136 protein-coding genes, 2 tRNA genes and 1 other RNA gene (1 of these 139 running past the window's edge) are annotated in these 112,056 nt (G+C 32.0%); 99 read left to right on the top strand and 40 right to left on the bottom strand.

Features of this window, described 5'->3' with window-relative positions; all coding sequences use genetic code 11:
• From PTSHG_RS07190 to dnaA, 10 genes are all read right to left on the bottom strand, one after another.
• On the bottom strand, window positions 1-543 hold the 5' portion of the coding sequence (locus PTSHG_RS07190) for an HlyC/CorC family transporter associated domain-containing protein (RefSeq protein WP_019108218.1). It extends 123 nt beyond the left edge of the window; 543 of the gene's 666 nt are visible here — the first part of the coding sequence; it begins with the start codon at window positions 541-543; its stop codon lies beyond the left edge, outside the window.
• Entirely contained in the window at window positions 543-1,328 is a 786-nt protein-coding gene (locus PTSHG_RS07185) for a SigB/SigF/SigG family RNA polymerase sigma factor (RefSeq protein ID WP_019108217.1), read from the bottom strand. The genes PTSHG_RS07190 and PTSHG_RS07185 overlap by 1 nt, the downstream gene beginning before the upstream one ends.
• Window positions 1,329-1,337: 9 nt before the next feature.
• Entirely contained in the window at window positions 1,338-1,688 is a 351-nt protein-coding gene (locus tag PTSHG_RS07180) for an ATP-binding protein (RefSeq protein ID WP_019108216.1), read from the bottom strand.
• Between the two features lies 1 nt (window position 1,689).
• On the bottom strand, window positions 1,690-2,001 hold the full coding sequence (locus PTSHG_RS07175) for an STAS domain-containing protein (protein ID WP_019108215.1): 312 nt from the start codon (window positions 1,999-2,001) through the stop codon (window positions 1,690-1,692).
• 8 nt (window positions 2,002-2,009) lie between these two features.
• A complete protein-coding gene (gene gyrA, locus PTSHG_RS07170; protein ID WP_019108214.1) occupies window positions 2,010-4,439 on the bottom strand; it encodes a DNA gyrase subunit A in 2,430 nt (809 codons plus the stop codon).
• Between the two features lie 9 nt (window positions 4,440-4,448).
• Window positions 4,449-6,362, bottom strand: a complete 1,914-nt coding sequence (gene gyrB / locus PTSHG_RS07165) for a DNA topoisomerase (ATP-hydrolyzing) subunit B (protein ID WP_019108213.1) — start codon at window positions 6,360-6,362, stop codon at window positions 4,449-4,451.
• Window positions 6,363-6,375: 13 nt separating this feature from the next.
• Window positions 6,376-7,452, bottom strand: coding sequence for a DNA replication/repair protein RecF (gene recF / locus PTSHG_RS07160; protein ID WP_019108212.1), 1,077 nt, complete (start codon window positions 7,450-7,452; stop codon window positions 6,376-6,378).
• Window positions 7,449-7,661, bottom strand: coding sequence for an RNA-binding S4 domain-containing protein (locus PTSHG_RS07155; protein ID WP_019108211.1), 213 nt, complete (start codon window positions 7,659-7,661; stop codon window positions 7,449-7,451). The genes recF and PTSHG_RS07155 overlap by 4 nt, the downstream gene beginning before the upstream one ends.
• 2 nt (window positions 7,662-7,663) lie before the next feature.
• Window positions 7,664-8,758, bottom strand: coding sequence for a DNA polymerase III subunit beta (gene dnaN, locus PTSHG_RS07150; RefSeq protein WP_019108210.1), 1,095 nt, complete (start codon window positions 8,756-8,758; stop codon window positions 7,664-7,666).
• 148 nt (window positions 8,759-8,906) lie between these two features.
• Window positions 8,907-10,256 (bottom strand): chromosomal replication initiator protein DnaA, encoded by a 1,350-nt coding sequence (dnaA, locus tag PTSHG_RS07145; protein ID WP_019108209.1) that lies wholly within the window; start codon window positions 10,254-10,256, stop codon window positions 8,907-8,909.
• Between the two features lie 432 nt (window positions 10,257-10,688).
• On the opposite strand from dnaA, the gene rpmH reads away from it, so the two are divergent.
• The 13 genes from rpmH to PTSHG_RS07090 all read left to right on the top strand — a co-directional run bounded on the left by rpmH (window position 10,689) and on the right by PTSHG_RS07090 (window position 20,096).
• Window positions 10,689-10,823, top strand: a complete 135-nt coding sequence (gene rpmH, locus PTSHG_RS07140; protein WP_019108208.1) for a 50S ribosomal protein L34 — start codon at window positions 10,689-10,691, stop codon at window positions 10,821-10,823.
• Between the two features lie 8 nt (window positions 10,824-10,831).
• A complete protein-coding gene (gene rnpA, locus PTSHG_RS07135) occupies window positions 10,832-11,167 on the top strand; it encodes a ribonuclease P protein component (RefSeq protein ID WP_019108207.1) in 336 nt (111 codons plus the stop codon).
• Window positions 11,164-11,379, top strand: a complete 216-nt coding sequence (gene yidD, locus PTSHG_RS09675) for a membrane protein insertion efficiency factor YidD (RefSeq protein ID WP_082210741.1) — start codon at window positions 11,164-11,166, stop codon at window positions 11,377-11,379. Before rnpA ends, yidD begins: the two co-directional genes overlap by 4 nt.
• A gap of 18 nt (window positions 11,380-11,397) precedes the next feature.
• Entirely contained in the window at window positions 11,398-12,129 is a 732-nt protein-coding gene (locus tag PTSHG_RS07130) for a YidC/Oxa1 family membrane protein insertase (RefSeq protein WP_019108206.1), read from the top strand.
• Between the two features lie 3 nt (window positions 12,130-12,132).
• Entirely contained in the window at window positions 12,133-12,957 is an 825-nt protein-coding gene (gene jag, locus PTSHG_RS07125) for an RNA-binding cell elongation regulator Jag/EloR (RefSeq protein ID WP_019108205.1), read from the top strand.
• 88 nt (window positions 12,958-13,045) lie between these two features.
• A complete protein-coding gene (gene mnmE / locus PTSHG_RS07120; protein WP_019108204.1) occupies window positions 13,046-14,425 on the top strand; it encodes a tRNA uridine-5-carboxymethylaminomethyl(34) synthesis GTPase MnmE in 1,380 nt (459 codons plus the stop codon).
• A 6-nt stretch (window positions 14,426-14,431) separates the two neighbouring features.
• A complete protein-coding gene (mnmG, locus tag PTSHG_RS07115) occupies window positions 14,432-16,336 on the top strand; it encodes a tRNA uridine-5-carboxymethylaminomethyl(34) synthesis enzyme MnmG (protein ID WP_019108203.1) in 1,905 nt (634 codons plus the stop codon).
• A complete protein-coding gene (rsmG, locus tag PTSHG_RS07110) occupies window positions 16,326-17,018 on the top strand; it encodes a 16S rRNA (guanine(527)-N(7))-methyltransferase RsmG (protein ID WP_019108202.1) in 693 nt (230 codons plus the stop codon). Before mnmG ends, rsmG begins: the two co-directional genes overlap by 11 nt.
• Window positions 17,019-17,193: 175 nt before the next feature.
• Window positions 17,194-17,949, top strand: a complete 756-nt coding sequence (locus tag PTSHG_RS07105) for a ParA family protein (protein ID WP_019108201.1) — start codon at window positions 17,194-17,196, stop codon at window positions 17,947-17,949.
• Complete coding sequence (locus PTSHG_RS09360) at window positions 17,942-18,649, top strand: ParB/RepB/Spo0J family partition protein (protein ID WP_238318748.1); 708 nt, start codon at window positions 17,942-17,944, stop codon at window positions 18,647-18,649. Before PTSHG_RS07105 ends, PTSHG_RS09360 begins: the two co-directional genes overlap by 8 nt.
• Window positions 18,637-18,786, top strand: a complete 150-nt coding sequence (locus tag PTSHG_RS10115) for a hypothetical protein (protein ID WP_238318747.1) — start codon at window positions 18,637-18,639, stop codon at window positions 18,784-18,786. The genes PTSHG_RS09360 and PTSHG_RS10115 overlap by 13 nt, the downstream gene beginning before the upstream one ends.
• Window positions 18,787-18,789: 3 nt before the next feature.
• The gene (locus PTSHG_RS07095; protein ID WP_019108200.1) at window positions 18,790-19,680 is read left to right on the top strand and encodes a PhzF family protein; all 891 of its coding nucleotides are present in this window, start codon (window positions 18,790-18,792) and stop codon (window positions 19,678-19,680) included.
• Complete coding sequence (locus tag PTSHG_RS07090; protein WP_019108199.1) at window positions 19,680-20,096, top strand: hypothetical protein; 417 nt, start codon at window positions 19,680-19,682, stop codon at window positions 20,094-20,096. Before PTSHG_RS07095 ends, PTSHG_RS07090 begins: the two co-directional genes overlap by 1 nt.
• 41 nt (window positions 20,097-20,137) lie before the next feature.
• On the opposite strand, the gene PTSHG_RS07085 is transcribed toward PTSHG_RS07090, so the two are convergent.
• Window positions 20,138-20,213 (bottom strand) — tRNA-Thr (locus tag PTSHG_RS07085).
• An 88-nt stretch (window positions 20,214-20,301) separates the two neighbouring features.
• Between PTSHG_RS07085 and glpK the strand changes: the two genes are divergently transcribed.
• Both glpK and PTSHG_RS07075 read left to right on the top strand, forming a co-directional pair.
• Window positions 20,302-21,789 (top strand): glycerol kinase GlpK, encoded by a 1,488-nt coding sequence (glpK, locus tag PTSHG_RS07080; RefSeq protein WP_019108198.1) that lies wholly within the window; start codon window positions 20,302-20,304, stop codon window positions 21,787-21,789.
• A gap of 383 nt (window positions 21,790-22,172) precedes the next feature.
• Window positions 22,173-23,417 carry an L-cysteine desulfidase family protein gene (locus tag PTSHG_RS07075; RefSeq protein ID WP_019108197.1) on the top strand — a complete coding sequence of 415 codons (1,245 nt, stop codon included), beginning with the start codon at window positions 22,173-22,175 and terminating at the stop codon, window positions 23,415-23,417.
• 74 nt (window positions 23,418-23,491) lie between these two features.
• Here the strand turns inward: PTSHG_RS07075 and PTSHG_RS07070 are convergent, their stop codons facing one another.
• The gene (locus tag PTSHG_RS07070) at window positions 23,492-24,916 is read right to left on the bottom strand and encodes a TraB/GumN family protein (protein WP_019108196.1); all 1,425 of its coding nucleotides are present in this window, start codon (window positions 24,914-24,916) and stop codon (window positions 23,492-23,494) included.
• Entirely contained in the window at window positions 24,916-25,995 is a 1,080-nt protein-coding gene (locus tag PTSHG_RS07065; RefSeq protein ID WP_019108195.1) for a pyridoxal phosphate-dependent aminotransferase, read from the bottom strand. Before PTSHG_RS07065 ends, PTSHG_RS07070 begins: the two co-directional genes overlap by 1 nt.
• 87 nt (window positions 25,996-26,082) lie before the next feature.
• Here PTSHG_RS07065 and PTSHG_RS07060 point away from each other — a divergent pair, with 87 nt between their 5' ends.
• The 6 genes from PTSHG_RS07060 (at window position 26,083) to PTSHG_RS07035 (ending at window position 32,560) form a co-directional block, all read left to right on the top strand.
• Entirely contained in the window at window positions 26,083-27,081 is a 999-nt protein-coding gene (locus tag PTSHG_RS07060; RefSeq protein WP_019108194.1) for a threonine aldolase family protein, read from the top strand.
• A gap of 8 nt (window positions 27,082-27,089) precedes the next feature.
• Window positions 27,090-27,725 (top strand): hemerythrin domain-containing protein, encoded by a 636-nt coding sequence (locus PTSHG_RS07055; RefSeq protein WP_019108193.1) that lies wholly within the window; start codon window positions 27,090-27,092, stop codon window positions 27,723-27,725.
• Window positions 27,726-27,918: 193 nt separating this feature from the next.
• Window positions 27,919-28,965 carry a Fic family protein gene (locus PTSHG_RS07050; RefSeq protein WP_019108192.1) on the top strand — a complete coding sequence of 349 codons (1,047 nt, stop codon included), beginning with the start codon at window positions 27,919-27,921 and terminating at the stop codon, window positions 28,963-28,965.
• Between the two features lie 112 nt (window positions 28,966-29,077).
• A complete protein-coding gene (locus PTSHG_RS07045) occupies window positions 29,078-31,825 on the top strand; it encodes a heavy metal translocating P-type ATPase (protein WP_019108191.1) in 2,748 nt (915 codons plus the stop codon).
• A complete protein-coding gene (locus tag PTSHG_RS07040) occupies window positions 31,822-32,091 on the top strand; it encodes a metal-sensing transcriptional repressor (RefSeq protein WP_019108190.1) in 270 nt (89 codons plus the stop codon). Before PTSHG_RS07045 ends, PTSHG_RS07040 begins: the two co-directional genes overlap by 4 nt.
• A gap of 7 nt (window positions 32,092-32,098) precedes the next feature.
• Window positions 32,099-32,560 (top strand): hypothetical protein, encoded by a 462-nt coding sequence (locus tag PTSHG_RS07035; protein WP_019108189.1) that lies wholly within the window; start codon window positions 32,099-32,101, stop codon window positions 32,558-32,560.
• 47 nt (window positions 32,561-32,607) lie between these two features.
• Here the strand turns inward: PTSHG_RS07035 and PTSHG_RS07030 are convergent, their stop codons facing one another.
• Window positions 32,608-34,008, bottom strand: a complete 1,401-nt coding sequence (locus PTSHG_RS07030; RefSeq protein ID WP_019108188.1) for a phospholipase D family protein — start codon at window positions 34,006-34,008, stop codon at window positions 32,608-32,610.
• A 122-nt stretch (window positions 34,009-34,130) separates the two neighbouring features.
• On the opposite strand from PTSHG_RS07030, the gene PTSHG_RS07025 reads away from it, so the two are divergent.
• Genes PTSHG_RS07025 through PTSHG_RS07015 form a run of 3 tightly spaced genes read left to right on the top strand, consistent with a single transcriptional unit; the run spans window position 34,131 to window position 36,002 of the window.
• Window positions 34,131-34,520: a GntR family transcriptional regulator gene (locus tag PTSHG_RS07025; RefSeq protein WP_019108187.1), complete on the top strand. Its 390-nt coding sequence runs from the start codon at window positions 34,131-34,133 to the stop codon at window positions 34,518-34,520.
• Window positions 34,510-35,352 (top strand): ABC transporter ATP-binding protein, encoded by an 843-nt coding sequence (locus PTSHG_RS07020; protein ID WP_019108186.1) that lies wholly within the window; start codon window positions 34,510-34,512, stop codon window positions 35,350-35,352. The genes PTSHG_RS07025 and PTSHG_RS07020 overlap by 11 nt, the downstream gene beginning before the upstream one ends.
• Window positions 35,349-36,002, top strand: a complete 654-nt coding sequence (locus tag PTSHG_RS07015) for an ABC-2 transporter permease (protein ID WP_019108185.1) — start codon at window positions 35,349-35,351, stop codon at window positions 36,000-36,002. The genes PTSHG_RS07020 and PTSHG_RS07015 overlap by 4 nt, the downstream gene beginning before the upstream one ends.
• 47 nt (window positions 36,003-36,049) lie before the next feature.
• Here PTSHG_RS07015 and PTSHG_RS07010 read toward each other — a convergent pair whose 3' ends face one another.
• Window positions 36,050-37,894, bottom strand: coding sequence for an ABC transporter ATP-binding protein (locus PTSHG_RS07010; RefSeq protein WP_019108184.1), 1,845 nt, complete (start codon window positions 37,892-37,894; stop codon window positions 36,050-36,052).
• Window positions 37,881-39,617, bottom strand: a complete 1,737-nt coding sequence (locus PTSHG_RS07005) for an ABC transporter ATP-binding protein (protein WP_026088864.1) — start codon at window positions 39,615-39,617, stop codon at window positions 37,881-37,883. Before PTSHG_RS07005 ends, PTSHG_RS07010 begins: the two co-directional genes overlap by 14 nt.
• Window positions 39,618-39,784: 167 nt before the next feature.
• Between PTSHG_RS07005 and PTSHG_RS07000 the strand changes: the two genes are divergently transcribed.
• Window positions 39,785-40,024: a CDIF630_02480 family spore surface protein gene (locus PTSHG_RS07000; RefSeq protein WP_019108182.1), complete on the top strand. Its 240-nt coding sequence runs from the start codon at window positions 39,785-39,787 to the stop codon at window positions 40,022-40,024.
• 41 nt (window positions 40,025-40,065) lie between these two features.
• Complete coding sequence (locus PTSHG_RS06995; RefSeq protein ID WP_019108181.1) at window positions 40,066-40,617, top strand: phosphatase PAP2 family protein; 552 nt, start codon at window positions 40,066-40,068, stop codon at window positions 40,615-40,617.
• Here the strand turns inward: PTSHG_RS06995 and PTSHG_RS06990 are convergent.
• Window positions 40,591-41,028, bottom strand: a complete 438-nt coding sequence (locus PTSHG_RS06990; protein WP_019108180.1) for a nucleoside deaminase — start codon at window positions 41,026-41,028, stop codon at window positions 40,591-40,593. The genes PTSHG_RS06995 and PTSHG_RS06990 overlap by 27 nt on opposite strands.
• Before the next feature lie 123 nt (window positions 41,029-41,151).
• Here PTSHG_RS06990 and selD point away from each other — a divergent pair, with 123 nt between their 5' ends.
• From selD to PTSHG_RS06965, 5 genes are read left to right on the top strand one after another with little or no spacing between them, the layout of a single operon-like run.
• Entirely contained in the window at window positions 41,152-42,171 is a 1,020-nt protein-coding gene (gene selD / locus PTSHG_RS06985) for a selenide, water dikinase SelD (protein WP_019108179.1), read from the top strand.
• Window positions 42,172-42,747 (top strand): sulfurtransferase-like selenium metabolism protein YedF, encoded by a 576-nt coding sequence (yedF, locus tag PTSHG_RS06980; protein ID WP_019108178.1) that lies wholly within the window; start codon window positions 42,172-42,174, stop codon window positions 42,745-42,747.
• On the top strand, window positions 42,741-43,004 hold the full coding sequence (locus PTSHG_RS06975) for a putative Se/S carrier protein (RefSeq protein WP_019108177.1): 264 nt from the start codon (window positions 42,741-42,743) through the stop codon (window positions 43,002-43,004). Before yedF ends, PTSHG_RS06975 begins: the two co-directional genes overlap by 7 nt.
• A complete protein-coding gene (locus tag PTSHG_RS06970) occupies window positions 43,001-44,131 on the top strand; it encodes an aminotransferase class V-fold PLP-dependent enzyme (protein WP_019108176.1) in 1,131 nt (376 codons plus the stop codon). Before PTSHG_RS06975 ends, PTSHG_RS06970 begins: the two co-directional genes overlap by 4 nt.
• A gap of 16 nt (window positions 44,132-44,147) precedes the next feature.
• Entirely contained in the window at window positions 44,148-45,026 is an 879-nt protein-coding gene (locus PTSHG_RS06965) for a DegV family protein (RefSeq protein ID WP_019108175.1), read from the top strand.
• Window positions 45,027-45,091: 65 nt separating this feature from the next.
• On the opposite strand, the gene PTSHG_RS06960 is transcribed toward PTSHG_RS06965, so the two are convergent.
• Window positions 45,092-46,414, bottom strand: a complete 1,323-nt coding sequence (locus tag PTSHG_RS06960) for an MATE family efflux transporter (protein ID WP_019108174.1) — start codon at window positions 46,412-46,414, stop codon at window positions 45,092-45,094.
• Window positions 46,415-46,546: 132 nt separating this feature from the next.
• On the opposite strand from PTSHG_RS06960, the gene PTSHG_RS06955 reads away from it, so the two are divergent.
• Entirely contained in the window at window positions 46,547-47,281 is a 735-nt protein-coding gene (locus tag PTSHG_RS06955; protein WP_019108173.1) for a gamma-glutamyl-gamma-aminobutyrate hydrolase family protein, read from the top strand.
• A 72-nt stretch (window positions 47,282-47,353) separates the two neighbouring features.
• On the opposite strand, the gene PTSHG_RS06950 is transcribed toward PTSHG_RS06955, so the two are convergent.
• Window positions 47,354-48,421, bottom strand: a complete 1,068-nt coding sequence (locus PTSHG_RS06950; protein WP_019108172.1) for a hypothetical protein — start codon at window positions 48,419-48,421, stop codon at window positions 47,354-47,356.
• Between the two features lie 115 nt (window positions 48,422-48,536).
• Between PTSHG_RS06950 and PTSHG_RS06945 the strand changes: the two genes are divergently transcribed.
• From PTSHG_RS06945 to PTSHG_RS10105, 9 genes are all read left to right on the top strand, one after another.
• The gene (locus tag PTSHG_RS06945) at window positions 48,537-48,806 is read left to right on the top strand and encodes an ACT domain-containing protein (protein ID WP_019108171.1); all 270 of its coding nucleotides are present in this window, start codon (window positions 48,537-48,539) and stop codon (window positions 48,804-48,806) included.
• 9 nt (window positions 48,807-48,815) lie between these two features.
• Window positions 48,816-50,171, top strand: a complete 1,356-nt coding sequence (locus PTSHG_RS06940) for a PFL family protein (RefSeq protein ID WP_019108170.1) — start codon at window positions 48,816-48,818, stop codon at window positions 50,169-50,171.
• Window positions 50,172-50,201: 30 nt separating this feature from the next.
• The gene (locus PTSHG_RS06935; RefSeq protein WP_019108169.1) at window positions 50,202-50,690 is read left to right on the top strand and encodes a free L-methionine (R)-S-oxide reductase MsrC; all 489 of its coding nucleotides are present in this window, start codon (window positions 50,202-50,204) and stop codon (window positions 50,688-50,690) included.
• 285 nt (window positions 50,691-50,975) lie between these two features.
• Window positions 50,976-51,635 (top strand): ABC transporter ATP-binding protein, encoded by a 660-nt coding sequence (locus PTSHG_RS06925; protein ID WP_019108167.1) that lies wholly within the window; start codon window positions 50,976-50,978, stop codon window positions 51,633-51,635.
• On the top strand, window positions 51,632-52,333 hold the full coding sequence (locus PTSHG_RS06920) for a hypothetical protein (RefSeq protein ID WP_019108166.1): 702 nt from the start codon (window positions 51,632-51,634) through the stop codon (window positions 52,331-52,333). The genes PTSHG_RS06925 and PTSHG_RS06920 overlap by 4 nt, the downstream gene beginning before the upstream one ends.
• Window positions 52,324-52,956, top strand: a complete 633-nt coding sequence (locus tag PTSHG_RS06915; RefSeq protein ID WP_019108165.1) for a hypothetical protein — start codon at window positions 52,324-52,326, stop codon at window positions 52,954-52,956. The genes PTSHG_RS06920 and PTSHG_RS06915 overlap by 10 nt, the downstream gene beginning before the upstream one ends.
• Window positions 52,956-54,113 (top strand): sensor histidine kinase, encoded by a 1,158-nt coding sequence (locus PTSHG_RS06910; protein ID WP_019108164.1) that lies wholly within the window; start codon window positions 52,956-52,958, stop codon window positions 54,111-54,113. Before PTSHG_RS06915 ends, PTSHG_RS06910 begins: the two co-directional genes overlap by 1 nt.
• On the top strand, window positions 54,091-54,291 hold the full coding sequence (locus PTSHG_RS10110) for a response regulator (protein WP_019108163.1): 201 nt from the start codon (window positions 54,091-54,093) through the stop codon (window positions 54,289-54,291). Before PTSHG_RS06910 ends, PTSHG_RS10110 begins: the two co-directional genes overlap by 23 nt.
• Window positions 54,292-54,336: 45 nt before the next feature.
• Window positions 54,337-54,687, top strand: coding sequence for a response regulator transcription factor (locus PTSHG_RS10105; RefSeq protein WP_162137629.1), 351 nt, complete (start codon window positions 54,337-54,339; stop codon window positions 54,685-54,687).
• 33 nt (window positions 54,688-54,720) lie between these two features.
• Here PTSHG_RS10105 and PTSHG_RS06900 read toward each other — a convergent pair whose 3' ends face one another.
• Both PTSHG_RS06900 and PTSHG_RS06895 read right to left on the bottom strand, forming a co-directional pair.
• Window positions 54,721-55,266 (bottom strand): nitroreductase family protein, encoded by a 546-nt coding sequence (locus tag PTSHG_RS06900; protein WP_019108161.1) that lies wholly within the window; start codon window positions 55,264-55,266, stop codon window positions 54,721-54,723.
• A gap of 1 nt (window position 55,267) precedes the next feature.
• Window positions 55,268-55,957 (bottom strand): DUF188 domain-containing protein, encoded by a 690-nt coding sequence (locus PTSHG_RS06895; RefSeq protein ID WP_019108160.1) that lies wholly within the window; start codon window positions 55,955-55,957, stop codon window positions 55,268-55,270.
• A 97-nt stretch (window positions 55,958-56,054) separates the two neighbouring features.
• Between PTSHG_RS06895 and PTSHG_RS06890 the strand changes: the two genes are divergently transcribed.
• Window positions 56,055-57,206, top strand: a complete 1,152-nt coding sequence (locus tag PTSHG_RS06890; protein ID WP_019108159.1) for an LCP family protein — start codon at window positions 56,055-56,057, stop codon at window positions 57,204-57,206.
• A 52-nt stretch (window positions 57,207-57,258) separates the two neighbouring features.
• Here PTSHG_RS06890 and pepT read toward each other — a convergent pair whose 3' ends face one another.
• From pepT to PTSHG_RS06875, 3 genes are all read right to left on the bottom strand, one after another.
• Complete coding sequence (pepT, locus tag PTSHG_RS06885) at window positions 57,259-58,467, bottom strand: peptidase T (RefSeq protein ID WP_019108158.1); 1,209 nt, start codon at window positions 58,465-58,467, stop codon at window positions 57,259-57,261.
• A 77-nt stretch (window positions 58,468-58,544) separates the two neighbouring features.
• Window positions 58,545-58,967, bottom strand: a complete 423-nt coding sequence (locus PTSHG_RS06880; protein ID WP_019108157.1) for a PPC domain-containing DNA-binding protein — start codon at window positions 58,965-58,967, stop codon at window positions 58,545-58,547.
• Window positions 58,968-59,037: 70 nt separating this feature from the next.
• A complete protein-coding gene (locus PTSHG_RS06875) occupies window positions 59,038-59,511 on the bottom strand; it encodes a methylglyoxal synthase (protein ID WP_019108156.1) in 474 nt (157 codons plus the stop codon).
• Between the two features lie 118 nt (window positions 59,512-59,629).
• Between PTSHG_RS06875 and rpsF the strand changes: the two genes are divergently transcribed.
• The 7 genes from rpsF to PTSHG_RS10320 all read left to right on the top strand — a co-directional run bounded on the left by rpsF (window position 59,630) and on the right by PTSHG_RS10320 (window position 64,049).
• Window positions 59,630-59,914 carry a 30S ribosomal protein S6 gene (rpsF, locus tag PTSHG_RS06870; RefSeq protein ID WP_019108155.1) on the top strand — a complete coding sequence of 95 codons (285 nt, stop codon included), beginning with the start codon at window positions 59,630-59,632 and terminating at the stop codon, window positions 59,912-59,914.
• 9 nt (window positions 59,915-59,923) lie between these two features.
• A complete protein-coding gene (locus PTSHG_RS06865; RefSeq protein ID WP_019108154.1) occupies window positions 59,924-60,463 on the top strand; it encodes a single-stranded DNA-binding protein in 540 nt (179 codons plus the stop codon).
• A gap of 11 nt (window positions 60,464-60,474) precedes the next feature.
• A complete protein-coding gene (rpsR, locus tag PTSHG_RS06860; protein WP_019108153.1) occupies window positions 60,475-60,699 on the top strand; it encodes a 30S ribosomal protein S18 in 225 nt (74 codons plus the stop codon).
• 277 nt (window positions 60,700-60,976) lie between these two features.
• The gene (locus PTSHG_RS06855) at window positions 60,977-61,174 is read left to right on the top strand and encodes a hypothetical protein (RefSeq protein WP_019108152.1); all 198 of its coding nucleotides are present in this window, start codon (window positions 60,977-60,979) and stop codon (window positions 61,172-61,174) included.
• A gap of 105 nt (window positions 61,175-61,279) precedes the next feature.
• Entirely contained in the window at window positions 61,280-62,212 is a 933-nt protein-coding gene (locus PTSHG_RS06850) for a CPBP family intramembrane glutamic endopeptidase (protein ID WP_019108151.1), read from the top strand.
• A gap of 703 nt (window positions 62,213-62,915) precedes the next feature.
• Window positions 62,916-63,743, top strand: a complete 828-nt coding sequence (locus PTSHG_RS09520) for an ATP-binding cassette domain-containing protein (RefSeq protein ID WP_026088862.1) — start codon at window positions 62,916-62,918, stop codon at window positions 63,741-63,743.
• A gap of 201 nt (window positions 63,744-63,944) precedes the next feature.
• Window positions 63,945-64,049, top strand: coding sequence for a transposase family protein (locus PTSHG_RS10320; RefSeq protein WP_162137627.1), 105 nt, complete (start codon window positions 63,945-63,947; stop codon window positions 64,047-64,049).
• 292 nt (window positions 64,050-64,341) lie between these two features.
• Here PTSHG_RS10320 and PTSHG_RS06835 read toward each other — a convergent pair whose 3' ends face one another.
• Window positions 64,342-64,737, bottom strand: a complete 396-nt coding sequence (locus tag PTSHG_RS06835; protein ID WP_026088861.1) for a YjdF family protein — start codon at window positions 64,735-64,737, stop codon at window positions 64,342-64,344.
• Window positions 64,738-65,069: 332 nt separating this feature from the next.
• Entirely contained in the window at window positions 65,070-65,411 is a 342-nt protein-coding gene (locus PTSHG_RS09830) for a hypothetical protein (protein WP_019108149.1), read from the bottom strand.
• A 75-nt stretch (window positions 65,412-65,486) separates the two neighbouring features.
• On the opposite strand from PTSHG_RS09830, the gene PTSHG_RS10315 reads away from it, so the two are divergent.
• Window positions 65,487-65,705, top strand: coding sequence for a transposase family protein (locus tag PTSHG_RS10315; RefSeq protein WP_082210740.1), 219 nt, complete (start codon window positions 65,487-65,489; stop codon window positions 65,703-65,705).
• A gap of 238 nt (window positions 65,706-65,943) precedes the next feature.
• Here PTSHG_RS10315 and PTSHG_RS06825 read toward each other — a convergent pair whose 3' ends face one another.
• From PTSHG_RS06825 to PTSHG_RS06815, 3 genes are all read right to left on the bottom strand, one after another.
• A complete protein-coding gene (locus PTSHG_RS06825) occupies window positions 65,944-67,251 on the bottom strand; it encodes a YjiH family protein (RefSeq protein WP_019108148.1) in 1,308 nt (435 codons plus the stop codon).
• A 166-nt stretch (window positions 67,252-67,417) separates the two neighbouring features.
• Complete coding sequence (locus PTSHG_RS06820) at window positions 67,418-69,166, bottom strand: hypothetical protein (protein WP_019108147.1); 1,749 nt, start codon at window positions 69,164-69,166, stop codon at window positions 67,418-67,420.
• An 8-nt stretch (window positions 69,167-69,174) separates the two neighbouring features.
• Window positions 69,175-70,068 (bottom strand): FUSC family protein, encoded by an 894-nt coding sequence (locus PTSHG_RS06815; RefSeq protein ID WP_019108146.1) that lies wholly within the window; start codon window positions 70,066-70,068, stop codon window positions 69,175-69,177.
• Window positions 70,069-70,214: 146 nt separating this feature from the next.
• Here PTSHG_RS06815 and hpf point away from each other — a divergent pair, with 146 nt between their 5' ends.
• On the top strand, window positions 70,215-70,736 hold the full coding sequence (gene hpf / locus PTSHG_RS06810) for a ribosome hibernation-promoting factor, HPF/YfiA family (RefSeq protein WP_019108145.1): 522 nt from the start codon (window positions 70,215-70,217) through the stop codon (window positions 70,734-70,736).
• Between the two features lie 34 nt (window positions 70,737-70,770).
• Here hpf and PTSHG_RS06805 read toward each other — a convergent pair whose 3' ends face one another.
• The 7 genes from PTSHG_RS06805 to PTSHG_RS06775 form a co-directional block, all read right to left on the bottom strand.
• Entirely contained in the window at window positions 70,771-72,462 is a 1,692-nt protein-coding gene (locus PTSHG_RS06805) for a vWA domain-containing protein (protein ID WP_019108144.1), read from the bottom strand.
• Window positions 72,463-72,473: 11 nt separating this feature from the next.
• Window positions 72,474-73,352, bottom strand: a complete 879-nt coding sequence (locus PTSHG_RS06800; protein WP_019108143.1) for an AAA family ATPase — start codon at window positions 73,350-73,352, stop codon at window positions 72,474-72,476.
• Window positions 73,353-73,368: 16 nt separating this feature from the next.
• Complete coding sequence (locus PTSHG_RS06795) at window positions 73,369-73,689, bottom strand: CC/Se motif containing family (protein WP_019108142.1); 321 nt, start codon at window positions 73,687-73,689, stop codon at window positions 73,369-73,371.
• Between the two features lie 56 nt (window positions 73,690-73,745).
• Window positions 73,746-75,200 carry a carbon starvation CstA family protein gene (locus PTSHG_RS06790; protein ID WP_019108141.1) on the bottom strand — a complete coding sequence of 485 codons (1,455 nt, stop codon included), beginning with the start codon at window positions 75,198-75,200 and terminating at the stop codon, window positions 73,746-73,748.
• A 470-nt stretch (window positions 75,201-75,670) separates the two neighbouring features.
• On the bottom strand, window positions 75,671-76,858 hold the full coding sequence (locus tag PTSHG_RS06785) for a tyrosine-type recombinase/integrase (protein WP_019108140.1): 1,188 nt from the start codon (window positions 76,856-76,858) through the stop codon (window positions 75,671-75,673).
• A gap of 109 nt (window positions 76,859-76,967) precedes the next feature.
• Window positions 76,968-77,429, bottom strand: a complete 462-nt coding sequence (locus PTSHG_RS06780; RefSeq protein WP_148498684.1) for a hypothetical protein — start codon at window positions 77,427-77,429, stop codon at window positions 76,968-76,970.
• 19 nt (window positions 77,430-77,448) lie between these two features.
• Window positions 77,449-78,090: a LexA family protein gene (locus PTSHG_RS06775; protein WP_019108138.1), complete on the bottom strand. Its 642-nt coding sequence runs from the start codon at window positions 78,088-78,090 to the stop codon at window positions 77,449-77,451.
• Window positions 78,091-78,246: 156 nt separating this feature from the next.
• Between PTSHG_RS06775 and PTSHG_RS06770 the strand changes: the two genes are divergently transcribed.
• Window positions 78,247-78,453 (top strand): helix-turn-helix domain-containing protein, encoded by a 207-nt coding sequence (locus PTSHG_RS06770; RefSeq protein WP_019108137.1) that lies wholly within the window; start codon window positions 78,247-78,249, stop codon window positions 78,451-78,453.
• 31 nt (window positions 78,454-78,484) lie between these two features.
• The gene (locus PTSHG_RS06765; protein ID WP_019108136.1) at window positions 78,485-78,685 is read left to right on the top strand and encodes a hypothetical protein; all 201 of its coding nucleotides are present in this window, start codon (window positions 78,485-78,487) and stop codon (window positions 78,683-78,685) included.
• Here PTSHG_RS06765 and PTSHG_RS06760 read toward each other — a convergent pair.
• Window positions 78,676-79,068 carry a DUF2513 domain-containing protein gene (locus tag PTSHG_RS06760; protein ID WP_019108135.1) on the bottom strand — a complete coding sequence of 131 codons (393 nt, stop codon included), beginning with the start codon at window positions 79,066-79,068 and terminating at the stop codon, window positions 78,676-78,678. The two genes, PTSHG_RS06765 and PTSHG_RS06760, sit on opposite strands and share 10 nt — an antisense overlap.
• Window positions 79,069-79,120: 52 nt before the next feature.
• Between PTSHG_RS06760 and PTSHG_RS09905 the strand changes: the two genes are divergently transcribed.
• Together PTSHG_RS09905 and PTSHG_RS06755 are read left to right on the top strand one after the other, a co-directional pair.
• Entirely contained in the window at window positions 79,121-79,267 is a 147-nt protein-coding gene (locus PTSHG_RS09905; RefSeq protein WP_162137626.1) for a hypothetical protein, read from the top strand.
• 44 nt (window positions 79,268-79,311) lie between these two features.
• Window positions 79,312-79,884 (top strand): macro domain-containing protein, encoded by a 573-nt coding sequence (locus tag PTSHG_RS06755; protein ID WP_019108134.1) that lies wholly within the window; start codon window positions 79,312-79,314, stop codon window positions 79,882-79,884.
• On the opposite strand, the gene PTSHG_RS06750 is transcribed toward PTSHG_RS06755, so the two are convergent.
• Window positions 79,877-80,425, bottom strand: coding sequence for a DUF2441 domain-containing protein (locus tag PTSHG_RS06750; RefSeq protein ID WP_019108133.1), 549 nt, complete (start codon window positions 80,423-80,425; stop codon window positions 79,877-79,879). The genes PTSHG_RS06755 and PTSHG_RS06750 overlap by 8 nt on opposite strands.
• 198 nt (window positions 80,426-80,623) lie before the next feature.
• Window positions 80,624-81,025 (bottom strand): hypothetical protein, encoded by a 402-nt coding sequence (locus tag PTSHG_RS06740; RefSeq protein ID WP_019108131.1) that lies wholly within the window; start codon window positions 81,023-81,025, stop codon window positions 80,624-80,626.
• Window positions 81,026-81,084: 59 nt separating this feature from the next.
• On the opposite strand from PTSHG_RS06740, the gene PTSHG_RS06735 reads away from it, so the two are divergent.
• The 40 genes from PTSHG_RS06735 (at window position 81,085) to PTSHG_RS06535 (ending at window position 108,722) form a co-directional block, all read left to right on the top strand.
• Window positions 81,085-81,273, top strand: a complete 189-nt coding sequence (locus tag PTSHG_RS06735; protein ID WP_019108130.1) for a helix-turn-helix domain-containing protein — start codon at window positions 81,085-81,087, stop codon at window positions 81,271-81,273.
• 13 nt (window positions 81,274-81,286) lie between these two features.
• A complete protein-coding gene (locus PTSHG_RS06730) occupies window positions 81,287-81,466 on the top strand; it encodes a hypothetical protein (protein WP_019108129.1) in 180 nt (59 codons plus the stop codon).
• A 5-nt stretch (window positions 81,467-81,471) separates the two neighbouring features.
• Window positions 81,472-81,630, top strand: coding sequence for a hypothetical protein (locus tag PTSHG_RS09825; protein WP_019108128.1), 159 nt, complete (start codon window positions 81,472-81,474; stop codon window positions 81,628-81,630).
• Window positions 81,627-81,884, top strand: coding sequence for a hypothetical protein (locus tag PTSHG_RS06720; RefSeq protein ID WP_019108127.1), 258 nt, complete (start codon window positions 81,627-81,629; stop codon window positions 81,882-81,884). Before PTSHG_RS09825 ends, PTSHG_RS06720 begins: the two co-directional genes overlap by 4 nt.
• A 48-nt stretch (window positions 81,885-81,932) precedes the next feature.
• Window positions 81,933-82,163, top strand: a complete 231-nt coding sequence (locus tag PTSHG_RS06715) for a hypothetical protein (RefSeq protein WP_019108126.1) — start codon at window positions 81,933-81,935, stop codon at window positions 82,161-82,163.
• On the top strand, window positions 82,160-84,001 hold the full coding sequence (locus tag PTSHG_RS06710) for an AAA family ATPase (protein WP_019108125.1): 1,842 nt from the start codon (window positions 82,160-82,162) through the stop codon (window positions 83,999-84,001). Before PTSHG_RS06715 ends, PTSHG_RS06710 begins: the two co-directional genes overlap by 4 nt.
• Entirely contained in the window at window positions 83,998-84,225 is a 228-nt protein-coding gene (locus tag PTSHG_RS06705; RefSeq protein WP_019108124.1) for a hypothetical protein, read from the top strand. Before PTSHG_RS06710 ends, PTSHG_RS06705 begins: the two co-directional genes overlap by 4 nt.
• Window positions 84,197-84,493 (top strand): hypothetical protein, encoded by a 297-nt coding sequence (locus PTSHG_RS06700; protein ID WP_019108123.1) that lies wholly within the window; start codon window positions 84,197-84,199, stop codon window positions 84,491-84,493. The genes PTSHG_RS06705 and PTSHG_RS06700 overlap by 29 nt, the downstream gene beginning before the upstream one ends.
• Window positions 84,490-84,783: a hypothetical protein gene (locus PTSHG_RS06695; RefSeq protein WP_019108122.1), complete on the top strand. Its 294-nt coding sequence runs from the start codon at window positions 84,490-84,492 to the stop codon at window positions 84,781-84,783. The genes PTSHG_RS06700 and PTSHG_RS06695 overlap by 4 nt, the downstream gene beginning before the upstream one ends.
• Window positions 84,783-85,586 (top strand): phage-derived integrase/recombinase RecT, encoded by an 804-nt coding sequence (locus PTSHG_RS06690; RefSeq protein ID WP_019108121.1) that lies wholly within the window; start codon window positions 84,783-84,785, stop codon window positions 85,584-85,586. Before PTSHG_RS06695 ends, PTSHG_RS06690 begins: the two co-directional genes overlap by 1 nt.
• 8 nt (window positions 85,587-85,594) lie before the next feature.
• Window positions 85,595-86,299, top strand: coding sequence for an MBL fold metallo-hydrolase (locus PTSHG_RS06685; protein WP_019108120.1), 705 nt, complete (start codon window positions 85,595-85,597; stop codon window positions 86,297-86,299).
• Window positions 86,300-86,311: 12 nt separating this feature from the next.
• Window positions 86,312-87,025, top strand: coding sequence for a DnaD domain protein (locus PTSHG_RS09515; RefSeq protein ID WP_019108119.1), 714 nt, complete (start codon window positions 86,312-86,314; stop codon window positions 87,023-87,025).
• Window positions 86,991-87,791, top strand: coding sequence for an ATP-binding protein (locus PTSHG_RS09335; RefSeq protein WP_019108118.1), 801 nt, complete (start codon window positions 86,991-86,993; stop codon window positions 87,789-87,791). The genes PTSHG_RS09515 and PTSHG_RS09335 overlap by 35 nt, the downstream gene beginning before the upstream one ends.
• Window positions 87,781-88,131 carry a VRR-NUC domain-containing protein gene (locus tag PTSHG_RS06670; RefSeq protein WP_019108117.1) on the top strand — a complete coding sequence of 117 codons (351 nt, stop codon included), beginning with the start codon at window positions 87,781-87,783 and terminating at the stop codon, window positions 88,129-88,131. Before PTSHG_RS09335 ends, PTSHG_RS06670 begins: the two co-directional genes overlap by 11 nt.
• A gap of 4 nt (window positions 88,132-88,135) precedes the next feature.
• On the top strand, window positions 88,136-88,501 hold the full coding sequence (locus PTSHG_RS06665) for a hypothetical protein (RefSeq protein WP_019108116.1): 366 nt from the start codon (window positions 88,136-88,138) through the stop codon (window positions 88,499-88,501).
• The gene (locus PTSHG_RS06660; protein WP_019108115.1) at window positions 88,476-88,916 is read left to right on the top strand and encodes a DUF1492 domain-containing protein; all 441 of its coding nucleotides are present in this window, start codon (window positions 88,476-88,478) and stop codon (window positions 88,914-88,916) included. The genes PTSHG_RS06665 and PTSHG_RS06660 overlap by 26 nt, the downstream gene beginning before the upstream one ends.
• A 147-nt stretch (window positions 88,917-89,063) precedes the next feature.
• Window positions 89,064-89,351 carry an HNH endonuclease gene (locus PTSHG_RS06655; RefSeq protein ID WP_019108114.1) on the top strand — a complete coding sequence of 96 codons (288 nt, stop codon included), beginning with the start codon at window positions 89,064-89,066 and terminating at the stop codon, window positions 89,349-89,351.
• A gap of 125 nt (window positions 89,352-89,476) precedes the next feature.
• On the top strand, window positions 89,477-90,751 hold the full coding sequence (locus PTSHG_RS06650) for a DNA modification methylase (RefSeq protein ID WP_019108113.1): 1,275 nt from the start codon (window positions 89,477-89,479) through the stop codon (window positions 90,749-90,751).
• Window positions 90,752-90,773: 22 nt separating this feature from the next.
• Window positions 90,774-91,142, top strand: a complete 369-nt coding sequence (locus PTSHG_RS06645; protein WP_019108112.1) for a P27 family phage terminase small subunit — start codon at window positions 90,774-90,776, stop codon at window positions 91,140-91,142.
• Window positions 91,139-92,860 carry a terminase large subunit gene (locus PTSHG_RS06640; protein ID WP_019108111.1) on the top strand — a complete coding sequence of 574 codons (1,722 nt, stop codon included), beginning with the start codon at window positions 91,139-91,141 and terminating at the stop codon, window positions 92,858-92,860. The genes PTSHG_RS06645 and PTSHG_RS06640 overlap by 4 nt, the downstream gene beginning before the upstream one ends.
• Before the next feature lie 11 nt (window positions 92,861-92,871).
• Complete coding sequence (locus PTSHG_RS06635; protein ID WP_019108110.1) at window positions 92,872-94,056, top strand: phage portal protein; 1,185 nt, start codon at window positions 92,872-92,874, stop codon at window positions 94,054-94,056.
• Window positions 94,053-94,640, top strand: a complete 588-nt coding sequence (locus PTSHG_RS06630) for an HK97 family phage prohead protease (RefSeq protein ID WP_019108109.1) — start codon at window positions 94,053-94,055, stop codon at window positions 94,638-94,640. The genes PTSHG_RS06635 and PTSHG_RS06630 overlap by 4 nt, the downstream gene beginning before the upstream one ends.
• Window positions 94,615-95,985, top strand: coding sequence for a phage major capsid protein (locus PTSHG_RS06625; protein WP_019108108.1), 1,371 nt, complete (start codon window positions 94,615-94,617; stop codon window positions 95,983-95,985). The genes PTSHG_RS06630 and PTSHG_RS06625 overlap by 26 nt, the downstream gene beginning before the upstream one ends.
• A complete protein-coding gene (locus PTSHG_RS06620) occupies window positions 95,985-96,194 on the top strand; it encodes a hypothetical protein (protein WP_019108107.1) in 210 nt (69 codons plus the stop codon). The genes PTSHG_RS06625 and PTSHG_RS06620 overlap by 1 nt, the downstream gene beginning before the upstream one ends.
• Window positions 96,142-96,414 carry a phage head-tail connector protein gene (locus PTSHG_RS06615; protein WP_019108106.1) on the top strand — a complete coding sequence of 91 codons (273 nt, stop codon included), beginning with the start codon at window positions 96,142-96,144 and terminating at the stop codon, window positions 96,412-96,414. Before PTSHG_RS06620 ends, PTSHG_RS06615 begins: the two co-directional genes overlap by 53 nt.
• Complete coding sequence (locus tag PTSHG_RS09330; protein WP_019108105.1) at window positions 96,401-96,706, top strand: phage head closure protein; 306 nt, start codon at window positions 96,401-96,403, stop codon at window positions 96,704-96,706. The genes PTSHG_RS06615 and PTSHG_RS09330 overlap by 14 nt, the downstream gene beginning before the upstream one ends.
• On the top strand, window positions 96,696-97,064 hold the full coding sequence (locus tag PTSHG_RS06605) for an HK97 gp10 family phage protein (RefSeq protein WP_019108104.1): 369 nt from the start codon (window positions 96,696-96,698) through the stop codon (window positions 97,062-97,064). Before PTSHG_RS09330 ends, PTSHG_RS06605 begins: the two co-directional genes overlap by 11 nt.
• Complete coding sequence (locus tag PTSHG_RS06600) at window positions 97,048-97,359, top strand: hypothetical protein (protein WP_019108103.1); 312 nt, start codon at window positions 97,048-97,050, stop codon at window positions 97,357-97,359. Before PTSHG_RS06605 ends, PTSHG_RS06600 begins: the two co-directional genes overlap by 17 nt.
• Window positions 97,360-97,361: 2 nt before the next feature.
• Window positions 97,362-97,937, top strand: a complete 576-nt coding sequence (locus PTSHG_RS06595; RefSeq protein WP_019108102.1) for a major tail protein — start codon at window positions 97,362-97,364, stop codon at window positions 97,935-97,937.
• Window positions 97,937-98,371 carry a hypothetical protein gene (locus tag PTSHG_RS09325; RefSeq protein ID WP_019108101.1) on the top strand — a complete coding sequence of 145 codons (435 nt, stop codon included), beginning with the start codon at window positions 97,937-97,939 and terminating at the stop codon, window positions 98,369-98,371. The genes PTSHG_RS06595 and PTSHG_RS09325 overlap by 1 nt, the downstream gene beginning before the upstream one ends.
• Before the next feature lie 14 nt (window positions 98,372-98,385).
• On the top strand, window positions 98,386-98,553 hold the full coding sequence (locus PTSHG_RS09820) for a hypothetical protein (RefSeq protein WP_019108100.1): 168 nt from the start codon (window positions 98,386-98,388) through the stop codon (window positions 98,551-98,553).
• Window positions 98,554-98,565: 12 nt separating this feature from the next.
• A complete protein-coding gene (locus PTSHG_RS06580; protein WP_019108099.1) occupies window positions 98,566-101,721 on the top strand; it encodes a phage tail tape measure protein in 3,156 nt (1,051 codons plus the stop codon).
• Complete coding sequence (locus PTSHG_RS06575; RefSeq protein WP_019108098.1) at window positions 101,718-102,263, top strand: distal tail protein Dit; 546 nt, start codon at window positions 101,718-101,720, stop codon at window positions 102,261-102,263. Before PTSHG_RS06580 ends, PTSHG_RS06575 begins: the two co-directional genes overlap by 4 nt.
• On the top strand, window positions 102,263-102,661 hold the full coding sequence (locus PTSHG_RS09320; protein ID WP_019108097.1) for a phage tail fiber protein: 399 nt from the start codon (window positions 102,263-102,265) through the stop codon (window positions 102,659-102,661). Before PTSHG_RS06575 ends, PTSHG_RS09320 begins: the two co-directional genes overlap by 1 nt.
• A gap of 13 nt (window positions 102,662-102,674) precedes the next feature.
• Window positions 102,675-103,220: a phage distal tail protein gene (locus PTSHG_RS06565; RefSeq protein ID WP_019108096.1), complete on the top strand. Its 546-nt coding sequence runs from the start codon at window positions 102,675-102,677 to the stop codon at window positions 103,218-103,220.
• Complete coding sequence (locus PTSHG_RS06560; RefSeq protein WP_019108095.1) at window positions 103,220-105,106, top strand: phage tail spike protein; 1,887 nt, start codon at window positions 103,220-103,222, stop codon at window positions 105,104-105,106. The genes PTSHG_RS06565 and PTSHG_RS06560 overlap by 1 nt, the downstream gene beginning before the upstream one ends.
• Window positions 105,107-106,708 (top strand): hypothetical protein, encoded by a 1,602-nt coding sequence (locus tag PTSHG_RS06555; protein WP_019108094.1) that lies wholly within the window; start codon window positions 105,107-105,109, stop codon window positions 106,706-106,708. It begins immediately after the preceding gene.
• A 99-nt stretch (window positions 106,709-106,807) separates the two neighbouring features.
• Window positions 106,808-107,152, top strand: a complete 345-nt coding sequence (locus PTSHG_RS06545; RefSeq protein ID WP_019108092.1) for a hypothetical protein — start codon at window positions 106,808-106,810, stop codon at window positions 107,150-107,152.
• Window positions 107,153-107,203: 51 nt separating this feature from the next.
• Window positions 107,204-108,463, top strand: coding sequence for an N-acetylmuramoyl-L-alanine amidase (locus tag PTSHG_RS06540; protein WP_019108091.1), 1,260 nt, complete (start codon window positions 107,204-107,206; stop codon window positions 108,461-108,463).
• A 13-nt stretch (window positions 108,464-108,476) separates the two neighbouring features.
• Window positions 108,477-108,722, top strand: coding sequence for a hypothetical protein (locus PTSHG_RS06535; RefSeq protein WP_019108090.1), 246 nt, complete (start codon window positions 108,477-108,479; stop codon window positions 108,720-108,722).
• Between the two features lie 248 nt (window positions 108,723-108,970).
• Here the strand turns inward: PTSHG_RS06535 and PTSHG_RS06530 are convergent.
• A tRNA-Pro gene (locus PTSHG_RS06530) sits at window positions 108,971-109,047 on the bottom strand.
• 195 nt (window positions 109,048-109,242) lie between these two features.
• Between PTSHG_RS06530 and PTSHG_RS06525 the strand changes: the two genes are divergently transcribed.
• From PTSHG_RS06525 to PTSHG_RS06515, 4 genes are all read left to right on the top strand, one after another.
• On the top strand, window positions 109,243-109,881 hold the full coding sequence (locus PTSHG_RS06525) for an HAD family hydrolase (protein ID WP_019108089.1): 639 nt from the start codon (window positions 109,243-109,245) through the stop codon (window positions 109,879-109,881).
• Window positions 109,878-110,504, top strand: a complete 627-nt coding sequence (locus tag PTSHG_RS06520) for a VanZ family protein (RefSeq protein WP_019108088.1) — start codon at window positions 109,878-109,880, stop codon at window positions 110,502-110,504. The genes PTSHG_RS06525 and PTSHG_RS06520 overlap by 4 nt, the downstream gene beginning before the upstream one ends.
• A 58-nt stretch (window positions 110,505-110,562) precedes the next feature.
• Window positions 110,563-110,903, top strand: a transfer-messenger RNA (tmRNA) gene (gene ssrA / locus PTSHG_RS09665).
• Between the two features lie 170 nt (window positions 110,904-111,073).
• On the top strand, window positions 111,074-111,997 hold the full coding sequence (locus tag PTSHG_RS06515) for an Abi family protein (protein WP_019108087.1): 924 nt from the start codon (window positions 111,074-111,076) through the stop codon (window positions 111,995-111,997).
• Window positions 111,998-112,056: the final 59 nt, after the last annotated feature.

Genomic DNA, 112,056 nt, shown 5'->3' with positions numbered 1-112,056 from the left:
ACCTGTTTCTGCCTCTTCTGCATTCTTTATTAAAAGAGCTGATACATAACCACCAAGTGTAGTTGAGTCTCCTGGTTCTATATCAAATCCATATTTTCTGTTAAGTATTTTTATAGGCGTAGATGCAGAATATTCATTGCGCTCATTTGCCATGCTATCAATATTTACTCCTGTTAATAGGAATTTTCTAGTAGCAAATAAAATTGCTATGGCAACTGTTGCTATGAGTAGGTCAAGCATATTATCCGAGTAGACTAACATCTTTCTTGATATTACTAATAGTATCAAGTGAATTATATTTGTGTCTGTATGTGCGATCATTAAAACTACAAACTCTATTGCTATTACAAGTAAAAGCACATGCGAAAGAAAATTTTGAAATATCTCATAGGATAGAGTTGCGTCATTTGTAATTATTTTAAAATAGTATTTCACAATATCAGGGACTGATATAATTACCCCTGCTATTAACATAATTGATACAACTATTTCAAACATATTTACAAGTTTTAAAAGTGTAACTAGGTACCTATTTCTGTTCATTATACCTCCATAGTCTTAGTTAGTTCTTTTTTCATTTTTTCTAAAACTTTCTTTTCTATTCTAGAGACAGTCATTTGCGAAATATTAAGTTCTTGTGCAATAACAACTTGTGTCTTCTTGTTAAAATATCTATCTATTAAAACAGTTTTTTCAACTTCATCTAAATTTTCCATGGCTCTTTTGAAAAAGTCATTTGATTCAATTTTGTCGAAGTACTTTTCCTCTACTCCTATTAAATCAGAAAGATTAATTTCACTTTCATCTCCTGAGTCATAGGTCATATCAAGAGATTGTGGAGTATAAACTTTTGATGCTTCCATGGATTCCATAATTTCTTCTGGACTTGAATTTAAAAATTCTGCAATTTCATCAATCGTTGGGGTTTTTTGATATTTTTGAGATAGGGTTACAGTTGCATTTGCAATTTTTTTGGATAGCTCTTGAATTCTTCTTGGAACTCTAATTGTCCATCCATTGTCTCTAAAATATTTTTTGATTTCGCCAATTATAGTTGGTGTAGCAAAGGAAGAAAACTCAAAACCCTTATCTGGGTCATATCTCTGTATGGCATAGATTAAACCAATAGATGCCACTTGATATATGTCATCGTAATCTATTCCTCTGCCTGTATATTTTTTAGATAAAATTTCTGCGATGTAAAGATGCTCTTCTATTAAAATATCTCTTATTTCTTGATCTTCAGTTTCGTGATATTCTTTGAAAAGTTCTTTTCTCTCTTCTTTTGTGAGCCTTCTATCTAAATTGTTGTATTCTTTTAAATTCATAACAAATCCTTACAATTTTTTTGACAAAATAAATGTATTTCCTTCAAAAAAACATTCATCTACAAGAGAGTCTATGATAATTTTTGCAAGAGATAACTTCTCGCATGCTTCTAATTTTTCTTCTTCAATTTCACTTACACAAATTTTTATATTTTTTTCATCTTCGATTTCAAATGCTAAGTCAATATAATCTAAAGTAGTAAGATTATTGGCAATATTTAAACTTTCTGTCACTGCCATTTTTAAATCTTCAATTTCTTCAATATTTCTATTTAGAATATTTAAAATTCCAGATAAGGTAAGTCTAACTGTAGAAAAATATTTGGCATCATTAGGTATTTGATATTTAAGTGTATCCATACTAGCTCCTAATTTCAAACATATCTTCAAGTTTAGTTATCTTGAAGAGCTTCATTATTGAATTATTTAGATTTTCAATTACAATCTTATTACCATCTTTTTCTATTTCTTTTAAGATATAAATTAGTGAACCGAGACCTGTTGAGTCTAGATATTCAAGATTTTTGCAGTCAAATAAAATATCTTTTTTGTCCATCTCATAAATCTTTATAGATTTTTCTTTAAATTTTTTTGTATTATAAACATCAAGTTCTCCCTTGGGATATAAAATTAAAAATTCATCAGTATTTTTTGACTCTAACTTAAATTCCATAAATCCTCCTAATCTCCAATATAATTTGCAACTGCTACAACTTTTGCATCTGTCAAATTCATAAGTTTAACACCAGAAGTATTTCTTCCTTGAATAGAAATATCTTCTGTCAAAATTCTAATAATAATTCCAGAATCAGCAATTATCATAACATCGTCTTCTTTTTCCACTACTGCAGCAGAAGCTACATCTCCAGTCTTTTTAGTAATTTTATAAGTTAAAAGACCTTTGCCGCCCCTATTTTGTGGTCTATATTTAGAAATTTCTGTTAATTTTCCAAATCCATTTTCAGATATTACAAGTAAATATTTGTCTTCACAGACAAGATCAGATGAAACTACAATATCATCATCATCTAAATCAATTGACTTAACTCCCATAGAATTTCTTCCAGATTTTCTGACTTGTTCTTCATTAAATCTTATGGCAAGACCTTTTTTAGTTACAAGTATTACATCTTCTTCATCTTTAGTCAAATGAACATCAATTAACTTGTCATCTTCATTTAATTTTATAGCAATTATTCCAGATTTCCTAATATTTTTATAATCTTTGAAAGGAGTTCTCTTTATAAGTCCCTTTTCTGTAACCATTAAGAAATTCATTTCAGGGTCATATTCTTCCACTGGAATTATTGAAGTAACTCTTTCCCCTTCTTGAAGATCAAGTAGATTAATAATCGCAGTTCCCCTTGATGTCCTTGAGTCCTCTGGTATTTCGTATGCCTTTAGTTTAAATACATTTCCAAGAGATGTAAAAAATAAAATCATATCATGAGTAGAAGTTACAAAAAGTTCTTTGACAAAATCTTCATCTCTCATATTTCCAGAAGAAACTCCTCTGCCACCTCTTTTTTGTGGCTTATAAGTTCCCTCGCTCATTCTCTTGATGTAGCCAAATTGAGTAAGAGTTATTACAACATCCTCTTTCTTTATGATGTCTTCAATCTCTATATCAGTATTTCCATTAGAAATTACAGTTCTTCTAAGGTCACCATACTTTGATTTAATTTCAAGAAGTTCTTCTTTTATTAGATTCATAAGTACATCATTGTTTTCCAAGACTTCTTTAAACCATTTTATGTCAGCCATAAGCTTTTCATATTCAGCTTCAAGTCTTTCTCTTTCAAGTCCTGTAAGTCTTCTAATTCTCATGTCCAAAATAGCTTGAGATTGGGCATCAGTTAACTTAAATTCTTGATAGAATTTTTCCTTTGCTTCATTGTCATCCTTTGATGACCTTACAATTTTTATAATTCTGTCAATATTATCTAGGGCAATAAAAAGACCTTCAACTATATGAGCTCTCTTTTCAGCCTTGTCTAAGTCAAATTTTGTTCTTCTAGTGACTACTTCAACTTGGTGGTCAACATAATATCTTATGATTTCCTTTAAATTTAAAATTTCTGGTTTTCCATTTACAAGTGCAAGATTTATAATTCCAAAAGTTGTTTGCATTTGCGTGTTTTTGTAAAGCTTATTTAAAACAACTTCTGCATTGGCATCCCTCTTTAATTCAACAATTATATTTATGCCCTTTCTATTAGAAGCATCTGTAATATTTGAAATACCATCAATTACTTTATTTTTTGCAAGGTCAGCAATTTTCATTATAAGTGCAGATTTATTTACTTGATAAGGAAGTTCTGTAATTACAATTTTTTCACGATTGTTTTTAAAACTTTTTATTTCTGCAATAGCTCTTACAATTACTTTACCTCTGCCCGTTTCATAGGCTTCCTTTATTCCTTCAGTTCCCATGATTTTGGCACCTGTAGGAAAGTCTGGTCCCTTTATTATTTCATTTAATTCAGAAATAGAAATATTGTCGTTGTCAATGTAAGCTATGATTCCATCAATTGATTCATTCATGTTGTGTGGAGCCATATTTGTAGCCATACCTACAGCTATACCACTTGATCCATTTACCAATAAATTTGGAAATCTTGCTGGAAGTATAGTTGGCTCTTTTTCATTTTCATCAAAGTTTGGAACAAAATCAACTGTGTCTTTATTTATATCCCTTAGCATTTCTTCTGCAAGCTTAGTCATTCTAACTTCTGTATAACGCATAGCTGCAGCACCATCGCCATCGATATTGCCAAAGTTTCCTTGTCCATCAACTAATGGATATCTAGTGTTAAAATCTTGTGCAAGTCTAACTGTTGCCTCATAAATAGATGAGTCCCCATGAGGGTGATACTTACCCATTACATCCCCAACAAGTCTTGCTGATTTTCTGTAAGGTCCACTTGATGCAAGATTAAGCCCCTGCATTCCATATAAAATTCTTCTGTGAACTGGTTTAAGTCCATCTCTTACATCAGGAAGTGCTCTTGCAACTATTACAGACATTGAATAATCGAGATAAGAAGACCTCATCTTTTTATTAATATCTACATCAAGTATTCCTGATTCTATAAATTTATTTTCAGTCATCTTTCACCCCTATGCATCTATATAATCTGCATAAATTGCATTTTCTGTTATAAATTCTCTTCTTGGTTCAACTTCTGTTCCCATTAAAATTGAAAATGTATCGTCAGCTTCAGATAAATCATCTATATTTACCTTCAAAAGAAGTCTGTTGTCTGGGTTCATAGTAGTTTCCCAAAGTTGTTCTGGATTCATTTCCCCAAGACCCTTATATCTCTTGATATTTATCTTTGCATCACTGTACTCTTTAAGTGCAAGTCTAAGTTCTTTTTCATTGTGACAATATCTAAGTATTTTAGTCCCTTTTTCAATTCCATAAAGTGGAGCTTGAGCAACATATACGTGTCCTTCTTCTATTAAAGGCTTCATGTATCTAAAGAAGAATGTCAATAAAAGTGTCATAATATGTGCACCATCGACATCGGCATCGGTCATGATTATAATTTTGTCATACCTAAGCTTACTTATGTCAAATTCTTCTCCGATTCCTGTTCCAAAGGCTGTTATCATGGCACGAATTTCAGAAGAATTAAGCATCTTATCTAATCTTGCCTTTTCAACATTCATTATCTTACCTCTTAGAGGAAGTATCGCTTGGTAAGCTGAATCTCTTCCGTCAGTAGCAGAACCTCCGGCAGAATTACCTTCCACTAGGAATATTTCATTTTTTCCTGGGTCATCATTTTGACAATCCTTTAATTTTCCAGGAAGAGTCATGGACTCAAGGTTGTTTTTCTTTCTAGTTAAGTCTCTAGCCTTTCTAGCAGCTTCTCTTGCTCGCCTTGCAGAAAGTGCCTTGTCTAAAATTTGTTTTCCAACTTTTGGATTTTCTTCCAAGAAAACTGCCAAGTCTTCAGATAAAACAGAGTCAACAATTCCTCTAGTTTCAGAATTACCTAATTTTCCCTTAGTTTGTCCTTCAAATTGTGGGTCAGGAAGTTTTACACTTATTACGGCTGAAATTCCTTCCCTGACATCTTCGCCTGATAGGTTTTCCTCTTTTTCCTTTATAATATTATTTTTCCTGCCATAATCATTTAAAGTCCTTGTTAAAGCAGATCTAAAACCTGAAAGGTGACTTCCACCTTCTTCAGTATTAATATTATTTGCAAAAGAAAGAACAACTTCTGAATATGAATCTGTGTATTGGATTGCAATTTCTACTGCAGTTTCTTCTCTAATTTCATCTATATAAATAATTTCGTCATGAATTGGCTTTTTCTTTTTATTTATAAATTCAACAAAGGATTTAATTCCACCTTCATAGTGGTAAATTTCATTTAAGTCTTTTCTTTCATCAATAAATTCAATTTTAATTCCCTTATTTAGAAAAGCCATTTCTCTAAATCTCTTAGATAATACTTCATCAGAAAATTCTACAGTTTCAAAAATTGTATCATCTGGCTCAAAATAAATTGAAGTACCAGTATCTTCCTTTTTAGTTTCTCCAATTACTTCAAGTTCACTTTTCTTGATGCCTTTAGAAAACTCTTGTCTATAAATTTTGCCATCTCTTTTTACTGTGGCAACTAATTTATTGGAGAGAGCATTTACTACAGATACACCTACACCATGAAGTCCACCAGAAACTTTGTAGGCAGAGTTATTAAATTTTCCACCTGCGTGAAGTATTGTAAGTACAGTTTCTACTGTAGATTTACCAGTTTGTGGATGGATTGCAACAGGAATACCTGAACCATTGTCAGAAATTTCTACATAGCCATTTTTATCAATTTTTATAATTATATGGTCGCATATACCAGCAAGAGCTTCATCTATTGAATTATCTACAACTTCATAAACTAGATGATGTAGACCTCTTGGTCCAGTAGAACCAATATACATACCAGGTCTTTTTCTAACAGGATCTAGTCCCTCCAAAACCTGTATGTCCGATGCGTCATAATGTCTTTCGTCTTTCGCCATTTTATCTCCTATTCTAATACATTACTTTACCTTCACTTATTCTATAAAAATTTGCATCAACTGATTTTAAAAAGTTATCAGTCTCTGTTGTAGTAATAAATGTCTGTAAATCCTTTAATGAATGTAACAAATACCTACTTCTATTGGAATCAATTTCTGAGAAAACATCATCTAAAAGAAGAAGAGGTTTTATTTTATATAAATCTCTTATTAAATCTGCTTCAGCTAATTTTAAACTAAGTACAATGCTTCTCTGTTCACCTTGCGAGCCATAACTTTTAGAAGAAAATTTATTGATTTTAAAATCTAAATCATCTCTGTGAGGTCCAATAGTTGTATATTTCTTCTCCATGTCCTTATTAAGAGAATCCTTCATGAGTTTAAAATAGTTTTCCATTAGCTCCCTTTCGTCTACTAAAACTGGAACTGTAGAAAGATAAGTAATATTCAAGTCATCGCCAGAAATTAATTTATAATGCTCTCTTGCTATTTCATTTAACCTCTTTATTGTTTTTAGCCTCATTATAATAATCTTTGTGCCATTTTTTACAATTTCTCTGTCATAAACATCTAAGAGATTTTTATCCATATTCATCTTCAAGAGTCTATTTCTCTCAAATAAAAGTCTCCTATATCTATACATATAAAAATCATAATTTAAGTCAATATTTGAGAGCAAATCATCTAAAAATTTTCTTCTGTCCTTTGGTGAATATTTTATCATATTGAGATCGTCTGGATTAAAAAGAACTACAAACCTGGATTTTCTGTACTCCTTTGTATTTACCTTTTCATCATTAATAAACAATTTCTTATTTTCAAAATTTGAAATTTCAACTCGAAAGTCATCCTTGTAATCATCAATATTATATCTAGTAATAATACTAGAAGAATTTTCATCAACATTTATTAAGTCCTTATCCTTTGGGTTTCTAAAGGAATTAGCCCTTATAGACATATAAATTGATTCTATTAAATTTGTCTTTCCTGAAGCATTTAAGCCGTAAAGCACATTTACATTTTCACCAGGAATAAAATCTAAACTCTTGTAATTTCTAAAATTAAAAAGCCTTAGATATTTGAGTTTCATTTCTCACCAATTACAAATTCATTTCCATCAAAGGAAATTTTGTCTCCCTTGTATAATTTTTTTCCTCTTCTAATTTCTATTTCTCCGTTAACTTTTACAAGCCCTTCTTTTATCAAAGTCTTGGCAAGACCTCCTGTATCACAAAGTCCTGTTAATTTTAAAAAAGAATCTAGTTTTATAAATTCAGTGTCTATAATTATAGTTTCCATATTTACCCCGCAAGTCTTACTGGAAGAACTAGATATATATAGGAGTCATCTTCAGACTCAGTTATAATAAGTGGATTAACTGAATCAGTGAAATTTAACACAATATCTTCTGACTCTAGTATTTTTACTCCATCTAAAATATATCTTGAATTAAAAGCAATATCCAAAGTATCTTCATGTTCAGAAGTCTTAACTTTTTCAAAGACATCTCCAATTTCTGAATTGCTCTTAATATCCATATAACTTTCATTTATGTTAAGTTTTATTAGATTTGCTCTATCTTCTCTTGCAAGAAGTGAGGCTCTTTCTACTGCAAGTTGAAACTCTCTCTTTGAAACAGTAGTTGAAATTTTATTTTCATCTCTTAAAAGTGCATTATAGCTAAAGAAATCTCCACTTAATAGAGTGCTATAAAATACAGTATCATCAAATTTAAAGACTATATTATTTCTAGAAATATTAAGAGTTACATCTAGATCATCATCTATTATTTTTACAAGCTCATTTAAAGACCTTGACGGAATAATAATTGAGTTCTCAATTCCAGTTTCCTTCTCAAGTTTTTGAATTGCCATTCTGAAACCATCTAGGGCAACAAAGTTTATAAAACTTTTCTTTATATCCATTAAAACACCAGTAAATACAATTCTTGATTCGTCAGTAGAAACTGCAAAAGTAGTTCTCTTAACAATATTTTTTAAATCTTTAGCAGAAATATTTATTTTAATATCTTCTTCAACCTTTGGAAGATCTGGATATTCATCAGCTTTTTGTGTAGAAAGATTAAATATAGAATCCCCACATTTTAGGTTCATCACATAATTTTCTACATTAATATTTATAATATCATTTTCAAGTTTTCTAACAATATCTCCAAAAAGTCTTGAATTTATAACTATTTCGCCTTCTCTTTCAACTATGGCATTTAGTTTAGTCTTTATGCTAATTTCTGTGTCAGTAGCAGTAAGTGTTAAAGTATTATCTTTAGCTGAAATTTTTATACCTTCAAGTATTTGCATAGTTGTTCTTTGAGAAATTGCTTTTTGAACTATTGAAATATGTTTTGTCAGTTCTTTTCTATTAACCTTTATTAGCATTTTTTCCTCCTAGAAAATAGTATATTAATTAGTAATAGTAGTAGGGCTTGTGAATATGTGTATAAGTCCATATAATATTTGAGATAAAATAAAATTTAATATTGATAAGTTGTTGATAAGTTATAGACTAATAAAAAGTTATCAACAATCAAGATTTTATTTCTTTTATTAAATTTGTTATCTCTATTTTAAATATAGGATCATCATCTAAATCCTGAGTAATTTTATCGTAAGCGTGAATTACTGTGGAGTGATCACGCCCGCCAAATACATCTCCAATTTTTGGAAGAGACAAATCAGTTAGTTCCCTAGTGATGTACATGGCTATTTGCCTTGGATAAGCAATGGCTTTTGTTCTCTTTCTAGAATTCAAATCATCTGTAGTTAATCCATATTTTTTTGCAACTTCAGCTTTAATAAATTCGGCAGTAATTTGTTTTTTTGCCTTAGTTTCGTAAATATCTCTTAGAACTATAGCTGCAGAATCAACTGATATTTCTGAATCTGTTAGCTTTGAGTAAGCCATAACACGAGAAAGTGCTCCTTCAAGTTCTCTAATATTACTTCTAACATTTTCTGCAATAAAGTTCATAACTTCTTGGCTAACTTCAAAACCCTCAGAATCAGCTTTTTTTCTAAGTATTGCAATTCTTGTTTCCAAATCAGGAGGTCCAATGTCCACTACAAGTCCCCAGGCAAATCTCGAGATTAGCCTTTCCTCAAGACTTTTTATTTCTTTAGGTGGCTTATCAGAAGTTAGAACTATTTGTTTATTTTGCTCGTGAAGTTCATTAAAAGTATGGAAAAATTCTTCTTGAGTCCTATCTTTATCAGCGATAAATTGAATATCGTCGATTAATAGAAGGTCAACCTTTCTATATTTATTTCTAAAGTCTTCATTTTTGTTAGTTTGAATTGAATTTATGAGCTCATTTGTAAATTGCTCACTTGTAACATATAAAATTTTCTTTGTAGGATCTTGCTCTAGTACAAAATGTCCAATTGCGTGCATTAAATGGGTCTTTCCTAGTCCTACACCTCCATATATAAAAAGTGGATTTGAAAAGGCATTTTGTGGATTTTCATAATTTTCAGAAACTGCAAGTGCTGCTGCGTGGGCAAATTCATTGCTCTTGCCAACTACAAAAGTATCAAAAGTGTACTTTGGATTGAGTCTTGAGACATTTAAAAATGTCTTGTTTATTAATCCAGCAGGGTTTGTGTTGCTCGCTTCATCTTCTGAAATAATGCTTATATCAAAATCAATGCCAGTTATTTCCTTTAGAGCATCGCCAACTAAATCAAAGTGTCTCTTATTGTTGGCAAGATAATCTCTTATAAAGGGCGAAGGAACTGTGATTACAATTTTTTTATTGTCGTAATCAATTGATTTTGGAAGCATTCTGGAAAACCAAGTGGAATATGTAACTTGAGACATAGATCTTTTTTCAAGTTCTTTTAAGAAAGATTCCCACATAGTGGAAAGTTCTTTATCCATATATCCTCCTATATTAACAGTTTAAATATTGTTGATAAATTTTGGTTTATAATTAAATCTACAAGTGTTAATAAAACTATGGACAAATAATTATAAACAAGATAATTTTAGTAAAACTGTTGATAAATTTATGTAAAAATTAGATATTAATCAAATTTCAAAAAATAAAAATAAAATTATCAACACTTTATCAACAGAATGTTAATAACTTTATTTATAAACAGTTTTGTTTTTATATACATACATTTCATATTTATCCACATATATTTTAACAAAAAATGTTATACTTATCAACAATTAGGCTTTTTCTAAGATTTTAACTTTTTATTTTATAGTTATAATTTTAATTATAAATTCTATTTATTTGTTGATAATACTTGACAACTTACCCATTTGTAAATAAAATGATAAGGATAGAAAGAGGTGAGGACTTTGAAGAGAACTTTTCAACCAAAAAATAAACAAAGAAAAAGAGAACATGGTTTTCGTTCAAGAATGAGAACTAGATCAGGTAGAGCCGTTATTAAGGCAAGAAGAAGAAAGGGCAGAAAGAGACTTTCAGCTTAGGTTTTATAATGAAGGATTGTTATTTAAAAAAGAATAGTGAATTTCAAAGGGTTTACTCTAATAAAAACATTTCTGGTTCTAGATATATTACTCTTTTTACTGCAAAAAATAATAAAGATTATCCAAGATTTGGTATAACTACTACTAAGAAGATTGGAAATGCAGTAAATAGAAATTTTGTTAGAAGAAGATTAAAGCACCTTTTAAGAGAGAATTCTCATAAAATAAAATCTGATTATGATTATGTATTCGTTGTAAAAAAGGATGCATGTGAATCTGATTTTAATGACTTTAGGAATTCTTTTTTTTCTGTTTTAAAAAGACAAAAGAAGATGATTAAATGAGTAAAATTTGTATGTTTTTAATAAGATTTTATCAAAAATTTATATCTACTTATCTTTTGCCAGGAAGACATTGTAGATTTACCCCAACATGTTCACAATACAGTTATGAAGCCTATGAAAAATATGGATTTTTTAAGGGAACTTATCTCACGATTAGAAGAATTTTAAAATGCCATCCCTTTCATAAAGGCGGTTACGATCCTCTCATTTAATATTGGAGGAATTTATTAATGCATTTAATTAGTTCTATACTTGGCAGATTTGTAAAGCTCATCTATGATGGACTTGCTGCAGTTATGCCACAGGAACCAGCTCAAGTTTCATATTTTGCACTTTCAATTATTATTGCGACTATTATTATTAAGCTTTTAATTTTGCCACTTAATATTTCTCAGATGAAAAATCAAAAGAAAATGGCAAAACTTCAACCAGAGCTTAAGAGAATTCAAAAAAAGTACAAAAATGACCCACAAACTTTAGCTGCTAAACAACAAAAGCTTTATAAGGACAATAATACAAATATTGCAGCAGGATGCCTTCCTATGATTATTACAATGATTGTGTTAATCGCTTTTTATAGAGTTTTTATAAACCCACAAACCTTTGCTTTTACAGACCCAGGTTTTTATGAAGCCATGAACAAGAATTTCTTCTATATAGAAAATATTGATCATGCAGATACAACTCTAATTATGCCAGTAATAGCTGCTGTTTCAACATTTTTAGTAAGTTTTATAACTACTAAGAATCCTGCAACTCAAGGTGCAGGAGCTGATCAAGCTAAGTCTATGATGACTACTATGATGGTTGTAATGCCAATTTTTATTTTTTCAGCGGCGAGAAAATATGCAGCTGGTCTTATTATTTATTGGACTGTTTCTAATATTTTTTCAATAGTCCAACAGCTTATTACTAATAAGATTGTAGAAGATGAAATTGAAGAAGTTGAGGTTAAGGAATAAGTAATGAATTATGTAATTAAAACGGGAAAATCCGTAGATGAAGCAGTAAGAGAGGCTCTAAGCGAATTAAATATTTCTAGAGAAGATGCTGAAATTGAAGTTCTAGATGAAGGTCAAAAAGGTTTTTTGGGGCTAATTGGCTCAAAAGATGCAACTGTTAAAGTTTGGCAAAAAGAAGATGAAACTAAAAGCATTTTAAATGAAATATTTAGCGAAAAAATTGAATCAGAGAAGAGCCAAGATGTAGTTCACAATGATTTTGAACTTGAAATCGAAAATAAGAAAATTTCCACTGAAAAAACTATTGAATTTGTAGATGAAACTGCAAATGAAGAAGAAAAAGTTATAAGTATTGAAGAGGAAAATGAAGAAATATTAAAGGCTGCAAGTGAATTTATTTCAAAAATTCTTGAAACTTTTGAACTTGAAAATATTGTGGAAATGGAGCTTGAAGATAACACTCTAAATATAAGTGTCAATGGAGATGAAAATAAACTTGGAATTTTAATTGGAAAAAGAGGAGTAACTCTTGATTCAATCCAATATATTTTAAATTTGATAGTAAACAAAAAATCTTCAAGATATATTAGAGTTAATTTAGACTCTAGTGGTTATAGAGAAAAGAGAAAGGAAACTCTTATTAATCTTGCAAAGAAAATGGCTAATAAGGTTACTAAGACTGGTAGGTCAGTAAAACTTGAACCTATGAATTCTTATGAAAGAAAAATTATCCATACTGCACTACAAGATTATGAAGGAGTGCTTACACATTCTGAAGGAAAAGAACCTTTTAGGAAAGTTGTAATTCAAAAAGAAAGAAAATATTAAAAGATAATATTTATTGAGGGCTTTATTTTAAAAGCCTTCTTTTTTATTTGCCTTAATTGTAGTAATATATTTTAAAAGGACTGATATAATGGGAAACTTAAATGATACTATTGCTGCAATTTCTACCGCAATTGGCGAAGCTGGTATTGCGATTGTAAGAATGAGCGGCGATAATTCAATAAATATAATAGATAAAATTTTTGTGTCTGCAAGTGGAATTAAAATGGCAGATGCTGAAAATAGAAAATTCATGTATGGTCACATTTTTGACGGTGACAAAAAAATTGATGAAGTTTTAGTTGTTAAAATGAAGGGACCACACTCTTACACTGCAGAAGATATTGTTGAAATTCACTGTCATGGCGGAGTTGTATCTGTAAAGAGAATTTTAAATTTAATTTTATCAAAGGGTGCAAGACTTGCTGAAAAAGGTGAGTTTACTAAAAGAGGTTTTTTAAATGGAAGAATTGATTTAACCCAAGCTGAAGCTGTAATAGATCTTATTAAAGCCAAGACAGATATTTCCTTTGACCTTGGTTTAAATCAACTTGGTGGAGCTTTAACTGAAGTTTTAAATAAATTAAAGGATGAGCTTGTATCTATGCAAGCACTAATTGTTGCAAATATTGATTTTCCTGATGAGGATATAGAAGATGCTGCCTACAATGACTTAATTGATAGAAGTAAAAAGATTTTAGAAAAGATGGATAATCTCCTTGAAAATTCTAAAAATTCAAGACTACTTAGAGATGGAATAAACACAGTAATTTTAGGTAAACCAAATGTTGGAAAGTCTTCTCTTTTAAATGGTCTTTTGAAATATGATAGGGCAATTGTTACAGATATTGCAGGAACGACTAGAGATGTAATTGAAGATTATATCAACTTAGATGGCGTTCTCTTAAAAATTTCTGACACGGCAGGAATTAGAGAAACTGACGATGAAGTTGAAAAAATTGGTGTAAATATTGCAAGAGAAAAATTAAAGGATGCTGATCTTGTAATTTCAATTTTTGATTTATCTAGAGACTTTGATCAGGATGACAAAGAAATTTTAAAATTAATTGAAAATAAAAAACACATTATAATTTTAAACAAGGATGACTTAGAACAAAAAATCACAGATAAAGAAATAGAAAAATATTTTAAAGATGATTATTTGAGGTTATCGGTTATGGAAAACAAATCTGTTTTAAAGGTTGAAAAACTTATTATAGATCTCTTTTTCGATGGAGAGCTCCAAATTTCCTCTGAAACAGTGCTTTCAAACTTGAGACACATAAATGCATTAAAGGAAGCCAAAAAAGACCTTCTAGAGGTAAATGAGAGCCTAAATGAAAAAGTGTTTTTAGATTTAATTGAAGTAGACCTTGAAAATGTAATAGCTCATATTTCTGAAATAACTGGAGCAATTACTACAGAAGATATTTTAGACAGGGTATTTTCTGATTTTTGTATAGGAAAGTAGGTAAAGATGTCAGATATTAAATATTTTGAGGCTGGAGATTTTGACACAGTAGTAATAGGAGCAGGTCATGCTGGAAGTGAAGCTGCGCTTGCTTCTGCAAGACTTGGTGCAAAGACTCTGCTTCTTTGTATAAATTTAGATTCAATTGCACAAATGAGCTGTAATCCAAATATTGGTGGCACTGGAAAAGGACACTTAGTACGTGAAATAGATGCTCTTGGTGGCGAAATGGCAAAAAATATAGACAAGACTTTTATCCAATCTAGGATGTTAAACACCTCAAAGGGACCGGCTGTTCACTCGCTTAGAGTTCAAGCTGATAAAAGAAAGTATCACGAAGAGATGAAGAGAGTTTTGGAAAATGAGGATAATCTTTATCTTGTTCAAGATGAGGCTGTAAGAATTTTAAAAGATGGAAATAAAGTTACGGGAGTATTGACAAAAAATGGGGCAAAATATAAGACAAAATGCGTTGTAATTTGCTCAGGAACTTATCTTAGATCAAGAGTTTTTATGGGAGAAGTAAATTATTCTTCAGGTCCTAGTGGTTTTGGTCCAGCAAATTATCTTTCAGAAAGCTTAGAAAAAGATTTTGGTATGAAGCTTAGAAGGCTTAAAACAGGCACGCCTGCAAGAGTTCTTAGAAAATCAATTGATTATTCAGTAATGAAAGAACAAGCTGGAGACGAAAAAATAATTCCATTTTCTTTTCTAAATATTGACAAAGACTACGATATAAAACAAGAACTTTGTTATTTAACTTATACAACTAAGAAATGTCATGAAATTATAAGAGAAAATATTGGTAGGTCAGCCTTGGCACTTGGCGACATTGAGGGAAAGGGTCCAAGATACTGCCCATCAATTGAAGATAAGGTAACAAGATTTGCAGATAGAGATTCACACCAAGTTTTCATTGAACCTGAAGGACTTACAACTGATGAAATGTACATCCAAGGAGTTTCTTCTTCACTACCAGTTGAAGTACAACATGAATTTTATAAGGAAATAGTTGGACTGGAAAACTGCAAAATTTTAAGACCAGCTTACGCAATAGAGTACGACGCAATTGACGCAACCCTTTTAAAGAGAAGCTTGGAGCACATGGACTACGAGGGATTATTCTTCGCAGGACAAATCAATGGTTCTAGCGGATATGAAGAAGCTGGTTGCCAAGGTCTTGTTGCAGGAATAAATGCTGGATTAAAAGTTTTGGGAAAAGAACCTTTTATTTTAGATAGGTCTGAAGCATATATAGGAGTTTTGATTGATGATTTGGTTACAAAGGGAAGTCGAGAACCTTATAGAATGATGACATCAAGGGCAGAATATAGATTGACTTTGAGACAAGATAATGCTGATTTAAGACTTACTGAGAGAGGCAGAGACATTGGACTTGTAGATGATGAAAGGTATGAAGGTTACCTCTACAGAAAGAAATCAATTGAAGATGAAATAAATAGAATAAAAAAAATTCAAATAAATCCAACAGCAGAAAACAATGAAATCTTAAAAAATCTTGGTTCAACAGAGACTCAAAATTCTTTTTCTCTTTATGAGTTAATTAAAAGACCAGAATTGGATTATAAAAAACTAGCTGTTTTTGACACTGAAAGACCCTTTGTAAGAGATGATGTAATAAGAAACATTGAAATTGAAATAAAATACGAAGGTTATATAAAGAAGCAAGAAATGCAAATAAAGCAATTTAAAAAACTTGAAAACAAAAAACTTTCAAAGGACATTGACTACAAAAATATTGAGGGACTTAGGATAGAAGCGAGAGAAAAATTATCAGACATTAGGCCTGAATCCATTGGTCAAGCATCAAGAATAACAGGAGTTTCTCCTGCTGATATTAATGTACTTTTAATTCATCTTGAACAAATGAGGAGAAAAAATGTTAATTGATTATTTTGAGGAATACAAATTAGATACAAAAAATATAGAAAAATTTGAAAAATTTAAAAAACTCATTTTAGATTATAATGAGCACACTAATCTCACTAGAATAACAGAAGATGAAGAGTTTAATGTAAAGCATTTTTTGGATTCCCTTTCTCTAATTAAGACAAATCTTTTTGATGGAAACAAAAAAGTTATAGATATAGGAACTGGAGCAGGATTTCCTGGAGTTCCTTTGAAACTTTATAATGATGAGCTTGATATAACCTTACTTGATTCACTTAGGAAAAGAATCGATTTTTTAAGTGGAGCAATAGAAGAACTTGGACTTGAAAAAATCTATCCAATTCATGCAAGAGCAGAAGAAATTGCAAGGACAGAAGAATATAGAGAACAATATGAAATTGCAGTATCAAGAGCTGTAGCAAACTTGTCTACCCTAGCAGAGTATGCCATGGCTTTTGTAAAAGTTGGAGGATATTTTGTTTCTCAAAAAGGACCTGAATATAAGGAAGAACTAAAAAATGCAAAAAGAGCAATTGAAGTAATGGGTGGAGAGGTAAAAGACATAATACACACTCCGTTACCAAATGATATAGACCACTATATAATTGTAATAAAAAAAGTTAAAGCAACAGACAAAAAGTATCCAAGGGGCGGAGGAAAACCAAGAAAATCGCCACTATAACAATGTTTTTATAAAGATAAAAACGAGATGCTCTACATAGAGCATTAGAATAAAAAATAAAAATGCTCCACGTGGAGCACAAGCTTCAAAAAATTTTTGGGGCTTATTTTTTTGCATTATCTTTTAAATCATTTTTAAACATGTTATTATTAGTAGTATAGAAATGAGGTAAAAAATGTCTGTTGTAATTACAGTTTTTAATCAAAAAGGTGGAGTTGGCAAAAGCACCACTGTTATAAATTTAAGTTCAGCACTGGCTTTGAGAGGTAAAAAAACCTTAATAGTGGATATGGATCCACAAGGGAATTCAACATCAGGGCTTGGTATTTATGAGTTTAATAATATGATTTACGATTTCTTAATTGATGAAGAAAAAGATTCTATTTATGAGACTGGTTTTAATAAGTTAGACATAATTCCATCTAGTGGCGAATTTGCTGGTGTGGAAATTGAGCTGGCTAAATATGATGCTTGGCAATTCAAGCTTAAAAAAATGATAGACAAAGTAAAGGATAACTATGATTTTGTAATCATAGACTCACCTCCTTCACTTGGGGTATTATCTATGATGTCATTGGTTGCAAGTGACAAAATACTTATACCAGTTCAATGTGAGTATTATGCACTTGAAGGAGTGTCACAGCTCATGGATACAATCACTCTTGTGAGAGATAATTTTAATCCTAATCTTAATATTTTAGGTGTAGTTATGTGCATGCACGATGGAAGGACTAATCTTTCAAATCAGGTAGTAGATGAAGTGCAAAAATTCTTTAAAGAAAAAGTTTTCAAGACTTTTATACCAAGGAATGTTAGGCTTGCTGAAGCCCCTAGTTTTGGGATGAATATATTTGACTATGACTACAAATCTAAGGGAGCAAAGGCATATACAGATCTTGCAAAGGAAGTTATAGGTGAAATAAATGGTTAAAAAAAATGGACTAGGAAGAGGAATAGGAAACTTCTTATCGTCAAGTGACAAGATAAGAGAGGTAATAGAAGAAGAAAGTTCAAAACTTATGGAAGTTGATATTTCAGATATTATTCCAAATGAAGCTCAACCAAGAAAAAACTTTGATAAAGATGAGCTATATGATTTGTCTCAATCCATTAAGAAATACGGCATAATTCAGCCACTTCTTTTAAAGAAAAAGGAAGATAAATATGAAATTATTGCAGGGGAAAGAAGATATAGAGCAGCAAAAGACGCTGGATTATCAAAGGTTCCTGCAATTGTAAAAGATGTGTCAGATGAAATTTCAAGTAGGATTGCAATTATAGAAAATATTCAAAGGAAGGACTTAAATCCAGTTGAAGAAGCTATGAGTTATAAGCACCTATTGGACTCACAAGATTTGACACAAAAAGAACTTGCTGATGAAATTGGCAAGAGTAGGCAATACATTGGCAATACTATAAGACTTTTAAAACTTGATCCTAGAGTTTTAAAGCTTTTGGAAGAGGAAAAGATTAGCACTTCTCATGGGAAAAATCTGCTTTCAATAAAAGATGGCGACAAACAGTATAGAGAAGCCATAAAGATTATAAAAAATTCAATTCCAGTTAATGATAATAAAAAAGCACCTAAGAGAGAAAAAAAGAAGTTGAAGATATTTTCATGGAAGATATAAGAAGTGAAATTGAGAGAGCGCTTGGAACTAAGGTAAGTATCAAAAAAAGAGGTAAATTCGGAAAGATTGAAATAGAATATTATGGCGAAGAAGACTTATCTAGACTTGTCGATTTTCTTTTACAGAGGGCATTATAAGAAATGAAGAGATTTTATACAACATATTTAGTTTCAGCCTTTTCAGATAGGGCATTTATGGGCAATTCAACTGGCGTTGTAATTGATGATGGAAGGCTAACAGATTCTGAAATGGAAAATATTGCAAAGGACATCAACCAATCTGTAATTGTATTTGTAAGAGAACTTGATAGAGACCGTTATTTGACAAGATTTTTTACTCCAGACGGAGAGATAAACTTGTGCGGACATGCCACTGTTGCAACTTTCTATGCTCTCGCTGAAAATGAGTATATTAAAAGTGAAGACGAAGGAATAAAGAAAATTATCCAACATACAAAAATTGGGAAAATTCCAGTGGAATTGGAATACCAAAATGGAAAAATTGAAAATATATACATGAATCTTGATATAAAACTAGAGGAAAAATTTAATAACATCGAAAGAGTTTTAAAAATTCTAAATTTAAGTGAAGATGATATTGGACTTGAAATATTTAAAAATGCTGAAATGGAAAAAATTTCAACTGGAACTTGTGACATAATCGTACCAGTTAAAAATGAAAAAGTATTATCCGCTATAGTTCTTGACAAAGATGAGGCAATTAAGTTTTCAAAAGAAGAAAATATTATTTCTATTCATGCTTTTACTACAAATAACGGAGAAGAAATTAAACAAAGGACTTTTTCTCCAATAATTGGTGAGGATGAAGAATTTGGAAGTGGAACATCAACAGCTGCTACTATGCACTATTTGAGCTCAAATAAAATCATAGAAAACAAGAGCATAACAGCAATACAAGGAGATTATATTGGAAGAATTTCAAAAGTTTACACAAGCCTTATCGAAGAAGAAAATAAGATTCGTGTAGGGGGAAGAGCTTACGTATTTATGAATGGAGTTTTATATTTATAATGGAGAGAAGAGGAAGAAAATCAAATAAATCAAAAATAGTTTTGTTCATATTTTTTGTAGTGATTATGTTTTTTGGAGTTAGCTTAGTTTCATCTAGAAACAAAATCGTGGACATCAACTCAAAAGATGTAGATTATATTGAGATAATTGGGTTTAAAACAGATAATATGAAGACAATAAAGGAAGAAAGAACTGTAAATAAAATAGTAAAAGACTTAAATAGTTTGAGAGGAAAACAAGCAAATAAAGATACGAACGCAGAGATTGCAAACTATATAAATGTCTATTTTACAAGTGGAAACAAGATTTCTTTTGTAAAGACTGGACTTACTATTAGAGTAAATAATATTTATTACAATATAAGCTCAAAAAATTCAAAGATGATAGATAACATAATTGAAAAATATGGAAGATGATAAAAAGCTGGCTTTAATAAGTCAGCTTTTTTAATGTAAAATGGAGCTGATAGGCGGAGTCGAACCGCCGACCTATTGATTACGAATCAATTGCTCTACCAACTGAGCCATATCAGCAAAGATTAAAATAATTATAGCACTTATTAGGAAAAAGTAAAATTGCAAAAAACTCTATCATTAATGGTATAATAAGGAAGGTGATTATATGAAATACATAATGGCATTTGACGCAGGTACAACATCTGCAAGAACTATAATTTTTGATAAAAAAGGAAATCCAATTTCTGTTGCACAAAAGGAATTAATCAAGCACTTTCCAAAGCCTGGATATGTGGAAGAAGAGCCAGAAGACCTTTGGTCAAAGCAAATAGGTACTGCCGTAGAAGCAATGTCTCGTAAGGGAATCGACCCAAAGGACATAGCAGCAATTGGCATAACAAACCAAAGGGAAACAACTATTGTCTGGAACAAAAAGACAATGGAGCCAGTATATAATGCAATTGTATGGCAATGCAAGAGGACGTCAAAATACTGTGAAGACTTAAAGGAAAAGGGACTTGAAGAAAAAATTAAGGAGAAGACAGGCCTTGTAATAGACCCTTATTTCTCTGCGACAAAAATAAGATGGATACTTGAAAATGTTGAAGGAGCAAGAGAAATGGCAGAAAGAGGAGAACTATTGTTTGGAACTGTAGAGACTTATCTCATATATAAGCTCACAGACGGCGAAGTTCATATCACTGACTACACAAACGCTTCTAGAACAATGCTTTTTAACATAAAAGAAAAGAAATGGGACGATGAATTATTAGAAATTTTTGACATACCAAAATCAATGCTTCCTGAAATTAAAAATTCGAGTGAGGTTTATGGCAAGAGCAAATCAAAATATTTGGGCTGCGAGATACCAATTGCAGCAGCAATAGGCGACCAACAGTCATCACTTTTTGGCACAGCATCTTTTGAAAAGGGAATGGCAAAATCAACTTTTGGCACAGGCGCCTTCATACTTATGAACACTGGCGACAAGCTAATTCGCTCTCAAAATGGGCTTGTATCAACAATTGCTTGGGCCATAAATGGCGAGATAAAATATGCTCTTGAAGGCTCAATTTTTGAAGCGGGTTCTTGTATAAATTTTTTGAGAGATAATTTAAGGATACTAGACCAAGCAGATGATTCAGAATATATGGCGAGTAAGGTAAGTGACACTAACGATTGTTATTTTATCCCAGCCTTTACTGGTCTAGGTGCACCTTATTGGGACCAATACGCAAGGGGATCCATAGTTGGACTTACAGGCTCAGTCAATAAATATCACATAATAAGGGCAGCCTTGGAGTCAATTGCATATCTTAGCTGCGATGTAGTGGAAGCCATGCAAGAAGATTCAAATACAAGAATAAAATCATTAAAAGTAGATGGTGGCGTCAGCAAAAATAATTTCTTAATGCAATTTCTTTCAGACATAGTAGATGTTGAAGTGACAAGACCAAAAGTAGTGGAACTCACAGCGCTTGGAGCTTGTTATATGGCAGGACTTGCAGTTGGATTCTGGAAAAATATTGACGAAATAAAAGAAAATAATGAAATAGAAAAATATTTTGAGCCAACAATGGAAGATGAAGAGAGAGATAAAAAAATGAAGAGATGGCACGAAGCCGTAAAATATTCCATGAACTGGGCAAAATAAAATTAATTAATAATACAAATTGATATAAATATTTGAGATAATTAAGTGTTTTATTATTATCTTATTATAGAAAAGTTGATTATTGGATAATTGCATAATATATATATGAATTCTGATTCATAAAATTTATTAAACTCGTCTCTTTATATAGAAGAGACGTTTTTTAAATCATAAAACTTTATACCAAAGAATTTTACTTATCTTCTTATAAGCTATTTTATTATTTTAAAGTATTTTTCTTGCTATTTTCTATGAAAATTATAATAAGTCAAAGTTCATACAATTCTTTATAGATAAAAAATTTAATATCTACTATTTATTAAGGTTCTTTATTTTTGTTATAATATATTTAAGGAAAATAGATAATACATAAGGAGATTTTTATGGACTATAATGAATTTTTAAGGGAAAAAATGGTGCCTGCCTTCGGCTGTACTGAGCCCATAGCTTTGGCTTACGGCGCTAGTCGTGCAAAATCTATTTTGGGAGAAGAACCAGAAAAGATAATAGCAAGGTTATCGGGCAATATTATTAAAAATGTAAACAGTGTAAAAGTACCGGGCACTGATGGAAGAAAGGGAATAGAAATTTCTCTAGCTGCAGGAGCTTTTTTGGGAGATTACAATAAGAAGCTTGAAGTTTTATCAGGCATTGATAAAAGTAAACTTGATATGTTAGACGATTTAATAACAAATAATCTTTGTGAAATTGAGCTTATACATGAGAAAAAAGGACTTTACATAGACATTATTATGGAAAAGGGAAATAGAAAATCTCAAGTAATTATTAAGGATTATCATACAAATATTATTTATGAAAGCTTAAATGATAAAGTACTCTTTGAAAAGAAGGACCAAGAGGAAACTCAAGAAAATAAAATTGATTTGTCCTTTGATCAAATTTATGATTTTGCAAAAAATGGAAATTATGAGAACATAATAGATATTTTGGATAAGGAAATTGACTACAATTATGCAATTGCAGAGGAGGGCATAAAAAATCCTTGGGGTGCAAATATTGGCAAAATGGTTTTGGAAGATGCTTTTGATAATTACAAGGAAAAACTTGTTGCTTACGCTGCAGCAAGCTCAGATGCCCGTATGTCAGGTTGCGAAAAACCTGTTGTAATAAATTCAGGTTCTGGAAACCAAGGCATAACAGTTTCTGTTCCAATAATTATTTACGCTAAGGACCATGACATAGCAAAAGATAAATTATACAGATCGTTAATTTTTGCAAATTTAATTGGTCTTTATATTAAAGAAGGCATTGGAGAACTTTCTGCCTATTGTGGCGTTGTGTCTGCTGCCGCAGCTTCCATCTGTGGACTTGCCTTTATGAAAGGCGAGGATAGAGAAACAATAAAGGAAATCCTTACAAATGCCCTTGCAACAAATTCAGGAATTATTTGCGATGGTGCCAAGGAGTCCTGTGCCATAAAAATTGCATCAAGCCTAAAGATGTCATTTCTTGCTTACAAGCAGGCAAAGGAAGGTAACTCCTTTAAGCCAGGAGATGGTATTGTAAAAGGCGATATTGATGACATGATAAAAACTGTTGGTCACATTGCAATGGACGGGATGAAAGAAACTGACGAAGTTATTTTAAAAGAAATGATAGATAAATAAAAGTTCCATAATATAAAAAAGGCGAGATCTTTGCGACCTCGTCTTTTTTATAATTTTTGCAAAATTTTAAATTTTTATTTTTCTACAACTTTATAGCCCATGTTCTTTAATATTCCTGTAACTGAATTGTCTGGTACTAAGTGAGCTGAGCCAACTAGGATGAAGTAAGTGTTTTTTCCATCTTTTTTGAGCATAGTGTCTATTTTTTTTGCCATGCCCTTATCTCTTTCTTTTAAAAGAACCTCGTTAAATTTTTCTGAAGCTTCATCGCCTTCTTGAGATAAAATATTTTTCATTTTGGCTTTGTCGCCCTTTGTCCATGCGTCTAAGAGATTGTCGAGTCCGGCATTTATATTTTTGTAGCCATTGTTTTCGATTTCAGTAGTGAGTCCCTCAATCATCTTAATATAAGAGGCATTGTCAAAGTTTGACAAAAGATCTGATTGAAATTTTATAGATTCAAGTTCGTCTATTTCAATTTTATTTAATAGACTTAGGGCAAGAAAGTAAGATTCAACGCCATAACTTGCATTTGCAGCAGTACCTGATGGATCAACTGATAGGGTGTTATAAACTGCCCATGGTCTTATTTTTTTAACATGGTCTTCAGTCATTCCAAAAACTTCAAAGATTTTTAGAACTCTTTTGTAAAGGTCTTCTCCTAGGTCATCTTTCAAGGTTTTTCCATCCTTATAATAGATTTTTTCTTGCATTGCTTTTGCTTCATCTTTCTTGGACAAATCTATTTCCATATAAATCTTGTCAGATGATTTTAGTGCATTTACAATGTCTTTATCAATTGGATATAGTGAAGACTTGCCAACGTGAATTGAGCCAAGCATATAAACCTTATTGCCCTTGTTTTCTATTTCGTAGAAAAATCCTTTTGAGACTTTTCCTTTATCTTGTAAAACTTTATTTACAGCACGATTGTAAAGTGAAAGCATCTCTTGTAGAGGAATTTTTTCATTTAGATATTTTTCATCAACGGAACCCAAAAATATTTTTGAATCTCTTAAATTTTTAATTTCAAATTTCTCATCATTTAGAAGCTTTGAAATTGAGTTTAGAGTTTCAAGTCGAGATAAATCTTTGAAGTTAAAATCTTCAGCAGTTTCTATTCCTCTTTCTTCAATTTTTTCTTTTGCTAACTTATAAGAAAGCTTGGCATCATCAAGTGTTGTTGCTTTAGTAAAATCTTTGCCTTCAAAAAAGTTTTTTGCAGGATAAAGTCCCATAAATTGTGCATCGTTTAAATCCTTTGTTGCCCAAGGACTAAATATTGGACTTTTTTGACTAGATATATCACCTTTTTTAGATTTAACTTCGTGAGCTTCTTCAATTTTTTTGTCTAAAGTATTTTCATTTTCCTTTATTTTTTTATTTTCAATTTTAACTTCAGTGACAAGTGGAGCATCCACAGCAGCAAAAGTCATATTTGGAATCAATAGTGTTGGAACTAAGACCAAGTTTATCAAAAGTTTTTTTATTTTTTTCATTACTTCACCTCTTGGTAAATTTTTCTTAATTTATTTAAAAGTTTATCATTTGCTTCATCATCTAAGATGCAAAGTCTAAAGAAATTTTCATCTAAATTTTTAAAAGTTTTACAATCGCGAAGGACAAGTCCATCTTCTAAAAGCCTATTTCTAAGTTTTGTTGCATTAATTCCATCTAAAATTTTTATTAAGATAAAATTGCCAAAACTTTTGTAGGGCTTTAAATTTTTTATTTTAGAAAGTTCATGAAAGATGTAATCTCTTCTAGTAGTCATGAAATAAAAAACATGAGAAATATATTCCTCATCAGAGAACATGACCTTGCCACAAATTTCTGCCACAGAATTTATTTGCCAAAGGACTTCTTTATCCCTAAAGTAATTTAAAAGATTTTTATTTGAAGAAAGTCCATAGCCAAGTCTTATGCCGGGAAGGGCAAAAAACTTTGATGTTCCTCTTACTACTGCCAGATTTGTATAATTTTTAGTCAAGCTCGTGGAAGAGTAAATAGACATATCTGTGAACTCTATGTAGGTTTCATCCACTAAAATTTTTGCATCAGTTTCTTCTAAAATCCTTTCTATGTCATCTCTTTTTAAAATTGTGCCAGTTGGATTATTGGGATTTGCAAAGACAAGGAACTCAACATTTTTTTCTCTTATTAATTTTATTAAGTCTTCTAAATCAATTTTAAAATCATTTTTTTCTTCTAAATTGTATTCTATTATTTCTGAATTTATTTTTTTTAGCTCGTTTTCGTATTCAGAGTAGCAAGGCGAAAGTATCATAGAAATTTTTGGCGCAAAAAAATTTATTACATCCTTTAAAATTTCCGTAGAACCAAGTCCTAGCACTATATTGTCAATATTACAATTGACATAATTTGAAATAGACTGCCTCAAGTCTATGTAGTCGACATCAGGGTAGGCTGAAAGTAAATTCAAATTGTTTTTTAGCTCCTCTAGAGCTTTTTTGCTAGGCCCAAGGGGATTTATATTCGAAGAAAAATCCCTTATGTCTTTAATCTCTATGCCATTATTTTTTGCAATGTCAAAAACATTTGCTCCATGACTGTTCATCTAAACACCTCCTCCCTATTGTACCCTATTTGGTAAAATTTTTAAATTTAATATATAATATTGGGTAAGAAAAGGTTGAGGTGGCTTATGAATAATTTTAGAAATGATTATAGCGATTTTGGTTCGAGAGAAATTTATGAAGAGATAAATAGAATTTTTGACGAAAAAATTTCTGGATACGGGACTGATGAAATTTCAAATTCTGCCAGAAAATTAATTTTAAAGGAAATAGGACAGGATGCTGATATTGAATTTGTTTCTGGCGGCACTGCCACAAATATTTTGGCGACTACTTTTGCTCTAAGACCCTACGAGGCAGTTTTGTCTGCATCCACTGGCCACATAACTCATCATGAGACGGGATCTATTGAGGCAACTGGACACAAAGTTGTGACAATAAAAAGTTCTGATGGCAAATTAAGGGCAAGTGAAATAAAAGATTTAGTAGAAAATCAAGCTGGCGAAGTCGATGTAAAGATAAAAGTTGTCTATATTTCTCAAACTACAGAAGTTGGAACAGTTTATTCTCTTGATGAATTAAAAGAAATTTACGAAGTTTGCACCGAAGAAGGTCTCTATTTATACATTGATGGTGCGAGAATTGCTCATGCTATAGCTACAAATAATACCGAATTATCAGATTATGCAAAGTATTCTCATATTTTTTCTCTTGGCGGAACAAAAAATGGTGCAATTTTTGGCGAAGCTCTAGTTATTTTAGATGAAAACTTGAAAAAGGACTTTAGATATTATCTAAAACAAAGAGGAGGAATGATGGCAAAATCTTTCTTAATTGGTCTATCTTTTAAAGTCCTATTCCAAGATGGTTTATACTATGAAAATGCCAAGAGAGCCTATGAGATGTCAAGGCTTCTTGTTGATGGACTAAAGGAAATGGATAGAGAGCCACTTTTTGGAGAGTCAAACCAAATTTTTATAAAGTCAAGTCCAGAGGAAATTGAAAAATTAAAAGAAGAAAATATTTTTGAAATAGACAATGTTAAAGAATCAATAATTAGACTCGTGACAAATTATAGAACTAGCGAGGAAGATGTGAGAGGATTTTTAAATTCTCTTAAAAATTAGGAGGAATTATGTTAGAAAGAAATATGACAGTTGAAGCTGCAGTAATGGAAAACCCAAAAGTTTTACAGGAACTTCAAAAACTTGGTGCAGAATATGATTTTATAGCCATGGAAAGTCTGGAAGATGCCTTAAAATCTCTTGGCGAAAATTGTGATGCCTTTATAAAGAGACTTGAAGGCAGAACTGACTTTAAGGACATGGATAGAGTTAGAAAGATGAGTAAGGAAGAACTCATTCACTACATCGTTGATGAAATTCATCCTTATGAACTGGCAACAACAGAAAAAATTGACGAAATTTTTAGGGGAGCAATAAAAAAATATTACAGAGAAAGAGGAGAACAACTTTTTGTAATTTACGAAGTCCTTTTATTAATTAAGGCAGAACTTGTTTCCCACTTTTCCAGCGAAGAAGAGTTTGAATTTAAAGATGCCTTGGCAGGAAAAGATGTAGACTTTGAAAATCTTCTTGCAGAACACGAAAAGACAATTGGACTTTTTGACAGAATAAAATATTTAACTCGCGACTACAAAATGAAGGCAGAAGAGCCAGAAGTACAAGAGCTCAACAAACTCATGGGCGAACTTGACGAGGACATGAGAAGACACATTTACATCGAAAACGAAATTTTATTTAAGATGTAATTTATAATTTAAAAAATTTTTCAATGGTTTAGCCTTTGGCTAGACCATTTTTTTGCCCTTATGAATTTTCTATCCTTCCGAGGATGGATTTATATCATTCCGATTGGCTTGCTATTATTCCCATGAAAATTATCACCTAAAAATAGATTTATCGCCTAAAAGATGCTATAATTTAGGAGATAAAGGAGTTTTTATGCGAAAATTTGATTACAGTAAATTAAGAGAAAAAAAGTGGGATGCTGAAATATTAAATTATATTTCAGAAATAAGCGAATATAAGGGAAGACAAGAGCTTTTTTTGAGTCAAAAGCCAAAAGTCCTAGAAAATCTTGTAGAGCTTGCCATAATACAAAGCACACAAAGTTCCAATGAGATTGAAGGAATAAGGACTACAGATTCAAGGATAAAAGACCTTGTCATGAAAAAAGTTGCTCCAAAAAATCGAGATGAAGAAGAAATTCTTGGTTACAGAGAAGTTCTTTCCACGATTCACGAGTCATATGATTACATTCCAATTAATTCAAAAATTATTTTACAACTTCACAGAGACCTCTACAAATATTCAAATAAATCAATTGGGGGAAAGTTTAAAAATACTCAAAATTATATTCAAGAGACTAAGAAAAATGGAGAAAGCTTTGTAAGATTTACGCCTCTTTCTCCACTTGAAACACCTCTTGCAATAGAAAAAATTTGCCAAGAATACAATAGAGAAATTGACAAAAGAGAAGTAAATTCTTTAATATTAATCCCTATTTTTATTCACGATTTTTTGTGTATCCACCCATTTAACGATGGAAATGGTAGGATGTCAAGACTTTTAACTACTTTGCTTTTATATAAGTTGGGTTATGTTGTTGGAAGATATATAAGTCTTGAAGAAAAAATAGAAAAAACTAAGGGGAATTATTATCAAGCTCTAGAAAAAAGCGGACTAGCTTGGCAAGAAAATTCCGAAAATCCAACCCCTTTCATAAAATATATTTTGGCAATAATACTTGCTGCTTACAGGGATTTTGAGGACAGAGTTAATATTTTTGACACAAAACTTTCTGCCATTGACCAAGTTAAAATAGCCATAGACAAAAAAATTGGCAAGTTCACAAAAAGCGAAATAATGGAGCTAACGCCTGGAATTAGCAGGGCATCAGTGGAAAATTCGTTAAAAGAATTGGTAAATAAAAATATAATTGAAAGACATGGAAGTGGAAGGGCAACTTATTATACAAGGACTGATTAGAGCAGCTATGACTGCTCTTTTTTATTAAGAACTATTATCAGATACTTGTAAAAAAATAATCCCAGTGTTATTATAATAAGAAGAATACCCCATAGGGGGTGTGGGAGGTAATATGGAAAAGAAATTTGATGTAAGTGGCATGACTTGTGCATCTTGCGTCGCCAATGTCACAAAGGCTGTAAAAAAACTTGATGGCGTAAGTGATGCAAATGTAAATCTCATGACCAACTCAATGAAAGTATCTTACGATGAAAATAAAGTTAATGATAAAAAAATAATTAGTGCAGTTGAAAAAATTGGCTACGGTGCCAAAGTGGCTGGCGAAAAAATTTCAGGAGAAAATAAAAAAGAAGACAGAGAAGGGCATTTAAAAAATAGACTTGTGTCTTCTCTAGTTTTTATGCTTATCCTTATGTATGTAGCCATGGGTCACATGGTCCATCTTCCAAGTCCTATGATTTTTCACGGAAGAGAAGGGGCAATAATTTTTGCCTTCACACAATTTCTCTTGGCACTACCAGTAGTCTATATAAATAGAGACTTTTACATCTCTGGTTTTAGGGGACTAAAAAACAGGGCGCCCAACATGGACTCTCTAGTTGCCATAGGTTCTGCTGCAGCTCTTATTTATGGGATTTTTGCAATTTATATGATGGCTTATGGCTTTGGTCATGGCGACTTGGATTTAGTTGATGTATACAGAAAAAATTTGTACTTTGAATCTTCTGCCATGATTTTGACTTTAATAACTCTTGGCAAATATCTTGAAGAAAAATCTAAAAACAAAACTAGATCTTCTCTATCGAAATTAATGGATCTTGCGCCAAAAACAGCTACAGTCCTTGAAAATAATGAAGAAGTTCAAAAAAATATTGAAGATGTAAAAGTTGGCGATGTAATAATGGTAAGACCAGGAGAAGCTGTTGCAGTTGATGGGAAAATTATTGAGGGCACATCTTCCCTTGATGAATCTGCAGTAACTGGCGAATCTATTCCAGTTTCAAAGTCAGTAGGCGACAGAGTTATCTCTGCCTCTATTAACACAACGGGGTCCTTTAAATTCATAGCAGAAAAAGTTGGCGAGGACACAACAATTTCTCAGATAATAAAATTAGTTGACCAGGCAAATGAATCCAAGGCTCCCATTGCAAAATTGGCAGATAAAATCGCAGGCATTTTTGTGCCAGCAGTTTTAATTATTTCTGCCCTTACTTTTATAATTTGGGCGAGCCTTGGCTACGGCTTTGAAAGTGCTCTTAACTTTGCAATTTCTGTCCTCGTAATCTCTTGTCCTTGTGCCCTTGGACTTGCAACGCCAGTTTCCATTATGGTGGCAACGGGAAAAAGTGCAGACTTTGGACTCCTCTTTAAGAACGCAGAAGTTTTGGAAAATCTTCACAAGATTGATGCCATTGTTATGGATAAGACGGGCACAATCACTGAGGGCAAGCCTAAGCTTACAGACATATTTACGGACTTAGACCAAGATGAATTTTTAAAAATTGCCGCATCAATTGAAAAAAATTCACAGCACCCATTGGCAACTGCGATTTTAAATTATGCTGATGAAAAAAATATAAAAATTTCAGAGGTAAAAAATTTTGATTCAGTTAGCGGAAGAGGTCTAAGTGCAGACTTAGGAGGCAAAAAATATTTTGTCGGCAATAGAGAATTTATGGAAGAGGAAAAGATTGATATAAAGGACTATGAAAGGAAGGCAGAAAAACTTGCAGGAGAGGGCAAAACTTCCATGTACTTTGCCAATGCAAGTGAAGTCATTGGAATAATTTCTGTAAAGGACCTTCCAAAGGAAAGCTCCAAAGATGCCATTGCTCTTTTAAAAGCCATGGGCAAAAAAATAATAATGCTAACTGGCGATAACAAAAAGACAGCTTTAGCCATAGGGCGAGAAATTGGTGTGGACGAAACTTTTGCAGGTCTACTTCCAGATGAGAAAAATAAAAAAATTGATGACTTGCAAAAATCTGGAGACAAGGTCCTCATGATTGGCGACGGAATAAATGACGCGCCATCCCTTGCCAAGGCTGACATTGGCATGGCAATAGGTCACGGCACAGATGTGGCAATAGAGTCTTCCGATGTGGTCTTAATGAGGTCAGATCTCTTAGATGTTGTCTCTGCCCTTGAACTTTCAAGCGCCACAATAAAAAATATAAAGCAAAATTTATTCTGGGCATTTTTCTACAACACAATTGGAATTCCACTTGCGGCAGGTCTCTTATTCCCAGTCTTTGGAATAAAATTATCGCCAATGTTTGGCGCCTTTGCCATGAGCATGTCCTCAGTTTTTGTTGTGAATAATGCACTAAGGCTAAGAAGATTTAAGCCAAGGGGTATAAGTTCTTTGGAAGAAAAAACTCATGAAAAGGAAAAAAATCTTCATGAAGAAAATGTAAAAATTGAAGAAGAAAATAAGCTAACTACAATAAAAGTAGAGGGCATGATGTGTGAGCACTGCGAAAAAAGAGTAAGTGAAGCACTAGAAAAAACTGGCAAGGCAAAAAATGTCCTTGCCAACCACGAAGAGGGCACAGTAAAATTTGTCGATAGCGGAATCACTGCTGAAGAAATAAAAAAAGCAGTGGAAGAAGCAGGTTATAAAATTATTAAAAATAAAGGAGAAGATAGTATGGAAAAAATTTTAAAAGTTGAAGGAATGTCTTGCATGCACTGCGTAGCACATGTAAAAGAAGCACTTGAAAAGCTAGAAGGCGTAAGGGAAGCCGATGTAAAGCTAGAAGAAAAGAGAGCAGAAGTAAAAATGGACAAAGAAGTTTCAGATGACTCCCTTGTAAAGGCAGTGGAAGGCGCAGGTTACTCTGCAAAAATAGAAAAATGAGAGCAGAAAAAGATGTGCAGCTTAGAAAATTAAAAACTGTCAGGGGACAAATTGATGGCCTTATAAAAATGGTTGAAGATGACAGGTACTGCCTAGATATCTCCAACCAACTTATGGCGTCAATTTCCATCTTAAAAAATATAAATAAGGATGTCCTGACAGCCCACCTAAGGGGCTGTGTCAAAGACTCCTACTCCAAGAGCCAGGAAGAAATTGACGAGAAAATCGAGGAGATTAACACTATAATAAACAAGTTGTCAAAGTAGGTGTGATATGAAATTTAAAAAAATATTTTATTTGTTAGTAGTCTTAATTTTTCTCACAGCTTGTAAGAAGGACCAAAGTCACGAGATAAAATTTTCCACTGGAGAAGTTTATAAATTTGAATCTTTAAGCGTGGAAGTAATTGCAGATGAAGAAAAAATGACTACGAGAGAAATATTTTCTTCTAAGGATAATGAAGAAAAGTTAAAAGAAATAATTAGTCTTTTAGAAAAGTGCCAGGCTACAGATCCAGGCTATGGCTATGATTCTATCCCAGATTATCAAAGTTTAATTATTAAACTAAGGGATAAAAATAAGGAAGATACAATTTTTATGTACGACTCAAAAAGAGATAGAGACACAAAAAAATTTCACTATTCTTTATATGGCAGTCTTGGAAAATATGATGGGGCTTGCCTCTTATCAGATGAGGATTTAATTTCAGAGATAAAATATATAATAGACAAATAAAAAAAGATCACGGTAGAAATTACCGTGATTTTTTAATGTCTAAAATTTTACCAGGTACAAAGGCCTGTCTTTTCTTGAATTTTCCAGAGGATTCTCATGAAAAATCTCTTTTCATAATGATCTTCAAGAGGAAGAGTGTAGTCTCCGCCTTCATTATTCCAAAGCCTTTCAAAATATTTTTCCATTTCTCTTGGTATTTCAGAAGATTTTTCCATTTCAAGAGCCAGATTTGTCTCCAAATTATAATTGTCTAAGTTTCTCCTTGTGTAGTTGGCAGAGCCAAGTATGGCAAGGGGATTTTTGTCCTTGAATTTAAAATAAATAAATTTCGTGTGGAACTGCTCCCCAGAAGTTTGATACCAGCGAATATTTATTTTTGGATAGTCTTCCTTTAATTCGCAGAGGGCAGGTCTATTGGGCGACCCATTTTTTTCTAGACCAAAGGCATCTTTGTTTAAATCAGCGATAATTTTTACATCGACGCCGCGTTCTGCTGCTTCGCCAAGGGTTTTTAAAATCCTAAATTCAGAAAGATAAAAGATTCCAAGCTTTATTTCGTCGCCCTTTTTTGTTTCTTTTATATTTTTATAAATTTCATCAAAGATTTTTCCTTCACTTATAACTTTTAATTTGTAAGGAGAAGTTACTTCTTCTGCCTTAAAATTTTCTATAACATCAGGTAAATTGTCAAAAAATATAGATTCAGACTTAATCAAATCTTCCATGGCCTTGCCGCGAAAGACCAAGGCAACATTGGAGTGATAAGCAGAAGGGTCATGTGGGTTTGCAGAGGCAACTATGGCTTCCTTTTCTGAAATGACAACTTTTCTGTGGTTGCCCTTAAAGTTTGCCAGCTTTAAAATTGACCTCACATTAACTTTTTCTCCGTCCTTGTCAAAAAAGTTTTTTATCCAGCCACTACCGCTTGTTCCAAACCACTTGACATAGGCTCTGTAGCCTCCAGATAAAAGAGGGTTGGAGTCGCGCATTTTATTTAAGTCAGTGACTAGGACATCAATTCCATTTTCACGAAGCTTCTTTAAATTATTTTCTTCATAAGCACCGTAAAAATTATTTATAGGATCTGTTACAAATAAAATTGGCATGTCAGGATTTTCTTTTTTCTTTGCCACTAAAAGGTCCGTCATCTCTTCCACTTGATTTGGAAAGTCCATGGACTTGTCATACTCGTCATTGTAGAGGAAAAAATCAATCATGAGAAATGTTTCGGCATTTTTTATAGTTTCCATCTCGCGCTTAAAAATTTCCTGCTCATAAATTCTCTTGCCATCTTTAAGATAAGTTAAATCATATAAAAATTTACAGTCAGCATCTTTAAACTCGCTGGACACATTAGTGCCAGGGGGATTTTTTGTATTTAAGCTGTATAAAATTGGAATACAAATAAGCAATAAAATAAGTATCATAATTATCTTTTTCTTTTTCAAGGCGACCTCCTTTTTTCTCATTATACCAAAATTTAATAATAAACTTGCAAATAAAAATTTATAAAAAACAAATTGACAAGTGTTATAGACTGTTATATAGTGTTATATAACAAGGAGGCAAAATGAAAATTATTTTAATAAATGGATCTGCTGTTCCTCTTTACGAGCAGATAAAAAATGCAATTAAAGAAAATATTTTAAAAAATAAAGTTTCTGAAGGCCAACAGCTTCCTTCTGTGAGGACTCTTTCTAAAGATTTAAAGGTAAGCATCTTGACAGTTAAAAAAGCTTACGATGAGTTGGAGGAAGAGGGCTTTGTTGAATCGAGACAGGGACTTGGCACTTTTGTCGCAGCTAAAGACTCTGAAGTAAAAAGGGAAGAACTTCAAAAGAAATTAGAAGAGCATTTGCAAGAGGCAATAAATTTGTCTATCCAGCTAAATTTAGACAAAAAGACAGTTTTAGAATTATTTGAATTTTTTTACAATGAGGGAGTGGATTATGACAAATAAAATTGAAGTTAGAAATTTGAAAAAAACTTATGACAATTTTGTCCTTGGGGAAAATTCCTTTGATATAAAAAAGGGATTTATCACTGGATTTATTGGGAAAAATGGAATGGGAAAGACAACTACAATAAAATCACTCTTGTCTTTAATAAATTACGATGGAGAAATTTTTATCGACGGCGAAGATGCAAAAAACTTAAATTACCTTCAAGATGTTGGAGTAATTATGGATGAATCTTTTCTTGCCAAGGACTGGAAAATTTCCATGGTAAATGATGCAATGAAGTGTGGCTATGAAAATTGGGACCAAGAGAAATTTTTCACATACATCAAAAATTTTGGCATTGAAAAAAATAAAAAAGTTAGAGAATTATCTCGCGGAATGAAAATAAAGCTCATGTTTTCAATTGCGCTTTCTCACAAGGCAAATCTTTTAATTTTAGATGAGCCAACAAGTGGGCTTGACCCAAGTATGCGAGATGAACTCACAGATATGTTAAAGGAATTTGTGGAAGATGAAAATAACACAGTGCTTTTTTCAACACACATAACAGAAGATTTAGACAGAATTGCTGACTATATTATTTTTATCGACCATGGAAAGATTGTTGAGGACTCTAGTAAAGAAGACTTTTTGGAAAAATATTTTGTTTTAATGGGCGGAGCAGAAGATAGAGATCTTTTGAAAGACTTTGATCTTCTTGGCATAAAAACAAGTGACACTTCCTTTGAAGCCCTTGTAAAAAATATTGAGAGAGGAAAAATTCCAGAAGAATTAATTGTTGAAAAGCCAGACATAAATAAAATTTTAGTTTTATATGGGAGGAAAAAATGAAAGATATTAAAAAAATAATAAAGTTAGATTACATTTCAATAGTGCCCTATTTTACTTTAAAAAATTTAATTATAATGATTTTTTTATATTGCTTTTATTTTGTTGTGAGCAAAAACCCAGCCATAGCAATTTCAATGCCCCTAATATTTGCTATAATTTATTCATCTTATCCTTTTTTAGTTGGAGATGAAGCTGGATTAGATGCTTTATATAAAATTTTTGGAATAAAGAATAGAGATGTTGTATTTGGAAGATATATATTTGCAATAATTTTATTTTTATTTGCAGTAATAATTGGACTTATATTTACACTATTATCTTTATTTTTATCTAAAAATCTTGAAATGGGAAATATATTATTAATTTATACATCATATTTTCTTGTTTATATAATTATGATTTGCATTCAATATCCAATATTTTTTAAATATGGATACACAAAGGGGAGGACAATTTATCTAATACCAGTTATAATAATTGGAATTTTAGGATTTTTAGGAAGTTATTTTGACGAAACAAGTAAAAAAGTTTTGTCAGCAATAGAGAACAATAAAGTTACAAGTTTTGGAGTATTTTTATTAATTTTTATAATTATAATTTTTTCATCAATAAAGATTTCTGAAAAGAATTATAACAATAGAGATTTCTAAAAAAATAAGGTGTTGGAAAAATCCAGCACCTTGTTTTATATATAAATTTATTCGTCAAAGCCACCTGTGTAGAGCTTGTAATAAATTCCTCTCTGTTCTAGCAAATCTTTGTGGTCGCCTCTTTCTACGATTTCTCCATTTTGAAGAACTATTATTACATCGGAGTTCATAATTGTGGAGAGCCTATGGGCTATGACAAAAGTTGTCCTGCCCTTCATGATTTCGTCCATACCCTCTTGGACGATCTTTTCTGTACGGGAGTCAATAGATGATGTGGCCTCGTCTAGGATCATAACTGGCGGATTAAATATTTCTGCTCTTGCAATGGAAAGAAGTTGCATTTGTCCTTCGGAGAGCTCGCCGCCTGATCCAGTGATAAGAGTCTCGTAGCCATCTTCTAGGTTCTTTATAAAGTCATGAGCGTTAGTTCTCTTTGCAACGGCAATAGTTTTATCCATGTCCAGGTCATCTACAGAATAATTTATATTTTCTGCAATTGTGCCAGTAAAGAGATGGGTGTCTTGTAATACCATGCCAAGAGATGAACGTAGGTCAGCTTTTTTTATTCTCTTAATGTCAATGCCATCAAAGGTAATTTCGCCACTGTCAATGTCATAAAATCTGTTGATCAAATTTGTGATTGTAGTTTTTCCTGCACCAGTTGCACCAACAAAGGCAACTTTTTGTCCTGGTTTAGCGTAGAGATTTAGATTTTTCAAAACTTTATTTTTGCCATCATAGGAAAAAGAAACATCATTAAATCTTATATCGCCCAAAAGCTCTCTGTACTCATCTGTATTTAAGTCATGCCAAAAATATTTTTCTTCTCCATCAATCTCTCTAATAACTTTTTCCACATCGCCTGAATAATTTTCTGGCTCAACTTCTAAAAAGTCGAAAATTCTTCTTGCTCCTGCAAGGGCAAGGACAACAGAATTTATATTGCCACCGATTTGTCCCATGGGACCAGTTATAGTTCTTGATAGTTGCAAGAAAGAGGCAACTATACCAACAGTTATTCCATACTTTCCAGAAACAGCCATTAGTCCACCAACTAATGCAAATAAAATATATTGGAAGTTTCCAATTCCAAAAATCATTGGGAATAAAAATAGTCCCAATCTGTTTGCTATCATTGTGTTATTCATTAATTCATCGTTAATTACTCTAAAATCTTCTCGAGCTACATCTTCATGATTAAAAACTTTTACAACTTTTAAGCCGTCAGTCATCTCTTCGAGGTAGCCATTAGTTTTTGCAAGTGAATTTTGTTGATTCATAAAATAATGTGAAGACTTGCCTCCAATTACATTCATGACAAAAATCATAAGTCCCACTGTAAAAATTATTACAAGTGACAACAAAAAGGATTGCGAAAACATTGCAACGAGAACCATGATAATTGTCATCATAGAAGAGACAAAAGAAGGAAATGATTGCGCAATCATATCGCCCAGTGCCCTTACATCATTTGTGTAGTAGGACATAATATCGCCGTGACTTTTCTTATCGAAATAAGACACTGGAAGAGCTTGCATCTTTTTAAACATCTTTTTTCTCATGTCGCCAAGAGTATTTTCAGAGATATTTACCATTATTCTTGAGTACGCAAAAGATGAAAGAACTCCAAGCAACAAAAATATTCCCATTTTTATTAACAAAAAGAGCAAGTTTGAGAAGTCAGGCAGGTCCATTTTTAAGAGTGGAAGTACATAGTCATCAATTAAAAATCTCATAAATAGGGAAACAGAAATTGTGGCAAATGATGAAATTATTACCATTATAGAAACTGCAAGGAGTTTAAATTTGTGCCTTTTAAAAATAAATGAAAATAATTTTTTTGCAGCAGCTTTATTTTCTTTAGATGTAATCTTTGCCTTATTCTTTTGCATCAAAATCACCGTCACTTTCTTGAGTTTCATTAATTTCTTTATAGATTGGACTATTTGCAATTAGATCTTCATGAGTGCCAATTGATTCAATCTCGCCAGCATCCATTACAAGGGTGTAGTCAGTATTTTTCAGTGACTTTATCTTTTGTGAAATCAAAATTTTTGTCATGTCAGGTCTAAGTTTATTTAAAGATTCAATTATTTTTTCTTCAGTTTTGTTGTCAAGAGCAGAAGTTGAGTCATCCATGATTAAAATTTTTGGGTTTTTCAAAAGAGACCTAGCAATGGAAATTCTTTGCTTTTGACCACCAGAAAAGTTTGTGCCACCTCTTTGCACATCCATATCTAAATCTTTTTCTACATCAATAAAATCATCGCAAGATGCAATGTAAAGTGCCTCCTTTAAGTCATCATCACTTAAATTTTCATTTGCCCACTTTAAATTCTCGCGAAGAGTTCCAGTGAAGAGTTGATTTTTTTGTAGGACGACAGAAACCTCATCTCTTAAAGAAACTAAATCGTAATCTTTAACATTTTCTCCTGCCACATATACAGCTCCACTACCTGCATCAAAGAGCCTTGCTATTAAACTTATTAGGGTGGACTTGCCCGAACCAGTTGGTCCAATTATGCCAACATAATCGCCAGAATTTATTTTTAAATTTATATTCTTCAAAACTGCCTTGTCCAAATCTTTTGAATAAGAAAAGTAGACATGGTCAAAAACAATTTCGCCATTTTTTACATTTTTAACTGGATTTTCTGGGCTAACAATGCTTGGAGAAGTTTCTATTACTTCATTAATTCTTCTTATGGAATTTCTAGCAATAGTAATTTGTACAAGAATCATTGAAAGCATCATAAGAGAAATCTGAATTTGAATTGCATAAGTTACAAGCCCTGTAAGAGCACCTGTAGACATATTGCCAGCAACAATATAGTGACTTCCAAGCCAAGCAATTAAAATAGTCATGAGATAAGTTGAAAAGTTCATTAGAGGATTTGAAAACGCAAGAAGTTTTGATGCTTTGATGTAGTTATTTTGAAGTTCATCAGAAATATCGTTAAACTTTTTTATTTCCTTATCTTCTTTAACAAAGGACTTTACAACTCGAATTGCAGATAAATTTTCAGACACATCTGTATTTAATTTGTCAGTGATTTTAAAAACTTTTTCAAAAATTGGATAGGCTCCTTTTATTATTAGACCCATGCCAATACTAATAAGTGGAATTATAATAACAAAGGTTGGTGCAAGTTCCTTTGAAAGTTTAAAACTCATTATGAAACAAAAAATTAGAGTGAGAGGAGATCTTATTGCCATTCTTATAGTCATTTGGAATGCCATTTGTACCATTTGCACATCAGTAGTCATTCTCGTTATAAGAGTGCCTCTCTTAAACTTATCCATGTTTTCAAAGGAAAATTTTGTAATATTATCGAACATAGAATAACGCATATTTTTTGCAAGACCACTTGATGCCTTTGTTGCAAGATAGCCAGATATTATACCAGCAGAAATAGATATTGTCGCAAAAACTAACAAAATAATTCCGTACTTTACTATGCGTTCACTTGAATTTTTAAGTATGCCCTCGTCTATAATTTTTGTCATGTAGAAGGGAATTGCTGCATTCATTAAAACTTCTAACAAAACAAAAAAAGGCGAGAGCAGTGCGTGCTTTTTATACTCGCCTAAATTATCAAAAATAACTTTCAATATTTAACACTTCCTATTATTGATTTAATATATTATTTTTACCCAAAAAATATGACTTAAACAATTTATTCAAAATATTATAATACTTTATTTAAATGAATTGAAATTGATACTTCTTTGTACTAATATAATATTAAGAATGTTTTATTATTGATTAATGGAGGGAAAATATGACAGACAATAAAAAAGAAAAAGATTTAATTGAAAATTCAAAAACTCTTTCTGATGCAAAAAAGAAACAAATGAAAGCAAATATGGATCAACAAAAACAAATAAATTCAGAAAACAGACCAGATTCTGATGTTTATGCTAAAACTAGAGGAAAAGATCCAGAAACTGGAATTGAAATTCCAACTGAAAATTCTGTTGAAGAAGCAAAAGAATGGGTTGACAACGAAAACAGAATGTAAAATATGGCCTAGTGATAGGCCTTTTTTCATAAGAGGTGCAAATGGATAAAAAATTTTTAAATTGGCTACTTGGCATAAGGACTGATACATTAAATAGATACATGATTGCAATTACACATCTGGGGACAGGGGGCGCAATTTGGCTCTTCACTACATTTATACTCTTTTACCTTGGATTTAGAATTGAGAGCATTAACATTGCCCTTGCCTTAATTTTTAATGGCATAATATGCAATCTACTTTTAAAAAATATTTTAAAGAGAAAGAGACCTTCATGGATTTCAAAAGTTGAGCTTTTGATAAAAAATCCAACAGATTTTTCCTTTCCATCAGGTCACGCATCTTCATCCTTTGCGGCCGCTTTAACTATTTACTTTTACTTTAAGGGCATGGGAATATTTTTCCTAGTTGTTGCAATTTTAATTGCCATATCTAGAATTTATCACTTTGTCCATTATCCCAGTGATGTAATTATTGGTGCCATCCTTGGCATAATAATTGCCATAGTTACGAAAAATAATTACGATAAATTTATATTAGACTTTTTGCAAACAAATGCTGCCTTTTTATTTAGACCTCTTCCTAAGCTCTGAGAAAAAGTCAGTTATTAAATTTGCACATTCTCTTTCCAAGATACCAAACTCATAACTTATCTCGTGATTAGTTATGAGTTTTTCTATTTTTTGGTGAGAAATAACTGCACCAAACCTTTTGTTTCTGGCACCAAAATATAAATTTTTTATGCGAGAATTTAAAATTGCACCTACACACATAAGGCAAGGCTCGAGAGTTACATAGATATCACAGTCTTCCAAGTGATAAGAACTTAAAAATTTTGACGCCATATTTATAGCCATAATTTCTGCATGAGCAAGAGGAGAGTGAAGGGCTTCCTTTTTATTGTAGCCATAGCCAATTATTTTATCATTTTTTACGATTACACATCCAATAGGCACATCATCTGATAAAAGTGAGTGCTTTGCATAGTGGATTGCCTTTTTCATATACTTAATTTCCATAAAAATATTATAGCAAATAATAATTTTAAGTGAAGACTTGGACTTTTTACTTTGATAAAAGAATATAAGAAAAATAGTCACTGTGCTATAATATTATATGGTGATAATATGTCAGAAATTAATTTAGAGCTTGAAGTTTGTGGAGGATGCAACGAGAAAATCGGCGTAAAAGATTTGGCAGGCATACTAAGTGACTTAAAGCCCTACAAGAGAAAAGAAATTACTGTGGGTTTTGAGGGTAGAGACGATGCCTGTGTATATAAAATAAATGAAGATATCTCCCTTGTAGAGAGCTTGGACTTTTTTTCTACTATGGTAAAAAATCCCTATGACTTTGGAAGAATTGCAGCCACTAATGCAATTTCAGATATATATGCCATGGGAGCAGAGCCAAAGTTTGCATTAAATATAGTTTGCTTCCCTGAAGGAGAAAACCTTGAAATATTAAAGGAAATTTTAAGAGGAGCAGAAGATATTTGTAGAGAAGCAGAAGTTTCTGTGACAGGTGGACATTCAATCCATGACAGAAAAATAAAATTTGGTCAATGCGTAACGGGCATTGTTAAAAACAATGAAATCTGGAAGAATAGTGGGGCAGAAGTGGGCGACTATTTTATTCTGACAAAGCCTCTTGGAGTTAGTCTTGTTATGAGTGCCTATTCAGTGGGCATGACCTCAGAAGAAAATTACATAGAAGCAATAAAAAATATGACTACATTAAACAAGTATGCAGCAGAAATTTTAAAGAAACACAAAGTTTCTTCTGTCACTGATGTGACGGGTTTTGGTCTACTTGGTCATCTTGATGAGTGCACTGATGAGTCTGTAGAAATTTTTGCTGACCAAATAAATTTTTTGTCTGGAAGTTATGAAGCTGCCAGTGAATTTTTATTTACAGCAGGGGGACAGAGAAATAGAAGGGCACTAGAAGATAAGGTTGAGTTTACTTTTAAAGACTTTTCCCTAGAGGAAGTTCTCTTTGATCCACAGACATCGGGTGGACTTCTCTTTGCTGCAAAAAAAGATGAGTCAGAAAAAATTTTAGATGAGATGAAAGAAAGTGGAATTCCCGCTTTTTATGTTGGTCGCGTAATACCAAGAGAAAATAAAAAATTTAAGGTGATATAAATGGAAATTGATGCGAGAGGATATGCTTGTCCAAGGCCAGTAATTATGACTAAGAGGGCAATTAGTGAAAACAATTTAGAAGAAGTTTTAGTAAGAGTCGATAATGAAGTTGCAACTGAAAACCTAAAAAAGATGGCAGACCAATTGGGTTATGAAACTAGCATAGTTGAAATTTCAAAGACTGACTACGAAGTCCACCTAAAAAAATCTGAATATGGAAAAAAATCTGAAGATGTAAGTGATGAATATGTAGTTATCTTTTCATCAGACAAACTTGGCGTAGGCGAAGAAGAATTTTCAAAAAAATTAATGGAATCCTTCACTTATGCTTTGTCAGAAGAGGACAGCCATCCTAAATACATTTTGTGCTACAATCATGGAGTTCATTTAACAACAATAAATGAAAAAACCATCGAAGACTTTAAAAAATTAGAAGAAAAGGGAACAGAAATTTTATCCTGTGGACTTTGCCTTGAAAATTATAAATTAAAGGACAAACTTAAAATTGGAGAAATAACAAATATGTATAGAATTTGTGAAATTATGACCAAGTATAGAGTTGTAAAACCATGCTAGAATATTTTCTTTTGACCTTTGATTCTTCTAACAAAGCAATTAAGGCAGAGAGAGTTATTCGAAAAAACAAATTATCCGCAAGAGTAATTCCAGTACCTGAAGAGCTTTCCAAGGGCTGTGGATTTTCTGTTAAGCTAGAAGGCGATTTAGACTTGGCAAAAAGCTTGCTTCTTGAGAAAAATATATATCCCAAGGGTATTTATAAATTTATAGAAGATAATTCTTGCAGAAAAATTGTAAAGATTGGAGAAAAATGATTTACCTAGATAATTCATCCACTACACTTATAAAGCCAGAAGTAGTTTCAAAAACTTTATATGATGCTATAGCCAGCAGGAAATTTTCCAATCCATCACGTGGATTTTATGATGAGGCTATAAATTCTAGCCAAGCAGTTTATGACGTTCGCAATATTCTTGCAGATTTTTTTGGTCTTGAAGACCCGCTTAATATTGCCTTTACAGCAAATATAACAACGTCTTTAAATCTAGTTTTGTCTTCTCTATTTAAAAAGGGCGACCACATTATTACAAGCCTTACAGAGCACAACTCTGTCCTAAGACCTCTCTATCAACTAGAAAATAGAGGTGTCGAGCTTTCTTTTATAGATATTGATGAAAATTACAATTTAAAATTAGAGGAACTGGAGAAAGACTTAAAGAAAAATACAAGGGCAATAGTTATAACAGCAGAGTCCAATGTAAGTGGAGCAGTGACAGATTTAGATTATATCTATGACTTTGCAATAGAACATGATCTTTTATTAATTGTTGATGGAGCACAAGCTGCAGGAACTGTTAAAATAAAATTTAATGAGAGAAAATATCCAAGGCTAATTTTTTGCTTAACAGGTCACAAGGCTCTCTTTGGACCAAGTGGCACTGGTGCAATAATAGATTTATCTGGCGAAAAATTTAAAAATGTCTTTACTGGTGGCAGCGGAGTAAATTCTTTTGACAGATTTAACCCTGTTGAGATGCCTGATGTTTTTGAATATGGTACAATTAATTTTCACTCAATTATTGCACTAGGTGCAGGGGTAAAATTTATTGATGAGATAGGAATTGATAAAGTTTCCGAAAAAATTCATGCCCTAAGAAGAAAATTATTTTATGGGATAAAAGAAATTCCAGGAATAAAATTATATTGCAATGAAAAAGATTCAAGCATAGTTTCCTTTAACTACAAGGACTATGTTTCGTCAGAAATCTCAGAAAAATTATATAAGATGAGTAAAATTGCCTCAAGGGGAGGAATACACTGTGCACCACTTTTCCACGAGAGAGTGGGGACAAGTAATAGGGGCATTGTGAGATTATCTCTTTCCTACTTTAATAACGAGGATGAAATAAATAAAACAATAGAAACTATAAAGATGCTGTAGACTAGAGGAGGGACAAATGTCTTTTAAAATAATATCCGATTCTTCATGTGATTTAGATAAAGAAACAATAAAAGAACTTGATATAGAAGTTTTAAAAATAAAAAGTACAGACCAAGATGGAGAAGATTTGCCAGATGAAATGACTAACAAAGAAATTTACAAAGAGATGAGAGAAGGCAAGTTTTTCAAAACAAGTCAAATAACTTATTATGAGTACTTGCAAAAATTTGAAGATTTGGCAAGTAAAGGAACCAATTTTATTTGCATCACACTTTCATCAGGACTTAGTGGAACTTTTCAAAATGCCTATATGGCAAAAAAGGAAATTGAAGAAAAATACGATGTAAAAATAGAAGTAATTGACTCTCTTGCAGCTTCAGTTGGATTTGGTCAAATAACATATTTTGCAGGTCTCGCAGCAAAAAATGGAGCAAGCTATGAAGAAGTTACGAAACTGATAAAATTTCTAGTTAAAAATACCAAGCATATCTTTACAGTTTTTGACCTAAAATATCTCTATGAAGGGGGAAGAGTCTCTAGGACCAAGGCAAGAATATCAAGCGTCCTAAACATTTTGCCAATTCTTGAAGTTGATGAAGAGGGAAAACTTTTTGTGTCAGAAGTTGTTCGTGGGAAAAATAAATCCTATAAGAGAATGATGGAAATTATTTCTGAAAAGTCTATATCAGATGGAAGTGACAGAGTCTTTCCAGTTTATGCAGATGACAAAGAAATTTTAAAGCCATTGATTTCTAAATTGGAAGAGGAAGGCTACCACAAATTTTTGCCGCTTGAAATAGGACAAACAATAGCAGCTCATGTAGGACCAGATATTTGTGGATTGGGATACCTCACAGAAAATATTCCTGAGGAATTTAAAAAATATTTGGACTAAAAATAATAGAAAATAAACTTAAAAGATGGAAAAAGAGGAAGTCAAAATAAAAGTGACTTCCTTTTTTAAATTCTTTGCAATTTAGGTTTTTTTGTCATTTTCTTTAAAGAGTATAGGGCTATTATAAATACTATTATTTCAGATATAAAGGCTCCCAAGAACAGATAACTTGCGCCAAAAAGTTTTACACATAGGTAAATGGAAAGAAAGAGGGCAATTGAACCTCTCATTATATTAATGACGATTGAATATTTTGGGTTTCCGATAGCTGAAGAAAATGACGCTATAAATAAGTTATGGCCTGCCAAGAAGAACATCAAGGCATAAAGTCTAAGTGGTCTAATGGAAGATGAAATCATAGTTTTATTTTCCAAGAACATATTAAATAATTTTTCTGCACCGAAATAAGAAATTGTATACATTATTATTGAAATTATAGAGATAAAGATAAAACTCATTTTTATTATTTTTAGACTCTTATCTCTCTCTTCTGAGCCATGATAGTAGGATAGAAGAGGGAGTGTGCCGTGGCAAACTCCTTGGAAGGTTGAGTTTGCAAAGACAGACAAGTAATTTATAACTGCATAGGCAGACAAAAATTCTGGTGAGATATATTTTATTATGAATAAATTATAGATAAAGACAAAAGTTGCTGTGTTAAGTTCAGATATAAATTCGCCAAAGCCATAGGCTATAGTTGTCTTTAAATAAGATAAAATTTCTTTTACAGTCATTTTAATTTTCACAAAGCGAAGGTAGCCCTTGGCAGCTCTAAAGTGAAGGAAAAAAATGACGCAAGATAAAAATTGTGCAATGCCTGTTGCAAGGGCAGCTCCTCTAACTCCCATGTGAAATTTGTCGATTAAAATATAATCCAAGATAATATTTGTTAGGCAAGCAGAGACTGCACCTATTATTGCAGTTCTAGGAAAGCCATCTACCTTTACCAAAACTTCAAAGGCATAGGAAATTATATAAAAAGGCGAGAAAAATACAATTACAGATAAATATTGGTGAGACAGTGGAAATAAAGTTGAATTTGCTCCCAAGAATAAAATTATTTTATCCATAAAAATTAGTGCAAGGGCGGCAAGAATAGCAGTAAAGGCAAGTATAAATATGATTATAAAAGTAAAAACTTTATTTGCCTCGTCTTTATTTCCCTTGCCAAGCTCTATTCCAATAATGGTTTGAGAACCGACTCCAGTTATTATGGCAATGGCAAAGAGAAAGTTTACATAGGGAATAACTATTGTAACAGCTGATAATTCTAATTCGCCAGCAAAGTTTGCTACAAAAAAGCCGTCTACAATTGTGTAAATTGAGAAGACCCACATAGCAATTATTGATGGTATAACAAATTTAAAAAATTGTCTCTTTAAGTTCATATAACACCTCTAGTCAATAAATTATATATCAGCCATATTTTTTAGTCAAGAAAGGCAACATAGAACTTTATGTATTATCAATTTGCAGTTCTATTTGATATAATGAAAATATAAAACTTTGGGAGGAAGATTATGAAACCAATTATAGGAATTTCTATTAACTCACTTAGAGATATTTCTCAAAATGATGTTGGACAAATTGGAGTTGAAGGTCAAGAGTGGCAACTTGTTGCAGCAGATTATATTAGGGCAGTTGAAAGAAATGGCGGCGTGCCAATCTTAATACCAAATATAAAAAGTATGGAAGATATGAGTCTTGTATTGGATAAAGTTGACGGACTTTTATTATCCGGTGGTCACGATGTAAATCCAAGAACTTATAATGAAAGAAATAGCGGAAAAGCCGGGAACTTTGACAATATAAGAGACCACCAAGAAATTTTTATGACACAATATGCCCTTGAAAAGGACATACCTATACTTGGAATTTGCAGAGGTCTTCAAGTTTTAAATATTACACTTGGAGGAACAATTCATCAAGACTTGCCTTCAGCAGGTTTTCCTGCACACTCTATGAGTAACTCACTTAGAAATGAGCCGTCACATTCATTAAATATTGTAAAGGACTCTCCACTTTATGAAATATTTAAGAGAGATGAAATTTGGACAAACTCCTACCACCACCAAGGCATAAACGAACTTGGAAAAGGTCTAAAAAAAGCGGCACTTTCAGAAGAAGGATTAATTGAGGCAGTTTACCTTGAGGACAAAAAATTTGCTCTAGCGGTACAGTGGCATCCAGAGATGATGTATGATGACGATGAAATGAATTTAATCTTTAAAAAATTCATCGAGGCTTGCAAATAAAAATAAAAAAATTCACAGGAAGACAAAAATACCCTTGCTAGATTTTTAGCAAGGGATTTTTCATAAAAAATTTTATTCGAAATAATCAATTATGCCTTTTACAGCAATGCCAGTGTCCTTGTGATAAATTATACCTTCACAATAAGACCAGTTTTCTTTTCCAAAATTATTTTTTGCCTCTTCGTAATCCTTTTTCTTTGCAATTTCAACTGTGCCATCAATGTGTCTTGGTCCATTTTCAATGTAGACTACATCTTTTTCGTAGCCAGGAATTTCTTCTAGCTTGTGAGTAAAGTCCTTTAAGCCCTTTTCTTTTGCGACATAAAATAAATCTTCCATTAAGCTGTCATAAATTTCCTTATTTATATTGGCAAGCAGCAAGTTATCAAAGGTCATCTTATCACCACGAGCCATTTTTTCAATAGAAGGACCATTCTTTGATCCATCTTCTGCCTCTATTTTTTTATCAAAGACAAAATTTTTATCTTCATCTAAAATATATTGAAATTCCATGGGAATAAGATAGCCTGAATCTTGATTAAAGATTCCATCTTTGTAAGAATAATTTGCATTATTAACAGATGCTAGAAAAATTAATTTGCCATCTTCAAAAAAGTCCTTTACTAAATTTGGATAATAAGTTCTGTACTCTCCAGGATTATTCATTGTTTCAACTTGGCGCATTTTATTTGAAAGCAGTAAAGTTAAAGCCTTTTTTCTTAAAGAATTATTTGACTCAATTAATTTTGAATTTTTATCATTAATTTCTTCATTTTCAAAAACCTTATCCTTATATACAGCTGCAAGTTTTATTTCTCTACCATCAGATGAAATTATGACATCGCCAGACTTATTTTCTTTCTTTTCAATTTCCTTATCAGTAAAGTTTGCGCCCTTAAAAATTCTTTCATAGTCATCTAAATTTAAGTCGCCAAGGATTTCTGCGAGAGGAAATTTTTCACTGGACTCTCCAAGATTTTCTCTAGCAATAAAAAGTTTTATATCTGCTTCGTTTGCTTTTTCCTTTTCTTCAACTTTATTTTTTTCAGCAACTTCTTGATTAGAATTTTTATTTTTGCCACAAGCTGTTAAAAGTAAAATTGCAAGAAGAGAAATTATAATAATTTTAAAATTTTTCATATTATCCCCCTTTTGCCTTATAATATAATAAAGTAAAGGAAGTTACAAGCATAAAGAGATTATTAATACATTAAGTTATGGTATAATAATTGTAATTTTAAATAAGGGGGATGCTATGAGAGCTGTAATAACTGTTATTGGTAGTGACAAAATCGGTATTGTATATGAAGTAGTAAAGAAGATGGTGGAGTTTGATCTAAATATTGTTGATATTACTCAAACAATTTTAGATGGCTATTTTACAATGATTGTAATGGTTGATTTAACGAAGATGAACGTTGAGTTCCAAGAAGTTGTAGATGCCTACGAAAAGCTTGGCGAAGAACTAGACCTTTCTATTAGAGTTCAACACACAGGTATCTTTGACAAGATGCACCAAATTTAAGGAGCTACTATGGATAAAAAAAGAATTTTAGAGACAGTTAGGATGCTTGACCAAGAGAACTTAGACATTAGGACTGTAACTCTTGGCATATCACTTTTAGACTGTATAGATAAAGATGCAGATATAGCTTGCGAAAAAATTTACAATAAAATTATTAAATATGGAAAAAATTTAGTTGAGTATGCAAATGAAATAGGCAAAAAATATGGAGTAGAAATTGTAAACAAGAGAGTTTCTGTTACACCTATTGCACTTATTGCTGGAGCAACTGAGGAAAAAGACTACACTAAATTTGCCAAGGCTCTTGACAAGGCTGCTAAGGAAATTGGTGTTGACTTCATAGGTGGTTTTTCTGCCCTAGTTCATGGAGAAATGACTCCAGCTGATGAAATTTTAATAAATTCAATTCCTAGAGCACTTGCTGAGACAGAAAAAGTTTGTTCATCAGTAAATGTTGGAACAACAAAAAAAGGTCTAAACATGGACGCAGTTAAGCTAATGGGAGAAAAAATTCTTGAGACTGCAAAAAACACTAAGGATGCAGACTCCATTGGTTGTGCAAAACTCGTTGTCTTTGCAAATGCAGTGGAAGATAATCCCTTTATGGCAGGAGCTTTTCACGGAGTTGGCATGGGGGATGTAGTCCTTCACGTTGGAGTTTCTGGTCCAGGTGTAGTTAAGTATGCCCTAGAAAAAGTTAAGGGAGAAAGCTTTGATGTAGTTTCAGAAACTATTAAAAAGACAGCCTTTAAAATAACAAGACTTGGAGAATTAATCGGTACAGAGGTTGCAAATAGAGTGGGAGTTCCCTTTGGCACAATTGATTTATCTCTTGCCCCAACACCAGCTATTGGCGACTCAGTTGCAAGAATTTTAGAAGAAATTGGAGTAGAATTTGCTGGTGGACATGGAACTACTGCTGCCCTTGCCATGTTAAATGACGCTGTGAAAAAGGGTGGTATCATGGCATCTGATCATGTTGGCGGACTTTCTGGTGCCTTCATACCTGTAAGTGAAGACGAAGGCATGATAGCAGCGGCAAGAGATGGTCACATTGGACTAGATAAGCTTGAAGCAATGACTTGTGTATGCTCAGTTGGTCTCGATATGATAGCAATTCCAGGAGACACGAAAGCATCAACACTTGCAGCTATAATTGCAGACGAAGCAATGATTGGTATTATAAATCAAAAGACTACTGCCGTTAGACTTATACCAGTAATAGGAAAGGGCCTTGGCGAAGAGGCAACCTTTGGTGGACTACTTGGCTCAGCCCCAATAATTCCAGTTCACAGAGGAAATTGTGACAGATTTGCAGATCGTGGAGGCTTTATACCTGCACCTGTTCACAGCTTTAAAAACTAAAAAATAAAAATTTAAAGAAAGAGGTCTTTTATGAATGACAATTTAAAGGGCATTGAAAAATTAAAAAAAGTTGAAAGACTAGACTATATGCTAGACTTTGGACGGGCAACAATAAAAACTGAGTCCGACATGATTGCAATGATGGCAAATATTTCTTCCATAATTTTTAATGTAGTTGAAGATCTTAATTGGGCAGGCTTTTATCTTGTAAGAGGAGAGGAACTTGTCCTTGGACCCTTCCAAGGACTTCCTGCTTGCACAAGACTAAGTGAAGAGGGCGTCTGCGTATCTGCTTGGAAAAATAAAAAGATTATGAGGATAGAAAATGTTCATGACTTTAAAGGGCATGTCGCCTGTGACAGTGCTTCAAATTCGGAACTCGTATTGCCAATTATAGTAGAGGCTGAAGTTGTTGCAGTTTTGGATTTAGATTCGCCTAGTATAGGTCGCTTTACAGAGCTTGAAGAAGAAAAATTTAAAGAACTTGTAAAGGCTATGGAAGATGAATTAAATAAATAAGAAAATTAGAGGTAGAGAAATTTACCTCTTATTTTTTGCAGTTATTACTCATGAAATGTAGATTTTATAAATTTAGAATGGAGATAAGAAATGAAATACTTGACAATATCAAACATTATTTTATTTGTTGGAATTTTTATATTTGCAAGTTTTATCCTGGAAAAAGATAGTAAAAAGAAAAAATTTTTGGGTATCATCTTAATTTTTTTGGGCTGCGTCTTAAAATTTTTGAATTTTTAGATTTTAAAATAAAACAATCACAGGGAGCTTGCACAAGGAGGCAAGATGAAAGACAAAATAATTGTAAAAAATATTGAAAAAAACTTTAAGGGCAAAAAACTCTTTTGTAATTTTTCTTTTTGTGTGGAAAAAAATACTGTCCATGCCCTTGTTGGACCAAACGGGTCAGGAAAGACAAGTCTACTGAGGATCCTAACAGGAATCTATAAGTGCCAAGGTCATGTCGAAGTCAAGGGGTCCTATGCCACCCTACTTGAAAATGACTACCTCTATGAGGACAAGACTGGCATGGAAAATATTAATATATATTCCCTTTATTTTGGTTCAGATAAAGAAAATTACATAAAATATTCCGACATACTTGGCATTACAGATGATTTAGGTAGAAAGGTTGCAACTTACTCTAAGGGTATGAAGAGGAAGTTATCCCTTCTCATAATTATTTTAATGAATAGAGACATTATTTTTTTAGACGAAGTAACTTCTGGTGTGGACCCTCTATCTCGAGTTGAAATAAGAAAAATAATTGCCATGCTAAAAGACCAAGGGAAGACAATTATCATAACTTCCCATGATTTATCTGAGATAGAAAAAATTGCCGATATGGTAACAATGATTAAGGATGGAAAAATTTTATTCACAAAAAAAATTTCAGAACTTGGAGAAAATCTTGAGAATTTATTTATTGATGAGGGATCAAGATGAAAGATAAAAATATAAATAAGGCGACGAGATACATAATCTTTAGGGACAGAGAAGTGATTATAAATACAGTTTTATTTTCTCTACTTGCACTTGCATACCTCTTTGCCCTCTATAATTTTCTTTTTAGGGCAAGGGGAGATGGTTTTATCATCTTATTGGCCTACGCCTTTATACTTGGCTTTGGAATAATTGGATCTAACACTATTCTTGTAAATTTAAGTCTCAGGGATAAGCTAAGTGGAAGGTTGGAGTTTTTATTGGGGACTGGACTTGATGTAAGAGAGCTAATAAGGACATATTCAATAGAAAACTGGAGGCTTTCATCTTTTCCTTCATTCATAATTTTTTTTGGAACTTATGTGATTTGTAACTTGGGCAAATCCTTTATCGCAATTTACCTAACATGCCTCATACTTCATTATTTTTTGATTTTGACCCTTAACATAAGGGCAATGTATAGGAAGAATTTTAAGTTTTTCAAAAATATAGTTTTCTTTACTACAAGTCTTATGATTTATCTATTGGGAGATTTTTCTGGAAAGATTTTAAATTTTTTGGAGAAAATAAATTTAGATGTAAGTATTTCTATAATCATTATAAATATCCTTGCAACAATTTTTTTGGCTCTTTATTCTTTATATGAGCTTAGGAGAATGGACAATGAAAGTGTTATGGAGGTGAAATCAGAATGGTCTTAAAATTAATTGGTCTTGATCTAAAGAAAATCATGGACAGGAATGCCCTATTAATGGCTTTCTTTGGACTCATTTTTACCTTTCTATCAAGCATATCTTTTGAAAAAAACACAAGTCTATCAAGGCTCATGGGCCTAGAAGGTTTAGCCCTCATCTTTTTAATTTTTGCTTTAGAGTTTTCCAAGGGGACCCTACAAGAAGACAAGGCAAGAAAGAAAATTGAGTTTGTCCTTTCCAATGGAGTTGAAATAAGATTCCTACTCTTAAAGTATTTTGGGACCTTATTTTTTTTAAGCCTCATTACGCTTTTGCCTTCCCTAATATTTTTTTCCTTCAAGACAAGGATTGAGGTCCTTGAAATTTTAAACTTCCTAGTAACAGCTGGCCTTTACACAAGTTTTTTAATTTTAAAAATTTTAAATACAGAAAACATGAACAAGATGGCTGGTATCCAAAAGAAGATATTTCTTCTTGGAGGCCTTGTATTAATAGTATCAACTAATATTTATATTTTCACTTCTGTGATAAAATTGTACTTGATAAGCAAGTTTTTAATTTTAATTTTTGCAAATATTTTTGTGGCAATAAGGACAAACAAGGAAAGGATTGCGGTGACCTACTTTTGATGGGGAAGAGAATTTTAAAAATAATAATTTCACACGCCGCCTTGATTTTTTATTGGTGCTGCCTCTATAAAGTTGGCGAAATTACAAAAAAAGATCCAATAATAAACCTAACTTCCGCAGCATTGATCCTAATTATCTATGGCTTTATTTACACAGAAATTACTAAGGAAGAGGATAAAAAAACTGACGGACTTTATATTTATGCCTCACTCTTATTTTTTGCCCTAGCCTTAAATAAAAATTTTAATTTTTTAATGTGCTTTGCCATAGGACTATTGACTTCAATTTTTTATATTGTGAAAAATTTGCGAAGAGAGAAGATTTTTTACATTAATATTCTTCCTGTCTCAAAAAAGATGACACAGGTATTTACTGGAATTTTCATTTCTATGATTATGATTTTAACCTATCTCTTGGATTTGGATTCCTTTGTCATAAATATTTTTAATCAATTAATATTTTTTGCCTGCTGCCTTTTCTTTTTCCTATTCTTAAAGGATAGGGAAGATGTCTATGACAAGACCTTTAAATTATTTTATATGTCTCAGTACTTGGCAAATGAAAGGGAAAATTTTGCAAGGCTTATCCATGACGAGGTCCTACAAGATATTTTTGCTGCCAAAAATTATTTGAGCCTAAAAGAGCCCAAGATTCACGAGGCAAGTGACCTGCTTACAAAATTAAATGAAAGACTTAGGAAAATTATGAAGTTTTATCAGACAAGTCTCTTTGAAGACTTTGGCATGGAAGAAAATATTCATGGAATATTTCAAAATGTGGCTAGCCTTTATCCTGACAAGACTACAAAAATTGACAAGAAAATTTCAAGTGCCTTAGAAAATTTAAGGGGCGAGGAAGTAAAACTAATTGCCCTAATTACCAAGGAGCTTGTCAACAACATCTACAAGCATTCAGAGGCGACCTATATTTTTTACAGACTCTATGAAGATAGAGGCTTTATAATTATGGAAGTGGAAAGCGACGGCATGGCTGAAGAGGACTTTAAAAATATAGAGGATTCAAAGAGGGGGGTTCTACTTTTGAAGATGCTAATTTCCTCTAATGAAGGCGAAATTTCCTACGAGGACAGGAGAAGGACCCTTTACACAAAAATAAGATTGAGAAGGTGTAGAGATGAAAATTCTTTTATTAGATGACCACAAAATTTTTGGCGAGAGCTTAAGGCTCCTCTTGGAAGAGAGGGAAATCTCATGCTTTTATACAAATGAAATTGAAAAATTTTATGCTGAAATGAAAAAGGACTATGACATTTTTCTTGTGGACATAAATTTAAAGAGAGATGAGACGGGCTTTGACATCTTGGATAAAATTTAAGACTTTGACAAAAATAAAAAAGTTGTAATTTTGACTTCCTACGACATGATTAACTACAAAAGAAAAGCAGAGGAAAAGGGCGCCAGAGACTTTATAAATAAGTCTGTAGAAGTGGATGAATTAATTGAAAGGCTAGAAAGAGTCTATAGAGATGAAAAAGTTTTATCTAAAGATCAATGCCCTGACCTTTTGGAAGCTCTCACAAAAAGAGAGGAAGAAATTTTGACTGAACTTGTAAAGGGACTTAATAAAAAAGAAATTGCAGATAAACTTTTCATAAGCGAAAGGACTCTCTACAATCACATAGCAAATATTTACGCAAAGCTTGGGGCGAAAAACCTTGTTGAGGCTTATAACACAGCCATGGAGCTTGGCTACATCAAACCCATAATGTAAAAAACTAGGTCCACATGAACCTAGTTTTCTTTTTTAGAGTTCTTCTGAAATTATTTTATATAAGGCGTCAGAGGTCTTTCTTTTTTTCTCGCGAAGGTCATCATTTTTTGCGTAGCCTATTGCTATGACAAGTCTAATTCTACTTTTTGTCTTTAAAAATTTTTGTAATTTTTCCTCATCAAACCAACCCATTATACAAGTTGATAGACCAAGGCTTGTGGCTTCTGCTGTGAAGTAGGCAGCAGATATGCCTATGTCAATGGACTTGTAATCTTGATTTTTTACACTTGAGCCAATCTTTGCAGATAGGTTGTAATTTTCTTCTGTGACAATTGCAAAGGCAGATATATCTTTAGCAAAGGAGTTCATCTTGCCAAGTTGAAAGTATTTTGAAATATTTTTTGCATCGTCGCCATGGACAATGTAGTAGTAATAGGGTTGTGCATTGCAGGCTGATGGCGCAAGTTTCATCGTTTCAAGGCAAGCCTCAATTTTTTCTATTTCAACTTCTCTATCGGCATCATAATCTCTACATGATTCTCTTACTTTTGCTAATTCTTTAAAATCTTTAAATTCCATATTATCCCTCTAAAAATTCATCTAAGTTTCCGTCGAAAAAGTAAAACTCATCACCACGCATAAGTGCAGGCACTCCAACGTGATTTTTTTCTACAATTTCGTCAAAGCTTTCGGAGAAGTCTCTCTCCTTTAAAAATCTCTTCAAGTTTGCCATTGATTCTGTTATGTCAACAATTTCGCAGTCCAAGTTTTTCTCTTTTACTTCTGCAATTGCTGGTGGACAGTCGGGGCAAAGGCTTGAAACAAATAGTGTTAGCATTTTATTTTCCTCCAAAAATTTCTCCAGTGCCTTATAAAAGTTTTCATCGGCAACATTATCTCTCTTCGCAATATTAAAATAAATTTGTCTATCACGCATTTTTCTTTTAAAGTGACGGCTCTCTAGCATTTCCATTATATTGTCATCATCTATGAAGTTACCCTGAAAATCCATGACCCTCGCCTTTTTTGAAAGACCAAGGGAAGATAGACCCTTGTCATTTGTAATGATGAGGTCATCCTTTTTTGCACAATTGGCTATATAAAGATCAGCAGACTCCTTTGATATATCTACATTAATAATTTCTCCATAAATAGATGTGAACTCTTGTGTGTAATTTTTTACTATAATAAGTTTTGTACTATATTTTTGACAGAGCCTTTCTGTTATCTCACGGACTGGTGCACCGTCTGCGTCTAATAATATTTTCATATTTATATTTTACCCAAAGCAAATTAACAATATCATATAAGTAAAAAGTATTGAAAATTTAGTTTTTTTATATATAGACTTAGTTTAGGAGGTTAATATGAAATATATTTACAGAATATTTGTATTCCTTACAGTTGTATTTCTTCTTGGTGCACTAGGGCTTACATTTATGTTTATGCCAAGGGGAAAAAAATTAGATGATAATAAAAAAATTATAAATAAAGCAGAAGTCAGAGAGCCAGAAAAAATTACTGTCTTTAATGATGACGAAGATATTGTAAATATTTTATTGATTGGAATTGATTCAAGTGAAGTAACTTATGAAAAGGATGCTGATTCAAAAAGAGCAGACACAATTATGCTCCTATCTATTGATCCAAAGTACGATAGAGTGAGACTTTTATCTGTTCCAAGAGATACATACTACAAGTTAAAGGGCTATGACAATTATAGAATGAATGCAGCTTATTCTCGTGGTGGCATTGATCTTCAAGTTTCAAGTGTGGAAGACTTTATGGGAGTAAAAATTGACCATTACGTTACAGTTAATTATGAAGCAGTAAAGGAGCTTGTAGATGCAATTGGCGGAGTGGAAGTTTACACTCCAGCCTACAAGTACACAGATCCATCAACTATACCGCCTCTTGAAATTAATTTTGAAGAGGGACTTCACCTATTAGATGGAGAAGATGCAGTTAAATATCTTAGAATTAGAAAAATTTACAAGGACCAAGACCTTGATAGGATTAAAGCTCAACAAGATTTTATCATGAAGATTTTTGACAAGATGAAGTCTCCTAAGATGCTTTTAAAACTTCCAAAACTTGTTTCTATTGCCAATAAACATGTTGAGACAGACATGAATTACGGTCAGCTTTCTTATCTAGCCTATTATGGAGTAACTCTTGACAAGGAAAATATTGGCATGAAAACTGTGGCTGGGACAACTAAAAAGGGTTCGCCCCTATATTTTGTCAAGAAAGAAGATGCAAGATACGAGGCACATGAACTCCTAAGACTCAGAGAAAATGAGTCTGAAGCAAGTGAGGAAGAATTAAATTATACTGAAGAAGAGTTGCAAAATATGACAGAAGAAGAAAGAGCAGCTATTGAGCAAAAAATTAGAGATAAAAAACTTAGAGAAAAGTTAAAAGAAGAAGCTGTTAAAGAAGAAAATTCTACTTCTGTTTCTAATTCTAATTCTAATGAAAATGAAGTTAAAAATGGAAAAGTAAATAGTGAAGATTAAGTTTATAAAGAAAGACCATCAAAGTGCATGATGGTCTTTTCTAATATCAATTTTATTCAGCCAACAGCTTTATAATATTTTTTACAACTTCCTTAGACTTTTGCATTTGGTCAAGGCTTACCAATTCATAGCGACCATGATAATTGTAGCCGCCTGTGAATATATTTGGAGTAGGAAGCCCCATAAAGGATAATTTTGAGCCGTCAGTTCCACCTCTTACTGGGCCAATTTTTGGAGTGACACTAGATTTTTCAAAAGCTTCTTTTGCAAGGTCAATTATTTCCATGCGATTCTCTAAGACTTCTCTCATGTTGTAATATTGGTCTTTGATTTCAAGTTTAACTCGGTTGTCGTATTTTTTATTCAAGAAATTTGCAACTTCTTCAAATAATTTTTTCATATCTTCAAACTTTTCTCGGCAGTGATTTCTTATGATGTAGGACATTTTCGTGAACTCAACGGATCCTTCCATGTTAAGAAGAAGTGAGAATCCCTCGTAACCTTCTGTATATTCAGGTCTTTCATTTACTGGCAGCATTGAATTAAATTCCATGGCAATTAGCTGTGAGTTTACCATTGTGTCCTTGGCAGAACCTGGGTGGACATTTTTGCCTTGAATTTTGATTTTAGCTGAAGCTGCGTTAAAGGTTTCATATTCAAGCTCGCCAAGAGGACCTCCATCAACTGTAAAAGCGAAGTCAGCACCAAATTTTTTCACATCAAACTTGTCTGCGCCCCTGCCGATTTCTTCGTCAGGTGTAAAGGCAATTTTTATGTCGCCATATTTTGCATCTTTATCTTTTAAAATTTCTTCTACAGCAGAAATAATTATAGCAATGCCTGCCTTATCATCTGCACCAAGAAGTGTAGTTCCGTCAGTAGTTATAATAGTCTCGCCCTTTAAATCTTTTAAAAAAGGAAAATCGGATACACTTGTAGTGAAGTCATCATTTAATTTTATGTCACAGCCATCATAATTTTCTATTATCTTTGCTTTTACATCCTTTCCACTCATGTCGGGAGCAGTGTCCATGTGAGCAATAAAACCAACAGTTTTTTCTGTTTTAGTGTTGCCCTTAATTTCTCCATAGACATAACCATTTGCATCAATTTCAGCATCAATACCAAGGGACTTTAACTCTTCCACTAAATAATTTCCAAGTTTTAATTGTCTTTTAGTTGAAGGACAAGTTTCTGAACTTTCGTCACTTGTTGTCTCAAAGGAAATATAATTTAAAAATCTATCTAAAATATTTGTCATAATAACCTCCAATGAATTTATTTTATCAAAAAAAGGCAAAAAAATAAAAGCGACCACAAAAGTCGCTTTAATTAAAATTAGTCAAACTTGTAAATATTTATGCCAGTGAAGTCATCTTTTTGTCTTTCAACAGTGCCCTCTATTACATTAATAGTTAGTTCGCAAGTTACACTTATCTTGGCAGACTTTAAATGGCCGCCATAAACTTTTCCTTCGCCGTCAGATGCAGAAATATGAAGGTGAGGATAATATTCTCCATTTAGTGTTGTTATGCTTCCAATTAGAGATAAAATTTCAAACTCACCCTTGAAGTTTTTTTCTTTATAATCTCTTTTTGCAAGACTAAAAAGTCCAATAGTGAAGTCATCTGTGGCACCAATTCCATAAACGGATGCAAGCTTAATGTTTTCTTTTAGAGCAATTTCTTTTAATTTTTCGTGAACTTCTTCAGTTCTATCAATTCTTGCGATGATTTTGTCATCAAATCTTTTGTAATCCATACTTCCTCCTTTTATAAGACAAATAAATATAAAAATATCTTTAAAATAATTTAAACAAACTATTTAACAATCAATCAAAATCATTTTTTGAAATTCTATCTTCCACAGAATATTCGTTATCCAAAATTTCCACGTCATACTTCTCATTAAACATTGGCGAAGACAAAATATAGTCAGCAGTAGTTGAAGATGTGGCAAGTGCAATATTATATAGGGTTGAAATTCTAAGCAGTGCCTTTACATCGGGGTCGTGAGGTTGTGCCTCAAGAGGGTCCCAAAAGAAAATTAAGATGTCAATTTGCGAATCAGAAATTTTCGCACCAAGTTGTTGATCTCCACCTAGAGGACCAGATACAAGGCGTTTGACATCAAGAGAAGTCTCACGAGAAATGAGAGCAGCAGTAGTGCCTGTGCCAATAAAATTATGACCGACTAACTCATCTTCGTGCCTTTTAACCCAATCCAAAAGCTCCTTTTTCTTGTGGTCATGGGCAACAAGGGCAATATTCTTTTTTTCTTTGACATTAATTTTTTTAACTTGCATAATTACCTCAAAATTTTAAAAAATCTTGACTAAGTTCTTTCTTTAATATATAATATCAAAGATTGCAATCCTTGCATAGTTTTTTTAGCTATGCCGAAGACCATGAGGAGGTGAAAGTATGAACAAATACGAAGCGGTGATTATGTTTTATCCTGAAGTGGAAGAAGAAAAGAGAAATGCTTCTTTCGACAGACTTAAAAAGGTAATCGAAAAAGACGGCAAAATTAATAACGTTGATGAATGGGGCATGAGAAAATTAGCTTACGAAATCGACTACAAAAAAGAAGCTTATTATATTTTCGTTGAATTCGAAACAAAACCAGAAGACATTGCTGAAATCAACAGAGTCGCAAAGATTATGGACCCAGTTATGAGACAAATGATTATAAAAGTTGAAGACTAAGGAGTTTTTATGAATTGTGTTAGTTTAATAGGAAGACTAGTAAGAGATCCAGAACTTCGTTATGCGCAAAATGGAACAGCTATTTGTCGTTTCACTCTTGCTGTTGACAGAAGAATGTCAAAGCAAAAAAGACAAGAAGCACAAGCTAATAATCAACAAACTGCTGATTTTATTGGCTGTACAGCTTTCGGTCAAACAGCTGAACTTATTGCAAATTACCATAGAAAAGGAAGTCAAATTGGAGTAGAAGGTAGAATCCAAACAGGAAGCTACGAAAAAGAAGGAAGAACAATTTATACAACTGATGTTGTTGTAAATGCTATTTCTTTCATAGGTTCAAGCCAAGGACAAAATCAAGGAGGCTTTAACCAAAACCAAGGCGGCTTTAATCAAAATAATTTCCAAAATCAAAACCAAGCAGGATTTAATCAAGGCGGCTTTAATAATGACCAACCAGTAAATTCAGCTTACGGAAATGATTTTTCAAATAAAAATAACGACGACGAAGATGGATTTTTCCCTGTTGATAATGACGATATTCCATTTTAAGGAGGGTAAAAATGCAAAGAAGATTTGGCAGAAGGAAAAAAGTAGATCCTTTTGAAAAAGATAAAACTAAAAAAATTGACTATAAAGATGTTGATATGCTAAGAAATTATATTTCTGACCGTGGAAAAATTCTTCCAAGAAGAATCACTGGTTTAACTGCAAAACATCAAAGAGAAATGACAGTTGCTATTAAAAGAGCAAGACAAATTGCACTTATTCCATATAGCGCTGACTAATTAGACTTAAACTGTTGGGTTATCCCAGCAGTTTTTTTGTTAGGAGAAAAAAGGCTCTATAATATCTGTTGGGGAGTAAACCTCTAACAGATATTTTTATGTGGCTAACCTTATTTTACAATCTTTCATATATAGTTTATATCTTATACGATGAAGTAAAAGAGTTATTGACAAATAAATAAAGCATTGATACCATAAGCTCAGAAAACGTTGTACAGTATAATATAAGATTGATGAGCTGAGGTAAAATAATGATTTATAATATTTGGGTTTTTTTATGATTAGAACGCCAGCTATTCCTTTTTGTTATTTAGAAGAATATAGAAATTCAAATAAAGATATTTATGAATTTATTTTAGACAATGAATCTTTAGATAATTTTTTTAAAAATGCTCTTTTAATATCTTCTAAATCACTTTATTACTCATATATGAATAATCCTGGAAAAGGGAAGAAATATAGAAATCTATTTTAAGACAATTTATATTCTTTAAAGTGGTAGTGATTTTGTTGATTATAAGATATTTCATGAGTATAAATAAATCAATGAGTTAAAAAATGGTAAAAGAGGGTGGGTAATATGAGTATAGAAAAAGAAATAAAATACTTCTTATTTATAGTTTTTTTTCTAGATTTTTTACTGGGAATTACATGTAAATATTTTTATAAAGTAGATAATACAGGGGTTATAACCCTTATTACGAGTTTGGTTCCTGCTTTTATTGCTATATTATTAGAAAAAGATTTTAAGTTAAAAGATTTATTTAAGGATAAATTCAACTTGATATACTCCTTATACTTTATATTATTTATATTTTCTTACATTTTGGCATTATTTTCCGAAAAAGTTTTAAATAATATGAATTATGCCGTATATTTAGGTTGGGCAATTAGTATTTATTTACTTACAATAGATGATAAAAGATTAAGAGGGAAAATTAATTTTGCTATATTGGCTAAATGGGCTTTTATTGTAATTTTAATAGATACATTTAGAATGGGAATATTAAATTTTTACTTTCAATCAGATGTAGATTTTACTGATCTTTTGACGAGAGTAATAGGTACATTTACCATAGGATTATTTAGCACAATCATTAATTTAATATTTACTATGGGTGAAGAATATGGTTGGAGATATTTTTTACAGACAAGATTTCAATCATTGTATGGTAATAGAATAGGAGTTTTATTAACTGGCTTTATGTGGGGCTTGTCTCATTTGCCCTTATATTTTTTTATATTTTATTCTGGAATAGAAGGTCTTTATGCAGGTATAGATATTACTGTATTTTGCATTACTTTTGGGATGGTGCTTGGACTCATCTATATGGAGAGTGGAAATGTTTTTACGGTAACTTTCATCCATCTTTTGCACAATATGTTTATGGCTAATGTTTCTGGTGCAGATTACAATCAAGATTTTATTTTTACAAAAGACTTTTTACTTGTATCTGTAATAACAGCTATACTTGTGTATACTCCATTTTTATTAAATAAAAAGTATAATTGAATTTTAACTTGAATTAAAATAAGGGTGCCTATTATAATTAAGAATTATGAGCAAAAGATTATTAATATTAATGATAGAATGTCAAATTATTTTATAAATAGAGATAAAATAATATATTCAAATGATATTATGATAATAAATCAATTATTATTGAATAATTATAATGATATTTATATAAGGAAAGTTTATGATTATTATAAGGCTATAAGAGATAAATTCAATAGATGATTACTCTATCTTCTTATATTTTTATTTTAATAAATTTTAGGGTTTGGCTTGTAATAGTTATTATGATTATTCCAATATTTAAGTATCTTATAAACAATAAATTTAATTTAAAAAGATTTGAGATAATAAAAAAGAGAACAAAAGATAGCAGAAAAAGCTGGTATTTAACATATTTATTGTCTTATGGAAATTTTTATAAAGAACTCAAAACTTACAATCTTTTTTCTTATTTTATAAATAAATATAAAGAACTTAATGAAAGATTTAACAAGGAAGACTTAAAATAAATAAGTCACAAGTAAAATGGTCAAGCTTAATTAGTATAATAGAAACATTAATAGATGGATTTATTTTTTATTTCACAATTTCATTAGGATTTCTTGATCAAATTCTAATTGGAGATGTTATAACTTATATTAGAGCAATTTCAAATTCTAAGTCTAATATCACTTCAATTCTTTTAGGACTATCAAATATGGTCAATCAAAGTTTATTTATAGGACAGTTATTTGAGTTTTTTGATTTGAAAGAAGAGGAAGTTTCTAACAAGATAAAAATATATAAAATAAAGGAAATAGAAGTAAAAAATTTATATTACAAATATACTTCTTCAAGAGAATATGTACTTAAAAATATTAACTTACATATAAATAAGAATGAAAAAATTGCCATTTTAGGAATGAATGGAAGTGGAAAGACAACTTTAATAAAATTAATTATGGGATTTTATAAAAACTATGAAGGAAATATATTAATTAATGGCATTGAAGTTAGGGATATTGATAAAGAATCTCTGCTAAAAGAAATTTCCACCTTATTTCAGGATTTTGTTAAATATGAAGCAAGCTTTAGAGAAAATATATCTTATAGTAATTTAGATATTATGAGTGAAGATGAGAAAATAAAAAATATAGCAAGTAAATTTAATTTTTTAGATTTGATTAATTCCTATGACAAGAAACTAGATACTCAATTAGGTATGTGGTTTGATGATGGAGTTAATTTATCTATGGGTCAGTGGCAAAAGATTGCTCTTGCTAGGGCTTTCGCTAAAAATAGTAGTATGTACATTTTAGATGAGCCAAATGCTTCAATGGATGCTATTACAGAAAAAGAAATTTCTGATTTATACGAAAATATTTTAGAAAATAAAATTGGTATAATTATTGCTCATAGATTTGTAAATATTGTAAATATTGTAGATAAAATTATAGTATTACAAAATGGAGAAATAATTGAATCTGGAAATCATGAAGATCTAATTAAAAGTGGAAATATTTATAAAAAATTAGCTAAATTATAAATATAAAATAATTCGTTAAAAATTAGGCTCTATAATATCTGTTGGGGTAGTAAACCTCTAACAGATATTTTTATGTAAAAAAATTGCACTTATACGCATTTAGTCCTAAACTTGAAATACCAACAATAAAGCAAGGAGGTGCATATAAGTGCAAGATAATAATAACATGAATTTGTTGATATTCATGCTTCTGTCAAAAATATGAATACTTGTCCCCACTGTGGTTCTAAAAAGATTTGGGTTCACGATCATAGAATTCAAAAGATTAAGGATACTCATATTCAAAGAGGAATTGTGTTGGTATGAAAAATTTTAATTTGTCTAGAAAAAGAATTATGTTTGCATGGAAGTAGTGATAGGAAAATGGGAAAATTTCACAAAACTCTTAGGGGTTTTGTTTTCTATGTTCATTTTTGGTTGTTTTTTGTTATTTTAGATTTGATATTCTATAGCGCATAAGTATTGATTTTTAAATGAAAAGAGAGACTCGAGTTAACGAGTCTCCCCAATATTTGACATAGAGCCAAAAAACAGTAAAATTTTTTTGATTTACTGTTTTGGCGATTAGCGGTAATCCTCTGGTACAAATAGCTCATTACTATTTGCCCCTGTGTTTTTGTTTGCGTTTTTCTTGTTTTAATTCAAATTTTCTTTGTTTATCCAACTCTCTTCTTTGCCTACTTTGGGTTTTTCTTTCCAATTTCATTTCTTCTCTTTGTCGTTGCAATGCCAATTGAGATTTTGTACCTATCCCTACTTGTTTGCTTTGTTTTCTTGCCTCTCTTTGCAATCTTTTAGGATTAGCATTTTCTTTTTTAACCTCAACTTCTATGCTTGAACTAAATTTTAAATTACTATAATTTTTTAAAATAAAATCGTATACTTCATAATCTTTAGGTTCTGCTCCAAACACCACTCTGCATACCGATAATTTATTTCCTTCTATACGCTCAAAAACACCTACCCAAAAAGGATCATCAAAAAAACCGTTAATTGCCCTGTTATTTTTTCCATAACAGACCCTCCTTAATGCTTTATCAAAGAATGGACAACCCGGAGGGGAAGGTTACTTACCTAAGGGAATAATTACTTAGACGACTGGGCTACCTACCAGTTCTAATACATTTTACATGAATGTATATTGCGTTTTTATCTTTGAACTAAATTTTTATTTATTATACCACTTTTCAACTTGATTTTATAGTTCTAATTCATTCCTCTTTACCTGTGTTAGTTCTCTGTTTTTGTTGCAATTTCTCTATACAGTTCCTGACACTTTTAGCTTGTTCAACTTCTTTTTGTAGCTCTATGATTTGAGAATATAGGTCATCTGGATGCTAATTCTGATTTCCATTTACTGATAGATAAGATCTTACTTTCTCCTAAATGCCCTTTCAAATATTTCTTGGTACTTTCAAATAATATAAACTCTGCGGTACGTTCATTGTAGAAAGTATCTTGTTTGTTTTTCTTTAGCTTAGTATAGGTTTTGTAATTAACCTTATACCTCAAGTATTTTTCTGCAAGGTCGATAGGCTGTACTCTATCATCTATTTTCTTTTCGGCATCTTTAATAGGTCTTGTGTTCTTGTAATTTTTATCTCTTAAAGCAACTATACTTTCTTTTAGTTCAGATAAGGAAACAAAGTAGTTCAGATAAGGAAACAAAGTTTTTCTCTTTTAAAAATTGATAGCTATGATTAGGATAATGACTTTGTTTATGTTCATGCTTCTGTTAAAAAGATGGATACTTGTCCTCATTGTGCTTCTAAAAGAATTTGGGTTCATGATCATAGAATTCAAAAGATTAAGGATACTTATATTCATGGTAAGAAATGCCTTATTCACTTAAAGAAGACTAGGTATGATTGTAAATCTTGTGGTTGTCGTTTTGAAAGAGAACTTAATTTTATTGCTAAGGGTCATACTATGACTAATAGGCTTGTTTTGCTATTGTACTGAATTTAATGAACTTCATTCTAGCTCTTCTATTGCTAATAGGTATAATGTTTCTCCTAACACTATCTTTAGTGTTTTTTTAGTTATTTTAGTTTTGATATTCTAATAGTACATAAGTATTGATTTTTAAATGAAAAGAGAGACTCGAGTTAACGAGTCTCCCCAATATTTGACATAGAGCCGTAAAAAACCAGGCAAATTAAGAGAGCCTGGTTTTTAAAAATTATTAAATTATTTTAACTTATCTAAAGAATATATAAAGTATTGGCATAGTGATTACTATACTTAATATAACTCTTTCAATCCAAATTATAATATAATCTGAGAATTTTAGAGGTATTTCTGTTCCCATCATTACTGGGATTGATGCTGAGAAGAATAGTATTTCTGATACAGATACTACAGCTACTAGCATTTTAGCTATTAGTCCAAGACCTGCACCTGCTACAACTGGAGCTGGTAAAAGCATTTCTGCTATACTCATGCCAAGTGCTTGAGCAACCATAAGTGGCTCTTCTACTCTAGTTAAAAGTGTGAATGGATAGAAAATATATCCAATGATGTCGAAGATTGGAGTGTATTCTGCAAGTAAAAGTCCTATCATACCTACGCCAAGAAGTGATGGGGCAATGTTAAGTGCCATTTTAAATCCGTCTATAAAGTTATCTTTTATAACAAGCGCTAAGGAGCCAGAATTTTTGTAAGCTTCCATTCCTGCATCTAGGGCTTCGCCAAAAGTAACTTTTTTCTTTTCTTCAGGTATATATTCTTTTCCAGAATAATATTCTTGTGGTTTTTTATTTAGTGGGAAAATTCTTGCTGTAATTGCTGTTACTATAAATGTTACAAAAAGTGTAATCCAGAAGTATGCTAGCCAGTAGTCTAACAAGCCCAAAGTTTTTGCAACTATAATCATAAATGTTGCAGATACTGTTGAGAAACCTGTTGCTATAATTGCTGCTTCCTTCTTTGTGTAAGTGTCTTCCAAGTAAACTCTATTTGTAATTAAAAGTGCAAGGGAATATGAACCTACGAATGATGCAACGGCATCTACTGCTGACCTACCTGGAGTTTTAAATACTGGTCTCATTACTGGTTCCATAAATACACCAATAAATTCCATTAGTCCAAAGCCAGTTAAGAATGCTAAGAAAACTGAACCAATAGGTACGATTGTAGCTACAGATACCATGATTCCATTCCAAATAAGTGGAAGCATATCACCATCAAATATTCTTGCAGGGCCTTTATTAGTTACAAACATAAAAACAAATACTAAAGCTACAAGTTTAATTGCAAAGAATACTGAGTGTAGTTTACTTTTTTGCCAAGATTTAGTTTTTATTGCATAGGCTATACCAGCAAGTACCATAAAAACGCCAAAAATCAGGTTATAATTTGGAAGTTTTTTCACAAGTGTTGTTATGTGGTCAATTGGTATACTCTTTGCTCCGCCAATTGTAACAGGCACAAAGAACATAAAAATACCAAAAAGTGCATAAAAAATAAAAATTGCAACATCCTTTGAGTTATATTTTTTCTTTTCCATAGTATCCTCCTTTTAAATTATATAATAATACTATTATTTGTCTTTATTATACCACAGCAATAGCAGATAAAATGAAAGTTGACTAAGTTTCAATTTATTTTTTAAAAAATTTTACAAAAAAAGAGCTTGCCATATTATAGAGGACAAGCTCAGGATTTGTTTATATTTATTTTTCATCCTTAAAGTTAACTTTTATAATGTTGTTGGAACTTATTTCTTCTGTGGTAAAGTAATTGTAGATGTCTTTGCCAAATTTTGTAAGTTTTATTGTTTTATCTATTTCCTTTATTTTTATTACTTCCAAATCTTTTAAGATATTTAATAGGGCCATTTCATCTTCTGCAAAGTCTATATTTTTTATTTCCTTTTTCTCTTTTAAATTTTGCAAAAGCTCTCTTACAAAGCCACTATATTTTTCATAGTTTATGCCAAAGGATGCTTCTAGGAACTTTTTATTAGTCAAGGATTCAATCCAAATGGAGAGTTTTGTTGTGTCATCAAGAGCTTGATACTCATCGGCATAATCTGTTAGGTAGAGTTCTTGTGGGAAGTAATCTCCACTTATTAAAGTCAAATATTTTTTGAGCATAAAGTTTAGGTAAAGCTCAATCAATGGAAGGTGTTTATTTTTTAAGGTTTTTACATCTTTTATTGGTTTTAGATTTATGGTAGATGAAAATTCTTTTAGCATCGCTGGAGAAAGGTCGCCTGATTTTAACAAATTAACATAATTCATGTCTAGGAAAGTTATAAAGCTATCAAAATTTTCTATAAAGTTGTTGCCAAATACTGCTTTTTTGTTGTCATAAAGTATATCTAGAATGTTGTCGTCAGAGTAAAAGCCACTTTCACTGTTTTTCAAAAGCTCCATATAATAAAATATATTCTTCTTTATATCTCCCAGATCTTTTAAAATATTTTTTACGCCTCTGCCCATGATTTGAAGCTGGCCATAAAATACAAGCAAAAAGTCTATTGATTTTGTTAAATCTTCTCTTGACAAGAAGTCTCCAGATTCGCAAAGGTCTTTAATCATTTCCTTGTAGTTTAAATCATAATCTTTGAAAGTTTTTTCTTTTTCATCGTCACTAGAGCTTATACATTGATTTAACTTTGAGAATAAAGAGAAGAAAAATCCCATTATAAATTCTACATCTTCGCCAGGGAAAATTTTTTGAAATAACTTTGGATCTTGGGGTATTAGAAAGTCCTCTTCATAAAAGGAGCTTAGCAAGTAAGCAAAATCTTCTAGACCATCTAAATCTTCAAAGTCTTCATTGGGATGGAGAAAATCTTTATTTATAGATTCTAAAGTCACGCCAAATATGGCGATTATATTTAAAAATTCTCTTTTTAAAAATTCTTTATTTACCTTTACGGGGCCAAAATTTTCTTCTATGTGATAAATTAGATTAATAATATTTTCTGAAAAACTAAAAAAGACTTCCTCGTCCATAATTTGAATAACTTGAAGTATTGATTTTCTTTTTTCATCGCCAAAAATTCTGTAGAGACCAAATTCTGATTTGGAAGTCAGATTAATTGGTGTGTAATTTTCTACTTCTATATATTCATTTAAAAGTACATCGTAAAAGGAAAAATGGTCATCTTTTTCTTTTATTCTAAAAAGTGACACATAGGAGTCTCTAAAAACTTTTATAAGATAATTATGATTTTCTTCTGGAACTTCAATTTCATCTAACATTTTTTTTAGGATTCTCTTCGCACTAGCCTCATACTCCTTAAAGTCAAAGAGCATAAAGGCTGACAGTTCATCATTATCTCTTATCATTACATAAGGATTTTTTGTAATGGGAGCAAACTCAATTTCCTTTAAAAAGTTTTCAAAGCCAATAGTTGACTCTTTCAAGATTTTTTTTCCTATTTCATATATTTCTCTTTTATTTAATTTCATCTTTTCACCTACTCTTCAACTAATTCTTTTAGTTCGTCCATGTATCTCAGAATATATTCAATGTGATAATTGTAGACGCTGTCCACTTCAGTTAAATTGTGAGAAGTTGGTTCATCTAAATCATAGCGACTTTTCACTTCTGCTGAAACTTTGTCGCTTAAATAATTTGCATTCATGTTGTTTATAACTTCTAGCCTGACAGATATGCTTTCCAATAGAGATACAATTTTTGTCTCCCTCTCTATAGTATGGTCATGGTGAAAAGGAGTTTTAACTTCCTTTTCTAAAAGTTTGTAGAGGGTATTTGCACTAGATAAATTGGAATTAAAGTCAGATAAGTTTGCCCTCTTGTCATAAATTATTTCTCTTAAAACTCTATTTGCAGATTGGTAGCATTTTTTTGAAACTAAGATAAAATCCTCCCAGATATTTGGAGAAGATATGAAATAATTTACTAGGACGCCTACAACTACTCCTACGATTGTGCCGAGAATTCTATTTACAGCGTAAAAGGCTTTGTCTGAATTTGAGCAAAAACTTGCAACAAATACTATACATGAAAGTTGTGCCATATCACGCATTTTTACAACTGAAAGTATATAAATTGTTATTAAAATCCCCACGCCTGCGATTAATGGATCCACAAAATCGGGAACAGATATTATAGAGCTTAGATAACCAAGAATTACTCCAAAGATGCAAGTAAAGAGTCTCTTCTTCATGTCGCTTAAAGATTCAGACATTGATGGTTTCATTGAAGAGACGGCAGCGATGGAAACAAAAATTGGAGAGTTTAAATTGAAGAGGTAGGATATATAAAGCCCAATAACAACAGCCAGAGCCGTCTTAATAGCACGCATTCCTATTCTATATTTGTAATCAATTTTATTTTTTATTGCCATGTAATCATCCAATCTATTTTTATCTTAACATGTAAGACAATTATATCAATAATGAAGATAAAAGTACATTTTGATAATTTATGAAAGCGTTGATATAAATTTTAAAAATTGGGTAAATAATAAAAAAGAAAAGGAGAGTGACATTTATGTTATTGAACTTTGTTGGAAAAAACATTGAACTTACAGAATCTTTGAAGGACGTGGCAGAAAAGAAGTTCTCCAAATTGGATAAATACTTTTCTGAAGAAGCTGAAGCAAGGGTTGTATTCTCTACTGTAAGAGAAGAACAAACAGTGGAAGTTACAATATTTTTACCAAAGACAATTATTAGAGCAGAAGAAACTACAGACGATATGTACTCTTCAATGGACAACGCTGTGGATGCACTTGCTAGACAAATTAGAAAACACAAGACTAAATTAAAGAGAAGATACCAAAACAACGAAACTATTAGGTTCGATGAAATTGTTGAAAAAGAAAAGGAAGATTCGGAAAAGAAAATCGTTAAGAGAAAGTCTTTCGAACTTAATCCAATGAATGAAGAAGAAGCAATCCTTCAAATGGAACTTCTTAATCACAATTTCTTTGTATTCTTAGACGCAGATACAGAAGCTGTAGCTATTGTTTACAAGAGAAAAGATGGTAATTACGGAAAAATCGAAGTTTAAAATAAATTTTATGGGGACGCTTGGGCGTCCTTTTTTATTGTCTTTCAATATTTGCAATTTCTTTTTGGATAAAGCGACCAGCGACATTTGCAATTTCCTTTACACTTTCTATTTTTATGTAGTTTTTGCCAAATAAAAATTTTGCATTTTCGATTTTGTCACTATTTAAAATTGCTGATGTGTGAATTCCCAACTTTTTCAACTTGTCTAATTCTATTTTAGTATCCCTTAAAGATGTCTCTTCTGAATAATTTTTTACACTCCAAAATGTTTTTGCTTGAAGGGGTTTTATGTCGCGAGGAAAGGCATCTGTCAAGGTAATTAAAAGGTGGTTTTCATTTTCTTTTTCTATTAATTGTTGGTAGGCGCGATAAAAAAGTCCGTCACGGTTCCAACCAGTAGTCTTGTACCTAAAAATTTTCTCAAAGTCGCACTTTTCTTCGTAATCTTTTAATATTGTGATGACTGTGTAGTCGCCCACAGTCTCATAGGAAATCACACGATTTAATATTTCATTATTTTCAAGAGACTTGGAGACGATGTATGCTTCGATGGCAATGTCGCTTTCAAGCTCCAATAGTGAGGCAGAGGCATCGAGGACTAAATCCACCTTTAAGTATGAATGGAGATTTAAAATTTTCTTGGAAAAAATATTTACCTTGTCAGAAATCATTGACTTGTAGGAGAGACGTGAAATTAACTTGCCACTAGATGTTTTCACTTCTTCTATGCCAGAGTGAGATGAAAGTGCCAGCCTAATTTTTTTGGATAGACTTTTAATCTGTGCATTATAAAAATTTTTATTTTCCTTAAATTTTAAGAGCTTTCTATTTATGGATTCATCATCAAAATTTTCTTCATCAATATTTTTGTGAAGAAGTCCCCTTGTGTAATGAAGTTTTGATTTTTTGTGACCATCTTTTAAATATTTTTCGTCAATTATTTTCATTTCTGCATCTGAATAAATTGACTTGCCAAAGATGTCTTCAATGTATTTTTCTTTTTCTCTTCGCCTTTTTAGAGCAAGGGAATAGAAGAAACCTGTGATACCAGAAGTTTTTTTACTTTTGAAATCGCCGAAGATACTAGGACTATTAGATCTTTCAAGTTTTACAAAGCCAAGGCTATTAAGGAGAGTAAAATTTTTTAGGGGAGAAAATTTTAAAATTTCATTTTCTTTGTAATCTAAATTTTCACGAAAAATACTTAAAATTCTATCTTCTAAATTTTTTGCGTCAGTGTCTTTTTGAAGTTTTAAATTTTCAAAAATTTCTTCTCGCCTATCACTTAACTTGTAACTTCTTCCCAAAATATTATGAACTTTTTTAATTTGCATCTCAAAAAATAAATTTTCTTTTAAGGCCAAATTTTTCCTCTGCAAATCGTATTTATCTTCCAAAAATTTTTCTGCATAGGTTTTTCTTAGGGAACTTAAAACCTTTCTCGACTCCACTTCTTTTTTATAAGCAAAGTCCTCAAGGAGAAAAATTGTAAACAAATCAAATTTATCCCTGTGGAGATTGTACTGCCAATTTGAAAATAGTTTTTCCAAGTTGTCACTTCCAAAATATTTTTCTGAAAGGCCTATGATTAAGTTTATATAAAAGTCGGGATTGCCAGAGATGTCTTCGCCAGTGATAAAGGGTTCACTGTCATAGTTCATGGAGCCATCCCAAATTATATTTTTTATTCGATTTTCTTCTTTTCTTGAATTTTTATTTGTCATAGTAAATCAAATCACTCTGTAAAAATATCTCGGTAAAATAAATTATCTTCAAATCTAGTTTTTATTAAGTCCTTTAAAATTTCTTCTTCGTAGGGATCAAATAGTTTATTTGCAATTGTAAGTTCAAGAGCAGAACTTAGACTTAAATCTTCTTTAACAAGATCAATTGCATCGAAAATTCCTCTAAGGTCGGGTGCGTTTCTTGAAATTTCTCCTGCATCTGCCTTTAGTTTTAAATCGTAAAAGAAAAAGGCAATATTTCCCACATATTCATCCTTCATCTTTGGATATTCTTTTTTAATAAGTTCAACAAGTCTCTCACGAGAGATTAAGGGCATTTTTATAATTACAAAACGAGAAAGAAGAGCCTCGTTTAATTCTCTTGTTCCTTCATAACCATAGTTCATTGTGGCGATAAATCTTGTTGCAGGATGAAGTTTTATGATGTCATAACCTGGAATGTCAATTATTCTTCTGTAGTCGAGTATTGAGTGCAGCACTGCCATGGCTTCGTTTTTTGCCATATTAATTTCATCTAGGACTACAAAACCACCGCAGTTTGCAGCCTTTGTAATAGGACCTTCACGAAAGATGACATTTCCATTTTTAAGAGTATCGTCGCCAATTAGTACAGAGCTGTCAATATTTATGTGAAAGGACAAATTCCAAAGAGGTCTTTTGAAGAGGTAGGCTAGATTTTCTGCCAATACATTTTTTCCAGTGGATTTGTCGCCAACTAAGAGGATATTTTTTCCAGCCAAGATTGCAGAGGTTGCTTCTCTTAGAATTTCGTCGCCAGAGTAAAAGAAGTGGGGATTTGGTATTCTATTTTGATATTTTTCATCTAATTCATAATTTTCTATAAAATCTTCAATTTTATTATTTTTCATCTAATCACTCATCGATTCACTGGTCAATTGAATTTATTTCGTTTTCCACAAATAATTTTTTAAAATTTCCTATTCCTACAGCAGAAATAATTATCTCGGTGTCTTCACGGCCTTCGAAGTAAAGCTCAATAGTTGGATTATAGAAAATAGATATGCCAGAAATTTCCACTTCTTTGTACCTACTCTTGTCTTCATTTTCTTTCGTACTTATGTCAAAATCAAATGTACCAACACCGCAACAGCAAGCCTTGACATCGACATCAGGATTCACAAAAAGTTTATTAATATTTTTCTTTTTAAGATAGCTTATCGCCTTATCATTTAGTATAAAGTTCATAAAACCTCCATTAAAAAAGAGGTGGCACTTTCCATCCACCTCTTACTTAAAAATAATTAGTCTAAAATTATAGATTGAATTCTACTTTGATTTTTCTTGCCAAGCTTAACAACAAAGAAAGCATATAGTGCTGCTATAATGCCTGCTGCAGGGTAAGCAATTGAGAAAGGCATTCCTAGTCCAAGACCTTTAACATTTATAATAAATGCAAATACTATAAATGTATAGAAAGTACCTGGAATCAAAGTGATAATATAATTTTTGTTGTTGTTGATTAGATAAATACTAGCAACTGCAAGTGCAAATATTGCTACGAATTGGTTTGTGAAACCAAAATATCTCCAAAGGAGGTTAAATCCATTAGGATTTGTCTTTGCAAAGTATAAAATTGCAAAAGCTGGTATAAATAATACAGCAGAAAGTCCTGCTCTCTTTGCTCCAGATCTTTGGTCAATCTTTAATTCTTCAGAAATTATAAGTCTAAGAGATCTAAATGCAGTATCACCAGAAGTGATAGGAAGTGCAATAACACCAATAACTGCAAGGAGTCCTCCAACATTACCCATGAAGTATTTAGAAACTTGGCCAACCATAATTGTACCAGGAGTGTCAAGTGCAGCTTGTCCGGAAGAGAAAAGAACTATTGCACCTGCTGCCCAAACCATTGCGATAAAACCTTCAGCAATCATAGTTGAATAGAAAGTTGTTCTTGCTTCTGATTCAGATTTAACAGTTCTAGAAATAAGTGTTACTTGAGAACCGTGGAAACCTGATAAGATACCACAAGCAACTGTGATAAAGAATGATGGGATAAATCTTTGTCCAAGTGGGTGTTCTGCAAGAAGTCCAGCATTTTCAAAAGCAAAGTGTCCTTGACCCTTAACAAATAGTCCGATAAATACTCCAATAGCAGAGATAATAAGGAATGCACCAAAGATTGGATAAATTCTACCAATTAATTTATCAATAGGAAGAATTGTTGAAAGAATGTAGTAAACAAAAATTACTGCATAGATGATCCAAATAACATTTGAATTAGCTCCAACTTTAAGAATATCATTTGCAATTAAGTCTCCAGGAGTATAAACAAAAACTACACCAGTTAAAAGAAGTAAAATTGCAATAACAATATTGTAGAATTTACGAACTCCATCGCCAATATACTTACCAACAAGCTTAGGTACTTGTGATCCACCATTTCTCATTGAAATGAATCCAGTAATGTAATCGTGAACTGCACCTGCAAATACGCAACCGATTGGAATTGCTAGAAAAGCAATAGGTCCAAAAAGAATACCTTGGATAGGTCCAATGATAGGTCCCATACCTGCAATGTTAAGTAGATTGATGAGCCAGTTTTTCTTTTCGCTCATTACTACATAGTCAACTCCATCAGCTTTTCTAACAGCTGGAGTTTCTCTGTCATCAGGTGCCAATTGACTTTCTACATATTTAGAATAGAAAAATCCGCCACCAAGCAATATTATAAGTCCAATAATAAATAGTAACATATAAATCCTCCTTTACTTTTATTATTATTAATTTAATTATAGAACAATAAATTAATAAATACAAGTCATAAAAATTAAAGAATATCAAGCTAACAATCGTTTGCAGGAAAAGATAAAATATTTTACAAAAGTAATTAAATTATATATATTTTCCTTTTTAAAATTAATATTTGTAAATTTATAGTTGGATAGTTATAAAAAACTTATAGAAAAGGAAATGTCTTGAAGAAGTAATTGTTAGGATAATATCTTAGAAAAATTATATTTTTAATAAAGATTAAAATAAAAAGCTATTGGGAGATCTTTTTTCCAACATAAAGTCAAAAAAGCAAAAAAAAAGAAAGCTTTCGCCTTCATAATAAAAAAATGGTCGGGGTGAGAGGAAGTAACACCAAAGTTTTTATAATGGCTTACTTCCAACACTTACAATTATTATTTTTTCAAAAGTTGGTAACGAGTTGGCAACAAAATTAATTATACATTGCATCCAAAACAGCTGCAGCTTTTTCTTTTTCTTCATCCATAACATGAACATAAATATTCAATGTAGTTTTATAGTCAGAATGGCCCATTAGTTTTTGCACAGTCTTTATATCAACATCAGCTTCAAAAAGTCTAGTAGCGTAAGAGTGACGGATGGAATGTAATGGTCTAGGTTCAATTCCTATTTTTCTACAAATAGCTTGTAGCCTTCTATTTGCACGCTTTTCTTCTATTGGTTTTAAAAGAGCATCAGAAAATATAAATGCATCATCAGTAAAAGGAACACCAAGCCTTAGGTGCTTTTCATAAGAATTAATTTTTATTTTTTGTATAAGATTATCAGCCACTTTTGGCAATACAATAGTTCTAAAAGAACTTTCAGTTTTTAGATCCTGAGGAGAATTTTTATTTAAAGTTTTTGAGCCATCTTTTTCAAATTTATAAGATCTAACTAATTGCTGAGCTATAGTTAGAGTTCCATCAGAATAATTTTCCCAGCGAAGTCCACGGATTTCATTTCTTCTAAGACCAGTGAAGAAATCAATATATAACATTTGTTCAACAGGATCTTCAAGATCTAAATTATTTATTATAAGTTTTTGCTCATCAGCAGAAAATATTCTATATTTGCCGGTATTTTCAACTTTTTTCTTTTTAGGAACTTTTACATAATCAGCAGGGTTATTAGGGAAGATACCAAGAACAATGGTATAGTCTAAGAAGTTTTTAATTAAGATTAAAGTACTTTTAACAGTATTAATTGATGTTTTTTCATCATCAGCTAATAAATTTATAAAATTTTGAAGATTAAGAATAGTTATATCCTTTACTTTTATTTTAGAAAAAGGATAGGGCATAATGTGCCATTTTAAAATGCTTTCATACCTAACTACAGTAGTGCTTTTTATTTCCTTAGTCTTGATATTATAGAGCCAGTAGGACATAAATTCATCAAGGTGACGGTCGCCAGAAGTAGTGAAGCCAGCAATATTAGTTTGAGCTAAGGCCTTTTGCATTTTTTCAATTACATCATATTTTTTGTAGCTAGAGAATGATTTTCTAACTAACTTACCTTCCAAGTCTTGACCTAAAGTAACACGACCGGTCCAATATTTTTTGCCATTACGCATGGAATAAGTAAGACTACCTAAGCCATTTGAATTTTTTTCTTTCATAATTTACTCCTTAAAAAATAAGGACTATGATATAATATAAATGTTGGGGGTTATATCATAATCCTACACTATCCTTGGTATGTTTAGCGGCAGCCAAGGATTTTTTTAATTATAATTCACTAACTTTATAATTTGCTACCTTTACAGTAACAGGGTCAGCCTTTTCATCATTATCCGGATATTGTTTCAAAACTACTTGGTGATCACCAGGTTTTAAAAAGTCTTCAGATAAATCTAATGAAGCTTGACTATCAGAAAGTTGTTCTTTAGTTGCTAATTTACCATCAATGTAAATATAAGATACTAGAGAACCATCAATACCTTCAGTTTCAATTCCAATTTGTAATAGGGAAGTATCTTTTTCAGCCATAACCTCAATAGATTCTTTATCCTTAGTGGATCCACTTTCATTTACCAAGTAAAAATTACCAGATCCCATTTCAGTAACAACTTCAGGTTCAGTTTTAGGTTCAGCTTCTGTTTTAGATTCAGCTGGTTTATTATTTCCACATGCAACTAGAAACATAGCAGCTAATAATACTACTAATAATTTTTTCATCATCATTTTCACCACCTTTCATAATCAATCTTTATTTGCATCTATTAGAATAAACACCGACCATTTGGCCAAGTATCACTATATTTTTATCATCATCTTTTGAATATATAAGTGGTTCATAGTTTTTATTGCAAGGTTGTAAGATAAGCACATCATTAGATTTATTTACCCTTTTTAAAGTAGCTTCTTCATCAATCAAAACAGCAGCTATAGTGCCATTATCTACATCCCTTTGTTTTCTAAAAAACACGAAGTCGCCTTCAAAAATATTAGCTTCTATCATGCTATCGCCCTTTGCTTTTAGGACAAAGTCAGCTTCAGGAAGGTTGGTATCTATCATAAAATATCCATCATAATTTTGATCAGCAAAAATAGGATTACCACAGGAAATAGTTCCAAGGATAGGGATTCTTTTCATCTTTATGGGTGTAATAATACCAGGAATATTTTCAAGAATTGGTTCATTATTTTCATCTTCCCAGCCCATAATAAAAGCAGGAGATACACCGAGTGCTTCAGATATTCTTTCTATTCTATCTGAAGGAATGTTAGTTATTTTGCCACTTTCATATCTTTGCATAGTTGCTCTACTAACATCAGCCTTTTTCCCTAGTTCTTCTAATGTTAAATTGTTTTCAAGTCTTTTTCTTTTTATTCTATTCCCTATATTCATTACTTAACCCCCTTATATATGCTTATAATATCAAAAAATTACTCTTAAAGCAACAAATATTTATTAAAATACAAAATAAATTGCTTGACAAGTAACAAAAACAAAGGTATTATAAAGTTACACAATGAGTAACAAATAATTTTAGGAGGTGGTTTTTTGAATATTAATAAACTAAAGGGATTATTTGTAGAAAAAGGATATACACAACAAGATATAGCTAGAGAACTAGGTATAACACCAAATACACTAAGAAGAAGGATGAAAGACGAAATCTTTAATACAGATGAGATCAATAAATTAATTGAAATCTTAGACATTAAAGAGCCTATGGAAATTTTTTTTGCAAATAAAGTTACGCATTGAGTAACAAGATAACAATAAAGGCAGGTGAGATATGTTAACTATAATTTTAATTCTTTTATTAATAATTGCAGTATTTCAATGGCTTTCTAATAATATGGCTCTCAAAGGGACATTATACCTATTGTCGCTTAAATATGGAGAACAAATTCTTGATGATGTAGATATTAAGGAAAGTATAAAAACGGCAATAGGTAAAACTTTAGAAGATATTTTTTATAAAAATCATAGATAACCAAATTCGTGCTTTATTATTTCTGAAATAACATTAGAAGATATTTGAACCATTGCATCTAAGGATTTAGCCCCAATTTTATTGGCTATTGATTTTGTTTTACCCCAGACATTATCGCTTCGTATGTCTGAGATGTATTTATGTCCCTTAGGAGTTAAGTCGCTGATAGTCGTATATTCTTCTGGAGAAATGCCGACTTCTATTAAGTCAGATTTTTCACATTGATTTATATGGTAGATCATTTCCTCGTAAGAATATTTAGACAGAAGCTTAAAATTATTGGATTCATAATCTGGATTGTTGTAAATCATCATTTTATTGTATCCAGTTTCTTCTTCTACAGTCAGTAATAAGTCACGAATACAGTCGTTATTAAGTTTCAATATAGTCACCTCACTTTCTATGGTGATTATAGCAAATAAAGGATGGTGAGACATGGTAAGTTTTGTAATGACAATTTTAAGTTTAGTAACTTTAGTTTTTAATTTATTAGCAATAAAAAACATCCACGACATATTTAAGAAAGATCAGTTCAATATGTCATGGATAGACAGGGTTTTAAATAGAAATTTCAAAAGATAAAAAAATATGAGGTGATAAGTACTAAAAATAATGGGAGGTTAGATATGAAAATTATATTATGCGATAACAATGAAAACATGATTTATGAATGGAAAAGAGTTTTTTCTAATCACGAAAATATCAATTGTATTTTAGGTGACTATTGCAAGACTGCAGAAAATGAAAACGTAGATGCTTTAGTTAGCCCTGCAAATTCATTTGGGATTATGGACGGAGGTTTAGATCTTTATATTCAAGAGTTTTATTTAAAGAATAACATCAACATTCAAGACTTAGTTCAAGAAGAAATAAAGAGGTTATTTTACGGGATCCAAACTGTAGGGAGTTCAATTTTTATTAAGAATGATTTTATTAATCTTATTCATACACCCACAATGAAGATTCCTGGTCAGATTAACGATCTTAATGCAATTTATTTTGCAACAAGAAACACCATCATCTGTGCTAGAGAAAATGGTGTTAAAAAAATAATTATTCCAGCTTTTGGAGCAGGGATAGGAAATATTAAATATTCAATTGTTGCAAGAATTATGGAAGATGCAATTACAAGTTTAGACTTGAACTATTTTAAAGATTGGAAATATGTAAATTATCTTGTTGATAAAGAATTTATTTAAAAGGTGGATAAATTACATCCTCAACTTTTATTGGTAATGGTAAGAGATATTCCATTCGAGATTTCTTATTGTAAATTTCACCAGTCCAATAATTTTTAGACCAAAGCTCTACTGTAGATATAGATAAATTACCTGCAATTAAATCACGCCAGGTTGCATCAGCTTTAAAAAACTTATCTGATTGAAAGATAGCGATATTGCAGTCTATATCATCGCTTTCATTTCCTGAAAATTCTTTAATCCAAAAGTGAGCTTGATCTATTGAATCACAGGCACAGATTGATTGAAATCTTGAAGGATAGTTTGGGAAATGTTGTTGTCTATATAATTCAAGAAATATTTCTGCTGTAAATGTTGAGTAGTCAGAATTTGAAGGCACTGAATAACTAGTGTAAATATATCCAATTCTACTAAGCTTATTTTGAAATCTATTTTGACAGTAATCAATAATATCTTGGCTAGATTTTGGCGGTAGATTTTCATAATCAATTATTTGGTTTGGTTTTAATAGTTTGGTTCTATCAACATGATAAAAAAGCATTTAATCAACTCCTTATGGAGATTATAGCAAATAGAGGTAGGTGAGATATGAAAAAATTAATCAAAGATTTCTTATTTGATATGGAATTTGAAATAAGCAATTTAATAGAGGATCTATATTCAAATAGAAATAAATGGTGGTACATCATCACATTTAATTTAATAGTACCTTTGATTGTATCAGTAGCGACAACAACCATTATTTTAACAATTTTATTGTGACCAAGCTTGTTATTAAAGCAGTTACAAAAGAAACAATAATTGGAAAAGTTATAGATCTTACTATTTCTTTTAACCAGTAATCCAAAATTTGAGATTTATGGTCTTGTAATTCAGCATAGCCTAGTTCAGTTAGTTCATATATACCAGTATAAGCAAGGTTGCCAAAAGGATCTTCATCATCTTTTTTATTAAGTTCAGAAATGTAAGAACTATTTGATAAAGGGAATCCAGAATTTGAATATTTAACTTTTGACAATTTTTCTATTCTAAATTTAGTTGAATACTTAGATTCAGGAAATTTTTCTAATATTTTATCTATGTGAATTTTATCAAACTGGGACATGTATTTTAGTATTTTGTAGTCTTGTTTTTCTAACATATTTAATCAACTCCTAAGGTTGATTATATCAAAAATTGTTTTAAAGGTAGGTGAATAAAATGGAAGCTTCATTAATGACTGCTAAGGAACTCGCCAAGGAAATACCTATAGGCGAGCACAAAATTAGAAGTATGGCGAAAAAATATCCAGATTTCCCACAAATAAGAAATGGGAATAGGAGATTTTTTATAAAAGAAGAAGTCGAGGATTGGTTGAGAATTTATTCAAGGCAAGGAATAAGACTTTAGAGGGAGGTGAAACATGGGAAGGATAAGACTCAATAAATATAATATCAAGCTAACGATAAGAAGGCTTATAGGGATAGCCATTTTATTTATTCTAGGTTACTGGGCTTTTAGCTTTGTAGTTAAATTAATATTTTACATTTTATATGCAGGAACAAAAATTATAGACGAATTTTTTAAGTATTTGGTGAGGTGATAAGGTTGAAAGATTGTTATTGCCATACTTGCGGCAAAGAATTTAATTCTCTTGGTATTGCAAGACATAGAGCAATGCACAGAGATAAAAAAGAAGATTGTAAAATTACCTTTAAAGACGGGAAAACTCTTAATTATAAATTTAGCAAGGTGGCGAAAAATTGAAAATATTAAGTAAAAATAAATTAGTTATGCAAGTGTTAGTAGGGGAAATTGAGGACGAACAAGACAAGGACGAACTAGACGGAGTAGATAAAATTTGCGTAGGAATGAGTCAGGCTCCAATAATAAATTTTACAGATGGAACTAAAGTAATTTTTAGTTGGGAAGAATTGTGCAAAATGGCAATTGATTTTAAGAAAAAGGAAGATGAAAAGGCAATAAAAAAGCCCTCACACCGACCAAAGCAAGAGGACTAAAAACTTATAAAGATTTGCCTTTATTATAACACAGATAATGGAGGAAGTATGAAAAATTATTTTAAAGAAATAAAGAATATAGAAAACGAGAGAGAAGAACTTATAAGAGAATACAAAGAAGCAGAATATCTATTTTATACAAGCGATAGTATTCACATGAAAAATGAAATGAGATTAAACATGTTAGACATCCAGTCAAAATTAGATGATTTGAAATTTGAAGAAGAACAAGCAAATGAGTGCCTAATGAATATGGTCAATCAGGGGATAATGATATGAGAGTATTTTTAAAAGAACTAGAATTAAAAAACTTCAAGGGCATAGATCACTTAAATATCAAATTTAAGGAAAACACATTAATACTAGGGGCAAATGCCACAGGAAAAACTACAGTATTTGATGCTTTTATATGGCTTCTATTTGGAAAAGACAGCACCAATAAAAAGGACTTTAGCATTAAGGGAATTGAAGCAGATGGAGAAGTACCAAACTGTGACCATATAGTTGCAGGAGTTATAGAAGTTGATGGCCAAGAAGTTTTACTTAAAAAAACATTTAAAGAAAAGTGGACAACAAAAAGGGGCAGCCAAGAAAAAGTATATTCAGGAAACACTACAGAATATGAAATTAATGGCATACCTAAGAAAGAAAAGGACTATCAAGAGTTCATCAATAATATTGCAGATGAGAACATTTTTAAGCTACTAACAAATCCCAAACACTTCAACGAAGTTTTAAGTAAGGATGAAAGAAGAGAAATCTTATTAAAGCTTTGCGAAGGCGAGATTAAGGAAGAGGACATTATAAAAGAAAATCCGGACCTTAAAGAGCTTGATCTAAAAAATTATAGTTTAGACGATTTAGAAGCCATGAATAAGGCGACAGCTAAAAAATTAAAGAAAGAAATTGAGGAACTTCCTGCAAGATTAGATGAACTAAAGAACTCAAAGAAAGAATTTGATTTTGATGTATTAAATTTCAGAAGAGGAGCTATAACAGGCGGCATAAAGCAATTGCAGGAGCAAAAAATTATAGATGATAACAGCAAGGATAAACAAGAAGCTTATGCAAAGATAGCAGAATTACAGAAGAAGAAAATTGCATTAAAAGAAGATGACTTCAACAAAAATAAAAAGATAAAAGAACTTAATAGCAAAGCACAAAAAGATAGGGCAGATGAAGTTCTAAACTTTGATATTAATTGCAATAAGCTAAAGGCTGCAGATGCACAAAATTCAGCCTTACTTAAAAATGTAAGCATAAGAATTGATAAATTAAGGATTGAATACTCTGAAGTAGCAGGCAACAAAGAAATGAATTGTCCTACATGTAATCAGCCATTGCCAGAAGATTTATTCAAAAAGACTAAATCAGAAAAGCTTGAAGAAATAATAAGAAATGGCAATGAACTTAAAGCAGAATTACAGAAGCTACAGGCAGAAAGTGAAAGCATACAAAATAAATTATTAGGAGCCAAAGACGAAAAGGAAAAACTTTTAACATCAGAAATTGAATTAATCCCAGAAATAAAAGAAAATCCGGAAATTGAAGAAATAGAAAGAGAAATCAGGAAGTTAGAAAAGAAGCTTGAAAACAATAAGAAGGTAGACTTTGGAGATATTGATAAAAAGCTAAATGACCTAAATAAGGAACTAGAAGAAATTGATGGCCAGATAGCCTATGAAAAAATCAATAAAGAAATTGACGAAAAGATAAAGACTTACAAGGGCAAAGAAAAAGAAATAGCCAAGAGCTTAGAAAAAACAGAAAAAACACTTTATTTAATAAGCCTATATTCCAAAGCAAGAAGCAAGTTAATTGCAGATGAAGTAAATAAGAAGTTTAAGAATGTGAACTTTAAACTATTTGATACTCAAGTAAATGGGACAGTAGTTGAAACATGCGAAACAACAGTGAATGGAGTTCCTTATCCAGATGTAAATAATGCAGGAAAAATTAATGCAGGATTGGAGATAATAAAGATTTTATCTGAACAATATGACTTCCAGGCACCAATATTTATAGATAATGCCGAAGCAGTAAATAATGTTATTGAGATGCCAGGCCAAACTATAAAGCTAGTAGTTTCAGAAGATAAGAAGCTGGTGATTAAATGAAGGCATTAAAAGCGATTTGGTTCACACCTTGGACTAATCCACTTCCAATTATAGGAATTGTAAAAGGTATAGACGCCTTAGGAAATATAAAGTATTACGTTGGATCAGCTAAGGGGGCTAACGAGGAAGAAGATATGAATTACATTTTAAAATGGGGTGATCCTATATATCCAAAAGTGATGAAGGAGTTTTTCAATGAAAAAGAAGAAAACACCGACATATAACTTAACATGGGGGCAAATCGAAAATATAAAGCTAAAAGCTACAAGCGAAGCTATGGATTTTGCCTTTAGGCAGATGATGCTCCTGCCTTTAATGGTCCTAAGAGATCACTATGGATTTGGAGCCAAAAGGCTTGAAGATTATATAGACCATGTGGCAGATATGCTTGATAGCTATAACAAGGGTTATTTGAATTTAGATGATATAGAGCAAACCTTGGAAGGAGAAACAGGCATAAAAGTTATTAATGGAGATTTTAAAAGAAAATGAAATATCAAAATGTAAGAGAATTAATAAAAAATATAAGCACTTCTAATAATCAAATAATAATAGAAAAATTAGCTTATTTGGATTTAGAAAAGGATGATCCAGATTGTAGTTTTTTAGAGATTACAGTCTTCCTGAAAGGATTCAGAAAGTTGGAGCTTTGCTCTTTGGTAATGGATGAGAGCAAGGTTCGTTTAACTAAGAACGACAATAATTATTTTGAAGAAGATATTAGGACTATAAGAGATAAAACCTATGAATATTTTAAAGAATTTGTAAAGGAGAATTTATAATGACAAATCAAATTGCAAGAAAACCAGTAAACGAAATTAAGAATGTTTTAAGCGTACCAAGTGTAAGAAATCTATTTGACAATGCATTAGCCGACAATGCTGGGGCTTTTGTATCAAGCTTAATAGATTTATATGGCGGAGATAGTTATTTGCAAAACTGCGAGCCTAAGGATGTAGTAATGGAAGCTTTAAAAGCGGCAACATTAAAACTCCCAATAAATAAAAACCTAGGCTTTGGATATGTAGTTCCTTTCAAGAATAAGAATGGGAAATTAGTTCCAACTTTTATTATTGGATACAAGGGTCTTATTCAGCTTGCTATGAGGACTGGACAATATAAGGCAATTAACTCAGGCATCATTTACGAAGGAATGGAAATTAAAGAGGATGTACTAAGGGGCACACTAGAAATTAAGGGATCTAAACAAAGTGAAAAGATAAAGGGCTATTTTGCATACTTCCAATTAATTAATGGATTTGAAAAAGCTTTATATATGGATGTAGAAGAAGCTGCAGATTGGGGCAGAAAATATAGCAAGTCTTTTGCTAAAGGACCCTGGACAACAGAATTTGATGCACAGGCACAAAAGACTTGTTTGCGAAGATTATTGAGTAAATACGGAGTTCTTTCAACAGAAATGCAAAGGCTAGAAAAAACTGAAGAGGATGTAGACATTGCAGTTGGAACTATTGAAAACAACGCAGTAGAAGAATTAAACATTCCAAGTTCTCAAGCAGATTATATTGTAGATGAAGAGACTGGCGAAATACTTGATGACGAAGAAATAGTAGCACCATTTTAAGTATTGTTATGAATATTGAAGTAATAGCAAGCGGAAGCAAAGGCAACTGCTACAAAATTAATAATGAGGATACTGCACTTTTATTAGAGTGCGGTGTTCCATACATCAAGATTCAAGAGAAGTTAAATTTTAAATTATCAGATATAGATGCTTGCTTTATAAGTCATGAGCATAAAGATCACTCAAGAGATTATAAAAAGCTATTAGACTTTGGAACAAGAATTTATATGACACAGGGCACAAAAGATGTATTAGATCCCGAAGATTATAGGATTGATATTTTACAAAAAGAAGATGAAGAACATTATAGCTATGTAAAAATTGGAAGCTTTTTAATTAAACCTTTTGGCACTATCCATGATGCAAGAGAGCCAGTGGGATTTTTAATAACTGATATGAATACTGGCGAGAGCTTAACCTTTATAACAGATACTAAATATTGCAGATACAGATTTAGCGTTGATTTTATGCTTTTGGAAGTAAATTATACAGCTAGACAAATCAATAATAATTTGTCCCTTAATCCCAAGCTAAGAAAGAGGATAAAAGAAACACACATGAGTCTTGAAACAGCTATTGATTTTATTTTAAAGAGCGATTTAAAAAGGCTAAAAATGATTTATTTAATTCATCTTTCAGAAAGTAACTCTGAAGAAAACTACATCAAGGAATCAATACAAAAACTAACAGGTGTGCCGGTTTATGTATGTTAGGCAGGTGATATTATGCCAAAGAAAAAAGGCTGGGTCAGCATTCATAGAAGTATCTATGATAATTGGATATGGAATGATGATGAAGAATTTGACAAGAGATCAGCGTGGATAGACCTGCTTTTAATGGTAAATCATGAGGATAAAAAAGTTCTAATTGATGGGAACCTAGAGTTGGTTAAAAGAGGGCAAAGAATAACCTCCATAAGAAAACTATGTAATAGGTGGAAATGGTCGAGAACAAAAGTAAATAATTTTCTAAAATTATTAGAAAAAGATGGAATGATTTACTTAAAAATAGAGCCACATAAAAAAACTATTATAACCATTGTAAATTACAATCTTTACCAAGATGATAACACCAACAAAAAAGCCAGCCAAGAGCCAGTGAAAGACCAGCCAGAAGCCAGCCAAGAGCCAGTGAAAAGCCTAAACAATAATGAAAGAATAATGAATAATAATGATAACAATAACTACTATGTCAGAAATTCAGAAGATAAATTATATTTAAAGACCTTTGCAGAATGTGGTGGTAATTGTAGTAAATATAATTTTTATAAATTAAGAGATTTAGAAAAGGAATATGGAGAAGAACAACTAATAAAAGCAATAGAGACATCTGCAGATAACAACAAGGTAACTACAGCTTATATAAAAGGAATATTAAATAATTGGAATAAGAAGGAGGTAGTAGATGGATACGAAGACCTCAACATCATTAAGCTCTGAAAGAAAAGAAATTGTATTTTCCTTTGGTGGGAGAACATTCAAAGTAAATGCAATGAGCGAAGCGGAACAAGCAGAATATGAAAGAGCGAAGGCAAAAGAAAAAGCTGAAGAAAAGAAACGAAGCTTAGAAAGATTGAAAGTAAATTCTTTGATTGATGAAAGGTTTAAGACGTGTAACTTTGATAACTTTATAATCACCAATGAGAATAAAAAACTATTCAAATTTGCTAGGTACTATGTAGATAATTTTCAGGAAATGAAAGCTAATAATTGTGGATTGTTATTCTTTGGAAGACCAGGAAGCGGCAAATCATATTTAAGCTTTTGTATAGCTAACGCACTACTAGAAAAATATATTTCAGTAATTGCAATAACGAGCAATGGACTTCTACAGAAAATAAGAGAGCTATCCACATTTGGAAGCACTGATTTAAACAATCTATATAGGAATTTAAACCAGGCATCACTTTTAATATTAGATGACTTAGGAGCGGAAGCATCCACAGAATACAACAAGGCTAAGCTATATGAGGTTATAGATGCAAGATATAGGGCAAAGAAACCAATTATAATTACAACTAATTTGAATCCTAACAGCTTCAAGAAGAAGATCACTTCCGAAGATGGAGTAGCAAGAACTTTTGATAGGATAGCCGAGATGTGCGAAATGGTGGAAATGGATTATCCATCTTTCAGGCAGAAGAAGAAAGAAATCAAATCAAAGACTTTTGAGAGGATACTGGAGGATTTAAGACATGGGAATTAAAAGCGGATATGATTTAACAGGCAAGCCAATCCCGGAGAAAACTATTCAGGATCAGATAAGGGCTGCACTAAGTTATTATTGCCATGTATATAGGGCTAATGTAGGAGTATTTAAGCAAGGTAACAGATTTATTTCTACAGGACTTCCTAAAGGATTTCCAGATTTATTTGGATTCAGGCATAAGGATGGCAAGATGTTTTTCATTGAAGTCAAGAATGTAAAAGGGCGACTAAGCAAAGAACAAATTGAGTTTGGCAAAGAGTTAGAAAGATACAACATACTTTATGGAGTAGCAAGAAGTGTAGAGGATGCATTTAAAATAATTGGAATTGAGGTGTAAAGAGATGGAAGATTTAAAAAACAATTACTTAGAACTACACACAAATATAAAAGAATACTGCGACAAAAAGGATTTAGAATTTGATTGGAAGAATTCAAGCTTCCCTATAATTGCTAGAATTTATTACAAGCAAGATGAAGATGACCAAGTAACAATGAGTGATGATTTCACTGATAATAAACCACTTGGGAAAGTTCAATTTATCTTTGGCCAGGATCTAATTATAAAGATAGATGATGACTTTGAAATTGCAGAAGAAGTTTTAAATAAGCTGAAGAATAATATCAAGAAGTTACATTATTTATTTTTGCAGGTTTATTTTGAATCTAAAGAAGGCGGTCCTTATGAATTGGGAAAAAGAAGTAATTAGTAGGTTAAAGAATTACAACTACAGAAAAGAAGCAATTACTAATTTAAAATCAAGGATTAGATATATTGAATCTAACCTTACAAGCGTAAAGACAGTTTCTATTGACAAGGATCCAATTAAGGGTGGAGGAAGTAAACAAGAAGATATACTAATTAATAACATAGTCGAGAAGGATTTGTTATTGAGGAATCTGAAGTATTGCCAAAGAGAAGTTGAAGAATTAGATAAAGCCTTTGAGATATTAACTAACACAGAATACCAGGTAATACAAAAACTATACTTAGTAAACTACAGGATTAACCTAAAGGATATATGCAATGAGATGGGATATAGTAAATCAAACATTTATAATATCAGCCATGTAGCTACAAAGAAGCTTGCATTATATCTTTATGGGAAGCTAATGACAGAATGAAAGAGTGGAAAAAGACTGGACTATTTTGGACAAATTCTATGGTATAGTATTAATAGACATATTAAAGAATGATTCATTTTTTACTCCTTTAACAATATAACTAACAAGAGGCTCCCAATTAGGGAGTCTTTTGTATTGGGGGAATACATGAATAACTACAATAGAAAGACATGGGAATTAAAAGCAAAGGTAATTAAAAAGCGTGATGGATTTATGTGCCAAGAGTGCCGAAGGTATGGCAAGAATAAAGATGCAGAATGTGTTCATCACATTTACCCGGCGGATGAGTATCCGGAATTATTTTATAATAACAATAACTTAATAAGTCTTTGTAATGCTTGCCATAATAAAATGCATGACAGATGCACACAGGAGATAACATCTATAGGTAAGAGATGGCAAGAAAAAATAAAATATAAAATTTTTAAAAAATAAAAAATTAAAATTTAAAAATTGAAGGAAGCCCCCCTATAAAATTAAAAGAATTAAAGCTTTTGGGAGAACGGGGGGTGGGAACCTTATCCAACTCTATGAAGTTTTTTTGAAAGGGGGGATAGAAAATGAAGAAGATAAAAAGAGACCAAGTAATAAAAAATATTGATGAAATTATTCCATACATAAATAATCCAAGAGACAACGAACCTGCGGTAGATGCAGTAGCAAGCTCAATAAAAAACTTTGGATTCAATCAGCCAATAGCAATTGATTCTAAGAATGAAATAATAGCAGGTCATACAAGGTACAAGGCAGCTAAAAAGCTAGATTTAAAAGAAATTCCCTGCGTAATTATAGATGACTTAACAGATGAAGAGGTAAGAGCTTATAGATTAGCCGACAATAAGGTTGCAGAAAAAGCTACTTGGAACAAAGAACTATTAGCAGAAGAACTTGCAGGCCTAGGGAACCTGGACATGACACTATTTGGATTTGATGAGTCTGATTTTAAAGATGATTTTCAGGAAGATGACTTTAATATTGAAGAAGAGCTAGGGAAAATTGATGAACCAACAAGCAAATTAGGAGATATTTTTGAGTTAGGTGACCATATTTTAATGTGTGGAGATAGCACCAAGCTAGAAGATATTAATAAGATAGCAAGGTCAGGAGAAATTGACCTAGTTATTACAGATCCACCTTATAATGTAGAGTATGAAGGCAAAAAGAAAAAAAGAGAGAAAATAAAGAACGACAGCATGCAAGAAGACGAGTTTTCAAAGTTCTTAAAAGAAGTTTTTGCTAATATTAAAGAATTATTGAAACCAGGCGGAGCATTTTATGTTTGGCATGCAGATAGAAACAGATTTATTTTTTCAAAGTCTTTAAGGGATGCAGGTCTTGAAGAAAGGCAAAACTTAATTTGGATAAAAAATAATATCACGATTGGTAGGTCTGATTATCAGTGGAAGCATGAACCTTGCTTATATGGATGGAAGGAAGGGGCAGCACATTATTTTATAGCAGATTTTACAAACACTTCAGTTTATGATGATGTGCCTAATTTAGCGAGAATGAATAAGAATGAACTAAAAGAGTATGCCAAAAAATTGTTAGAAATCATTGAAGATGGAACAACAATAATGAGAGAAGACAAACCTTTAACAAGTCCTTTACATCCAACAATGAAGCCAATTACTTTAATAGCAAAACAAATAAAAAATTCAAGCAAAGATGGAGAAATTGTTCTAGATCTATTTGGTGGAAGTGGAACAACACTTATTGCAGCGGAACAAACTGGAAGAAAATCAAGAATTATTGAATTGGATCCAATTTATGTGGATGTAATAATTGCCAGATGGGAAAAATTCACAGGTCAAAAAGCTAGAAAGATAAATTAGGATTATAAGAGGAGGTGATGAAGTGGAAAAAAAGAAGGATGAAAAAGCCTATAAGAGAGACATAAACCGAATGATGAAACAAGTAGGAACTTACAACAAGAGTTTTGAAATAACTATAAATACATTTGCCAAATTATTATACGATTATCAAGAAACCTTAGCTATGTTTGAGAAAACAGGTGGGAATGTAGTAATTTCACACACTAATAAAAATGGTTCAACAAATATAGTTAAAAATCCACTTTATCAATCCATAGAAAAGATGAGAGCTGACATAATAACTTATGCAAGAGAGCTAGGCTTAACACCAGCAGGTCTAAAAAAATTAAATCAAGAATTGCAGGAAGAAAAAGAATCGCCACTAGATAGCATATTAGAAAAACTACAATGACAGAAAATCAAAAGATAGTAAATGACTATGTAGAAAGTATTTTGAGTGGCGAAAAAATCGCCTGCAAGGAATTAAAGCAGACCTGCCAAAGATACAAAGATGACTTACAGAATCCTAAGTATCAATTAAAAGTTAAAGATCCCGAATTTATTATAAAAGTAATTGAAAATATATTTAAGCATGTAGAAGGTGAAAGACTAGACGGAACACCACTTTATGGTGAGCCTTTTCTATTGGAGCCATGGCAAAAGTTTATAATCTATAATTTGGTTGGATTTTACCATAAAGACACCAAGCTCAGAAAATACAAGGAAGCATTTATAATGATTCCCAGAAAAAATGGTAAAACTAGATTTGCTGGAGCCTTGGCATTTGCTTTAGCACTACTTGAAAGAAAATCAGCAGCCAGGGTTTTTATGGTGGGTTCAATTTTAAAAGAAGCTTTGCAATCTTTTAATTTTATAGTTGCAAATATCAATATGATGGGAGAAAAAGACAACTTCCATATAATTGACAACAACAACGCTCACACCATAGATAGGAAGTTTAAAGATGGTTCCATGTATTTTGAAGCTTTAGTAGATAGAGATTCACTTATTGGAAATATTTTTATATTAGACGAATTGCATGAGTATAAGAACTCTTTGAAGTATGACAGGATGAAGAAAGCAAGCAGGTCATACTCAAACAAATTAATAATAGGAATTACCACAGGCGGGCATAACATGAATAGTTTTTGTTATAACCGCTTTTTATATTGCAAAAAAATTATAAATAAAAACACAGAAACCAATAAATATGAGTTGGAAGATGACCAATATTTTGTATTTATTTCAAAGGCGGACCAAAAAGAGGATGGCAGTGTAGATTTTACAGATCCAAAAATTCATGAGATGGCAAGCCCAAACTATGGAATAACTATAAGGCCGCAAGACATAATGACAGATGCCATGCAGGCATTAAATGATCCGCAAACGAGGAAAGAATTCTTAGCAAAAGATTTGAATGTTTACACATCAAGCACAAAGACATATTTCAATTTAGATACATTCAGGTCTTCAGATGCCAAATACAATTGGACTTATAAAGAGCTTGTAAAACTGCCGATTGAATGGTTTGGTGGAGCCGACTTATCAAAGATGCATGACTTAACTGCAGCAGCCCTTTATGGGAACTATAAGGGAGTGGATATAATAATTACTCACGCATTTTTCCCAGTAACAAGGGCACACTTAAAAGCTGAAGAAGACAACATACCATTATTTGGTTGGCTTGATGATGGATATTTAACCATGACTAATGGAGATATTACGAATCATGCAGATGTAGTTAAATGGTTTATGCAAATGAGAAATCAAGGTTTTAAGATAAAGCAAATAGGCTTTGACAGAAAATTTGGTGAAGAATTTTACCTAATGATGAAAAAAGAAAGATTTAACATAGTTGATGAGCCACAACTTTTTATTAATAAGTCCAAGGGCTTTAGACGAATTGAACAAAAGGCAATAGGCGGTAAATTATATTATTTACATTCAAGTGCTTATGAATACTGCGTAGAAAATGTTCATGGAGTAGAGAAAACAGATGACATGATCCAATATGAAAAGGTCATGCCAAATTTAAGGATAGATTTATTTGATGCAAGTGTTTTTGCAGCATGTAGATTAATTGGAAATTTAGAAAAATCAGGATTAGCAAGAAAATGGCTAGAAAATTAGAGGTGATCAATATGAGCAAAAAAAAGAAAGAAAAAAGAAAAACTAGAGCCGAACCATTAACACCAACGCAGGCATGGTTCATTTCAGATGGAGATGGTGGCAGTCTTTGTGCTAAAGGATATACAAGGCTAATTGACAATCCAGAAGTAAGGATAGGCATTGAAAGAATAGCTGACCTTATATCATCAATGACAATTTATTTGATGCGAAACAGCGAACAGGGTGACATCAGGATTAAAAATGATTTATCTAAGAAATTAGATATACATCCATACAAGTATATGACAAGGCAGTTATGGGTATCCTGGATAGTCCGTGAGCTTTTAATAAATGGCAATGCTATTGTTTATCCAAAAATTACTGATGGCATCATTGAAGACCTAATACCAATAACAGATTCTAAAACAAAAACTTTTTCAGCATTTCAAGATGGATATTATATAACCATCAACAATAAAAAATTTAATTATGACGAGATACTCCATTTCAGATTGAATCCAGACTTAAACGAACCATGGAAGGGCCAATCATACGAAGTTACATTAAAAGATGTTGTTCAAAACTTAAAACAAGCGGCAAAAACAACAAACGAATTTATGGCCAATAAAATCTTACCTTCACTAATTGTAAAAGTAGATGCATTGACAGATGAGGTAGCAAGCGAAGAAGGAAGAAAAAATGTATATGATAAGTTTGTAAGTGCCAGTAGAGCAGGGGAACCTTGGATAGTTCCAACAGATTTAATTGATGTAGTCCAAGTCAAACCACTAACGCTCAATGACATAGCCATTAAAGACACAATTGAAATTGATAAAAAGACAGTAGCAGGAATTTTAGGGATCCCTGCTTTTTTATTGGGAATTGGAACATATAACCAACAAGAATATAACAATTTCATTAAGACAAGAATAATGGTAATTGCAAAAGCTATTGAGCAGGAACTAACAACTAAACTTTTATATAGTCCGGACCTTTATTTTAAATTCAATGTAAAAAGCCTATACTCCTACAACTTAACAGAAATATACCAAGTTTACAGTAATTTATACAGGTCAGGAATTGTAACAGGAAATGAAGTAAGAGAAATGTTTGACATGAGCCCTAAAGATGGACTAGATGAATTAGTTATTTTAGAAAACTTTATACCACAAGATAAAATAGGAGATCAAAAAAAGCTTGGAGGTGAGGAAGAATGATAAAAAGATTTAAAGCTTTAGATAGCAAGCTTGAAATTAGAGAAGAAGCAAATCAAGAAGAATATATTATTGCAGGTTATTTTGCAGTATTTAATCAAGAAACTGAGCTTTATCCAGGAGTATTTGAAAGTATTGATAGGGGAGCATTTAAGAATTCAATCAATGGAGATATAAGGGCTCTAATCAATCATGATACAAGCTTAGTATTAGCAAGGACTACATCAAATACATTAACTCTTAAAGAAGATGCTAAAGGACTTTATGGAGAAATAAAAATTAATCCCTATGATACTGATGCATTAAATATTTATGAAAGAGTTAAAAGAGGAGATGTATCACAGTGTTCTTTTGGATTCACAATAAACCAAGAAGAAGCTGATTATAGAGAAGATGGTTCAGCCCACTTCATTTTAAAGGATCTAAATTTATATGAAGTTTCAGTTTGTACTTTCCCTGCATATGAAGGCACGGAAGTGGAAGCAAGGCAAAAACAAATTGAAGCCCATAACAAGAGAAGTTTATCCCTATGGAAAGAAAGCATGAAAGGCAGGTTAAAGAATGTTAAGGAAAATACTACTAAATAAGAAAAAAAGAGAACTAGAAGCACAGCTAGAAGAAAACAGAAAGAGCTTTGAAGAACTTGAAACTAGAGAAAAGGAAATCGCAGAAGCTATTGAAGAAGTTGAAAACGAAGAAGAAGAAAAAGCCGTTGAAGAAGAAGTTGAAAAATACGAAAAAGACAAATCAGCTTTAAACGAAGAAAAAGAAGAGCTAGAAAGCAAAATCAAAGATATTGATGATGAGCTAGAAGAACTAGAAAAGAAAGAAGAAGCGGTAGACGCACCTGAAGAAAGGAAGGAAGAAATAACAATGAATAAAAGAGAAATGTTTGGCAATCTAACAAGAGAAAAGACAGTTGCACTTGTAGAAAGAGAAGAAGTAAAAGACTTCTTAACAAGAGTAAGAGAACTTAAAGGACAAAATAGAGCAGTAACAGGAGCAGAGCTTTTAATTCCATCAACATTAATTGGAATTTTAAGAGACAATATCCATAATTATTCAAAGCTTTTAAGCATGGTTTGGACTAGACCAATTAAAGGACAAGCAAGAGTTTCAGTTGCAGGAACCATTCCGGAAGCAGTGTGGACAGAAGCCTGTGCAACATTAAATGAACTAGACTTTGGATTTAATGTAATTGAGCTAGAAGGCTATAAAGTAGGCGGCTATATTCCAATTTGCAATGCTACACTTGAAGATGCATCAGATATTGACCTATACAATGAAATTATGTATATGTTAGCCCAAGCTATTGGTCTTGCATTAGATAAAGCCATCCTATATGGTACAGGCAAGAAAATGCCACTAGGAATTGTAACTAGACTTGCACAAAAAGCAAAACCAGAAAACTATCCAGCAAAGGCTAGAGAATGGAAGGACCTTTCAACAACTAACATTCTACAAGTTGCAGGAAAAACACCAACTGAACTTTATGGAGATCTAATTGTTAAAGCATCAGCAGCAGATTCAAAATATTCAACAGGAAGAAAATTCTGGGCTATGAATGATAAGACTTATGCAATGCTACAATCTAAGATCTTAGCTTTTAATGCAGCAGGAGCTCTAGTATCAGGAGTAAATAACGCATTGCCAATTATTAATGGAGAAGTAGCAACTTTACCATTTATTCCAGATGGAGATATTATAGGCGGCTATTCAGATCTATATGTTTTAGCAGAAAGAGCGGGAATTACACTTGCAGCATCTGAACATGTAAGATTTATTGAAGATGACACAGTATTTAAAGGCACTGCAAGATATGACGGAACACCAGCAATAGCAGAAGGCTTTGTAGTATTAAATATTGATGGTAAAGCACCAACAACTACAATTGCATTCACAGAAGATAAAGCTAATAAGGCGACAGCATAATGAAAGTAAAAGTATTAAAAGAATTTCATGACAAGAAAGAAAACATCACTAGAAAACCTGGTGATGTTTTTACTTGTTCAAAAGAAAGATATGAAGAAATTGAGAAAACACTAAAGCTTTACTGCGTACAATGCCAATGGATTGAGGTGGTAGAAGATGGACCAAGTATTAAAGCTAGTAAAGAATCAGCTAGGGATAACGATAAATAACAGGGATGATTACATCTTAGCCATAATAAAAGGCACACTAAAGGAATTGGAGAAGATCCAGGGAATAAAATTAGATGTAGAGAATCCGGACCATTTACTTTTTATAGTTGACCTCGTAGCTTGGAGATATGAATCCAAAGGCGAAGATAAGGCTATGCCGGAAAGGCTCTATTGGAGATTGAGAAATCTTATGGTAGGTGGCAAAGATGGACACATTTAAAGATGCAGTTACTTTGATAAAAGAAGATATTAAAGGAATTGATGAATTTGGAAATCCAATCATAGAAACATCAGAAAGAGAAATCTTATGCAATAGGCTAGATGTTTATTCACAGGAATTTTATCAAGCAGCCAATATTGGTCTTAAACCACAGGCAAAGATAAGTATTCATGCCATGGAATATGACGAAGAAGAAAAAGCAATCTACAAAGGCATAGAATATTACATTTTAAGAACTTACCTAAAAGGTAATTTATTAGAGATAGTTTTGGGTGATAAAATTGTCGACTAAAGTATCAGCTGATGAGTTGGAATCAGTAATAGGTGATTATCTAACAGAATACACTCAAGATGTTAAAGACAAGGTAAAAAAGCTTACAGAAGAAGTATCTGAAGAAGCTATTGAGGAATTAAAAAGCACCAGCCCAAAGAAAACCGGCAAGTATGCAAGAGCTTGGACAGGTAAAAAAGAAGGTAATAAAATTATTATCCACAATACCAGGGGTCAGCTTACTCACTTATTAGAACATGGCCATGCACTATGGCAAGGTGGAAGGACAAAGGCATTTCCTCACATAAAACCAGTTGAACAGAAAACCATAAAAAAATATGAAGAGGGGGTAAAGAAAGCAATTGAAGAATCCTCTTGATATGCTAAAAAAATTAAATATGCCAATAGCATATTTTAAGTTTAATAAGAGAGTCGCTCCTCCATTTTTAATTTATAGAGGAGATGGATCTAATAATTTTAAAGCAGACAATGTAGTTTACAATTCAAGCTACAACTATAATTTAGAATTTTATTTTAAAGATAAAAACGAACATAAAGAAAGAGAAATAGAAGAATTACTAAACGAAAATGAAATAATTTGGGATAAGTCGGAAGATGTTTATATTCCAAGTGAAAATATTTTTGTAATTTACTATTATTTAGGAGGTAAATAATAATGGCAAAAAATAAGGTTAAATTTGGTCTTAAAAATGTTCATGTATGGCCAATAACAGAAGCAACATCAGAAAAAATAACTTATGCAGAAGTAATAAAAGTTCCAGGAGCTGTTTCATTATCACTAGAAGCATCAGGAGATAGCAATCCATTTTACGCAGATGACATGATCTATTGGAACCAATATTCTAACAATGGATATGAAGGCGAATTAGAAATTGCATTAATCCCAGAAGAATTTGAAGTTCAAATACTAGGATATTTGAAAGATAAAAATGGAGCAATAGTTGAATCGAATTCAAGCAAGGCAAAGAATTATGCAATGGCCTTTGAATTTGATGGAGATGTAACACAAACAAGACATATCTTTTATAACTGCTCATCATCAAGACCAAATATTGAAGGTGCAACTACAGAAGATAAGACGGAACCTCAAACAGATTCTATTAACATTTCAACAGCACCTGCAGCTGATACAGGCTATGTAAAAGCAAGATTAGAAAAAGGACAAACAGGATATGATACATTCTTTACAACTCCTTACAAAGTAACACCAGAAACAGGAGCTCAAGGATAATGATTAAAACAATAAATATTGATGGCAAAGAAGTAAAGTTTTCAACTAATGCTTACTTTGCCAACATTTTTAAAAATCAATTTGGCTATGACATTTTAACTGTAATAATGCCATTAGTATCAGAAGCTTTAAAAGGGCTAGATGATTTATATACTAGGGCAAACCAAGAAGCAATAGTGCCATCAACTATTGGTGAGGTATTAGAAAATATCTACAGCCTAGAAATGGTAGATGTAAATAATTTTATTTGGTCCCTTGCCAAGATGGCGGATCCAGGGATTGATGAGCCAATAAAATGGTATAGCCAGTTCAATGAATTTCCAGTAATTGATATTCTAAAAGAATTATGGGAAATAATTTTGCCTTCTCTAATTAGTAAAAAAAAATTAGAGGACATAGTAAAGATACCGAAGGCGGAAAAGGAAAACCAGTAGACTTTTCAGAATTAATGGCAGGAGCTCTTACAAGAGGATTAACTTTATCAGATTTTAAAAGTATGACAATAGGCGATGTAGTAGACTACTGCATCGCCTATAATAATGCAAATTATAGTAATGAAGATGAAGACAAAGACAAGGTAAGAAAGGCGAGCCAAAAAGATTTTGATAATTTCTAAGGGGGTGAGGATATGGCAGGAACTATAAAAGGCATAACTATTGAAATTGGTGGAGATACAACCAAGCTAGAAAAAGCCTTGAAAGGTGTAAATTCCAGTGCAAGAGACCTAGGAAAACAACTAAAAGATATTGGAACATCAATGAAATTCAATCCAGGGAATGCGGAGCTTGCAAGTCAGAAACAAAGAGTACTGGCAGAATCCATAGAGAACACCAAAAAGAAGCTTGAAACATTAAAGACAGCACAGGAACAAGCGAGTGCCGCACTTTCTCGTGGAGATATTTCACAAGCTCAATATGATGCATTGACAAGGGAAATAATGAAGACGGAAAACCAGTTAAAGTCACTAGAAGCACAAGCTAATAAAACAAATCAAACACTTCTAGGAATTAGAGATGCATCAATGAAAATTGGTGAAACTACTGGCAAAATTGGAAGCAAAATGTCAAAAACAATTACAGCACCATTAGTAGCAGGAGCAGGTGTTGTTACAAAATTTGCAGCTGATTTTGATACAGCCATGGTCGGAGTTGCAAAAACAGTTGATATGACTGATCAAGAGTTTGCAGCTATGTCAAATAGTATAAGAGATATGGCTAAGGAGATGCCAGCATCAGCTGTAGAAATTGCAGGAGTAGCAGAAGCAGCAGGGCAACTAGGGATTCATAAAGAGAATATTTTAGGCTTTACAAAAACCATGATTGACCTAGGAGAAACTACAAACCTAACCGCAGATGAAGCCGCAACAGCATTTGCTAAATTTGCGAATATTACACAAATGCCACAAACAGAATTTGACAAATTAGGGTCAGTAGTTGTAGATCTAGGAAATAATATGGCTACCACAGAAAAAGATATTGTTTCTATGGGAACTAGATTAGCAGGTACAGGTAACCAAGTAGGATTAACGGAAGCCGAAATAATGGGTCTTGCAGCAGCTATGTCTTCAGTAGGTATAGAAGCTGAAGCTGGCGGTAGTGCCATGTCTACTACTTTAAAGAAAATTAATTCAGCGGTAGTTGGGTCAAGTGAAAAAATAAAAGATTTTGAACAAAATATATCAGGTGCAACAGGTATTACTGCAGCAGAATTTTGTACAGCTATGGAGGCAGGCGGTAAATCAGCCGAAAACATGGCTAATAGATTAGGTATAGTTCCAAAATACGCAAAAGAACTGGCTAAAGATTTGATGAAGTCCACGGTATCTTTGGATGGATTTGCACAAGTAGCAGGAATGTCAGCAGAAGAATTTTCAGAAGTTTGGAGAACAAAACCAACTGAAGCCTTAGAAGCCTTTATTTCAGGGCTTCAAGAAGTTGTAAAAAGTGGCGGAGATGTAAATGGTGTTCTATCAGATTTAGGAATCACAGGCATAAGAGAAACTGATACATTAAATAGGCTTGCCGGTGCAGGGGATCTTTTAGGATCAGCTTTTGACATAGCGACTGGTGCATTTTCAGAAAATGTAGCATTAGCAAATGAAGCAGAAAAAAGATATGAATCCTTTGGTGCCAAGATGGATATGTTCAAGAACAAGTTGACAGATGCAGGAATAACAATAGGCACTGTACTAATGCCATATATAGAAAAACTTGTAGATGGCATAGGAAATTTGGCAGATAAAATTGCAGCAGCCGACCCTGCACTTGTAAAAATTGGTGTTGTAATAGCAACTTTTGCAGCGGCAATTGGTCCAGTATTAATAATAATATCCAAAATAGCAACAGTAATAGGCACAGTTAGTGGAGCTTTAGCAGCCATGGGCGGAGCTACAGCAGGAGCAACTCCAGCAATGCTGGGGCTTGCAAAAGTATTTGGTGTAATTAAAACAGCTTTTGTAGGATTATTAGGGCTAATACAAGCACATCCAATAGTGGCAATAATAACAGCAGCTGCGACAATTCTAATTCCTTTCATTATAAAAAATTGGAGTACAATTAAAGAATTTTTGATTAATACATGGAATAGCATAAAAGAATCAGCAAGCGTCATTTGGCAAGGGATAACTCAATTCTTTTCTACCTTATGGACTAGTGTAAGTGAGTCATGGTCTACAATATGGGCAGCAATAACAACCACTCTAAGTGGATTATGGCAAAGCTTTATAGCAGGAGTACAGCCAATTTGGGAAGGATTAGTTACAGTTTTTCAATTCATTTGGGAAGCAATCAAGGAAATATTTAATGTAGCTTGGATTGCTATTTCAACACCTATTATACTTGCATGGCAAGTTTTTATAGCAACAGCAAAGACTATATTTGATGGTCTAGTAACCTTTTTTAAAGGAATATGGGAAGGCATAAAAGCTAATGCAGTAGCAACATGGAATGCAATAAAGAGTGTAATCCAACCTATTTGGGAAGCTTTGAAATCAAAAGCTACAGAAGTATTTAATGCTATTAAAGCCAAGATTACGGAAGTATGGAATGGAATTAAATCCAAAACAACCGAAGTATGGAATGGCATAAAGTCAGCATTATTACCAATTTGGGAATCATTTAAGACCAAGGCAACTGAAATATTTAATGCAGTAAAAACAAAAATAACCGAAGTTTGGAATGATGCGAAATCAAAGACTACTGAAATTTGGAATGGAATAAAGAGTAGTTTGTCAGAAGTTTGGAATGGCATTAAATCAACAGCTACTGAAGCATTTAACTCAATAAAAACCAAAATTACAGAAGTTTGGAATGGAATAAAGAGTGCTACAACATCAACATGGAATGCAGTTAAACAAGCTATAGAAAAGCCTATAAACCAAGCTAGAGATTTAGTTGGTAAAGCAATAGAGAGAATGAAGTCATTATTAAACATTACATTGCCATTTCCTAAAATAAAGTTACCACATTTTAAAATTACTGGATCCTTTTCTTTGAAACCTCCATCAGTACCACATTTAAGCGTAGATTGGTATGACAAGGGTGGTATTTTTAAGAGCCCATCAATAATTGGTGTTGGAGAAAAAAGACCTGAGTTTGTAGGAGCTTTAGACGACTTGAAGAAAATAGTTGCAGATGTAATTAATGAAAATTCAATTGAATCAGGAAGACAAATAATAATCAAAGAAATGAATGTAAGAAATGACAATGACATCAAGAGAATTGCTGAAGAACTTTATAGGCTAGAAAAAAGAAATAATAGAGGAAGGGGGCTTGCTACTATATGATAGGTTTTAATTTTAAGGGCAGGCACTCGTCAGAATTTAACATAGGATTTAGATCGGTAGATAGGACAGTCCTCCCAGAAAGGCGAAGAAAAGAATTCACAATTTTAGGTAGGTCAGGAACTTTGGAGCTTGAATCCCAGGAATATGAAAAAAGGCATATAACAGGCATTATAGGAGTTCTTTATATAGATAAGTTTGAAGAGCTTAGATATAAAATAAGGGATTTGGCAGGATGGCTTACAGGAAGTGGTCTTTTAATTTTTGATGATGAAAAAGAAAAAGCGTATGAAGCATCAGTCTATAGTGCTATTGGAATTGAGCAACTAGAATTGCAACCAAGAGGAACTATATCCATAGAATTTGAGTGCCAGCCATTTGCAGTTTCAAGGGATCTAAATCGAATTTTAAAATCAGGAAGCAAAACAACAAATATAAACATAGAAAACAAAGGCAATGTTAAGACATGCGGAACTTTCATTATAAAAAATACTGGAGATAGTAATATTACATCACTAAGGATAACTAGAAAGGTGGTAATTTAATGAGTAAAGCAAGTAACTATTTGGAAGATGCGACTATAAATTATTTTCTAAGAGGTCAAACAGTAGCAAGGCCTACACAATTATTTATAGCATTATATAAAATTAATCCCACAGATGGAGATACAGGGGCTGAAGTAGTTGGTGGCGGATATACAAGGCAACCTATTAACTTTGGTCAACCAACACAACAGTCTGATAGGGCAGTATCTACTAATACAGAAAGGATTGAATTCCCTACATCAACTAATGGATGGGGTGAAGTTGCTTATTTTGGAATAAAAGATGCTAAAGATGGTGGAAATCTTATAGTTTATGGAGCTTTCAATAGACCAATAGAAATTACAGAGGGTAATAAATTTATTATTGAAGTCGGCAATTTGTCCGTTTCAGTAGGATAAAGGCGGTGCTCAAATGGGAGCATATAACACAGGAAAATTTAATATTGGAAAATTCAATGTTAAAAGTAACAATAACATAACCTTAACAGCTAATTCAGAAATAAATTATTTTACAAAAGTAGAAGATATTTTAATTCAAAAAGAATTAGAAAAGGTTGGAGCTACTGTTGATTATGAAGCATCAGCTATTTCAATATTAGAAATAAAGTTAAAAGAAACTGCAGGATTAGAAATTAATTTTGATGCATCAGCAGTGGCTACTTCAATAATTTTAATTGAGGACCTAAATTCAGAAATCACTTTTGAAGCAGAAGGAATTGGATCCCTATTAGGTGAAGAATATATAGAAATCAAAGGATTTGTATTAAGACCTGGGCAAGAAATAGAAATAAATACATGCGACCTAACAGCAACTATAAATGGAGAAAACGCAATACACCTTTTAACAGAAGAAGGCGATTTCTTTGACTTCTTACCAGGGGCAAATGACATAAAAATTGATGCGGTTGGAGCAGGTAGTGTAAGCATTGACACCTATTGGAAGGATAGGTGGTTATAGTGAGAAAATATAACATTAAGATTTATGATTCAGAAATGAATAAACTCGCTTTTCTACAGAATGCATACGAAATAGGTTATGAGTTAAAACTAAATGAATTATGGACTTGTAGCTTTAAATTGCCAAGAGATGATGCAAAGACAAAATACTGCCAGCCATTTAATTATGTAGAATTATTTGATGGGAATGACAGGATAGATCTATTTAGAATACTGCCTACAATATTGACTACAGAAGAAACATCTTATATTGAATATAGTTGCGAACATGTTTTAGCAACGCTTATTGATGATGTACTTTTTAAATACCACCAAATAGGCAATTTGGGAGTATATACAGGGCAAGTGTTGAGATACATTTTAGACAAGCAGTCAACAAAAAGATGGCAGCTAGTTGAGTGTGATTTCAGTCGCCAGTTCGAATATAAATGGGAGAATGAAAATTTACTTGCAGCATTATTTTCAGTTCCGAAGCCATTCAATGAAAATTATAAATGGACTTGGGACACTACTTCATACCCATGGACTATAAATTTGAAAAAATTAAATAATAATTATAGGGCGGATATCCAATATAGAAAAAATATGCAAAATATAGAAAAGACAGTGGATCCAACAAATATTGTAACTAGGCTTTATGCTTTGGGATATGGCGAGGGAGATAATCAACTGGATATTACTTCAGTAAATAATGGCAGGGCTTATTTAGAAAAGAATGTAGGTAAATATGGGCTTAAGCAATCTATTCTAGTAGACAGAAGATTTGAAGCACCGGTTACATTAATGGAATATGCAAGGTCAATTTTAGATGGTCTTGCAGAGCCTTATATATCATATAAAATTCAAGCAGTAGATTTATCAATTAAAGATAGTAAAAAGTACCCTAAATTTATGCCAGGGGATTATGTATTAATAAGAGACACTGAAGATAACATTAATTTGAAAGTCCCAATAGTAAGCGTAAGGAAAAATGACATAAGAGGTAATCCATTTGATATTGAAATAGAGATAGCAAATAAAAAGAAGGACATCACAGGTTCTATTTCAGAAATACAAGAAAGAGCCAGGATAAATGACACCTACAGTCAAGGTGCTACTAATCTAATGCAGATGGCTTTTGTAGATAACTGTGATCCCAAATATCCAGCGACACTAAGGTTTTATATTCCAAATGAGATGGCCAGGATAAATAAATTAATCTTAAATTACACGATAGAACAATTTAGAGCATATTCAAGAGCCACAAAAGGTGGTGGAGCAGATGTATCTACTACAGAATCAGGCGGCGGAGATTATACTTCCACAGAAAGCGGCGGTGGAGATTATACATCAACAGGGTCAGGCGGCGGAGATTATACATCAACAGGTTCAGGTGGTGGCGACTATGCAACTACACACGGGGCTGAACATGTACAAGGAAGCCAATTAAGTCTAGATGTTTACAACAACAATGGTGGAAAGATAGGTAATACTAGTTCATTTTGGCATACTACTTATCATGAACACAGTGTAAATGTTCCTCAACATAGCCACAGTGTAAACATTCCAGAACATAGCCACAGCGTAAATATTAGATCACATACCCACCAATTAAATATAAAGTCGCATAAGCACACTTTTATTTTGCCCGACCATAAGCATGAAATAGATTATGGGATTTATGAAGGCAGCAAGGCTAGGTATTGTTATTTAAAGATTGATGGCCAAATGGTTTATACCAAAGATACTGAAGTAAATTTAATACCATATTTAAGCAAAGATGACGGCGGCAAAATTCAAAGGGGAACATGGCATACAGTTGAAATAATGCCAGATACTTTGACGAGAATAAACGCAAGCTTATTTATACAACTATTCACAAATTCCAGAGGGGGCGGTGATTATTAAATGGTAAATTTAAATAAAATGTATGATGGAGTGGTCAATTCACCCGAAACATACTTAACACAAAATTTAGCTGCAGATGCAACAATAATTTATGTAGCAGATAGTTCAGTATTTGGAAGTCTTCCTAATTTAGCAGTTCTAGGAACAGATCAGAATGCAGAAACAATTCTAATTAAATCAAAGAGATCTGATGGTGGACTTGAAGTTCAAAGAGCTATTGAAGGACCTGCTAAGAGATGGGAAAAGACAACAGCAATTGCAAGAAACTTTACAAATTTTGACTATCAACAAATTAAAGATAACATTGAAAAATTAAATACAGGCAAACAAGATAGCTTAACAGCAGGAAGTAACATCAAAATCACTAATGGAAGAATTAGTGCGACCGATACCAAATACAATGACACACAAATTAAAAAGGATATAGCAGAATTACAAAATAGCCAGCTATCAAAAGCAAGCCAAACAGAAGCTGAAAGTGGTGTAGACAACACAAAATACATGACACCACAGGCGACAAAACAAGCGATTGAAAAGTTATCACCTAAGCAAGATTTAAGTGACTATGCTATGAAAAAAGACATAAAAACTAAACTTTCAGAAATGGAAGAAGATGGAAATCATAAAACAGTAACAGACACTGAAAAACGAAGTTGGAATAAAAAATTTGAGTTGCCCGATGGAAAAGAAAACCAAGTATTGACTAAAACAACTGGTGGAGCTGAATTTAAAAATATTTCATCTTCAAGGTCTGCAACTTTTGTAATAGCTAATTATGATTCATCAGAAAATTCAAAAACAGGAGCCGATTATGTAATTCAAGAAAATGAAAGTCCTTGTGATATTATTAATGGTTTTATTGAAAAATTACCAACTTATGGTGGAAAAATTCAACTTACCGAGGGTAATTTTATAGAAAAAAATGATAAAAGTATTAATTTAAATAAAGATAATATCACTCTTTCAGGCTATGGAGAATCTACAAAATTAGAAAAAACTTTTAAGTCTACTACTGTAGAACTTATTAGAATTTTAAATTCTAATATCATTTTGAAAAACTTTCAAATTACTTTAAAAGATAACTATGCGGTTAAGGTTTTTGAAAACACGAATAATTGCAAAATATATAATATTGATACGCCTTCAACTAACATGCGAGGATTTAATATTCAAGGTTCAAATCATCGTTTATTAAATTGTACCGTAATTACACATAATGCCCCTGCATTTAATATTCAAGGCTCAAATCATTCATTATCAAACTGTTCAGGTACTACAGCTATAACCACCGCATTTAATATTCAAGGCTCAGGGATTAGTTTAGCGGATTGTAAAGGTAAAAATGGTTCAAACTCACCATGTTTTTGGATTAAAAATAAAGATAATAAATTTATAAACTGTACAGTAATATCTAGTGCGGAAGCATTTTATATTGAAGCATCGGAAATTAGTTTGATAGGATGTAGTCTAAAATCTAGTGCGAATCAAGATATTGTTTGTACAAGAGATTCTAAAAAGTGTATTATTTTAGCTAATCGATGCTATGGTAAAGGTATTTACGATGGAGGAACAAATAATATTGTAGCTAATAATATTGAATAGGAGGTATAAATAAATGGAAATAGGAATTAATTTATTTGGGAAAAATAAATTAAGAGAGCAAGATAATTATTTTAAAAATCAAACAAAAGAGGTGACCGCATGGAATACAAAACAATAGAGGAGATATATTTAGCAGTAGGAGTTGCAGGGACGATAATAATTGTTTTCTTAGGAGTTTTTGTTTACACGATAGTGCAAAACGACAAGAGAAGAAGCCAAGAGATGAAGGAAATAACTGATACTCTTAAGCAGCTGATATTGGATAATCAACTATTAAATACTGCAATAGATAAACTATCTGAAGCTACAAAAGAGGTTGCAACAACTAACAGAATTGTCGCTGATACAGTAAACAAAGTTGATTATTATAATAGAGAGCTCCACAAAAAACTAGACAAACATGACGACAAAGTAGAAAAAATTTTAGATGAAATTAGGAAATAAGGCGGCAATAAGCTGCCTTTTATTATGCATTAAATGAAAGGAGTTGATGACATGGTAAAAATAATGTTAGACCCTGGACATGGAGCAGGGGCTTTCCATAATAGAGGTTTTAAAAGCATTCCGGGCTTTGAATTTTGTAACGAGGGGGACTGTAATTATATCTATTCATTGAAGCTAAAAAAAGCACTAGAAGACTATGGATTTATAGTTGGAAATACGAGAATCAACCGATTTGATAATCCAAGCCTGGCTCAAAGAGGTCAAAAGGCAAAAGGTTATGACCTATTAATTAGCTTACATTCAAACGCTGGTGGGGGTTCAGCCACAGGAACTGAAATTTGGGACTCAACTAACCCAAAAGAAAGCATCAAAAACCTTACAGATAAACTATGTACGGCAATATCAACAGCAATTGGAACTAATAACCGAGGAACTAAGTATCGAAAAAGTAAATCAGGATCCAATTATTATGGAGTATTAAGAAATGGTCTTGCAAAGCACAATTTTATAATTGAGCATGCCTTTCATGATAATTATTCGGATTGTAAAAAATATGTGGATAATTTAGACAAAGTAGCTGGAGCAACAGCAAAAGTTATTGCAAAATATTTTGGAGTAGTAAAAAGCACTAGGACACCAATTTTAAGCAAACCTAGTGCAACTTTGGAGCAAATTAAAGAGTGGGCAAAAACAAAAAATAATGACAAAGAATTTATTGGGCTTGCTTATACTTACTGGAGATTATCCAATATTATTGGAATAAATCCGGTAATTGCATTTGCACAAATGGCACACGAAACAGGCTTTTTATACAAAATTAAATCAGCTGCAGGGATAGATGCTAGTTATCATAATCCATGCGGTTTGAAGGTAACTCAAGGCGGTGGAGATTATCAAGCTTCAGCCCACAAAAGATTTGCAACATGGGAAGATGGAATTAGTGCCCATTTAGATCACTTAGCTTTATATGCAGGTGCTAAAGGCTATCCTAAATCCAATACTTTGGATCCACGACATTTTGCCTATTTATTTGGCACTTGCAAATATGTAGAGGACTTAGGTGGCAGATGGGCTCCATCAAATGATTATGGCAGAAAGCTTTTAAACTATGTAAACGAAATAAGAAATATTAAGGTGAATAAAATGGAAAATAAAAAAGAACATTGGGCAGAAAAATCTTTTAAGAACTTGAATGAAAAAGGGATTGAAATCCATGAAAAAAGATTTGATGACACTATAACAAGAGGAGAAGTTTTTTCTTTACTTGATAGAGTAGTGGACAAACTAACAGAAAAAAATTCCAATCAATGATGAGGAGAATCTTATGAAAAGAGAAGATTTTATTAGAAAATTTACAAGTAGAAAATTTTGGGTGCTTTTAATTGCATTAGTAAGTGCGGTTTTAGCATTTTTAAAATTTGATCAAGGCAGCATTGAACAAATAACAACAATAATAATGGCATTTGGAGCTATGATTTCTTATGTACTAGGAGAAAGCTATGTAGATGGGAAAAGAGTCGGCGGAGATGTAACCAATATTATTAATACAGAAGATTTGAAAGAAAAATGATTTTATTGAGCCTGGGTTTTAAACCTGGGCTTTATTTTTATGTAGAAATAAAAAAAATATTTTTTAAGTCCTAACCAAATAAAGGCATTTAGGTAGGTAGAAGAGTTATAAAAGTTGGCAACGAGTTGGTAACGCAACAGTAAAAAGGTGTAAAAACATGTAAAAAAGCATGTACTCAGTAATTAAAGTACATGCTTAATATTTGTATTTTTAGCCATTTGTAAAGAAATGTAAAAATAAATAAAAATTGGTCGGGGTGAGAGGATTCGAACCCCCGGCCCCATGGTCCCAAACCACGTGCGCTACCAAACTGCGCTACACCCCGACGTAATGAAAATTTTACAAGAAATTTATATTCTTTATATTTAATTTTCGAACAGATATTATTATAACATGAAATAAATATTTGTCAAAGCTTTTTTAAAAAATTTTTCAAAAAATTGCCTTAGAAGACTATTATAGTTGATTTATAAAAACTTTACAACTAAAATATAAGTATTATAAAAAGATAGGGGGTAACATGAGAGCTATTATATTTGATCTAGATGGAACACTGGTGGATTCTATGGGATATTGGAGAAGTGTAACTCGCGACTTCATGAAAGGAAAGGGCATAGATGTAGAAAATCATGTGCAACATAAGATGACCACAATGAGCCTAAACACTTCACTTAGATATTTAAAAGACTATTATAATTTAAGTGAAAGTTTTGAAGAACTTTATGCTGGCTTTAGTTATACAGTAAAAGATTTTTATGCCAACAAGGTTGACTTAAAGGATAATGCCCTTGAAATTTTAAAATATTTTAAGGATGAGGACAAAAAAATCGTTATTGGAACATCAACTGCAAAGCCTTTTGCTGATATAATCATAAAAAAATATGGCATGGACAAATATATTGAAGGTCTATACACAGCAGATTCAGTTGGTCGTATAAAGGCTGACGAAAAATTTTTCACTACAATTATTTCTGAATTAAAGGAAGAAGCAAAGGAGGTACTTTTAGTAGACGATTCCTATATTGCCCTAAGGACCGCAAAAAGTGCAGGACTAGAAACTGTGGGCATTTACGATGAGCACTCAAAGGACACTTGGCAAAAGATTGTGGATGAAAATAAATATTCCATAACAAATTTAATAGAGCTAAAAAATATATGAGATTATTTTTATTTTTTGCGGCAAGGACTATACCCGCCTTTATATTTACTTTTGTTGTTTTTTCACTTGTGAGAGTAAAATTTTTCTCCCACAGAAAAATAAATTCTAATGGCTTTAGAGAATTTCTACTTAGTCTCTTTGCTGGTTACATTGCCTTCTTAGTTATAATGCTCTTTATGCCAAATTCTTATATTTCTAACTCGGGAATTAATTTGACCAATGAAAATTTTGACTTCGTGGGAAACTTTAAAGACAGAATAACAGCAGGAGCTTGGGGAGTAAATTTAATTCCCTTTAGGACTATAAAAAATTACATAATATACTCAGGTTTTCTTCATACAATAATAAATATTGTTGGCAATATTATAATTTTTGTGCCCTTTGGTATTTTGATAGCAGAAATTTTTCCGAAGACGAGAAAATTTTCCCGCATATTTCTTATATCTGTTTGCACATCTTTTTTTGTTGAATTTATACAATTTTTTATAGGAAGGTCTGTTGATATTGACGATTTAATGTTAAATGTATTTGGCTCAATGATTGGATATTTTATCTGGAAGAAATTTTTGAGATTTAAGTTTGCCAAGAAGAAGAGAAAAAGAATAAGACAGGAGAGGTATTAAGCGGACTAAAATTGACAAAATAAGGGAACTTTAGTATAATTTTAGTCTAACTAAATATGGGGGCGAAAATGGTTTCGACGGGGATTTTGAGCTTTAAGTAGCGAGTCGTTGATGGATCACACAACGTAAAAATGGTCTATAAAAAATAAACGACGAAAATAATTTCGCACTAGCTGCCTAATTAGGTAGCAATCCGGCCAGACACCGCGAACTGTAACCGGGTTTCAAATTAGCGGGCAACGAACTCTGTGATGCGCCATAGCAGAGGGGGTTAATGGCGATACTCTGTATGAGTTTGACACTCTAGTAATGCAGGGGAAATTTAAGAGGAGTCTGCACTCGGAGAATCTTTCTGTAAGAGGTCTTCGGACGTGGGTTCGACTCCCACCGCCTCCACCAAACTTTCAAGTCATTCATGTTTATGGATGGCTTTTTCTTTTTGCTCTAAAATTAATTTTAAATATTTTTTTAAAAAGAAAGACTTATTTAAGATATTTTAAGGAGTTAGCTAATAATTCTTTGTGTTATAATTTTTGTTATAAGAAATTTAATTTAAGAGGGTGATTTTATTGCTCAACTCAATAGAGCTTGTTAATAAACTTAATGATAAGGGTGTTGAATTTTGCGGAGTTAGCAGGGAGCAAGCCATTAATTATTTAGAAGAGCATAATTATTATGTAAAAGTTTCATCATATAGACATAATTTTAAAAAAGATGAAAATGGGAAATATAAAGACTTAGACTTTTTTCATCTAAAAGATTTAGCTACTATTGATATGCATCTTAAATTTTTAATCTTAAAAACGACTTTAAATTTAGAGCATTCTTTAAAAGTAAATTTACTCAAATCAATAGAAAACAATGGTCTAGACGATATAAATCTTACCTTAGAGTTCTTGGATAGTTTAGGAAATAACCAGGGAGATACAGGATATAATATTAGGCAAGAATTATATAGAAGACGAGTACAAGGTTATGTTGGAAATCTATTAAGTAAGTTTACACATCCGAATTATCCAATTTGGACCTTTGTCGAAGTCATATCATTTGGTACTTTAGTGAAATTTATAAAGTTTTATGTAGAGAATTATGAAAATAATTTTGCAAATTGTGATATTTTATTTCGTGTGAGAGATATTAGAAATGCATCTGCACACAGTAATTGCCTTATTCACAATCTCCCAGACAAGAGGGAGTATTATCTCGATGATATATATAAATTTTTAAAAGATAATTTAGATGAATACAATGGAATTTTTATAAAAAGAAAGTTAAGAAATTTATTTATACATGATTTTATTTGTTTGCTTTATGCTTTTAAATTAAATGTTAAAAGTGATGAAATAAAGATAAATAGATTTAAAGAGATAAAAGAATTTTTTGAAACTAGAGTTATAAGGAATAAAGATAAGTACGAAAAGAATAAAATTTTAGTAGAAGATTATAAATTTGTTAAGAAAGTAATTGACTTATTTTGTGACATTGCTATATAATGTAACTACAAAGGGAAAAACTAAATAGTTTTTTTTAACCGAGAACTTTGAGTTCTCGG

The sequence above is a fragment of the Peptoniphilus senegalensis JC140 genome (genome assembly GCF_000321025.1).
GTDB classification, from domain to species: Bacteria; Bacillota; Clostridia; order Tissierellales; family Peptoniphilaceae; genus Peptoniphilus_A; species Peptoniphilus_A senegalensis.
Note: the sequence above shows the minus strand (reverse complement) of the source record. Positions and strands in the feature narration are given on the sequence as shown.

Bases quoted from the DNA above. Each gene is read 5' to 3' on its own strand.
- PTSHG_RS07185 (WP_019108217.1), bottom strand. From the start codon at position 1,328: ATGAATTTAAAAGAATACAACAATTTAGATAGAAGGCTCACAAAAGAA.
- PTSHG_RS07180 (WP_019108216.1), bottom strand. From the start codon at position 1,688: ATGGATACACTTAAATATCAAATACCTAATGATGCCAAATATTTTTCT.
- PTSHG_RS07175 (WP_019108215.1), bottom strand. From the start codon at position 2,001: ATGGAATTTAAGTTAGAGTCAAAAAATACTGATGAATTTTTAATTTTA.
- gyrA (WP_019108214.1), bottom strand. From the start codon at position 4,439: ATGACTGAAAATAAATTTATAGAATCAGGAATACTTGATGTAGATATT.
- gyrB (WP_019108213.1), bottom strand. From the start codon at position 6,362: ATGGCGAAAGACGAAAGACATTATGACGCATCGGACATACAGGTTTTG.
- recF (WP_019108212.1), bottom strand. From the start codon at position 7,452: ATGAAACTCAAATATCTAAGGCTTTTTAATTTTAGAAATTACAAGAGT.
- PTSHG_RS07155 (WP_019108211.1), bottom strand. From the start codon at position 7,661: ATGGAAACTATAATTATAGACACTGAATTTATAAAACTAGATTCTTTT.
- dnaN (WP_019108210.1), bottom strand. From the start codon at position 8,758: ATGCTAATAAAGGTTAATAGAAAAGAACTGACAAAACATATTTCAATA.
- dnaA (WP_019108209.1), bottom strand. From the start codon at position 10,256: ATGGATAAAGAACTTTCCACTATGTGGGAATCTTTCTTAAAAGAACTT.
- rnpA (WP_019108207.1), top strand. From the start codon at position 10,832: ATGAAGGATTGTTATTTAAAAAAGAATAGTGAATTTCAAAGGGTTTAC.
- yidD (WP_082210741.1), top strand. From the start codon at position 11,164: ATGAGTAAAATTTGTATGTTTTTAATAAGATTTTATCAAAAATTTATA.
- PTSHG_RS07130 (WP_019108206.1), top strand. From the start codon at position 11,398: ATGCATTTAATTAGTTCTATACTTGGCAGATTTGTAAAGCTCATCTAT.
- jag (WP_019108205.1), top strand. From the start codon at position 12,133: ATGAATTATGTAATTAAAACGGGAAAATCCGTAGATGAAGCAGTAAGA.
- mnmE (WP_019108204.1), top strand. From the start codon at position 13,046: ATGGGAAACTTAAATGATACTATTGCTGCAATTTCTACCGCAATTGGC.
- mnmG (WP_019108203.1), top strand. From the start codon at position 14,432: ATGTCAGATATTAAATATTTTGAGGCTGGAGATTTTGACACAGTAGTA.
- rsmG (WP_019108202.1), top strand. From the start codon at position 16,326: ATGTTAATTGATTATTTTGAGGAATACAAATTAGATACAAAAAATATA.
- PTSHG_RS07105 (WP_019108201.1), top strand. From the start codon at position 17,194: ATGTCTGTTGTAATTACAGTTTTTAATCAAAAAGGTGGAGTTGGCAAA.
- PTSHG_RS09360 (WP_238318748.1), top strand. From the start codon at position 17,942: ATGGTTAAAAAAAATGGACTAGGAAGAGGAATAGGAAACTTCTTATCG.
- PTSHG_RS10115 (WP_238318747.1), top strand. From the start codon at position 18,637: ATGGAAGATATAAGAAGTGAAATTGAGAGAGCGCTTGGAACTAAGGTA.
- PTSHG_RS07095 (WP_019108200.1), top strand. From the start codon at position 18,790: ATGAAGAGATTTTATACAACATATTTAGTTTCAGCCTTTTCAGATAGG.
- PTSHG_RS07090 (WP_019108199.1), top strand. From the start codon at position 19,680: ATGGAGAGAAGAGGAAGAAAATCAAATAAATCAAAAATAGTTTTGTTC.
- glpK (WP_019108198.1), top strand. From the start codon at position 20,302: ATGAAATACATAATGGCATTTGACGCAGGTACAACATCTGCAAGAACT.
- PTSHG_RS07075 (WP_019108197.1), top strand. From the start codon at position 22,173: ATGGACTATAATGAATTTTTAAGGGAAAAAATGGTGCCTGCCTTCGGC.
- PTSHG_RS07070 (WP_019108196.1), bottom strand. From the start codon at position 24,916: ATGAAAAAAATAAAAAAACTTTTGATAAACTTGGTCTTAGTTCCAACA.
- PTSHG_RS07065 (WP_019108195.1), bottom strand. From the start codon at position 25,995: ATGAACAGTCATGGAGCAAATGTTTTTGACATTGCAAAAAATAATGGC.
- PTSHG_RS07060 (WP_019108194.1), top strand. From the start codon at position 26,083: ATGAATAATTTTAGAAATGATTATAGCGATTTTGGTTCGAGAGAAATT.
- PTSHG_RS07055 (WP_019108193.1), top strand. From the start codon at position 27,090: ATGTTAGAAAGAAATATGACAGTTGAAGCTGCAGTAATGGAAAACCCA.
- PTSHG_RS07050 (WP_019108192.1), top strand. From the start codon at position 27,919: ATGCGAAAATTTGATTACAGTAAATTAAGAGAAAAAAAGTGGGATGCT.
- PTSHG_RS07045 (WP_019108191.1), top strand. From the start codon at position 29,078: ATGGAAAAGAAATTTGATGTAAGTGGCATGACTTGTGCATCTTGCGTC.
- PTSHG_RS07040 (WP_019108190.1), top strand. From the start codon at position 31,822: ATGAGAGCAGAAAAAGATGTGCAGCTTAGAAAATTAAAAACTGTCAGG.
- PTSHG_RS07035 (WP_019108189.1), top strand. From the start codon at position 32,099: ATGAAATTTAAAAAAATATTTTATTTGTTAGTAGTCTTAATTTTTCTC.
- PTSHG_RS07025 (WP_019108187.1), top strand. From the start codon at position 34,131: ATGAAAATTATTTTAATAAATGGATCTGCTGTTCCTCTTTACGAGCAG.
- PTSHG_RS07020 (WP_019108186.1), top strand. From the start codon at position 34,510: ATGACAAATAAAATTGAAGTTAGAAATTTGAAAAAAACTTATGACAAT.
- PTSHG_RS07015 (WP_019108185.1), top strand. From the start codon at position 35,349: ATGAAAGATATTAAAAAAATAATAAAGTTAGATTACATTTCAATAGTG.
- PTSHG_RS07010 (WP_019108184.1), bottom strand. From the start codon at position 37,894: ATGCAAAAGAATAAGGCAAAGATTACATCTAAAGAAAATAAAGCTGCT.
- PTSHG_RS07000 (WP_019108182.1), top strand. From the start codon at position 39,785: ATGACAGACAATAAAAAAGAAAAAGATTTAATTGAAAATTCAAAAACT.
- PTSHG_RS06995 (WP_019108181.1), top strand. From the start codon at position 40,066: ATGGATAAAAAATTTTTAAATTGGCTACTTGGCATAAGGACTGATACA.
- PTSHG_RS06990 (WP_019108180.1), bottom strand. From the start codon at position 41,028: ATGAAAAAGGCAATCCACTATGCAAAGCACTCACTTTTATCAGATGAT.
- selD (WP_019108179.1), top strand. From the start codon at position 41,152: ATGTCAGAAATTAATTTAGAGCTTGAAGTTTGTGGAGGATGCAACGAG.
- yedF (WP_019108178.1), top strand. From the start codon at position 42,172: ATGGAAATTGATGCGAGAGGATATGCTTGTCCAAGGCCAGTAATTATG.
- PTSHG_RS06975 (WP_019108177.1), top strand. From the start codon at position 42,741: ATGCTAGAATATTTTCTTTTGACCTTTGATTCTTCTAACAAAGCAATT.
- PTSHG_RS06970 (WP_019108176.1), top strand. From the start codon at position 43,001: ATGATTTACCTAGATAATTCATCCACTACACTTATAAAGCCAGAAGTA.
- PTSHG_RS06965 (WP_019108175.1), top strand. From the start codon at position 44,148: ATGTCTTTTAAAATAATATCCGATTCTTCATGTGATTTAGATAAAGAA.
- PTSHG_RS06960 (WP_019108174.1), bottom strand. From the start codon at position 46,414: ATGAACTTAAAGAGACAATTTTTTAAATTTGTTATACCATCAATAATT.
- PTSHG_RS06955 (WP_019108173.1), top strand. From the start codon at position 46,547: ATGAAACCAATTATAGGAATTTCTATTAACTCACTTAGAGATATTTCT.
- PTSHG_RS06950 (WP_019108172.1), bottom strand. From the start codon at position 48,421: ATGAAAAATTTTAAAATTATTATAATTTCTCTTCTTGCAATTTTACTT.
- PTSHG_RS06945 (WP_019108171.1), top strand. From the start codon at position 48,537: ATGAGAGCTGTAATAACTGTTATTGGTAGTGACAAAATCGGTATTGTA.
- PTSHG_RS06940 (WP_019108170.1), top strand. From the start codon at position 48,816: ATGGATAAAAAAAGAATTTTAGAGACAGTTAGGATGCTTGACCAAGAG.
- PTSHG_RS06935 (WP_019108169.1), top strand. From the start codon at position 50,202: ATGAATGACAATTTAAAGGGCATTGAAAAATTAAAAAAAGTTGAAAGA.
- PTSHG_RS06925 (WP_019108167.1), top strand. From the start codon at position 50,976: ATGAAAGACAAAATAATTGTAAAAAATATTGAAAAAAACTTTAAGGGC.
- PTSHG_RS06920 (WP_019108166.1), top strand. From the start codon at position 51,632: ATGAAAGATAAAAATATAAATAAGGCGACGAGATACATAATCTTTAGG.
- PTSHG_RS06915 (WP_019108165.1), top strand. From the start codon at position 52,324: ATGGTCTTAAAATTAATTGGTCTTGATCTAAAGAAAATCATGGACAGG.
- PTSHG_RS06910 (WP_019108164.1), top strand. From the start codon at position 52,956: ATGGGGAAGAGAATTTTAAAAATAATAATTTCACACGCCGCCTTGATT.
- PTSHG_RS10110 (WP_019108163.1), top strand. From the start codon at position 54,091: ATGAAAATTCTTTTATTAGATGACCACAAAATTTTTGGCGAGAGCTTA.
- PTSHG_RS10105 (WP_162137629.1), top strand. From the start codon at position 54,337: ATGATTAACTACAAAAGAAAAGCAGAGGAAAAGGGCGCCAGAGACTTT.
- PTSHG_RS06900 (WP_019108161.1), bottom strand. From the start codon at position 55,266: ATGGAATTTAAAGATTTTAAAGAATTAGCAAAAGTAAGAGAATCATGT.
- PTSHG_RS06895 (WP_019108160.1), bottom strand. From the start codon at position 55,957: ATGAAAATATTATTAGACGCAGACGGTGCACCAGTCCGTGAGATAACA.
- PTSHG_RS06890 (WP_019108159.1), top strand. From the start codon at position 56,055: ATGAAATATATTTACAGAATATTTGTATTCCTTACAGTTGTATTTCTT.
- pepT (WP_019108158.1), bottom strand. From the start codon at position 58,467: ATGACAAATATTTTAGATAGATTTTTAAATTATATTTCCTTTGAGACA.
- PTSHG_RS06880 (WP_019108157.1), bottom strand. From the start codon at position 58,967: ATGGATTACAAAAGATTTGATGACAAAATCATCGCAAGAATTGATAGA.
- PTSHG_RS06875 (WP_019108156.1), bottom strand. From the start codon at position 59,511: ATGCAAGTTAAAAAAATTAATGTCAAAGAAAAAAAGAATATTGCCCTT.
- rpsF (WP_019108155.1), top strand. From the start codon at position 59,630: ATGAACAAATACGAAGCGGTGATTATGTTTTATCCTGAAGTGGAAGAA.
- PTSHG_RS06865 (WP_019108154.1), top strand. From the start codon at position 59,924: ATGAATTGTGTTAGTTTAATAGGAAGACTAGTAAGAGATCCAGAACTT.
- rpsR (WP_019108153.1), top strand. From the start codon at position 60,475: ATGCAAAGAAGATTTGGCAGAAGGAAAAAAGTAGATCCTTTTGAAAAA.
- PTSHG_RS06855 (WP_019108152.1), top strand. From the start codon at position 60,977: ATGATTAGAACGCCAGCTATTCCTTTTTGTTATTTAGAAGAATATAGA.
- PTSHG_RS06850 (WP_019108151.1), top strand. From the start codon at position 61,280: ATGAGTATAGAAAAAGAAATAAAATACTTCTTATTTATAGTTTTTTTT.
- PTSHG_RS09520 (WP_026088862.1), top strand. From the start codon at position 62,916: ATGGTCAATCAAAGTTTATTTATAGGACAGTTATTTGAGTTTTTTGAT.
- PTSHG_RS10320 (WP_162137627.1), top strand. From the start codon at position 63,945: ATGAATACTTGTCCCCACTGTGGTTCTAAAAAGATTTGGGTTCACGAT.
- PTSHG_RS10315 (WP_082210740.1), top strand. From the start codon at position 65,487: ATGGATACTTGTCCTCATTGTGCTTCTAAAAGAATTTGGGTTCATGAT.
- PTSHG_RS06825 (WP_019108148.1), bottom strand. From the start codon at position 67,251: ATGGAAAAGAAAAAATATAACTCAAAGGATGTTGCAATTTTTATTTTT.
- PTSHG_RS06820 (WP_019108147.1), bottom strand. From the start codon at position 69,166: ATGAAATTAAATAAAAGAGAAATATATGAAATAGGAAAAAAAATCTTG.
- PTSHG_RS06815 (WP_019108146.1), bottom strand. From the start codon at position 70,068: ATGGCAATAAAAAATAAAATTGATTACAAATATAGAATAGGAATGCGT.
- hpf (WP_019108145.1), top strand. From the start codon at position 70,215: ATGTTATTGAACTTTGTTGGAAAAAACATTGAACTTACAGAATCTTTG.
- PTSHG_RS06805 (WP_019108144.1), bottom strand. From the start codon at position 72,462: ATGACAAATAAAAATTCAAGAAAAGAAGAAAATCGAATAAAAAATATA.
- PTSHG_RS06800 (WP_019108143.1), bottom strand. From the start codon at position 73,352: ATGAAAAATAATAAAATTGAAGATTTTATAGAAAATTATGAATTAGAT.
- PTSHG_RS06795 (WP_019108142.1), bottom strand. From the start codon at position 73,689: ATGAACTTTATACTAAATGATAAGGCGATAAGCTATCTTAAAAAGAAA.
- PTSHG_RS06790 (WP_019108141.1), bottom strand. From the start codon at position 75,200: ATGTTACTATTTATTATTGGACTTATAATATTGCTTGGTGGCGGATTT.
- PTSHG_RS06785 (WP_019108140.1), bottom strand. From the start codon at position 76,858: ATGAAAGAAAAAAATTCAAATGGCTTAGGTAGTCTTACTTATTCCATG.
- PTSHG_RS06775 (WP_019108138.1), bottom strand. From the start codon at position 78,090: ATGAATATAGGGAATAGAATAAAAAGAAAAAGACTTGAAAACAATTTA.
- PTSHG_RS06765 (WP_019108136.1), top strand. From the start codon at position 78,485: ATGTTAACTATAATTTTAATTCTTTTATTAATAATTGCAGTATTTCAA.
- PTSHG_RS09905 (WP_162137626.1), top strand. From the start codon at position 79,121: ATGGTAAGTTTTGTAATGACAATTTTAAGTTTAGTAACTTTAGTTTTT.
- PTSHG_RS06755 (WP_019108134.1), top strand. From the start codon at position 79,312: ATGAAAATTATATTATGCGATAACAATGAAAACATGATTTATGAATGG.
- PTSHG_RS06750 (WP_019108133.1), bottom strand. From the start codon at position 80,425: ATGCTTTTTTATCATGTTGATAGAACCAAACTATTAAAACCAAACCAA.
- PTSHG_RS06740 (WP_019108131.1), bottom strand. From the start codon at position 81,025: ATGTTAGAAAAACAAGACTACAAAATACTAAAATACATGTCCCAGTTT.
- PTSHG_RS06735 (WP_019108130.1), top strand. From the start codon at position 81,085: ATGGAAGCTTCATTAATGACTGCTAAGGAACTCGCCAAGGAAATACCT.
- PTSHG_RS06730 (WP_019108129.1), top strand. From the start codon at position 81,287: ATGGGAAGGATAAGACTCAATAAATATAATATCAAGCTAACGATAAGA.
- PTSHG_RS06715 (WP_019108126.1), top strand. From the start codon at position 81,933: ATGAAAAATTATTTTAAAGAAATAAAGAATATAGAAAACGAGAGAGAA.
- PTSHG_RS06710 (WP_019108125.1), top strand. From the start codon at position 82,160: ATGAGAGTATTTTTAAAAGAACTAGAATTAAAAAACTTCAAGGGCATA.
- PTSHG_RS06705 (WP_019108124.1), top strand. From the start codon at position 83,998: ATGAAGGCATTAAAAGCGATTTGGTTCACACCTTGGACTAATCCACTT.
- PTSHG_RS06700 (WP_019108123.1), top strand. From the start codon at position 84,197: ATGAAAAAGAAGAAAACACCGACATATAACTTAACATGGGGGCAAATC.
- PTSHG_RS06695 (WP_019108122.1), top strand. From the start codon at position 84,490: ATGAAATATCAAAATGTAAGAGAATTAATAAAAAATATAAGCACTTCT.
- PTSHG_RS06690 (WP_019108121.1), top strand. From the start codon at position 84,783: ATGACAAATCAAATTGCAAGAAAACCAGTAAACGAAATTAAGAATGTT.
- PTSHG_RS06685 (WP_019108120.1), top strand. From the start codon at position 85,595: ATGAATATTGAAGTAATAGCAAGCGGAAGCAAAGGCAACTGCTACAAA.
- PTSHG_RS09515 (WP_019108119.1), top strand. From the start codon at position 86,312: ATGCCAAAGAAAAAAGGCTGGGTCAGCATTCATAGAAGTATCTATGAT.
- PTSHG_RS09335 (WP_019108118.1), top strand. From the start codon at position 86,991: ATGGATACGAAGACCTCAACATCATTAAGCTCTGAAAGAAAAGAAATT.
- PTSHG_RS06670 (WP_019108117.1), top strand. From the start codon at position 87,781: ATGGGAATTAAAAGCGGATATGATTTAACAGGCAAGCCAATCCCGGAG.
- PTSHG_RS06665 (WP_019108116.1), top strand. From the start codon at position 88,136: ATGGAAGATTTAAAAAACAATTACTTAGAACTACACACAAATATAAAA.
- PTSHG_RS06660 (WP_019108115.1), top strand. From the start codon at position 88,476: ATGAATTGGGAAAAAGAAGTAATTAGTAGGTTAAAGAATTACAACTAC.
- PTSHG_RS06655 (WP_019108114.1), top strand. From the start codon at position 89,064: ATGAATAACTACAATAGAAAGACATGGGAATTAAAAGCAAAGGTAATT.
- PTSHG_RS06650 (WP_019108113.1), top strand. From the start codon at position 89,477: ATGAAGAAGATAAAAAGAGACCAAGTAATAAAAAATATTGATGAAATT.
- PTSHG_RS06640 (WP_019108111.1), top strand. From the start codon at position 91,139: ATGACAGAAAATCAAAAGATAGTAAATGACTATGTAGAAAGTATTTTG.
- PTSHG_RS06635 (WP_019108110.1), top strand. From the start codon at position 92,872: ATGAGCAAAAAAAAGAAAGAAAAAAGAAAAACTAGAGCCGAACCATTA.
- PTSHG_RS06630 (WP_019108109.1), top strand. From the start codon at position 94,053: ATGATAAAAAGATTTAAAGCTTTAGATAGCAAGCTTGAAATTAGAGAA.
- PTSHG_RS06625 (WP_019108108.1), top strand. From the start codon at position 94,615: ATGTTAAGGAAAATACTACTAAATAAGAAAAAAAGAGAACTAGAAGCA.
- PTSHG_RS06620 (WP_019108107.1), top strand. From the start codon at position 95,985: ATGAAAGTAAAAGTATTAAAAGAATTTCATGACAAGAAAGAAAACATC.
- PTSHG_RS06615 (WP_019108106.1), top strand. From the start codon at position 96,142: ATGGACCAAGTATTAAAGCTAGTAAAGAATCAGCTAGGGATAACGATA.
- PTSHG_RS09330 (WP_019108105.1), top strand. From the start codon at position 96,401: ATGGACACATTTAAAGATGCAGTTACTTTGATAAAAGAAGATATTAAA.
- PTSHG_RS06595 (WP_019108102.1), top strand. From the start codon at position 97,362: ATGGCAAAAAATAAGGTTAAATTTGGTCTTAAAAATGTTCATGTATGG.
- PTSHG_RS09325 (WP_019108101.1), top strand. From the start codon at position 97,937: ATGATTAAAACAATAAATATTGATGGCAAAGAAGTAAAGTTTTCAACT.
- PTSHG_RS09820 (WP_019108100.1), top strand. From the start codon at position 98,386: ATGGCAGGAGCTCTTACAAGAGGATTAACTTTATCAGATTTTAAAAGT.
- PTSHG_RS06580 (WP_019108099.1), top strand. From the start codon at position 98,566: ATGGCAGGAACTATAAAAGGCATAACTATTGAAATTGGTGGAGATACA.
- PTSHG_RS06575 (WP_019108098.1), top strand. From the start codon at position 101,718: ATGATAGGTTTTAATTTTAAGGGCAGGCACTCGTCAGAATTTAACATA.
- PTSHG_RS09320 (WP_019108097.1), top strand. From the start codon at position 102,263: ATGAGTAAAGCAAGTAACTATTTGGAAGATGCGACTATAAATTATTTT.
- PTSHG_RS06565 (WP_019108096.1), top strand. From the start codon at position 102,675: ATGGGAGCATATAACACAGGAAAATTTAATATTGGAAAATTCAATGTT.
- PTSHG_RS06555 (WP_019108094.1), top strand. From the start codon at position 105,107: ATGGTAAATTTAAATAAAATGTATGATGGAGTGGTCAATTCACCCGAA.
- PTSHG_RS06545 (WP_019108092.1), top strand. From the start codon at position 106,808: ATGGAATACAAAACAATAGAGGAGATATATTTAGCAGTAGGAGTTGCA.
- PTSHG_RS06540 (WP_019108091.1), top strand. From the start codon at position 107,204: ATGGTAAAAATAATGTTAGACCCTGGACATGGAGCAGGGGCTTTCCAT.
- PTSHG_RS06535 (WP_019108090.1), top strand. From the start codon at position 108,477: ATGAAAAGAGAAGATTTTATTAGAAAATTTACAAGTAGAAAATTTTGG.
- PTSHG_RS06525 (WP_019108089.1), top strand. From the start codon at position 109,243: ATGAGAGCTATTATATTTGATCTAGATGGAACACTGGTGGATTCTATG.
- PTSHG_RS06520 (WP_019108088.1), top strand. From the start codon at position 109,878: ATGAGATTATTTTTATTTTTTGCGGCAAGGACTATACCCGCCTTTATA.